The organism is Moritella sp. Urea-trap-13, assembly GCF_002836355.1.
Classification (GTDB): Bacteria; Pseudomonadota; Gammaproteobacteria; order Enterobacterales; family Moritellaceae; genus Moritella.
This window is the reverse complement of record NZ_PJCA01000038.1, coordinates 1-115343: the sequence shown is the minus strand read 5'-3', so window position 1 is coordinate 115343 and position 115343 is coordinate 1. Positions and strand designations below refer to the sequence as shown.

Genomic DNA, 115343 nt, shown 5'->3' with positions numbered 1-115343 from the left:
TTACTTATTTACCCTTTATCGAAGAGTATTCATTAATATTATGACTGAGCAATTTATAACTATCGATGGTCGTAAAATTGGCCCGAATTATCCGCCTTATATCATTGCGGAACTATCGGCTAACCATAATGGCGATATTAATCGTGCCTTTGCCATAATGGCAGCAGCGAAAGCCGCTGGTGCAGATGCGATAAAATTACAAACTTATACCCAAGATACCATCACCATGGATAGCGACGGTGATGAATTCCAGATCAAAGGTGGGTTGTGGCATGGACAAAGTTTATATCAGTTGTACAAAACCGCGCATATGCCGTGGGCATGGCATAAACCGTTATTTGCCAAAGCTAAAGAGTTAGGCATCACTATTTTTAGTTCGCCGTTTGATTTTACCGCGGTGGATTTATTAGAGCAGTTAGATGTCCCCGCCTATAAAATAGCTTCATTTGAAGTCATAGACCTGCCATTGATCAAACGTGTCGCCCAAACGGGTAAACCTATGATCATTTCCACCGGCATGGCTAATCAACAAGAGATAGCACAAGCAATCCAAACAGCTAAAGACAATGGTTGTAATGAGCTGGTGGTATTGCATTGCGTAAGTGGCTATCCAGCTCCCGCTGGGCAATATAATTTGCGTACCATCGCTGATATTAACCAGCGTTTTAATGTGCTCGCGGGTCTATCTGATCACACTATTGATAATGCGACCGCTGTGGTATCGGTGGCATTTGGTGCATGTATGATTGAAAAACACGTTACCCTAGATCGTAATGGCGGCGGCGCGGATGATAGCTTCTCACTTGAACCTGCGGAGTTGACGCAGCTTTGTGCTGATACTCATACTGCTTGGCAAGCACTCGGCAAAGTGAATTATGAAAGAACGGCTGCGGAGCAAGGTAATGTGCAATTTCGTCGTTCATTATATGTAGTCAAAGATATTGCTGCTGGAGAAGCACTTACCAGCGATAATGTTCGCAGTATTCGCCCTGGCTTTGGCCTTGCCCCAAAACATTATGAAACGGTTTTAGGCAAAGTCGCGAAGAATGCTATTGTGGGTGGTACGGCGCTACATTTTGATCTTATTGAATAACTTTTAATAAGTTTTAATATCTTTAATATCTTTAATATTCTTAATGCCTTTAATATCACTTTCAGTTCTCATCATGACTATTTAAATGCTAGCATTAACTTGTAGTTATAATTTAATGCTAGAATACCACTCAAATTACTTCCATCTATAATCAGGTCAACACCATGAACATTACCATTGCAGGTACAGGTTACGTTGGTTTATCAAATGCGGTGTTATTAGCACAGCATAATCGCGTGATAGCGTTAGACATTATTTCCGAAAAAGTGAATATTATTAATGCTAAGAAATCACCAATTGCAGATGCTGAAATTGAAGATTTTCTTGCTAATAAAGTACTTGATCTGATCGCGACAACGGACAAACAACTTGCCTACGGTAATGCTGATTATGTGATTATCGCGACACCAACTGATTATGACGTGGTGCACAACTACTTTAATACCAAATCTGTTGAAGCCGTGATTAAAGATGTCATGGCCATTAATCCAAACGCGATAATGGTGATCAAATCCACGGTACCCGTTGGTTATACCAAAGAAGTTAAACAGCGCCTTGGCTGTGATAACATCTTATTTTCACCTGAGTTCTTACGTGAAGGCAGTGCGTTATACGATAACCTCCATCCGTCACGTATTATTGTCGGTGAGCAATCTGAGCGCGCCGAAGTCTTCGCTGGCCTGTTAGTACAAGGTGCGATTAAAACCGATATCGATGTATTGTTTACTGATTCAACTGAAGCTGAAGCGGTAAAACTGTTCTCAAATACTTACCTTGCTATGCGTGTTGCTTATTTCAATGAACTGGATAGCTATGCTGAAGCGCATAATTTAGATACCCGTCAGATCATTCAAGGCGTGGGTTTAGACCCGCGTATTGGTAGTCATTATAATAACCCGTCATTTGGTTATGGGGGTTACTGCTTACCGAAAGATACTAAACAATTACGTGCGAATTACGAGAATGTACCAAATAGTTTAATTAGTGCGATTGTTGATGCTAACTCGACACGTAAAGATCATATTGCCGATGCCATTATTGCTAGAAATCCGCAAGTCGTCGGTATCTATCGCTTAATCATGAAGTCTGGTTCGGATAATTTCCGTGCTTCATCGATTCAAGGCATCATGAAGCGTATTAAAGCCAAGGGAATTAAAGTCGTGGTATATGAACCGGTATTAACCGAGAGTGAGTTCTTTAAATCTCCGGTGTTTACTGACCTAAATGAATTTAAAGCCCTGTCTGATGTTATAGTATCAAACCGTTTAGCCGATGAATTACTCGATGTAGCGGATAAAGTGTATACCCGTGACTTATTTGGTAATGACTAAGTTGGTAATGATTTAATTTTACCTTGATGAATAACAATATAAGAATTGTATTGATTAAAGTAAGCAGGCTGTTGCTGGCAGGGATAAAAACTAACCTCAAGCCCGCTTTAATCCAACATAAATGGATTTACCACGTGCCTTGCGTCTTTTCTCAATGCAATTAAGTCATAATAGAAGTGAAAAACACATGAAATATTTAATTACCGGCGCTGCTGGGTTTATTGGCTCGCGCTGTGCGGAGCTATTATGTCAACAAGGCCATCAGATTATTGGCGTTGATAACTTAAATGATTATTACGATGTAAATTTAAAACACGCGCGTTTAGCTAATGCGCAAAAATCTGAGTTATTTAGCTTTATTGAATTGGATCTGGCTGATCGTGATGCGGTATCGACGCTGTTTGCTGAACACCAATTCGATCGGGTGATCCACCTTGCCGCACAAGCGGGTGTGCGTTATTCCATTGATAATCCGATGGCGTATGCGGATAGCAACTTAACTGGCTTCTTAACCGTGTTAGAAGGTTGCCGAAATAACCAAGTGAAGCATCTCGTTTATGCATCATCAAGTTCAGTTTATGGTTTAAATAACAAAACCCCGTTTAGCACCAGTGATAGTGTTGACCATCCGATCTCGTTATATGCGGCATCGAAGAAATCCAATGAATTGATGGCGCATACCTATTCACACTTATACGGTGTGCCAACTACTGGATTACGTTTCTTCACTGTATATGGTCCTTGGGGCCGTCCGGATATGGCGTTGTTTAAGTTTACCAAGGCCATTATCGCCGGTGAAGAAATTGACGTGTACAACAACGGGGATATGTTACGCGATTTTACTTATATCGATGATATCGTTGCGGGTGTTTTACAAATTCAAGATGTAATACCAACACCGGATGCAGAGTGGAAAGTTGAAACGGGTAGTCCAGCCACCAGTAGTGCGCCTTATCGGGTTTATAACATTGGCCATGGTAGTCCGGTTAAATTAATGGACTATATTGAAGCACTAGAAGACTCACTCGGTATTAAAGCCAAGAAAAACTTTATGCCAATGCAGCCGGGTGATGTTTACGCTACCTATGCGGATACCCAAGATTTATTTGCAGCCACGGGTTATACATCGAAAGTAAAAGTTAAAGAGGGCGTGAAGGCCTTCGTTGATTGGTATCGCGACTTTTATAAAGTATAAAAAGTGCCACGTATAAAAATATAAAAAGTACAAAAGTACAAAAGTACAAAAGTACAAAAGGATAAAACTTTGAAACAAACTAAGATCACTAAAGCGGTAATTCCGGTAGCTGGTTTAGGTACTCGTATGTTACCTGCAACCAAAGCCATTCCAAAAGAAATGTTACCAGTGGCCGATAAGCCACTAATTCAATATATCGTTAACGAATGTGCGGCGGCGGGTATTACTGAGATCGTACTGGTTACTCATGCATCAAAAAATGCTATCGAGAACCATTTTGATACATCGTTTGAATTAGAGTCAACACTAGAACACCGTGTTAAACGTCAGTTATTAGCTGAAGTACAAGCGATTGCGCCAAAAGGTGTGACGATCATGCATATTCGCCAAGGTGTAGCGAAAGGCTTAGGCCACGCGGTATTGTGCGCAAAACCAATTATTGGCGATGAACCGTTTGCTGTGGTACTGCCAGATGTATTGATGGATGAAGTCAGCGCGGATTTAAAAACTGAAAACTTAGCCAGCATGATGCGCCGTTTTGATGAAACAGGATTTAGCCAGATCATGGTTGAACCTGTACCGATGAATTTAGTTTCGGGTTATGGTGTTGCTGATTGTGGTGGTGTTGAGCTTAAAGCTGGTGAATCGACGCCTATGACAGCCGTTATTGAAAAACCAGCGCAAGATAAAGCACCGTCTAATTTAGCCGTTGCCGGACGTTATGTATTACCATCTGCTATCTGGGATTTGTTAGCAAAAACGGCACCAGGCGCTGGTGACGAGATCCAATTAACAGATGCTATTGATGATCTAATGAAGTTAGAAACAGTAGAAGCTTTCCACATTAGCGGTAAGCTACATGACTGTGGTTCAAAACTTGGCTACATGAAAGCATTTATTGAATATGGTTTACGTCACCCTGAAGTAGGTGAAGACCTACAAGCGTTTATTAGTGGTTTGAAATAAGCGTAAGTGAATGTTTGAAGTTATAATGTAATGAAACCAAAGGGCAAGTAATTGTCCTTTGGTTCATTTAAATAGATATTAATCTAATTCAGTTTCTAACCAGTCAGAATCTAACTGCGCGAATGCCAATAGCAATTCAACTACCGCCGCATAAAAACCAAATTTATCACAATCCTTAACTTTCATTTCAAAATCACCTAACCAGTTAAGTAAGTGCGTCTGTAAGAAATCGTGCTGCAATGCAAAGTTAGCGCGGATCGCTTCTTCAGATTCAGAATCTAATGTTTTTAAGATCAAGTTGCCCATGAAGTCTAACTGAATAGCAATGTGATCCGCAGGCTCGCTGTATTTGTCACTGATATTGATGTTGTGCTGCTCTAATAGCGCAGTCATTTGTTGATACGCTTCTTGCATCAAATGACCATTTTCACTGGTGAATACTGACGCATACGGTGGCGCAGATGATTTGCTGTTGCCTAAAAAAATTTGCGCGTAATCGGCACATAATTCTAAACGTGCATCGTTACGTAGGTTGGCAGCCGCTAATGTGCTAATTAACTTTTCCGCAGAGACTGTTAATGCCGGTGTTGCAGCTAACCCTTGTAAGAAACCTTGGATTTCAGAGGACTGGTATTTGCCCAGTTGTTCGTCACTTAATTCTGCGGCTAGGGTTGTTGAAAGCCACCAGTAGATCTCTGAACGGGTCTGGCATAATTGCGTTAGTTCATCCATTGTCTTCTCCAAATAGGGTTGAGTACTGTTATTGGGCTGCATTATAGCGGAATTAATTTAACCGTGGAGTCAGTTTTGATCAAAGTTAATTTAAAATGCAGTGTTTTCACGCAAAATTGAAATTTTCTCAAGGCATTCTAGTAGGAAGTCGGCAACATTCACGTTACAATGTGCTCTAGTTTTGATTTACTAACTAAATTTTAGGTTTGCTCGTCAAATGTTAAACCTACCAATCAGATGTTAAGTTTGCTAACTAAATGTTAACTTAATAGACCAACTTGTATAATCTCAATCAGGAGAAAACGGATGTTTACACGTGATATGAATATAGCTGACTATGATGCAGAATTATGGGCAGCAATGACACAGGAAGTAACTCGTCAGGAAGATCATATCGAGCTTATTGCTTCAGAGAACTATACAAGCCCACGCGTAATGGAAGCTCAAGGTTCTCAGCTTACTAACAAGTATGCAGAAGGTTACCCAGGTAAACGTTATTATGGCGGTTGTGAGTATGTTGATATTGCTGAGTCTTTAGCAATCGAACGTGCAAAACAATTGTTTGGTGCTGATTACGCAAACGTACAACCACACTCGGGTTCACAAGCCAATGCTGCTGTTTACATGGCATTAGTTAAACCAGGCGATACTGTACTAGGCATGAGCCTTGCTCATGGTGGTCACTTAACACATGGTGCAAGCGTAAGCTTCTCTGGTAAAATCTACAATGCAGTTCAGTATGGTATCAACCCTGAAACTGGTGAACTAGATTACGCTGAAGTTGAAGCGTTAGCGATTGAACATCAACCAAAAATGATTGTTGCAGGTTTCTCTGCATACTCAGGCATTGTTGATTGGGCTAAATTCCGTGAAATCGCAGACAAAGTTGGTGCTTTCCTATTTGTTGATATGGCACACGTTGCAGGTTTAGTTGCTGCTGGTCTATATCCAAACCCAATGAAGCATGCACATGTTGTGACTACAACTACGCATAAAACATTAGGCGGCCCACGTGGTGGTCTTATCCTTGCGCAAGCAGATGAAGTGATTGAGAAAAAATTAAACTCAGCAATCTTCCCTGGTGGTCAAGGTGGTCCTTTAATGCACGTTATCGCTGCTAAAGCGGTTGCATTTAAAGAAGCGATGGAACCAGAGTTCGCTGTTTACCAACAAAATGTACTTGATTGTGCGAAAAGCATGGTTGCAGTATTACAAGAACGTGGTTTCAAAATCGTATCTAACGGTACTGAAAATCACCTGTTCTTAGTTGATCTGATTGGTAAAGAGTACTCAGGTAAAGACGCAGATGCGGCACTGGGTAATGCACATATCACAGTAAACAAAAACTCAGTACCTAACGATCCACGTTCACCATTTGTTACATCTGGTCTACGTATCGGTACGCCTGCACTTGCACGTCGCGGTATCCCAGCTGATAAAGCTGGCGAACTTGCGGGTTGGATGTGTGACGTATTAGACAACATGGGTAATGAAGAAGTAGCTGCAACAGTGCGTGCTAACGTACAAGCGCTATGTGCTGACTATCCGGTTTATAAATAGCCCTGTTTATAAATAGGCTGTATAGACAAAATTAATCCATAAGCCTAAGGGTTTTAAAAACTGGTTAATTTGTTAACCGTAAATGCTGTTTAACTTGAATAAAGTTAAGCTAGTCATTTACGGTTTTTTTATGCCTGAAACTCATCGTTTACCATTTCTCATACCTGCTCATACCCCAAATCATGCTATTTCCATGCTTTTTTATTGGCTCAGGATCGTATTATCAGCTGTCATAGCGCGCTGCTTTCGAGTGGCTATCAAGCCAATTTCATAGACCAAGGATGGGAAATATGATGAATAAGTTTATTCTAAAGCAAGTCGCTCAAAGCATACCTCAACAACTTGTTAAAAAAATCAGCATTGCGGCGTTTGTTGTTGCTATGACGGGCTGTAGCTCGGTAGAGGTATTAACTAAAACTGAAAATGGCGCTTCTTATGAATATGAACTTGGTCAATTAGATACCATAGATGTGGTGGATATGGCACAGGAGCACTGCGGTAAATACGGTAAAAATGCCGAGCTAACCAATCGTTATTCCGATGCGAATCGCATCTTCAATACGCTTATATTTAATTGTTCTTAGTCTGTTTATATCTTAACTGTGAGCCGAATTGAATAAAGGTGAGCACAGGTTCGCTAAATGTAGAGATAGTATTTTGATGCCTACCTTGTTGGTGTTAACATTATTGAAACATGTGATTCTATTTTGTGGTTAGGATATTCTTTGAATCAATAGCGAAAGCGACACTTGAGAAGGTCATCTCAAGTTAGAATAATGGATAGGGTGAGGTATAAAGGATGATGCTGAATTCAAAAAGTAATTATAAACGTTTATTATTAGCGTTAGTTTGTGGCTCGATGAGTTATGCAACATTAGCTAAAGTATACAGTTGGCGTGATGCCGATGGTGCGATGCATTATAGTCAGTTTCCACGTCAAATCGTGGAGAAAAATGCCGCGCAAAGCCGAGCTAGTCGTACACAAATAGATATGAATGATGTCGTCAAGGATTTGTCTGCTTCGAAGAAAGTCGCTAACTTACTCGATGGTCTTGATGATATTGTAGCCAATGCTAACGTTGAGCGTCAAATTGACAAGGTACTCACGCGCCGTGATCCGCAGTTGGTGTTAATTGAACTACAACTCGCCCGTCAACAAGTTGAGCAGCGCGCATTGCTGGTTGCTCAGCAGCACATTCTTAAACAACAACAAACGCTGGCTGCTATCAATAATGCTCAAATAAACAGAGTTGAAGCCAAGCAAGCGCCGAAACCAACCAATAAATTCTTAGTCGGTATCCAAAATAAGTTGAAGCGTCAGCAAATTGCAACGCGACCGCAATCAGTCTCTGTCGTTGAACCCAACAATGCCTTTTTAGCGGCGATTAAACGAAAATTGAATCGTAAGCAAGTCGCAGATAACCTAGGTGCGGGTCGTACTCCGGCAGCAGCATTAGCTCAATCTAACGCCGATATTAATGCGCACAGTCGGCGTACCACAACAGTGAAAAATAAAGAGTTAATACAGGGCGCAGATCAAATTAAAGCGATTGAAAATGAAATTAGCCACAGCCGTAAATCAAGCAAAGCGAAAACACCATCAGCAAAACAAGTTAACTCTGCGCTAATGCTAAGTCGATTAAGCTACAATCAGAAGGCGCGCTTGTCCTTATTAGGCGCGGGTATAAACCAACTTGATATGCAAGATATTGATGTATCGAGTCAATTTGTAAACGAAGTAAATCGTCACGCGGAATAAACCCGCAACAAATATCGTCGGTTTTTATCTTCTTAAAATAGGTATTAAAAACCGACTGATTATTCAACAATTTGTTAACTTATTTATTAATTCCACAAAATTACCTGCACTTTTCTGTACCCGCCTGCTGTTTAACGATAGACTCAGAATAATATTATTCAATAGGATTGTTTATGTTCTGTCCATTTTGTTCCGCGACTGAAACTAAAGTTATCGATTCTCGTCTTGTGGCTGAAGGCCATCAGGTGCGTCGCCGCCGTGAGTGTGCGAAATGTCATGAACGTTTTACTACCTTTGAAACTGCTGAATTAGTCATGCCACGCATCATTAAAACAGATGACAAACGCGAACCTTTTAACGAAGATAAATTGGTTAATGGTATTTATCGTGCGTTAGAGAAACGTCCGGTTGCCGCAGAGCAGATTGAGCTTGGTATTAATCAGATCAAATCAAGTTTAAGAGCCACTGGTGAGCGTGAAGTCGCATCAAGTTTTCTAGGTGAACTGGTCATGGACGTATTAAAAAAACTCGATAAAGTGGCTTATGTGCGTTTCGCTTCGGTTTATCGTTCTTTTGAAGATGTAAAAGAATTTAATGAAGAAATTGCCAAACTCGACAAATAATCCGATATCTGAGTCCTCATGACTATGCCAATCAAATCACGCACCGAGTTAAATCGACTAGTGGCAACACTCGCCTCAACAAGTCAGTTCAATGATACTGACGTACAGCATATGCAACGTGCGATCGCACTTGCAAAACAAGGCCGTTTTACTAGCGCGCCGAATCCCAATGTTGGTTGTGTGCTGGTTAAAGCAGAGCAAATCGTCGGTGAAGGTTTTCATTTACGTGCAGGTGAACCGCATGCAGAAATACATGCGTTAAATACTGCTGATACTGATGCACATGGCGCTGCTCACGGCGCAACTTGTTATGTGACATTAGAACCTTGTAGTCATTATGGTCGAACGCCGCCATGCGCAGCCGCCTTGGTTAAAGCACAAGTAGCTGAAGTTGTGATTGCCATGGTCGATCCGAATCCAAAAGTCGCAGGTAATGGCATCGCGATGTTAATTGCAGCGGGGATTAAGGTGCGTATTGGTTTGTTATCAGAACAAGCCCATGCACTCAATCCAGGCTTTATTCTCCGTATGCGCGAACAGCGTCCTTTTGTACGGTTAAAAATGGCAGCCAGCCTCGATGGACGTACCGCATTGAACAACGGCGAAAGTAAATGGATCACAGGTCCTGCTGCGCGTTCTGATGTGCAAGTTTACCGTGCTCAGGCCAATGCCATCTTATCAACCGCAAGCACTGTGATGATGGACGATGCGTCACTTAATGTACGTTATAGTGAATTAGGTGCAAGCCAAGCTGACTATCCACTCGACGATACATTTCGTGGCTTACTTGCTGAGCAACTCGATTCGGCAGATAAGCCCTTGGCTAAATCAAATCAGTCTCAGGTACGCCAGCCAATTCGTGTAATACTAGATAACCATCGTCGGCTCGATGCCCATATGGCCTCATCGGCGCCAGCGTTGCAGTTATTTGCTCAGCCCGGGCAGATACTATTAGTTAACGGTATTCAAAATATAGTTAATGGCATTGAAAATAATGCTAATGGTGTGGCCGATAATCCTGCCACAGCAGCGATATTAGAGAATGAATCAGTCTCACGAATTGAAATTGGCCAAGATAGTCTCCATAACATAGATCTAAACCAGTTAATGACGACGCTCGCCCAGCAGGATATTAATGAGCTGTGGGTCGAGGCGGGCGCAACGCTAGCTGGTGCATTACTTGAAAATAAGCTGGTGGATGAGATAATTATTTATCTAGCACCTAAGCTCATGGGTGATTGTGCCAGAGGCCTAGCAGTATTAAGCGAGCTAACTGAAATGGCGCAAGTGCCGAAATTTAGCTTTACCGATATCACGCAGGTCGGTGACGATCTTCGTATTACAGCCAAACCGGAATACTAATGTTTACAGGAATTATTGAAACCGTGGGTACGCTCACAGGTTTAACTCCGAAAGGAGCTGATGTGAGTATCACTGTCGACAGTGGTAAACTTGATTTAACTGATGTCAAACTCGGTGATAGTATCGCGACTAATGGTGTATGCCTGACGGTTGTTGAATTACTAAGCAATGGCTACCGTGCAGATGTGTCATTAGAGACGATTAAGCGCTCTGGTTTTGCGCATTACAAGATTGGTGATAAGGTAAACTTAGAAAAAGCGTTAACCTTAAGTACCCGTCTTGGTGGTCACTTAGTCAGTGGTCATGTCGATGGCGTTGCCGAGATTATTAAGATAGCCAAACTTGGTCGTGCGACTGAGTATTGGTTACAAGCACCGAATGAATTAGCCCGTTATATTGCCGAAAAAGGTTCAATTACCATTGATGGTATTAGTTTAACTATTAATGAGATTGACGGCGCTAAATTCAAATTGACGATCGTACCGCATACAGCGTTAGAAACAACCATAGAAAGTTATGTTGTCGGTCGTAAAGTTAATTTAGAAGTAGATGTTATTGCCCGTTATTTAGAACGGATCATGCTAGGTGATAAAGCGGCTGAATCAAGCACGCCTGAACAAGGTATCACCATGGATTTTCTTGCGAGTAATGGATTTTTAAAGTAAAACATCTATTCACGATCAATTTTTAGGTATCAATCAAGTAAGCGTTATAAGTTGATGTGCAGTATTGATTAAAGTAAGCCGGCTGTTGCTGGCAAGGATGCCAGCCTCAAGTCTTAGGCTTCTGATCCCAAGGATGGGTTTATGGCATGCCGGGCGTCTTTAATGAATACTGCCAATTTCACTCTAGCGTATGAATTTGATTGGTCGTAGTTTTTAATTTTTATAAAAGGGCTATGAGCATGGCACTAAGTCGTATTGAAGATATTATTGAAGACATCCGCCTAGGTAAAATGGTTATCTTGATGGATGATGAAGATCGCGAAAATGAAGGCGATTTGATCATGGCTGCTGACAAAGTAACGCCAGAAGCGATTAACTTTATGGCGACACACGGTCGCGGTCTAATTTGTCTAACGTTAACCAAAGCGCGTGTAGAAAAACTGCAACTGCCTTTGATGGTTCAAGACAATACGGCGCAATTCTCAACTAACTTCACCGTATCTATTGAAGCCGCTGAAGGCGTGACGACGGGTATTTCTGCAACAGATCGCGCTGTCACGGTATTATCAGCGGTTGCTGGCGATGCTAAGCCTGCGGATATTGTTATGCCTGGGCACATCTTCCCACTTGCAGCACAAGACGGCGGTGTATTAACGCGTGCAGGTCATACTGAAGCGGGTTGTGATCTTGCACGTCTAGCGGGTTGTGAACCAGCTGGTGTGATTGTTGAGATCTTAAAAGATGACGGTGAAATGGCGCGTCGTCCAGATCTTGAGATCTTCGCTGAAAAGCACGGTCTTAAATTGGGCACAGTGGCTGATTTAATTGAATATCGTAACACTAACGAAACTACCATCGAGCGTGTTGCTGAATGTAAATTACCAACTCAGCACGGTGATTTTGATTTAGTGACTTACCGCGATACCATTGATAATCAAGTACACTATGCGTTACGTAAAGGTGATGTTGTTGCCCAGCAGCCAACATTGGTGCGTGTGCATGTACAAAATACCATGACAGATATTCTGCATACCGACCGCGCAAGCAAGATCTCATGGTCACTTGATGATGCTATGGCACGTATCGGCACTGATGGTGGCGTAATGGTTATCTTAGGTAATGAAGAAAATTCTAACGATATCATTGAAAAAGTAAAACAATTTGCCCAAGAAGATAAAGGCGAAACACAGCCAAAAGCAAAATGGCAGGGAACATCGCGCCGCGTTGGTGTTGGTTCACAAATTTTAGCTGATATGGGCGTGTCTAAAATGAAGCTATTAAGCTCAGACAAACGTTACCATTCACTATCAGGCTTTGGCTTAGAAGTTGTTGAATACATCTCTAAATAAGTTTTAGCTTGTCACCTAATAAATTTCATAGATAGCCGTCGAAGAAGTTTTAGCGATAGTCGTAGAATAAGTTTGCTTGCTGACGAAAGCTTGGTACAATCCGAGCCCTTTCGTCAGTCGATTCTCAATAATTAAAATTGGCCGTAAATTACGTGCCGTGATATAGGATTTGTACACATGAAAATTATCGAAGGAAATGTTCCTGCTCCAGAAGCAAAAATTGCAATTGTTATCTCTCGTTTTAACAGCTTCATTAATGAAAGCTTGTTAGCCGGTGCTATCGATTCACTAAAACGTTTTGGTCAAGTTAGCGATGACAACATCACTGTTGTTCGTGTTCCTGGCGCTGTAGAATTACCGCTTATCGCTAAGCGTGTCGCTGCAACAAAACAGTTTGATGCGATTATTGCTTTAGGTACGGTAATTCGTGGTGGTACACCACATTTTGAATTCGTAGCTGGCGAATGTAATAAAGGTCTTGCTCAAGTTTCAATGGACTACGATGTACCTGTTGCATTTGGTGTTCTAACTACTGACACTATTGAGCAAGCAATTGAGCGTGCTGGTACCAAGGCTGGTAATAAAGGGTCGGAGGCTGCTCTAAGTGCACTTGAAATGGTGAATGTTTTGCATCAATTAGATGTATCATTGGAGAAAAAATGAAACCTTCGGAACGTAGTAAGGCACGTCAATTTGCCACACAAGCAATTTATCAATGGCAAATGACAAAAGAAACTGTTGCAAATATTGAACACCAATTTGTAACAGAACAAGATTTTAGCGACACAGATGCAACTTACTTTCGTGAGTTAGTATTAGGTGTAAGCTTAAATTCTGTAGAACTTGATGAGTTAATGTCACCATTCCTATCTCGTCCAATCGGCGATTTAGACTTGGTTGAGAAAGCGATTTTACGTCTTTCTACTTTTGAGCTAACTAAGCGTCAAGATGTACCTTATAAAGTTGTGATCAATGAATCTATCGAATTAGCGAAAGATTTTGGCGCTGAAGACAGCCATAAATTCGTTAACGGCGTATTAGATAAAATTGTAAGTAAATTGCAATTACGTTTGAAAAAATAATTTAATTATTTTCTTCAATGCAAAAAAGCTAGCACAGGTTGCTGGCTTTTTTTATGCCTAAAAAATACAATAGAAAGATTAACTTAAAGTACAATAATGGAAAGCAGTAAGACTATGGCGACAGGCGAGTTTGATTTAATTGGACAATATTTTACGAACAAATCGGTGTCACGCAATGACGTCATCGCGGGTATTGGTGATGACTGTGCCATTTTGTCTGTACCTGCAGGTAAACAATTAGTCGTGACCACAGATACCATGGTCAGCGGCGTGCACTTTCTTGCCGATGCCGATCCTGCCGATATCGCGCATAAATTAGTCGCTGTGAATATCAGTGATATTGCGGCGATGGGTGGTCAACCCGCTTGGGCTTCATTAGCATTAACCTTACCGCATTATGATAGTGTCTGGTTAAGTGCATTCAGCGATAGCTTGCATCAACAGTTACACAGTTATGGCGTCAGTTTGATTGGCGGCGATACCACCAAAGGCGATATGACGCTGAGCTTAACGCTACAAGGTTTTGTCGAGCAAGGTAAAGCCTTACGCAGACAAGGTGCGCAAGCCGGTGATTTAATTTATTGTAGCGGTACTATTGGTGATGCGAACGCAGGATTAAAGTTATTAATCGATGCCGATAATCGCACAAAGCTTGATGCTGAAAATAATGCACTTACAACAACTGATGAAGTAGTATTAACGGATAGCGAGAAAGCATTTCTAATAGCCCGCCATCAACGCCCAACCGCGAGAGTGACTACTGGTAAAGCATTAGTCGGCATTGCCAATAGCTGTATTGATCTCTCTGATGGCTTAGCGTCAGATTTACAGCATATACTTAAAGCTTCAAGCCGTGCGCGTGGCGTGACGCTGTCGGCAAATATTGAACTATCTGCATTACCGTTATCCAACGCATTGCAAACTTATGTAAGTAAAGCGTTATGGCCGCAATATGCACTTGCTGGCGGTGATGATTATGAATTACTATTTACTGTATCAGCAGAAAATAAAGCCAAATTAGAACAAGTCATGGCTGACAGTAACTTACCTTGTACGCAGGTTGGTGCGATTATAAGTACTGAAACAACAGAATCACAAATTAACTATTATAATGATAAGCAATTAACAACGCTCGCTTTGCAAGGATGGGATCACTTCCAATGAAAAAAGATTTTTTATCGCCTGAATTACAAAAATTAAATTATGCTAACCCAGTGCATTTAGCTGCGGTTGGTTTTGGTAGTGGTTTGATGCCAAAAGCACCTGGCACCATGGGTACACTTGCTGCTATTCCATTGTATTTGTTAATGACCAGTGTATTGGAATTAGGTTTATGGCAGTACATCGCTATTGTGGCGTTAGCATCGGTTATTGGTGTGTATATTTGCGCAAGTGCCAGTAAAGCCATGGGCGTACATGATCATGGCGCTATCGTCTGGGATGAATTTGCCGGTTATGGTATTACCATGATTGCAGCGCCGCAAGGCTGGATGTGGGTTATTCTTGGTTTTGCACTATTTCGCTTCTTTGATATTGTTAAACCCGGTCCAATTGGCTGGTTAGATAAAAATACTCACGGCGGTTTTGGCATTATGATTGATGATGTACTGGCGGGTGTGTTCGCTTTAGCTGGTGTTCAGCTTGTTGCATATATAGTATTGTAAATCAAACTAATACTGGTGTTTAGTGCTGGTATTGTTGAATCTTAATTGCCGTTTAATCTATTTTAATAGGTTGAATGGCGTGTAAAACACTGATTGATGAATCTTTATTAAAACAGTGTTTATTTTTATAAAATGTCAATTTATTACCCGCTTAAATGATACAACCATTTATTTGACTGTGTTATTAGTCTAAATCGCTAAATTACACTGGTTTAATTTTCGTCAATACTCAGTGATAGTCCCAATTTTACAAAATTCGTGAGTTTAATCACATTTAGTCATCTATTCTGCTTCCATCCTCCTGGTTTTTATCGTTATTCCTTTTTGTTATCTATTAGTTCTTTGAATTATAAGCATTATTTTCAATGTTCGCTTAGTTAAACTATATTTTATCTTTGCAGTATAACTTTAATCCATTGTTACATCGGTCATTTTTAATTGCTCAGGCAGCTGATCTGACTGTTGTAGTGGATAATCTCGTGGTGTTGTCATTAGTTATTACTTTGTCAGAGGTTTACATCACTGCGCTAAAAACGTAATTTCTGTGTGAAAACTATAATTCGCGGACAATGTATCTGCAAAAATGGCGTTAACTCCAATCTAGTCTAGTATCTGCAGTTAACGTTATCAACATCGCATAATGGAGCAAGGCATGAATAAAGGGAAAGTCGCGTTATCGCTATCTATCGCCAGTATTATCACGTTAGGTTTAAGTGGTTGTTCAGACGATAAAGCAGCGAAAGATTCATCTTCAGTAGCAGCTAAAAAACCAGTTTCTTTTGTATATTGTTCAGAAGCAAGCCCAGAAGGCTTCAATCCTGCATTATTTACTACAGGCACAACGTTTGATGCATCATCAAAAACTATCTTTAACCGTCTGGTTGAATTTAAACTCGGTACAACAGAAGTTATTCCTGCACTAGCAGAAAGCTGGGAAGTATCAGAAGACGGTTTAGTTTATACATTTAAATTACGTCACGATGTACCATTTCATACGACGACAGACTTTACCCCGACTCGTTCATTTAATGCTGATGACGTTATCTTCTCATTTGATCGCCAAGGCAATGCCGAAAATCCTTATCATAAAATTTCTGGTGGTTCATACGAATACTACAATGCAATGAGCATGGGTTCATTAATCAAAGAAATTAACAAGGTAGATGAATACACAGTTCAGTTCGTGCTTAATCAACCTGAAGCGCCTTTCATTGCTAACTTAGCGATGGACTTTGCATCAATCATGTCAGCAGAACAAGCGAAAGTATTCCTTGAAAAAGGCATGGCAGCACAACTTGACGTAATGCCTTCAGGTACGGGTCCATTTGCGCTACAACAATACCAAAAAGATTCACTTATTCGTTATGCGGGTAACGCCGATTATTGGGGTGGTGCACCGGCTATTGACCGTTTAGTATTTTCGATCACACCAGATGCATCGGTACGTTTTGCTAAACTGCAAAACAATGAATGTCAGGTCATGGCATTCCCAAATCCATCAGATCGTAAAATGATGGAAGAAGATAAAAACATTAACTTACTTTCTCAAGAAGGTCTGAACATTGGTTACCTTGCGTTTAACGTCAACAAAAAACCATTTGATGATGTACGTGTACGCCAAGCGTTAAACATGGCTGTGAACAAGCCTGCGATCATTGATGCAGTATTCAATGGTTCTGGTAAAGCGGCAACAAACCCAATTCCACCAACAATGTGGTCTTATAATACTGATATTAAAGATTATGAATTCGATTTAGTTAAAGCGAAAGCATTACTTGCTGAAGCTGGCTACCCAGATGGTTTTGAAACTAATATTTGGGCAATGCCAGTACAACGTCCATATAACCCGAACGCACGTCGTATGGCTGAGATCATGCAGTCTGATTGGGCTAAAGTTGGCGTTAAAGCGAAGATTGTGACGTTTGAATGGGGCGAGTACCTAAAACGCGCGTCGAAAGGCGAGCATGAAACTATCCTACTGGGTTGGACTGGTGATAATGGTGACCCAGATAACTTCCTAGCGGTATTACTTGGTTGTGACGCTGTTGGCGGTGCTAACCGTTCTATGTGGTGTAACGCTGAATTTGATGCATTAGTTAAAGAAGCTAAAACAACGGCAGACCAAGCGGTAAGAACTGACTTGTACGAAAAAGCACAAGTAATCTTCAAACAGCAAGCGCCGTGGGCAACGATTGCACACTCGGTTGTATTTGAACCAGTACGTAAAGAAGTTAAAGGTTACGTGATTGATCCACTTGGTGGTCACAACTTCTATAGCGTTAGCTTAGAAAAGTAAGTTCACTCAATGCAGAAACCTCAAGTGCTAAGCCTAATAAGCGTATAACGCGTACTTGAGCGTTTTGGATAGCGTAAGCCAAGGTTAATCCATAAGTGATTAACCTTGGCTTTATTGATAACCTTTTAAAGACCCTCAGAGTTTTCTATGTTCCAATTTATTTTAAAGCGACTAGGTACTGTGATCCCGACCTTCTTCGGCATTACTTTGCTTACTTTTACGCTCATTCATATGATCCCCGGTGACCCGATCGAAATCATGGCGGGTGAACGTGGTATCTCACCAGAACGTCATGCAATCTTGTCTGCTGAGCTGGGTTTAGATCAGCCAATCTGGAAGCAATATTTTTCTTATGTAGGTGGTATCCTGCAAGGCGATCTAGGTAACTCTCTGGTAACCAAAAAACCAGTTGTAGAGGAATTCTTCGAGTTATTCCCTGCGACCGTTGAGCTGGCCTTTTTAGCCGCGCTATTTGCTATTTGTATTGGCTTACCCGCCGGTATTATTGCTGCAGTAAAACGTGGTTCGATATTTGATCATACTGTTATGGGAGTGTCACTGACGGGTTATTCAATGCCGATCTTCTGGTGGGCATTACTGTTGATGTTAGTATTCTCAGTGAATCTGGGCTGGACGCCGGTTTCTGGGCGTATTGATGTGTCACTGTGGATCGATCACGTCACCGGTTTCATGCTGATTGATTCGTTATTATCAGATGAAGTGGGCGCGTTTGGATCTGCTATTCATCACCTCATTCTACCGTCTATTGTATTAGGTACCATTCCACTGGCTGTTATCGCCCGTATGACGCGTTCTTCAATGTTAGAAGTGTTGGGTGAAGATTATATCCGTACTGCACGTGCGAAAGGCCTAGCGCCTTGGCGTGTCATTGTTATCCATGCGCTGCGGAATGCCTTAATTCCAGTGATCACTGTGATTGGTCTGCAGGTCGGTATCCTATTATCCGGCGCCATCTTAACTGAAACTATTTTTGCTTGGCCAGGTATTGGCAAATGGTTAATTGAATCCATTGGCCGCCGTGATTACCCCGTAGTACAAGGCGGTATTTTAATTATTGCCACATTAATCATCTTAGTTAACTTACTGGTAGACATTATCTACGGTGTGGTTAATCCACGTATTCGTCACGCGAAATAAGATACAGGGTACAAGGAATAAAAGATTATGAGTGAAGTTTCAAATAATGCGCCAGTGATTGAACTGCGACCGTTAACGCCATTACAAGAATTTTGGAAATATTTTAGTACCAATAAAGGCGCCGTTGTGGGTCTGGTTTATATCGCAATGATGATTTTCGTTGCTGTGTTTGCAGATTTAATTGCCCCTTATTCACCGATTGAACAGTTCCGTGATGCGCTACTGCAGCCACCATCATGGACTGGCGGTTATCTGTTGGGTACCGATGCGGTTGGTCGTGATATTTTATCGCGTTTGATTCACGGCGCGCGTTTATCGCTGTTTGTAGGTATGTTAGTGGTGACCTTATCACTGGGTATCGGCATCTTATTAGGTCTGGTTGCTGGTTATTATCGTGGTCGTATTGAAACCGTGATAATGCGTTTAGTTGACATCATGTTAGCCATGCCAAGCCTATTATTAGCGATTGCGATTGTGGCTATTATGGGACCTAGCATTGTGAATGCATCGATTTCGATTGCCGTGGTATCGATTCCACACTATGTGCGCTTAACCCGTGCATCAACTATGACTGAAATGAGCAAAGACTATGTCATCGCTTCGCGTATTGCCGGTGCTGGTCCACTGCGCATCATGTTTAATGCGGTATTACCAAACTGTTTAGCACCGCTGATCGTACAAGCAACATTGGGTTTCTCCAATGCAATTCTAGATATGGCAGCACTGGGTTTCCTTGGTTTAGGTGCTCAAGCGCCAACAGCTGAGTGGGGCACCATGCTAGCGGACGCACGTCAATATGTACAAAGCGCATGGTGGGTTGTTACCTTCCCTGGCGTGACAATCTTGTTAACCGTATTAGCATTTAACTTAATGGGTGATGGTTTGCGTGATGCACTTGATCCTAAATTGAAACAGTAAGAGGTTGGTTTATGTCACTGTTAGAAATTAAAAACTTATCAGTCACATTCAGCGGCTTCAGAGCGGTTGATAACATTAGTTATAGTGTTGATAAAGGCGAGATCCTCGGTATTGTTGGCGAATCTGGCTCAGGTAAATCAGTGAGTTCGATGTCTATCATGGGCTTAATTGACCATCCGGGAATCGTTACTGCAGATAGTTTGTTGTATGAAGGTCAAGACCTGTTAACTATGCCTGAAAAGCGCCGACGTCAATTGACGGGTGCTGATATTTCGATGATATTCCAAGACGCGATGACCAGTTTGAATCCGTGTTTCACGGTAGGTTATCAGATCATGGAAACATTGAAAGTACACCAAGGCGGTAGTAAATCAGCACGTAAAGCACGGGCGATTGAATTATTGGATTTAGTCGGTATTCCGGCACCGGAAAGTCGTTTGAATGTCTATCCACATCAACTGTCTGGCGGTATGAGCCAACGTGTGATGATTGCCATGGCATTGGCCTGTGATCCGAAACTATTAATTGCAGATGAACCAACAACCGCATTGGATGTAACTATTCAAGCGCAGATTATTGACCTGCTGGTTGACCTGCAGAAGAAAAATAACATGGGCCTGATCCTTATTACTCATGATCTAGCCTTGGTTGCTGAAGTGGCTGATCGTGTTGTGGTGATGTACGCCGGGCAGATTGTAGAAACAGGCAAAGCTGAGGAAGTATTTAAACATCCTAAGCACCCGTACACTCAAGCTTTGCTCGCCTCATCACCAGAGTCGGCCATCGGTAAATCTCGCCTTGCGGCCTTGCCAGGTGTGGTTCCTGGTGCATATGACCGTCCTGTTGGTTGCCTGCTTAATCCACGTTGCCCGTATGCAATCGATAAGTGTCGCACCGAAGAGCCAGGCGCACATGAAAGCCCATTAGGTCAGGTTAAATGTCATACGCCGTTAACTATCGAAGGGAGACCTGCAGCATGAGTGACGTTGTAAGTACCAATACTGCAGAGCAACAACCGTTATTAAAAGCGGTTGATCTGAAAAAACATTATCAAGTATCACAAGGTTTCCGTAAACCGGATGCGACAGTAAAAGCGCTTGATGGCGTATCATTTACGTTAGACGCAGGTAAGACGTTAGCGATTGTAGGCGAGTCAGGTTGTGGTAAGTCAACGCTAGGGCGTTTGCTGACGATGATTGAAACGCCTACCCATGGTGAGATTGATTTCCAAGGTCAAGATTTATTGAGAATGGATAAAGACACATTCAAAGTATTGCGTCAAAAAATCCAAATCGTATTTCAAAACCCATATGGTTCGCTAAACCCACGTAAAAAAGTGGGACAAATTTTAGAAGAGCCATTAGAGATCAATACCAAGTTAACGAAAGCCCAGCGTAAAGAGAAATCCATGGCGATCATGGCGAAAGTAGGCTTGAAGACCGAGCATTACGACCGTTACCCGCATATGTTTTCGGGCGGTCAACGTCAGCGTATCGCCATTGCCCGCGGTTTGATGCTAGATCCAAACGTGGTTGTGGCAGATGAACCGGTATCAGCACTGGATGTATCGGTACAAGCGCAAGTATTAAACTTGATGATGGATTTACAAGACGAGTTGAACTTAAGCTATGTATTCATCTCACATGATTTATCTGTGGTCGAACACATTGCCAATGAAGTTATTGTGATGTATCTGGGCCGCGTTGTTGAGCACACGACGAAAGAAGAGTTGTTTGCTAATCCACGTCATCCGTATACCCAAGCTTTACTATCCAGTACTCCGCAGCTAAATCCGGAACACCGTCGTGAACGTATTAAGCTGGTGGGTGAGTTACCATCGCCACTTGATCCACCGAAAGGTTGTGCTTTCCATGCACGCTGCCAGTTTGCTAATGAACGTTGTAATGTCGAACAACCGACATTAGTTAAATATGGTAAATCGTTAATTGCTTGTCATGCTGTTGAAGAGCAACGTATTTAGCCCTAATGTAGGCTAAGCCATTAGACTAAATAAAAAAGGCTCTACTTGATGTGAATCGAGTAGAGCCTTTTTATTAGCTATCGTTTGTAATGATGAAGATTACAGCGCAATAAACGCCTTAATACTGGCTTCAATACCTATATCATCTAGGCCAAGTTCAGCGTAGATTTCATCTTGGGTACCTTGATGAATGAATTTGTCTGGCAGACCTAAGTTTAATGTTGGTGTCATTAACTTATTCGCCATCAAGTATTCATTCACACCAGAACCTGCACCACCCATGATAGCGCCATCTTCGATAGTGACTAAGATATCATGAGTCTTCGCCATTATAGTTAATAGTGCTTCGTCTAACGGTTTAGCAAAGCGCATATCAACAACCGTGGCATTTAAGCGTTCAGCCGCTGGAATAGCGTTATGCATTAAGGTACCGAAACATAAGATCGCCACTTTTTCACCTTGACGACGGACAATACCTTTACCGATTTCAAATTCAGTAAATGCTTGTTCAACATCAACGCCAGTACCGCTGCCACGTGGATAACGTACCGCAGCAGGACCATTATATTGGTAACCAGTATGCAGCATTTGACGACATTCATTTTCATCACTTGGCGTCATGATCACCATTTTCGGGATACAACGCATAAAGCTAATATCAAACGCACCTTGGTGAGTTTGACCATCTGCGCCGACAAGACCTGCACGGTCAATGGCAAACAAGACCGGAATATCTTGGATCGCGACATCGTGAATCAGCTGATCATAACCACGTTGTAAAAACGTTGAATAGATAGCCACAACGGGTTTATGACCACCAATAGCGAGACCCGCAGCAAACGTAACGCAGTGCTGTTCGGCAATCGCCACATCAAAATATTGTTTTGGGTAAGTTTCAGAGAACTTGATCATACCCGAGCCAGCGCCCATCGCAGGTGTCACTGCAGCAAGCTTTTTATCTGTAACCGCTACGTCACATAACCAATTACCAAAGATCTTTGAGAAAGTTGGTTTTGACGGTGCTGCAACAGGTAAAGTATCTTCTTCTGGGTTGAATTTAGGCACTGCATGGTAACCAAGCTGATCTTGTTCAGCTGGCGCATAACCTTTACCTTTCTTGGTGACCACGTGTAAAAATTGTGGGCCTTTCAGGCTGCGCATATTACGCAATGTTTCAACTAAACCGTTAACATCATGGCCATCAATTGGGCCGATATAGTTAAAACCGAATTCTTCAAATAAAGTGCTGGGTACTACCATGCCTTTTAAGTGCTCTTCAGCGCGACGCGCAAGCTCCTTAATTGGTGGAATACCTGAGAGTACTTTTTTACCATTTTCACGAAAACTAGAGTAAATATCACCAGACAATAGTTTGGCTAAATGTTTATTCACCGCGCCAACGTTTTCTGAAATCGACATATCGTTATCATTTAAAATAACCAGTACGTCTTTATTGATATGACCGGCGTGATTTAGCGCTTCAAACGCCATACCACCGGTAATCGCACCATCGCCAATAATCGCCACAGTTTTACGATTTTTATCTTCTTGATCAGCAGCGACTGCAAGGCCGAGAGCTGCACTGATTGATGTCGATGAGTGACCAACATTCAGGTGGTCGTATTCACTCTCATCGCGCCAAGGGAAGGGATGTAATCCGCCTTTTTGACGAATAGTCGACATGCGATCACGACGACCGGTTAAAATTTTGTGCGGGTAAGCTTGATGACCTACATCCCATAATAATTTGTCGTATGGGGTATTGTAGACATAATGCAGGGCAACCGTTAATTCAACAACGCCTAAACCGGAAGCAAAGTGACCGCCACTTTTACCTACTGATTGTAATAAATAGCTACGCAGTTCATCACACAGGTCATCGAGACGATCTGCGGGTAATTGACGCAACTCTTCTGGAATGTCAGCTAATGCCAATGTAGGGTAATTCGAAATATCTAAGCTCATAATTTTTATAATTTTTATACTTTGTTAGAATCTGTTATTTATTTCGCTCGATGATGTACTGCGTAAATAATGCGAGAGTGGTCGTATCATGCGGAATCGTTTCTAAGGCGAACATCGCTTGTTGATACAGGGCTTGGGCTTTTTCTTGTGCCCCAGCTAAACCAAGTAATGCCGGATAAGTTGATTTATTTAATTCAACATCCGAGCCTTGTGGTTTGCCCAGCGTTTCAGTATCGCTGATTATATCAAGAATGTCATCTTGCACTTGGAATGCTAAGCCGATAGCGTTAGACCATTTATCTAATGCCGCTAATAATTCAACCGAGCAATGTGGTGATGCCAGAACACCGAGTTTTGCTGCGCAATTAATAAGTGCACCAGTTTTATTATTATGAATAGCTTCAAGTTGAGTCAATGACACCTGTTTATCGGTTGCGGCTAAATCCATCGCTTGGCCGCCACACATACCGCGATAACCACTGGCTTGAGTCAGTGATTTTAACATCGCTAAACGATTCTTTTCAGCTTCAGGCGAGAGTGCACAATCCAATAATAGTTCGAATGCGAAAGGCTGCAATGCATCCCCCGCTAAGATAGCCGTTGCATGATCGAATTTGATATGGCAAGTCGGTTGACCGCGACGTAAATCATCATCGTCCATGGCCGGTAAGTCATCATGAATTAATGAATAGGCATGAATAGATTCGATTGCAGCGGCAGGGCCATCAAGATCGCCAAGATTAACACCGAGCATTTCACCTACAGTATATACGATCACCGGGCGAATACGTTTTCCGCCTTGTAATAGACCATACTCCATCGCAGCGGCAAGCTGAGTATTATGTATTGGTAACAAGTTTATTTGCTGCTGCAAGTAATCATTGATACGGCCTTGATATAAGGCGATTGAATTTGAAAGCTGCACTATTTAATTACTACTGTCAGAATTGAAGGGAGCAAGTGTTTGCTGGTCACCGTTGGCGAGTAATATTGCTACTTGCTGTTCAGCATGCTGCAGTTTTTGCGAGCTTGCACGGGTTAAACTAATACCACGTTCAAATTGTTTTAACGCATTATCAAGTTCACAATCACCTTGCTCTAAGCTGTTCACAATTGTCTCTAACTCTGCAATAGACGCCTCAAACGTCATATTTTCTGGTTTTTTTACCGCCATCGGGTATCCCTCTGATAATATACTCGGGTATTATACCCAAGTTAATAAGGTATATACAGCTTAACTGTGAGATGACAACGATAAGTAAGACAAGATCACTTAAGATATTTACTTGCTTGCCGATATAGTTCAATGAATACACTCGCTAGAAATATGATGATAATTTGCTTGAGATGGGGAATGTTGTGGATTTAGCAACTTTAATAGGATTACTCGGCTCGTTTGCCTTTGTCGTAATGGCAATGGTGCTGGGCGGCGACATCGCGATGTTTATTGATACACGGTCGATATTAATTGTATTTGTCGGTTCACTGTTTGTGGTATTGATGCATTTTAATTTTGGCCAGTTTTTAGCCGCGGCAAAAATTGCACTAAAAGCATTTATGTTCAAAATTGATAAACCAGAAGATTTAATCGAACAAGCGGTAGAAATGGCCGATGCAGCACGTAAGGGCGGTTTTTTGGCGCTTGAGGAGGCTGAAGTAAAGAATGAATTCATGCAAAAAGGTATCGACTTATTAGTCGATGGCCATGATGCAACCGTTGTCAGCCAGACATTGCAAAAAGATATTAAATTGACCAAAGCACGCCACAAAAGCGGTATTCACGTCTTTACTATGATCGGCGAAGTTGCGCCGGCGATGGGGATGATCGGTACCTTGGTTGGCCTGGTTGCTATGTTATCAAACATGGATGATCCTAAATCCATTGGTCCGGCGATGGCGGTTGCTTTATTAACGACCCTATATGGCGCCATTTTTGCCAATATGATGGCGATCCCAATTGCGGGTAAATTGAAACTCCGTTCTGAAGAAGAAATGTTGAATAACACCTTAATTATGGATGCTATTTTAGGTATTCAAGAAGGCCGTAACCCAAGGGTAATCGAAAGCTTATTAAAGAATTACCTCAATTCATCAAAACGTGAAGTGGGCAATTCTGAAGTTTAGTTTTCGCTATTAATGATAGCTTGCATTGATAGTTTAGTAAGTCGTTTTAGTCAGTAGATAGCTTAGTCAGTAGATAGTTTCGTGAGTAGAGAGATACCCTATGTCAGATGAATGTGATTGCCCACCCCCAGGGCTACCTGCGTGGATGGGAACATTTGCCGATTTAATGAGCTTGTTAATGTGCTTCTTTGTCTTACTACTGTCATTTTCAGAGATGGATGTGGTGAAATTTAAGCAGATTGCTGGCTCGATGCAGTTTGCCTTTGGTGTCCAAAATCAGATTGATGTAAAGAATATTCCCAAGGGCACCACGGTTATCGCTCAGGAGTTTCGTCCCGGTCGTCCGGACCCAACGCCGATTGAAACCATCATGCAGCACACCATCGATAATAGTGAAGCAGAACTGGATTTTAAAGACGGTGAAGAGCAAGACGCTGGTGGTAAAAATAAACAAGCAGAGGACAATAATGGTGGTAAATCACCAGAAACCTCAACCCGTGATAATACCCCAACAGAAAAAATAGAAGTAACCGAAGATACCAGTGAGTTAGTTAAAGCATTAGCCGAAGCACTAAAAGAAGAAGTGGAAAGTGGTGGGGTTGAGGTCGAAAACCTCGGTCAACAAATCATAATCCGGATCAATGAAAAAGGTTCATTTCCTGCGGGTTCGGCTTTTTTACAACCGCGTTTTCGTCCTGTGATCCAAAAGGTAGCGCAACTATTAGCAACAATTCCGGGCATTATTACGATTGCAGGGCATACTGGGAAAGAGCAGTTACATTCAGAACTCTATCGTTCGAAGTGGGACTTATCGAGTCAGCGTGCTGTGTCAGTTGCCCATGAGATGTTAAAGGTTAAAGATTTCACTGAAAATCGTTTGATTGTACAGGGCATGGCAGATACCCAACCTTTAACGGATGTTAAAAGTGAATTACGCCGAAACCGTCGTGTTGAAATCGGCATAATGCAAGGTAAGGCGAAACTATCTGAGCCGTTGGATGTAGTTAGATAGGGTTAAGTAAGAAGTTAGAGAGGCTCGCAACGTGGATTGTCACATGTTGCGAGCTTTTTTTTGGCTATTGATCCCGCGGGTAGTATTAACCCATAAGTATTAACACTGGCTAATTATTGAGTATGTATTCCAATAAGGGCTAATTAAGTATATTAGGGTCACAATTAAACACTTAATCTTAACAATTGTCGTATTGTAGGTATTAACGGTTGTCGATTGATGATAGTTTAGAATATCTAGCAATTAAATGAATTAATTGCTATTGTAAATACTACTCCTTTAGAGATGCTTGATATTGCAATTCAACAATAATTGAAATATAAAACAAATTTAAAGGTCATGGATGTAATTGTCGTACTGGAGTTGTACATGTTAAAGAATAAAATCACCCAATCATTATTATTAAGCGCAGGTCTTGCGTTTGCTGCCACTTCCCTCACTGCCACTGCTGCTGAAGTTCCTGCCGGTGTTAAGCTTGCTAAAAGCCAAGAGCTTGTTCGTGGTAACGGCACTGAAGTTGCGTCGTTAGACCCACAAAAAGTGGAAGGTGTTCCTGAATCGCATGTATTACGTGATTTACTTGAAGGTCTTGTAAACCAAGATGCAAATGGTATTACTATTCCAGGTGTGGCTGAACGTTGGGAAACTAAAGATAATAAAGTATTTACTTTTTACCTACGTAAAGATGCGAAATGGTCGAATGGCGATGCTGTAACGGCTGATGATTTTGTATATAGCTTCCAACGCGCGGTTGATCCTGCCACTGCTTCACCTTATTCATGGTATCTAGATATGACTACCATGGTAAATGCTTCTGATATCATCGGCGGTAAAAAAGACAAGTCTACTTTGGGTGTTAAAGCGATTGATGCCAACACATTTGAAGTAACGCTTGAAACTGCGGTACCTTATTTCGTTAAGATGATGGCTCACACAACGATGAAGCCAGTGCATAAAGCAACCGTAGAAAAATTCGGTGACAAATGGACTAAACCAGAAAACTTCGTTGGTAACGGTGCGTTTGTTGTGAACAAATGGGTTGTGAACGAACGTCTAGTGCTTACGCGTAATGAACAATATTGGGATAATGCGAAAACAGTTTTAAATAAAGTAACTTACTTACCAATTGAAAACCAAGTTGCGGAAATGAATCGTTTCCTATCTGGTGAAATTGACTTTACTTACGAACTGCCAAACGAGCATTTCCGTCGTTTACAGAAAGAACATGCAGAGTCGGTAGCAATCAAAGGTAACTTGTGTACTTATTACTACAACTTCAATACACACAAACCACCATTTGATGATGTACGTGTACGTAAAGCGATCTCTTATTCTATTGACCGTAATATCATCGCCAACGCGATTCTTGGTCAAGGCCAGAAACCAGCTTACTTCTTAACGCCTGAAATCGTTGCAGACTTTAGCCCTGAGATTCCTGCTTATGGCAAAATGACGCAAAAAGAACGTAATGAAAAAGCGAAAGAATTGTTAGCGGAAGCGGGTTACAACAAATCAAACCCACTAGAATTCAGCCTATTGTATAATACGTCAGAAAATCACAAGAAAATTGCAGTTGCAATTGCGTCTATGTGGAAGAAAAACTTAGGTGTATCGGTAATACTTGAAAACCAAGAGTGGAAAAGCTACCTAGAAACGAAAAAGCAGGGTGATTTTGAAGCCGCTCGTGCTGGTTGGTGTGGCGATTATAATGAAGCATCGACATTCACTTCATTAATGGAAGGCAGCAACACGACTGGTGGTATCCACTATAAGAGCGCAGCATACGATAAGCTGACAAAAGATGCAGTGAAAGCAACATCTGAAGCGAAACGTCAAGAGTTGTATTATGCTCAAGAAGCACTATTAACGAAAGACATGCCAATCGCGCCTATCTATCAGTACGTTACTGCACGTTTAGTTAACCCACATGTGGGCGGCTATGCGGAAAATAACGCACAAGATCAACTTTACTCTAAAGATATGTACATCATCGCTGAGTAATAGTTTTCCATACTATTAATTTTTAGATATCAACTGCATGCGGTATCACGCATGCAGTCTTCTTCATTTTTAAATTGTCATAGATTGAGTTAGATTATGCTTAAATTCATCTTAAAACGAATTCTAGAAGCAATACCGACGATGCTGGTATTGATCACCGTGTCTTTTTTCCTTATGCGTTTTGCCCCTGGCAGCCCATTTTCAAGCGAGAGAACGCTGCCGCCACAAGTGATGGCAAATATTAATGCGAAGTATGGTTTAGACAAGCCAGTACTTGAGCAATACACCACATACCTTACTAATGTCATTCAAGGTGACTTAGGCCCTTCTTTTAAATACAAAGATTTTACCGTAAATGAACTGGTTGCTTCGGCATTACCGGTATCAGCAAAAATTGGTGCTTTCGCCTTTGTATTCGCACTGGTATTCGGCGTCTTCGTCGGCACCATAGCTGCTTTAAATCAGAATACGTGGTTAGACTACAGTATTATGTCAACGGCCATGATCGGGGTGGTACTGCCTTCTTTTGTGCTCGCACCCGCGCTTATTTACTTATTTTCGATTGATCTTGGCTGGTTCCCTGCTGGTGGTTGGCTTGATGGTTCACTGAAATACATGGTTTTACCGGTATTAGGTATGTCGATGTTATATGTTGCTACTTTCGCGCGAATTACCCGCGGTAGCATGATTGAAACCATGAACAGTAACTTTATTCGTACTGCGCGTTCGAAAGGGTTGAGTTTCCCATACATCGTAATGAAACATGCATTGAAACCAGCGATGTTACCTGTGGTTTCATATATGGGTCCTGCTTTCGTTGGTATTATCACGGGTTCAGTGGTTATCGAAACAATTTTTGGTTTACCAGGGATTGGTAAGCTGTTTGTAAACGCGGCATTTAACCGTGATTATTCTTTGGTTATGGGTGTCACGATCCTCATCGGATTCTTGTTTATCTTATTCAATGCAGTAGTGGATATTCTACTTGCTTATGTTGATCCGAAAATTCGTTACTAAGGGATTAGGTATGTTATCTAAAACAGCAAAAGTCGAAGCGTTAAACAACTTCTCGACAAATTTAGAGATTGAAGGCCGTAGTTTGTGGCAGGATGCGCGTATTCGATTTATGCGTAATAAAGCCGCGATGGTCAGTTTATTCATCTTATTTCTGATCACGCTTTCGGTGATCTTCGTACCTATGTTTAGCCAATATGCATTTGATGATACCGATTGGTATGCGATGCATGCGCCGCCATCAGCGGACCATTGGTTCGGTACTGACAGTTTAGGGCGTGACTTACTGGTACGTACCTTTATTGGTGGTCGTATTTCGATGATGGTTGGTGTGATGGGCGCATTCGTTGCTGTGCTTATCGGTACGTTATACGGCGCTGCATCGGGCTTTATCGGTGGCAAAACTGACCGTGTAATGATGCGTATCCTAGAGATCCTTTACGCTATTCCGTTTATGTTCCTGGTTATCGTATTAGTGACTTTCTTTGGTCGTGACATTATCTTAATTTTTGTAGCGATTGGTGCGATTGCTTGGTTAGACATGGCGCGTATTGTCCGTGGTCAAACGCTAAGCTTACGCGGTAAAGAGTTCATCGAAGCGGCGCATGTATGTGGTGTGAGCAAGTGGGGTATTATTACCCGTCATATCGTACCGAATGTATTAGGTATTGTTGCCGTGTACTCAACGCTACTTATTCCAAGCATGATTTTAACTGAATCTTTTCTTAGCTTCCTCGGCTTAGGCGTGCAAGAGCCTATGACCAGTTGGGGCGCGTTATTGCAAGAAGGTGCACAAACGATGGAACTGGCTATCTGGCAATTAGGTTTCCCAGCGCTGTTCATGGTTGTCACCCTGTTTTGCTTTAACTATGTCGGCGATGGTCTACGTGACGCGCTTGATCCAAAAGACAGATAATTGCTAAATAGAATGGCTTAAAGTGAGCAGAACCTAATTTAAGTCATTCTAGCGTAAAATATATTGCTGACTACACAGTTAGATGTAGCGCTAGAACAAGATTAAGGATGTCAGATGAGTTTACTAGATGTTAAAGACCTACGCGTTGAGTTTACTACCCAAGACGGTAATGTAACTGCAGTTAATGATTTAAATTTCTCTCTAAGCCCAGGTGAAACGCTGGGTATTGTTGGCGAGTCTGGTTCGGGTAAATCTCAGACCGTATTTGCGATCATGGGATTGCTGGCAAAAAACGGTATTATTACTGGTAGTGCTAAGTTCGAAGGTAAAGAGATCTTAAATTTACCGGAAAAAGAACTTAACCATGTTCGTGCAGAACAAATTGCGATGATTTTCCAAGACCCTATGACATCATTGAATCCTTACATGAAGGTCAGTGAACAGATGATGGAAGTACTTACGCATCATAAAGGCATGTCACGCAAAGAAGCTTTTGAAGAATCTGTATTCATGCTTGAAGCCGTTAAGATCCCTGAAGCGCGTGTGCGTATCAATATGTACCCACATGAATTTTCCGGCGGTATGCGTCAACGTGTGATGATCGCAATGGCGTTGTTATGTCGTCCGAAGTTACTGATTGCTGATGAACCAACAACGGCATTAGATGTAACGATTCAAGCGCAGATCATGCAGCTATTGAATGAATTAAAAGATAAGTTTAATACCGCTATTATTATGATCACTCATGATTTAGGTGTGGTTGCTGGTAGTTGTGACAAAGTATTGGTGATGTATGCCGGTCGTACGATGGAGTATGGCAAGGTCAATGATATCTTCTATACACCGAGCCACCCTTATACTGAAGGGCTGCTGAAGTCGATTCCACGTTTAGATACTGAAGGTGATATTTTACCGACTATTCCGGGTAATCCACCTAACATGTTATCCTTGCCAAAAGGGTGTGCATATCAAGAACGTTGTCATCGCGCACAAGAAAACTGTAAGCAAGCACCACCACAATTACTCCCGTTTGCTGGCGATCGTTTGCGTGCCTGCTTCTCAGATCAGGAGACATGGTAATGACTGTTATTGAAAAGAAAGACGTTGCAGCAGATAAAACTGTAGTAACAACGCAAGAACAAGTTGCTGTAAAAGCGGTGAAAAAAGAATTGTTGTTAGAAGTGAACAATCTTAAAGTACAGTTTGATATTCCGTCAAAGTCATTATGGCCTTGGGCGCCACCCAGACCGCTTAAAGCGGTTGATGGTGTGAGTATTAAGTTATACGAAGGGGAAACGCTGGGTGTAGTAGGGGAATCTGGTTGTGGTAAATCAACCTTTGCCCGTGCACTTATTGGCTTAGTGCCTGCGGCTGAAGGAAATGTCGTGTGGTTAGGACAAGACCTGACGCGTTTACCGCACAATGAAATGCGTGAAAAACGCAAAGAAATTCAAATGATTTTCCAAGACCCGCTCGCATCGCTTAATCCGCGTATGACAGTGGGTGATATTATTGCCGAGCCACTACGTACTTTTTTCCCTCGTCTTAGTAAAGAGGAAGTGAAAGAACAGGTGAAGGATATGATGACCAAGGTAGGCTTACTACCAAACGTGATCAACCGTTACCCGCATGAGTTCTCTGGTGGTCAGTGTCAGCGTATTGGTATTGCTCGAGCGTTAATCTTGAAACCTAAGATGATTATTTGTGACGAACCGGTATCGGCATTGGACGTATCGATTCAAGCGCAGGTAGTGAACTTATTACAATCATTGCAAAAAGAACTAGGTTTAAGCCTGATCTTTATTGCCCATGATTTATCGATAGTGAAGCACATTTCAGATCGTGTGTTAGTTATGTATCTGGGTAATGCTGTGGAACTTGGTGAGTCAAAAGCCTTGTTCGCCGAGCCTAAACATCCGTACACCAAAGCCTTGATGTCTGCAGTGCCGATCCCCGATCCGATACTAGAGCGTCAGAAAAAGATTGAAATGCTAGAAGGTGATTTACCTTCGCCACTTAATCCGCCATCAGGTTGCGTATTCCGTACGCGTTGCCCGGTAGCGACAGCTGCTTGTGCAGAGACTAAACCGACGTTAGACGGTGATGAAGTACATGCTGTAGCTTGTTTGCTGGTGGCTTAAGTAATTAATAAACTCTGATTGGATAAATACTAAAAAGGCTAATAAACATTGTTTATTAGCCTTTTTTATTACGTTTAATGACCACTGATTCAATTGTTATGGTGATTTTTCTTATATGATCTTATTGATAGCTGATTTCACCTTGTGGCGTAAAGTCTGCTGCATTAATTGGTGAGTTAGCTTGGATGTATTCTTTTAGCACTTCAGCATCCACGTAACCTGTGTTTACAAATGCTGGATGCGCAGTGATATTTGGATAGCCATCGCCACCTGCGGCATTAAATGATGGCACTGTGAAGCGGTATGTAGCTTTGGTATCAAGGGCTTTACCAGCAATAACGACATTCGTTACATGATCGCCTGCTACCGTCATGGCGATAGCAGCGAACTGTGCATAAGCGCCTGAGTCACGCATTTTAGTGCCAACAACGTTGAGGTAATCCATTACTTCCGCCCCTGTCATATCTACATAAGTAATGATATTGGCGAATGGCTGTACCTTCAATACGTCTTTATAAGTGATGTCACCGGCTTCGATAGAAGCTCGGACACCACCTGAATTCATTATCGCGAAGTCTGCATTGGCACGTTGCATATGTGCAGTGGCAATTAAACGACCCAGATTAGTCTGATTGTTACGGACGACGTTACGCTCGCCTTGTAGTATGTCGCTAGTTGCACCAATTTGGATATTAAGTGCTACTTGGCCTTTATCTTGAAAAGGTTTTAGGGTGTCGTATACAGCTTGGTCTTGCACGATTTCATCTTGGATAAGCACTCGGACTTTTTTACCATCCGCATTCTTCACTTTTTTCTTCAAGTTAACCGGAATGAGACTGTACGATTGCAGCGTGAAGTCGCCATTTATGAAAGTGTAATCAGCACGGCCAACATACTTACCCCATTCATGTGCTTGCACTATATCAGTGCCGTTTTGTTGGTCTGGTTTGCAATCCTGACCCGGCTTGAAATCGGCATATTGATTGATACTTTCCATACAAACTGGTTCTTGTGAGTGACCGCCGACGATCATGTCTAGATCGCCTTCATCTAAATAACGCGCCAGTTGTACGTCACCGGGTGCGTTAGAACCATTGTCGCCGTTTAGGTAGTGGCCCATGTGCGTCGCGGCAATAATCACGTCCGGATTTTCAGTTGCTTTTAGTTCAGCTATTACCTTCTTAGCTTCAACTTTTGGATCTTTGAATTCAAGTTCACTGATAAATTCAGGGTTGCCTATGTTGGCTGTGTCTTCCGTGGTAAGACCGATAACGGCTATTTTTATGCCATCTTTGTTGAATATTTTGTAAGCATCGAACATACGTTCGCCATTTTTATATATGTTTGCAGCAAGGAAAGGAAATTCAGCCCAGCCTGCTTGCTTCGCTAATACGTCAAGCGGGTTATCAAATTCATGGTTGCCGATAGCCATCGCATCATAACCAATCATATTCATGCCAATAAAGTCAGGTTCCGCATCTTGTAGGTCTGATTCTGGAACACCGGTATTTATATCGCCACCAGAGAGCAGTAACACAGAACCACCTTCAGCTTGAACTTCATTGCGGATATTGTTTACGAGTGTCGCACGTGCAGCCATGCCGCGTTCACCGTATTTGTTTTGCCAAAAATTACCGTGGTTATCGTTGGTATGCAAAATGGTCAGGTTATATTCTTTATCTTGGATCCACTGATGCGTATTTATTTGCTTTGTTGGTTGAGTGGTACAGCCTGTTGCAATGGCAATACTAAGAACACTTAATGCAAAGTTTTTATAATTCATTGTGGAACCTTTAAAATAAATAACTATAACGATTTATGTGAGCTAAGTATGCGATTTATAGCAAGTTTTCAAGTTAAAATGACGAATGCTCAATTTGAGTAATTATTCAATACGAACAACTAGTAAACGTCAAAGTTTTGAATGAAAGTACTATTAGATAGATAACCATTGGAAGTTTGTGTTCGATCACACTTTTAGACATCTAACTCTAATTTACCCTCATCAATATTGAACTTTTTTGTAATCGCGATACACTCGCGCCATAAAAAATAGCGCTGACTCATACAGAGCTGTGCACCATAAAATGGAATTAACTATGAAAAATGTTAAAAACGCAGCATTAGCTGCAACAACTCTTGCTGCTATCTCTTGCAACGCGTTCGCGGCTGATTATTCTGATGATATTCACAAGAATGATTACCAATGGTCACAGTTCAACTTAATGTATGCGATTGGTGAAAAGCCAAGCAGCGAAGATAATCTGAAACATGATTATTTAGAAATGGAATTTGGCGGCCGCTCAGGGGTTGTTGATCTATACGGTTATGTTGATGTATTCAACTTAACGAATAAAAACTCTAGTGGTTCAGACAAAAATGATGGCGCTAGCAAGATGTTTATGAAACTTGCACCGCGTTTCTCTCTTGATGGCATGACAGGTAAAGATTTATCTTTCGGTCCTGTACAAGAAGTATATGTTGCTACTTTGTTTAACTGGGGTGGCGGTGCAATTGGCGACGATGTTAATAACGCTTTCTTTGGTCTAGGTTCTGATGTGATGGTTCCTTGGTTAGGTAAAGTAGGTATGAACGTTTATGGTTTATACGATGTTAACGCTAAAGATTGGAATGGTTACCAATTCTCGATGAACTGGTTCAAACCTTTTGTTAATTTTGATAACGGCAGTTTCATTTCTTACCAGGGTTATGTTGATTACCAGTTTGGTGCTGATACAGATGCAAACCATGTTAGTAGTGGTGGTGTTATGTTTAATGGTATCTACTGGCACTCAGAGCGTTACTCTGTGGGTTACGGCCTAAAAGCGTATAGCGATGTTTATACACTTGAAGATGGTGTTGCATTTGGTGGATTAGACACTTCAGGCTTCGCACATTACTTTGCTGCATCTTACAAATTCTAAGAACCTAATCTTAGTATAAGTTTGTGGAGTCACGTCTCGCGTGGCTCCTGATTCTCTTCAAGTTATACCTTTTCAGTTCATACCCTGTAAAAATTAAAAATTAAAAATTAAAAATTAAAAATTAAAAATTCAACTTCACTCTAAACTCTATTGTATTAATGCCTCACTATCGTTTCACTAGCTCATCAAATTGCCATCAACAGACCGAAATTTACATCATGTGTTCTTCAATATGTCTTTATTATATTTAGCGCGGCAAACTTAGATTTGACTGGTTTGAATTAATTGAGACTGAATCTTTACAATCCGAATTAATGGCTCTTTATTGATGGGATATGCTGATTAGTTCTAGATGGGGACATGCCAAAGAGCTAGCGATCATCTAGCTCTTATGCGGTTTGAATATGAACTCTTGGTGAGTTGAATAGCGGGAATTAAGCGTGCTGTGGTGTTGCTTTAAAACTAACAAACAAGGCTGTTAATTGCGTCATGCCGTAACCGAGTAGGCCACCAAGCAGTAATGGTGGAATAATAGCATGCACATCACCGGCCATGGCAAAGGTAATACAGCAGCCAATAAAAGCACCGGGGATAAAGGCGAGTTTGCTATAGCTGGCTTGCAAGCACATAGCACTCGTTACAATGCCTGTGAGCAGATAACCTAACAATGGTGTCTCGACAAAGCCACTGCCTGTGATAGCTAACCAAGCCCAAAATACACCCGATAAATTAGTGAACCAGGCCATTAGTACCCCCTGAAATCCGGTTTTTGGTTGCGCAAAGTAAGTACTGCAACTTAAAAAACCTATCCAGGTAACCAGATGAAACATATCGGCTATACCACACCATAGCGCAGCAAGTAGACCTGCTGAAATTGCTACTTGATAACGATTCTTCATGTTTTAACTCTATTATATACAAATAATATTAGAGACTAAATTACCGCATAACCAAGAATAAAAACATGAAGTCGGTCGTAAATGCGATATTAAAATCTGCATATTCGTAAAACTCTAAGTGCATTATTACCTACCGTGGCTTATGTATTGAAGATTATAAATTCGAACGTATGGTTTAAAAATTAATCGTTTTGTAGCGATGTGCAGATTAGTACATGATAGTTATAATTTTATTTTCAACTGATTTTTACATGACCTATTACTTTCGATATAAGTGTTTTTCTTCGTAAAAATATCCTCTCGATTTCAAATGAAAGAAATTAGCCTAGATCTTAGATCTAACTCGCACTTTTATACTCAGAGACTAGAATTATCCTTATTTTTGACTATATTTAACCCATCGAAACGTTTGCGCAAACGTTTCGATGGCGTATTATGTAATTATATTGAAAACTCAGATTGAATTATTTTCACCTTGTAAGGCGTGAACCCATGAAGAAAAATGCACTTATCAACGCAGACTTATCTTATTTAGTTGCAACGCTTGGCCATACCAACGAGATCACCATTTGTGATGCTGGTTTACCGGTTCCTGCGGCAACGCAACGTATCGACCTTGCGCTTATACCTGGTGTGCCGACATTTATCGCCACGGTTACAGCGATTCTTGGCGAGATGCAAATTGAAGGTATCGTACTGGCAGAAGAGTTTGCTGCGGTTAGCCCTGAACTACATAGCGCCTTACTTGATGTGATAGCCAATGAAGAACAGCTAACCAATAAAACCATCGCAATCACTTATATTAGTCACGAAGCATTTAAACAACGGACTGAGCAAAGTAAAGCCGTTGTGCGTACTGGTGAATGCACCCCTTATGCGAATGTGATTTTTCAATCTGGCGTGGTGTTTTAACGCTGCTGTTTTTATTCAGCACAGTATTGATTAGAGCAAACGTAATAACAGCGATTTATGCGGAATAAAGTAGGAACTGACATGACGCAAGCAATTTTAAAACTCAGTGGTATCGAAAAATCATTTCCCGGTGTAAAAGCATTGGATAATGCTTGTTTGAATGTATACCCAGGTAAGGTAATGGCATTACTGGGCGAAAATGGTGCCGGTAAGTCGACGCTAATGAAGGTACTTACGGGTATCTATCACATGGACAAAGGTAATATTAACTATCAAGGTAGTGATGTTACTTTTGATGGCCCGCGTCATTCTCAAGAAGTCGGCATTAGTATCATTCATCAAGAACTAAACTTGATCCCTGAGTTAACAATTGCTGAAAACATTTATTTAGGCCGTGAAACAACCAATGCGTTTGGCGGTATCAAATGGACGAAAATGTATCGTGATGCAGATGCATTATTACAACGTTTAAATGTAAAACACAGTTCACGTCAGTTGCTGGGCGAATTAAGTCTAGGCGAACAACAAATGGTTGAGATCGCCAAAGCGTTGTCATTTAAATCGCAAGTGATTGTCATGGATGAACCGACCGATGCATTGACGGATAGCGAAACTAAATCATTATTTAAAGTGATTAACGAGCTGCGTAATGAAGGCTGCGGTATCGTTTATATTTCCCACCGTTTAAAAGAAATCTTTGAAATTTGCGATGATATTACCGTGCTTCGTGATGGTAAATTTATTGCTGAAATAGCGGTGTCCGATATTGATGAAGATGGCTTGATTGAAAAAATGGTAGGCCGCCGTCTTGACGAAATTTATCCGCGTATTGATGCTGAGCACGGTACGCGTTGTCTGGAAGTTGAGAGCATTGTTGCAGCGGGTGTGCATGATGTCAGCTTTACCTTAGACCATGGTGAGATCTTAGGTATTTCCGGGTTAATGGGCGCAGGCCGCACCGAGTTAATGAAAGCAATTTATGGTGCATTGCCGCGTGAATCTGGCGATGTATTGTTAGAAGGTAAAGTGATTAGCCCTATTACCCCACGTGATGGTTTGGCTAACGGTATTGCTTATATCTCGGAAGACCGTAAAGGTGATGGCCTAGTACTTGGCTTATCGGTTAAAGAAAATATGTCGTTGTGTGCATTAGACTCACTGTCGAAAGGGCTGCAGTTAGACCATGGCAAAGAAGCCAGTGCAGTGGAAGATTTTATCCGTTTGTTTAATGTCAAAACCCCCAGCCGTGATCAAATTATTGGTAATTTATCCGGTGGTAATCAACAGAAAGTGGCGATTGCCAAAGGTTTGATGACCCGTCCTAAAGTACTTATTTTAGATGAACCGACTCGTGGTGTAGATGTTGGTGCTAAAAAAGAGATCTACCAGTTAATCAATCAATTTAAAGCCGAAGGCATGAGCATTATTTTAGTGTCGTCAGAAATGCCAGAAGTGTTGGGCATGAGCGACCGTATTTTAGTGATGCACGAAGGGCGTATCAGTGGTGAGTTTATGGCCGCAGATGCTAACCAAGAAAAACTAATGGCGTGTGCTGTTGGCAAGCGTATCAATGAGGCGGTTCTATGAACCTGAACAACATATGAACCCAAATAAAACAGTGAGCCAGAATCAAACCGTTAATCACAATTCCAGCAACATAAGTGGCGATGCAATGACTAAAACTATCACGAATAAACTATTCACCAAAGAATGGTTAATTGAACAAAAATCATTAATCGCCCTGATCTTATTGATTGTGGTGGTGTCTTTCTTAAATCCTAACTTTTTTACTATGGGTAATATTTTAAACATATTACGTCAAACCTCGGTAAATGCGATTATTGCTGTGGGCATGACCTTAGTGATTTTAACCGCAGGTATTGATTTAAGTGTTGGTTCGATTTTAGCCTTATGTGGTGCATTTGCGGCGACATTAATCTCGATGGAAGTATCGGTGATGATTGCCGTTCCGGTGGCGTTGTTTGCAGGTGCTGCGTTAGGTGCTATGAGTGGTATTATCATCGCCAAAGGTAAGGTGCAGGCTTTCATTGCCACGCTGGTCACCATGACATTATTACGTGGTGTGACTATGGTATATACCGAAGGTCGCCCTATCTCGACTGGTTTTACTGATGTTGCAGACAACTTCTCATTAATCGGTACTGATTACTTATTAGGTATTCCCGTGCCTATCTGGTTGATGGTAATAGTATTTGCTTCGGTATGGTATTTATTAAACCACACGCGCTTTGGTCGTTATGTTTATGCGATTGGTGGTAATGAAGCGGCGGCTCGTTTATCCGGTATCAATGTAGATAAAGTGAAAATTGGTGTGTATGCCATCTGTGGTGCACTTGCTGCATTAGCGGGTTTGATTGTTACGTCGCGCTTGTCATCGGCGCAACCAACAGCAGGTATGGGTTATGAATTAGATGCGATTGCAGCGGTAGTATTAGGCGGAACAAGTCTAGCTGGTGGTAAAGGTCGTATTATGGGTACCTTGATTGGTGCACTTATTATCGGTTTCCTAAACAACGCATTAAATCTATTGGATGTATCTTCATACTTCCAAATGATTGCTAAAGCAGTGGTTATTCTACTTGCGGTATTGGTAGATACTAAAAAGAAATAATTTCGGCGATTAATAAAAAACAAAGCAATAAAAAACAAAATAGCAGTAATTTATAACAACAAAAATAGTTATCACAACAAACAGTAACAAAAAACTGTGAGCACCAGTACCCTATCTGGCGCAGCAGAATTAACTTAAAAAGGTATATGTAATGAAAAAATTAGCAACCTTGATCTCTGCAGCTGTAGTTTCAGCTTCTTTCAGTGCAACCGTTATGGCGCAAGATACTATTGCAATGGTGGTATCGACGCTAAATAACCCTTTCTTTGTAACAATGAAAGAAGGTGCAGAAGCGAAAGCTAAAACCTTAGGTTACGAGTTAATTGTGCTGGACTCACAGAACGATCCAAGTAAAGAATTAGCGAACGTTGAAGATCTTACCGTTCGCGGCGTAAAAGCAATTCTAATCAACCCAACAGATTCAGATGCAGTGTCGAATGCGATCCGTATGGCTAACCGTGCTGGTATCCCAGTATTAACATTAGACCGTGGTGCAAGTCGCGGTAAAGTAGTTAGCCACATTGCCTCTGATAACGTTGCTGGTGGCGAAATGGCAGGTCAATATATTACTGATACCATTGGCGCTAATGCTAAAGTTATCCAACTAGAAGGCATCGCAGGTACATCTGCAGCCCGTGAACGTGGCCAAGGTTTCATGCAAGCAGTTGATAAAAATAAAATGAATCTGCTAGCTAGCCAACCAGCTGATTTTGATCGTACTAAAGGTCTTAATGTAATGGAAAATATGCTTGCTGCTAACCCAGACGTACAAGCGGTATTTGCTCAAAATGATGAAATGGCATTGGGTGCATTACGTGCAGTACAAGCATCAGGTAAAAATGTATTAATCGTTGGTTTTGATGGCACTGAAGATGGTCTTGCAGCAGTTAAGCGTGGCATCCTAGGCGCTACAATTGCACAACAACCTGCACTCATTGGTGAACTTGGTGTTGAAGCCGCAGACAAAGTACTTAAAGGTCAGCCAGTAGAAAAAAGTATCGCTGTACCACTTAAAGTGATCACGCAGTAATTACAACGGCAAGGGAACAGTGTTAAGCGTTATTCCCTTGCCGCTATTTATTCACTATTAAAAAATATGACTTAATGCTATGTGCTCAACTTACCGTGTCATTAAGTCATATTTTATTCTCTCCAGTTACAACGTATTAAGGTTTCATTATGAATAAGTTAGTTGTGTTAGGCAGTGTAAATGCTGATCATGTTTTACAAGTGGCTTCTTTCCCGCGTCCAGGCGAAACCTTACTTGGGCATAGTTATGCCGTGATCCCTGGTGGTAAAGGCGCTAACCAAGCGGTTGCCGCAGCGCGTTTAGGCGCTGATATTGCTTTTATTGCCTGCGTTGGTGATGACAGCTTTGGTCATAACATGATTAACGAATTTACCCGTGATGGTATTAATACCCAAGCGGTGATGATTGAGCAAAATACCCCAACGGGTATCGCAATGATCCAAGTGGCGGCAACTGGTGAAAACAGTATCTGTATTTCAGCAGAAGCCAATGCCTGTTTAACACCAGAACGTCTAGCACCACATAGCGATTTAATCACTCAAGCTGATACACTGTTGATGCAATTAGAAACGCCGATTGCAACGATTACCCAAGCGGCTAAAATAGCCAAGCAAGCCGGTACGCGCGTGGTATTAAACCCAGCACCTGCACAGGCGTTGGATGATGAATTATTAGCGATTGTAGATCTGATCACCCCCAATGAAACCGAAGCTGAATTATTAACGGGTATTAAAGTCACGGATATGGCATCGGCGCAAGTGGCGGCAAATGTATTGCATGCTAAAGGCATTAGCGAGGTAATGATTACGTTAGGCAGCCAAGGGGTTTGGATCAGTGAACGTGGTGAAGGCAAGCAAGTTAAAGGTTTCCGTGTCGATGCGGTTGACACTACCGCGGCGGGTGATACGTTTAATGGCGGCCTGCTAGCGGGCTTACAAGCTGGACTGGTATTAAATGATGCGATTATTTTCGCCCATGCAGCGGCAGCAATTTCGGTTACTCGTGTTGGAGCGCAAACATCGATACCAACAAAAGCCGAAGTCGACGCATTTTTAGCAGCGCAAGGCTAAAGTAAAACACTTTTTATAAACCAGTTAATATGTTTATATTAACTGGCATCATTATGGACAAAATTAGCCAATGGCAACAATTAAAGACGTAGCAAGGCATGCAGGCGTATCAACGTCTACGGTAAGTCATGTATTAAATAATACACGCTATGTTAGTGAAGATGTGTCTGCCCGTGTAAAAGCGGCAGTTGACGAGTTGCGTTATGCACCGTCGGCATTAGCACGTAGTCTTAAAGTCCAAAATACCAAAACCTTTGGTATGTTAGTAACAACCTCAACCAACCCATTCTTTGGTGAAGTATTGAAAGGTGTCGAGCGTCGTTGTTATGAACACGGTTATACGCTTATTCTCTGTAATACCGAAGGTGATATTTCGCGTATGCATGCCAACCTAGATACGCTGTTACAGAAGCGTGTGGATGGACTCATGTTGATGTGCAGTGAAGTTGAAAGCCAAGGTTTTAATTTGTTTGAACGTCACAAGCCAGTGCCTACGGTAGTGATGGATTGGGGCCCAACTAATTTTTCTTGCGATAAGATCCAAGATAATTCCCATCGCGGTGGTTATATGGCTACGCAACATCTGATTGCTAAAGGCCATACTGACATAGGTTGTATTACCGGTGTGTTAGATAAGTTAACTGCACAGCAACGTTTTGCTGGTTTTACCCAAGCAATGGAAGAAGCGGGTTTAGCGATTAATCCTAACTGGGTGACGGCAGGTAATTTTGAATGTGAAGGTGGTGAAACAGCCTTTGCTGAAATGGTTGCCAATGGCCCATTACCGACCGCACTGTTTGTGTGTAATGACATGATGGCGATGAGCGTGATTAATAGCGCCAGTAAGTTGGGCATCTCAGTACCACAAGACCTATCTATCATAGGTTATGATGACATTAAGTTAGCTAAATATATTACCCCGTCATTAACCACGATTCACCAACCTAAGCATCGTTTAGGGCAAAAAGCGGTGGATATGTTGCTGGAAAAAATTAATAACAAGACGAGTAGTAACCAGATCATCGAATTAGAGCCGACCTTGGTTGAGCGAGATAGCGTGAAAGCATTGAATTAGTAAGTGCTGTAACACTAGATTAATAAAGGGTAGTATTTATTAGAAAAGTTAGTCCTTTTGGGCTAACTTTTTTTTCACATTTTTAGTCACTATCTATACTGAAAAATGATACATCGTTGTCTTAATTCTACTCTTTTCTGGCTATTCATTACTTTATCTGCAAAATATATCATTTAAGAATTTTTTTTCGAATATGACATATTATTTTAGTGTGTAGTCGATAATATGCAATGTAGATTTGTTGCTAAATGTAACTCTGAGATCTGTCTCACGTAAGCTTATGGAAATTTATGTTTGGGATTATTTAGTATATTGATGCTATTACCGTATTTGATACGGTGTTTATAACAAAATAGTATGGGACTGGATATGAAGTGTTGTAAAGATGGTCGAGTGATTAAAGTAAGCCGGACGTGGTTGCAAAAATTATTTTATAGTAGTATTTATAAATGTAATAGCTGTGGGCTTTTAGTTAAGCTAAAAAAATAATTAACGAGTTATTATTACAGATTCGAGAGAGCCTATTGAAATGGATGTTCAATAGGCTTTTTTGTGTCTGTAACAAAATAATGAACGACTAACCGCTGGAATTTAACGTTCTATGTATTGATTCGTGATATTGAAATGTGATGCCACCGTTCGATAAATAACAATGGTTGAAACGGGTTGGTCGTAATCACTATATTTTGAATGCGTCTGTTGGTGGTAAATCTTATATACCGTTTAAATTCAGATGCGGAAAATTAATTGAAATTATGGCTAGAGAGGGGGGGGGGGAGGCTAAACTTATGTTGAAATTGTGTAGGATATAGTATGGGTGAAGATTATTATCTGGATTTATAGCTTTTAATCAAACGTAAATACTGATTAAATCGTATTCACTTTTCCAATAGACTGATAGCGATCAAAGTAAAGTATCGTAATTACAGTAAAATACACTTACTATCTATAACTAAGTATGTTAAATATCTTTATGATTACCAATAGCGTCAAAACTTAGTTTTAATCTGTGATTTTAAACATTATTTAGATCTCAACCTAACTATCAACTCAAGCAAAATGGAAATGTTCATGAAAACAATAAACAAAGCACTATCTCTTACACTGGCTGCAATCGTGTCTATGCCAGCACTTGCTGAAAATGTAACAGCAGAAGATTTTTCTTTTGGTGGGCGTATTGAAGCAAGGGGCGCTCTAACTGATAGTGACTTTAATGATAAATCTCGTGTTCGTTTAAATGGTCAAGGTAAGCATGAAATTAACGATGCTTTAACAGCTGTTGGTAAATTCGAATATGAATTAACTCAAGCAAATTCTACATCGGATACAGAAGTTAAAAATAATATTCGTTATGGATACGTTGGTGTTGAGACTGCACACGGTACTTTAACATACGGTACTCAAGATAATGCTGTTACATATCTAACTAACTTTACCGATATGGCTGAAGTTTACAGTGGCGATACAAACAAAGGCATCACGGCAAGTGGCGACAGAGCAGAAGATACGATCCTTTATAGTGTGACTAAAGGTGATTTAACATTCAACGCATCAGCTAACCTACAAGAGAATGTAAAAGGCGGCGGTGCGATGGTTGCTTATAAAGTGCTTCCAAGTGTTGAATTAAGTGCGGGTTATGCTACAACAGAAGCGGCTCTTACAGAAACTGATTCATCAGATGTATACATGATCGGTGCACGTTACACTAACGACACTTTTTTAGTTTCAGGCTTAGTACAAAAAGGCACAGTATACGATACAGACTTCGATGCAGTTGATGCATTCGCATCTTATGGCTTTGGCGAAAATAAAGTAAGTGTGTCATATAACTATTTCAGTGCTGATGAGAAAAGCACTCAAGATGTTAACTACGTTGCATTTGAATATGGTCGTTATATTGGTGATGTTGCAGCATATGCTGGTTATAAAGTTGCATTAAGTAATGATACTACTGCTGGCGCTGGTCATACTAATAGCAACGCAGACGAATTCATCGTTGGTGCACGTTACTCTTTCTAATCCTGACTACTTAATACTGTAGTGCAGTGATAAAAGTAAAAGCCTCCTTATTTGGAGGCTTTTTAGATCTTGGGTGCTGGTAAATGCATGTAATCCCACATGCATTTACTATATGAGATACTCATTTATGCTCTTTGTTTTTACGTGGTAATGTATCAATTCAATTTAGCTAACTTAAGGATGAGTTTATGCAGTCAAAATTTATAGGGATATTTTTTATCGTTGCAATGTCATTTTCGTCATTCTCTCATGCAAAAGCAGAAGATTTCTTTCGACTAAGTGGTGGCGGCTTGCTTATTAGTGGTGTTGAAATGCGCTATTCGGAAGTCATTGAAATGATTAATAAAGAAAAATCATGGCAACGAGTAGGGCGTAACCATTACATTTTAAATGCCTCTGTAGGCGGAGAGTTTGATGTGCGGTTAAAGTTCAGAGGTGGTGAACTGACTGAAATTGTATCTAAACAATTGGGGCGTAAAGATTATAGGTAACAAGTTAAGTCCATGCTTTTAACTATAAGTAGCTTTAGGGCATGGACTCATGTTACACACTGACTACATCCAGTAAGACTTTGCTTCAGGCATAAAGTCACTGGTATCAGACATATTTCTAATTGCACCATCTGCATCATTCAGCTTTGGCTCTTCTAACACTTCGTCTTTTGTTTCTGTTTTGTTTTCTTTTTTATCCAAGTCATCAACGCTAATTGGTTGATCTGCAGTTGCATCTTCAATGCTTGCAGGTGCAAAGTTTTGGATATTACTGCTTGGCTGATTCATTGGCAGGTTGGAATTAGTGCTACAACCTTGATTTAATAAGCAAAGAAGTAAAAATTTTTTCGTGCTGTTTGAACTATAGTGTAATAAATTACAACTCATCTAAGGATTTATCTTTTAAAGATTAAAAGAGTATATTTACTTATAGAATACTATGGATGATGTGTTTTATTTGAGTTTAAATAGTAAATATAAGTACAGCACCTTAGAATGTGGTTCTGTACTCGTATTATTTTTCTGTGCTGCTTAAACTTTTAATATTTAATTACAATTTAACTTGCCACATAGCGTGCTTCGACTGCGGATATATCAAAATAGTGTCGATTTTACCCGATTTGTAGTCTTCAATTTGACTCTCCCAGCTTATCCACGATGAAGAACTGACAACCCCATCTTTTGATTGATATGTGCTATACCCTGATTGTGCTAGCGAAAATAGTAAGATGAAAATTAAGGAATATGAGATAATGACATCGTTACTATTTTCAAAAAGCACTTTCAACAGAAGAGCACAAAATACAAATCCTGTTGCATAGGCATATCTCCCACCTCCGGCCCCATTCAAAGATGTGACAGTTAACAGTAATGTTATAAAAACAAGAGGTGTTAGATAATAAAAAATGATCTCATTTTTTTTGTCTCTACCCAGTTGAAGGATTGAGTAAAAGATTATAAATAATGTGATGGATTTTAATAGTAATGCGCCGCCTCCCCATAAGCTAAAAAACGATAAATTAACTATTTTATCTATAAATTGAAGCGTAAGTAAGTTAGCGCCAGTTCTGCTGCCGTAATGTTCAGCTGTAACCACAAAACATAATTGGATTATAGTTGCAAAAAGGAAAACTAAAGTATTAATAACATTTGAATTTGTTCTATTTAAAATCGTTTTCAGTATAAAAAAAGGCAATATAAAACAAGCAGCTGGACCTGAAAGAGCCGAGATAAAGAGCAGTGGAGCTGAAAGCTTAGTATTAAAATCCCCTATTAAAATTATGTATGCGACTATAATGAAATGAAATTGACTCGTTATAGTGTTACTGAATATTTCATTAGTGAATCCTGCTAGTAATAAGCTTAAAAGTAACAAGGCTTTGTATTTTTTATTATCATCAAAACAGCTTGTTTTCAGTATCAAAAAAGCAGGGATCAATTGTATGATAAATGCAATGTATGTTGTAATTACTGGGGCAATCTTCATTGGGAATAGTGTGGAGATATAAGTGCTAATATTGGGCACTATAGAATAATAGCCTTGGTGCGTACTAAATATAGAGCTAAAGCCATTGATGAAGGCATCTTTATAATATACAGAAGCTTCTTCTGCCCAGAACCTCGGTGTTATAAAAATGTCGATATCTTTCATTACAAGCATAATTGCATATATCAAAAGAGAAGTTAAAATAAAAAGGTTTTCTTTATTTTTTAATGGTAATAACTTGATCATAGAGAGATCTTATTAAAAATGGCTTTAGGAACAAACTTAATAATCGTCATAATGGCAAACCAAAAAGCAGGCGTGTAAGAAAAAGAGTTTTTCTTACTAATTCTCTTTTTGATTATTTCAGCCACTTTTTCAGGTTTTGCCCATAACGCACCCTTATCAAACTCGGCTGTCATTGGAGTATCTACAAACCCAGGTTTGATATCGAGTACGTGAACACCAGATTTACTCAACCTTTGAGTTAATCCTTGTAAAAAAATAGATACCATCCCTTTTGCTGCGCCGTAAACGTAGTTGGACTGACGTCCTCTGTCGCCTGCAACGCTGGTTATGACAGTTATATTTCCTGATTGTTGCTGCTCCATTTTGGTCGCTGCGTGTGTAAGTAGTGAGATCACACTTATACCGTTCGTGTTAATCTCCTCAATTGCTTTTGAGCAATCGGTTTGACAACGTTCTTGATTAGGGAGGCTTCCGTGAGCAATAAGGAGTACATCAACTTGTTCTAAGGTCTGGAATGCTTGCTCTATTAGCGTTTCGTGTGAGTCGAACTGATTCGCATCGAATTCAGCAGTATAAACAGTGCTCGCGCCCCTTACGATTAAATCTTGTTTAATCGTGTCCAGTTTTGAAATGTCTCGGGCAATGAGATACAGGTTCGCTTTGTCAATGGCGTATAGCTTGGCCACTTCCTTTGCCATTGCTGATGTAGCGCCAATAATAATGATATTTTTCACGATATTTACAATCCTATCCTTTTTGATTGGAGGGAGTGATACAACTCATCTGCCCCATATTCAGTTCTTAGTGTTTGAAAAGCTTCCCATTGAGGGTAGCTCGCTTTAAACATCTCTTCAGATATTCTAACATCTTTAGATAAGTACAAACGACCATCGTATTTTCTCACAATGATATCTAAATGGTCTAATAAGCTAAACAATTTGTCGTTAAGCTTGAAATCTAGCGCAAGAGTATAGCCTTCCATTGGGAAGGACAATAAATTTTGATTTCCTTTACCAAAAACTTTTAAGACGGCGAGGAATGAGCCTTGTTTCGATTCCGCAATAGCTTCAAGGATTTCAGTGAGTCCTTCTTTGCCCGCTTCTTTGGGGATGACAAACTGGTATTGTGTAAAGCCATTACCACCATACATTCGATTCCAGTTATTGATACCGTCCAGCGGATAGAAAAATGGGTCATAATGGATGGTGCTATTTACTTCTTCTTTGAGCTGTTTGTTGTAATAAGCAGAATTAAAAGCTTGAATAGTATACTTGTTTAATAGAAAGGAAGGCATATCACAAGGCATATTTAAAAGCCCGTCTTTGTGTGTTTTCAATTTTCCTTTATCGGCGTGTTCACCAAGCATTAACAACGAACGTCCAAGATTACTTCCTGTAGAAAGGCAATCAATCCACGCTACAGAGTAGGTAACATCTTTATATTGTTCAAAAAGCTCTAAAGCTGTATTAAGATTTTTGGCTTTAACAATCTTTTGATTGATATAGGCACTTTTAATTGGCTTTAATTTGAATGTTGCCTCTGTGATAATACCTGTGAGTCCCATACCCCCACAAGTAGCGTGAAATAGTTCTGGGTTGTTGTTTCTGGAACAAGTAATTTCTTTATCACTAATAACTAAGGTTAAAGAAGTCACGTGATCGCTGAAACTTCCTTCTAGATGATGATTTTTTCCGTGAACATCACTGGCGATTGCGCCACCGATAGTGACAAACTTTGTGCCTGGTGTAACGGATAGGAACCATCCTTTAGGAACAAATACGGTTAAAATATTATCCAGAGAAACACCCGCTTCACACCGCAGCAAGCCATTTTCTTCATCAAAAGAGATAAAATGGTTTAAGTTTTCACTTACTATTACTTGTTCGCTAAGAGCACTGTCACCATAACTTCGACCCAACCCACGACCAATGCCAGTTAACTCAAGTCCAGCTAAATGCTGACGAGTTGTTGGAATGATTATGTTGGCATTAATAAGAGGGTATTTCCCCCAACTGGTTAATTTTTTCATTTCAACGCTCTATAAATACATATTTTTTATCTAAGTGGTACTTGGTAATGTAACCAATGCTTAAGCCAATGATTGCCCCCGCATACCGCATCGTTTTTGTTTCAAACCACATATCAAAGGTATATTCCGTGACCCAAAATATAAGTGTCGTCGCAACGCCCATTAAGCTATAAAAAAAGAATGCTATTAAGTTTTTTTTCTGTGTTTCAGCCGTAAATTCGAAGATGTACTTCTTATCCAGTAGGTACTTTACTACCAAACCTACGAGTGTGCCGATAAGCATACTCATTGCCAGTTCATACTTGTGAGGTAGTAGATGTGATGTTATTTCTTGTGCAAGTAAGTTTACAATTGTCGCTAGGAAAGCGAAAATGACATAAAGTACAGTTTTGGTCATTTCAAGTACATACTTTTTTATTTCTGGTATGATTAGTTTAACTTAATCATTGAGAGTAATCCTAGTCATAATGTCCAACTTTCCAGCAATAATTCGATTAATACGGCCTAAACAATGGGTTAAAAACGCATTTGTTTTCGCTCCTTTGTTATTTTCTGGTTTATTTTTGGATATAGCCTCAATTCAAAACACTTTTGCAGCCTTTATTATATTTTGTCTGGCTTCCTCTGCAACCTATGTTCTTAATGATTATAATGATATTGAAGATGATAGAAAGCATCCTACTAAATCGAAAACAAGACCACTAGCCTCAGGTGAAGTGAGTAAGCGGCAAGCCCGTATTTTAATCGTTTTACTTTATAGTATAGTGATGTTGTCTGCCTTGATGTATCCTATGGTGGTCGCGGTAGTAGCTAGCTATTTGTTGCTTAATGTGGCTTATTCATTTTACTTAAAACATCAGCCTGTGCTTGATATTTTTACTATCGCCACGGGCTTTGTGTTACGTGTCTACGCTGGGGCCGTTTCATTAGATGTTCCTCTATCCTCTTGGATGTTTATTACTACTTTATCACTTGCTTTATATTTAGCTGCAATCAAAAGACGACAAGAGTTAGTTATAAATGGTAAATCAGCGAGGAATGTATTACAACACTACACAATAGAACTTGTTGATAAATATGCCGAAATGTCTGCGACGTGTGCCATTCTATTTTATAGTCTTTTCATCATTTCTGATAAACCAGATATGGTTTATACAATCCCATTTGTTTTATTCGGCTTATATCGCTATTGGTTTATCGTTGAAATAAAAAATTCAGGAGAGTCTCCTACAGATGCACTGTTTGCCGATTGTTTGCTTCAACTAACTATTCTTGGTTGGGTTGGCGCTTGTGTTTACTCTTTAATGCCATAGGTAATGACAATGGATTTAAGTTATTTAATTACTCCTTTTTTTGCTTGGCTCGTTGCAGGGTGTACAAAATTTGCAATAAATACTATCAAAGCCAAGCGCTTTGCTTTTGACTTAATAGGCTATGGTGGTTTACCCAGTAATCATAGTTGTATAGTGAGTAGTACTGCTGCAATTATTGCTTTTAATGAAGGCTTACAAGAACCTGCATTAGTAGTGGCGCTTGCCTTAGCGTTCATTGTTATTCTTGATGCAAATAGTCTACGACAACAAGTAGGTAAACACGCTAGAGTAATTAACGAGCTCAATAGTAAGAGTTCAGAGCCACTGTTAAGAGAGCGAATGGGGCACTCTCGCATTGAAATTTTAGCCGGTATTATTACAGGAATTACATCAGCAGGTGTCGTTCATTACTTCTTTTCTATCATATTGTCTTAATAGGTATGCAGGCATTAAAGCTAAATACTTACCTGAATCGCTTTAAATCTATCTATCTTTTATTAACGCTTGGTTTTGTCTTATTCATTGCGTGGAGGCAGTTGCCTGACTTTCGAAATGTTGTTCGTCATCTTGACTCTATATCGATTGAAATATTTGCTTCTAGTTTAGTACTCGCTGCTTGTAGTTACAGCTTTAGATCGTTACGTTGGTTGCTTTTCATACGGCTGACTGAACAACTAGCCTCGTGTAGGCATCACATATTTATTTATTTGTCTGGTTTTGCATTTACTGCTTCACCCGCTAAAGCTGGCGAGTTAATGAGAGGTACGCACCTTATGCTGATTGGCGTGCCTTTTCGATATACATTGTGTAGCTTTATTTCAGAAAGGTTGTTTGATGTGATTTCTGTATTATTATTAGGCTCTTATTTTCTGATCTATCATTTTAACATTGCATTTTCTTTACTTCTAATTTTGATATTAATACTTCCTTTCATGGTTTCAATGATACTCAATTTGGTATCGCGCTGGCTTAATAATGAAAGGCTATTGAACTTAATCCTTGTATTTCGTAGCTTGTGGAAAAAGAGAATTGTAGCGACAAGTATGCTCTATTCTTTATGCGCTTGGTCAGCACAAGGTTTTATTTTATATCTTATATTAATCCAGTTAGGTGTTGAGATAAGCATCCCTATGGCTGTGAGTATTTATTGCTTGAGTTTACTTATAGGGGCTGCATCACTTATTCCTAGTGGTATTGGTGCAACAGAATTAGGGATGATTTGGTTACTGAATAAGGTTGGCGTGGAGAATGATATTGCTTTCATTTCATCATTGGTAACCCGAATGGTAACGCTATGGCCAGCGATGTTATTAGGTTTACTGTGTGCTTTTTCGTTAAATAAAGCACATGAATCTGAGGTGTAAGCTGATAGTATCATGTCTCTATTTCGTATTTATTTTAATCTTATTTGATGTATATTTATTTTTTACATTAAAGGCTATCCTTTCTTGTTGCAAGGTGCTGAATTAATATTCACCCATTTTCATATTAATTTAATTAGAAGGGGTGGGGAGTTTTGATATGAGTATCTACTGTGTTTTTAAGTGGTATTTGAAAGGTCTTATGATGGTAAAATTGTTTTAGTTAGTCAGTTGATTTCGTCTTAATTCTTTAAGCTTAAATTCCGCTTCTAATACTCAGTATAGCCTTGGTTTACTTGGTTCTCAGTGTCAACATTAACTGTTTTATTCGGATCTTAGTGACGGTATAAATATCAGCTCTGCAGATTAACAGGTTCGTCAGAACCGTTATTACCTGTAAGAGTAAGGTTTTATTTTAGTTCTATTGTTTCACAAAATTTACGCATTTTTAGCTTTGAGTTTTTTACTCGCTGGTAAGTAGCATGATTATATACATAACTCTAAGGGTATTGGAATGCAAACGCCCACTATCGACTTGTGGCTATATCATAGAGGTTATTCAATGTCTCTAGAATACTTTTAATCAACTCATCTTGTGTATGATTGCGGTATCCTCATTTTCAAAAATGATGACTTCGTGTGAGTAACGTTTTTTGTCTTTTTTTGTTGACAGGGATTTTTTAACATATCCATCAACAAACGTGTCCATAAAATAGTTGTAAGCGTCTTCATCCGTAATATCAATAATAACCAGATTAGAGATAGCTTGAAGCAATCTAGGATTATAAATTGAATTAAGAGGCTCCTTGGCAACGCTGTTGTATCTTATGATATTTTTAATTGACGATTGTTTCCCCATCATGAAATAATTTAACTACCATTACTTAATCTTCGTGATAACAAAGGTTTTAAGTACTTTATTTTCAACTGTGCTTTGAGTGTAACCTAAGCTTCAATAGGCATCCTTTTTAATTTTTAGTTTGAAAATATCATACTTAGCAGAGCATATTTTTTCATTGTAAAGAAAAGATTTGGGCGGGGTTCGTACCTGTTTACGCTCGCAATTGGTTGTCTGCGGATAAAGCAATAATGATGCTGTTGAAAATACAGTAGGTTAGGGAGTTCATCGGTGTCCCCCCAACTAAATTGAATTTTTACAGGTACAGGTTACGACGAAAAAACAGTGCTAAGATAGTGATAGGTCCTACCTATGACATGATTGTCCTTATTGTGGATTTATTGACAAGTTTGAAGGACATAAAGGCCTAGCTAAAACAGCAGGTTTCTTCACTATGCCACTGGCTGATATTTCCGCTAAAACTAAAAACGGCGTGAACTACAGCGGATTATTGACTGAAGCGGGCGACACGAACGCGGCCAAGTGAGACGAAATTAGTATGAATGACCGTGGTTGGAAAGATGAATATTTATTATTACTGACTACAGCACCATTAATACTTTGTTCCTTGCCGGACTATGCGGATTATGTAAATCAGGGTTTTACCGCATTGGATACGGTACCGGAATATTACTGGTATGGCTTGGCGATGGTTTACATTGATACGTTTGGTTTTAGACGGATGTTACGCACGGCCATGGAACAGTGGGTAAATAAACGGGCGGTGATGTAATGGATTTTCCTGCAGTTGCATTACTCAGTAGTCTTGGTATTAACCCGCTTGTTGTTTTTACGTGTTGGGTCGGTTGGCAACTGGTGAAAGTAAACAAGGGGATAAGAGGCAGTATTGTTGATCTCAACACTCGCGTTACGGTATTAGAGAAAACCGAGAAAAGCTAGAAAGCAAAAAGCCCATTGAATAACGCGATTCAATGGGCTTTTTTATATTTGTTATAGACTTACATCCAGTAAGACTTTGCTTCAGGCATAAAATCGCTAGTATCAGACATGTTTCTAATTGCACCATCTGCATCATTCAGCTTAGGCTCTTCTAACACTTCGTCTTTTGTTTCTGTTTTGTTTTCTTTTTTATCCAAGTCATCAACACTAATTGGTTGATCTGCAGTGGCATCTTCAATGCTTGCAGGTGCAAAGTTTTGGATATTACTGCTTGGCTGGTTCATTGGCAGGTTGGAATTATTGCTACAACCTTGATTTAACAAGCAGATGAATATAATTAACGGTAAAAATCTCATAAACACCTAATACTATCGTTTTAGTCTACTTGGGTTTTTAGCAGCGTCATTACTGCCATGAATTCTGTAATGGCAAGGAGGCCATTCTTATCTTGTTTTTTTTCTGCTTTCGGCGCGCCGAGTACCGATGGATCATCCGATTTTAATTTATCGCCGACACCGCTACAAGCTTGAATCGATAGACAAATAAAAATAATCGGGATTATTTTGTTCATGTTCATATCCTGCCTACCCTTTAAAAACAATGACTTACATTTAATTTTATCAAACTGCAGATAAAGAAAAGCCCATTGAATCAAACCATTCAATGGGCTGCGACACTTAGGAGGGTGCCGTTCTAACTTGCGTTTGGTGGAGTCGGGGGGAGTTGAACCCCCGTCCGAAAAACCTACATCCGCGGTACTACATGTTTAGTCATCTCTATTAATTTAACTTTTTATTAAGCCGAGTGACAGGCCGAACAAAAGCGTGCTCGATTGTGTTTAGCGCTTTCTCTACGAGCGAAGAGTCCACGCGATCTTGATATTTAATGACCATACAATATTAGGGACCCTCAAGCAGGGTTCTAAATGATGGCTAGCGAGCCTAAGCTGCTAGAGTGTGGTTAGAGTCGTTTGCAACTATAACAGTGCGGCTTTTTACGAGGCCAACCGCCCCTCGACATGCACCTAGGGTTTCGTGAATCTCGTCGAATCCTAAATCGACCCCAGAACTAAAATTCTACGCCTTTAGTTTGGAATTGCAACTAATTAACGAACTTTGTGCTTCATCATTCGTTCTTTGTCTATTTTCCATTCTCGATCTTTCACATCTGAACGTTTATCGTGCTCTTTTTTACCCTTTGCAAGGCCAATATTTACTTTCACCCAAGCCTGTTTCCAGTACATAGATGTAGCAACAATCGTATAACCTTGACGTTCAACTTTACTTGCTAGTACTTCTAGTTCTCGTTTGTTTAATAACAACTTACGAATACGAGTTGGGTTGCAAACTACATGTGTAGATGCGGCGTCTAGTGGCATGATCTGCGCACCAGACATAAACGCTTCACCGTTTTTAATAAACACATAACTCTCGGTAATATTTACTTTACCAGCGCGTAATGATTTAACTTCCCAACCTTGGAGTTCTAATCCTGCTTCTAAGCGGTCTTCGATTTTATATTCGAAACTAGCGGTTTTATTTCTCGCTATGGTGTTTTCGCTATTTTTTGGTTTTTTCTTAGCCATAATTTATCTTTATGCACCCATCATTGACGGAATTTAATGTTATAAATCTTATAACAAAATCGCATTTTATCCTAGTACTTGTCTTGCTTTGCGCGGAATAACAAATGAATTTTAGTTAGATAAATGCTAAAGTTGCCTGCTTATTACTAATGGTAGTGTGATATTGAACCTTTAGTAAACGATTTGATTTTTAGATTATAGTTTGAAGATAGGGACATGTATGCCACGGATAACGCGCAGCGCACTGTTAATGTATAGCGCTGACCAAATGTTTAATTTAGTAAACGATGTTGATGCATACCCAAATTTCTTACCAGGCTGTACTGGTACACGCATTTTAGATGAACATGATAACCAAATGACGGCTGCAGTTGATGTTGCCAAAGCGGGTATTAGTAAAACCTTCACCACCAAAAATACCCTGATACCAGGACAACAAGTGAAGATGGATCTAGTCGATGGCCCGTTTAAAAAATTGACCGGTGGTTGGACGTTCAAAGCGTTAGATGAAACGGCGTGTAAAGTGACACTCGATTTAGAATTTGTGTTTAGTAGTAAGTTAGTGGAAGTGGCGTTTGGGCGTATTTTTTCTGATTTAGTGAATAACATGGTGCAGTCTTTTACCGACCGTGCAAAAGAGGTTTATGGTGTTGACCAAAATTAATGTTGAAGTGATTTATGCATTACCAAAAGAGCAAATTACCTTTAAGGTGAGCGTAGAACAAGGTGCGACAGCATTGCAAGTGATCGAAGCATCGGGGATATTAATTAAATATCCAGAGATAGAGTTTACGGTAAATAAAATTGGTATCTACAGTCGTTTAATCAAACTTGATACTGTGGTTGAAGACGGTGAACGGGTTGAAATATACCGACCGTTAACGGCGGATCCAAAAGAGATGCGTAAGCGCCGAGCAGGCAAAGCCAAAGAAGAAGGGCGACTGCACGAAAAGACCGGCCAAAAAATAAAATAATGCCATTGGCATAATAAAAATCACAATCTAGTGCAGGTTGTGATTTTTATTCACTCATATTTATCAGTCTAGCTTATCCATCGCGCTTATCTTGCTATCTCGACCTATTGACCAAGCGGTGTTGAAAAGTTAGGGTTTAGTGGATAATCACCAACCACAGTTTTCAAGTTATCACCTGCAAACGTTAATATCAGCTGTTTACTTGTTACTTTTCCACGGCCTGTTTTGAAGTGATATAAATAATTCCACACGTCATGATCGAATGAATCAACCAGCATTGGACTACCAAGTACAAACGTCACTTGTTCTTTAGTCATATCAACACGTAATTTGTCTACTTGGTCATCCTCAACATAGTTACCTTGTGGGATATCAATTTTATAAACCATTTTTTCTAGAATTGAGCAGCCCGATAAACTAAAGATAGCCAAGCCTGCAATAAGTAAGTGTTTTAAGCGCATAAGTATTTTGCTAATTAAGTCCATATAGAAAGGTAAATAATAACTCGGCTGGCGAGTGAAGTAAATCGGTGTATTTAATCGACTTACTTAACGATACGCTGATTAGTAGGTAAAAGCAGGGATTAGTTCCCTGCATTATCTTGATTCTGAGAGGTTAAACTAACATTTCAGCGGCGTTATTGAGGCTTGATGCGGTGATCTTATCGCCACCAAGTAAACGCGCTAACTCTTCAATACGCATTTCCTGACTTAAAGCTATCATACAGGTCTCGGTGGTTTTACCGTCGGTGGTTTTACTCACATACATCTGCTGATGGCCTTTTGATGCCACTTGCGGTAAATGGGTGACACACATAACTTGGGTTTTATCGCCTAATTGACGTAATAGCTTGCCGACAATGGAGGCTGTTTGTCCGGAAATACCCACATCTACTTCATCAAAAATCAAGGTCGGGGTGGAGATCTTCTGCGCAGTGATCACTTGGATTGCTAAGCTTATACGCGAGAGCTCACCACCTGATGCCACTTTACCCAGTGCTTGTAATGGTTGACCCGGATTGGTTGAGACTAAGAAGTTAATATTATCTAAACCTTGTGGGTTTGGTGCCTTTTGGCCATCGTTTTCGAGGACCATCTCAAAACAGCCATTTTCCATACTCAATTCATGCATACTGGCCGTGATCAGCTTATTTAATTGCTTAGCGTATTTTTGACGGCTGAGGGATAACTTTTCTGATTGTTGATGATATTTAACTTGCGACTCTTGCAGCTCTAGCTTGATACTTTCAATGCGCTCATCATCTCCAGCAATGTTATCCAGCTCGGATTTTAGCATTTGATGGTGTGTAGCTAGTTGTGCTGCGGGTACTTGGTGTTTACGTGCGAGCTCTAAGGCTTTACCTAAACGTTCATCAAGGTATTCAAATTGTTGTGGGTCGCGTTCTAAATTATCGGTATAGCTGCGGAGTTCATTACCGGCTTCTTCAACCAGTACCACAGCTTCTTGTAAGGTATCGGTAATTGATTTTAATTTCGGGTCCATGTCGAGCAAGTTTTCTAAACGGTGGGTAACGACTTGCAGCATACTGCAGATCGTATTGTCTTCATTTTCATACAAGATATCGGCACTGCTCATGCATTCTTCTACTAACTCAGTGCTGTTGGCGAGCAATCTATGTTCAGCTTCAATTTGATTGTATTCACCGTCAGCAAGGCCAAACTCGTCAAGTTCTGATACTTGGTATTGTAATAGTTGCTGGCGCGCCGCACGTTGTTGTTGATTCTGTAATAGTTTCTTTTCCTCATTGGCAAGATTATGCCAAGAACGATAACTATCACGTACGTTGATTTGTAATTTACTATGGCTGGCATAACCATCCAGGATCGCTAATTGAATTTCAGGCTTAAGCAAGGTTTGGTGGGCGTGTTGGCCATGCACCTGAACCAAGAATTGCGACAGTGATTTAAGCTGTTGTAAAGGTACTGGGATACCATTGATGTAGCCTTTAGAGCGACCTTCTGCGGTGATTACACGACGCAGGATACATTCATCTTCATTATTTAATTCGTGCTCGACTAACCACTTATAGGCGAGAGAACTTGCTTCAACGGTAAAGATAGCGCTTATCTCGGCTTTCTTTTCACCTGGGCGCACCGTACTGGCATCAGATCGAGAGCCTAAGGCAAGACCTAATGCATCAATCGCAATTGATTTACCTGCACCAGTTTCACCGGTTACGGTTGTCATTCCCGATTTCAGTTCAAGTTCTAAAAATTTAACGATAGCAAAATTATGAATAGTGAGTTGCGTTAGCATACGTATCCTGTTTATTTTATCAGGCTGGGTTTATATACAGTATATATCTGCAAACCCATAACTGTAAATACTTTGCTTTTAGTTGCCGGGTTTATTTTTGATTTGTGAGCTAGATTAGGGCCATATTGAGATAAGAGTGAGATAAGGAGACGTTGGTGAGAAGTAAGGCTTAACGGGGAACTAAGCCTTATAGTTAGCGTGTTTAGGTTAAAATAATTTACTACCCCAACCTAATTTTTCACGTAAAACTTTAAAATAATCATAGCTTTTGGGATGGATCAAATGCAGGTGATTTTTATCACGTTTGATGATAATTTCATCACCAGGTAACACTCCTATGTGTACGTGACCATCACAACTGACCATCATGTTCTCTTCATTATTTGGCGAAACGACCAATCGCACCGTGCTATTGGCACTAATCACAATGGGGCGACTCGAAAGTGTATGGGGGAACATAGCCATTAAAGTCATCGCTTCTAAATTTGGCGATATAATCGGGCCTCCAGCAGACAATGAATAGGCCGTTGAACCGGTTGGTGTTGATACTAATAAACCATCGGCACGTTGACTGAGCATAAAACTATCATCAATATGCACTTCAAACTCAATCATTGCGGGGATCTTACCTGGGTGTAAGATGGTTTCATTGAAGGCCAGATTAGTGCCTTTTAACATACCGTAGCGATAAATCGAGGTATTTAATAAAATGCGTTTTTCTGAGATATACTCACCTTGTAATACCCCTAATAATTGCTCATCGAAGTCTTCAGGGTCAAGGTCTGTCAGAAAGCCTAAATTACCCCGGTTAACCCCGATAACGGCAATATCAAAACGTGATAATACTCGACCAGCACCTAACATATTACCGTCACCGCCGACAACCACCGCGAGGTCGGCTTCTTCACCTAAATTCATCAGTGGACGTGATACTACCTCTTTCATGTTCAGGTCTTGGGATACTCGGCTATCCACAATCACCTTATAGTTATGTTTGCTTAAAAAATTATGCAGGGCAATAAGGGTTTTGGTTGTTTCTGGGTGCTTAGGTTTACCGATTAACCCGATGGTTTTGAACTCTCTCTTCATTGCCTTGATTCCACTAAGTAAGTATAGATTCAGTATATACTCAAGCGAGTTGAAGATTCAAAGTATAAAGACGATATATATGGCGCTGAGTAAGCAATTTTACTGATGTTTTTCGCACTATTTTACGTTGGGGGATAACTAGAGATGAATTTGACTTGAATCTCGTGTTAGGATCCCCATTATATTTCGGTATAACCCCCTTAATTGTAATATAGTGTACTTATATAAAGTATGCTGAATTGAATGTCGGAGAAAGTAATGAGCAGCGAAGAGCAAAAAGTACAGGCTGAAAAGCAAGTTGAAGAACAGTTAGTAACAGAAGCACAGCCTGTAGTCGAAGGTGTTACAGCTGAAAACGTGACAGTTGAAGAAGTAGCTATCGAAGTTGATGAGTCTGTTGCACGCATCGCTGCACTAGAAGCTGAACTTGCAAAAGCAACGGCATCAGCAGCTGAATTTAAAGATACTGCATTACGCGCTAAAGCTGATGCTGATAACATTCGTCGCCGTGCAGCGATTGATATTGATAAAGCTAAGAAATTCGCATTAGAAAAATTTGCTAATGAACTACTGCCTGTTATTGATAACATGGAACGTGGTCTACAACATGCTGACAAATCAAATGAAGCACTAGTACCACTGATTGAAGGTATTGAGCTAACGGCTAAATCACTGGAATCAGCATTAGAAAAATTTGGTGTTAAATCGGTAAACCCTGAAGGTGAAGCGTTTAACCCTGAATTACATCAAGCGATGAGCATGATTGAAAGTGCAGACGTTGCGCCAAATACAGTAATCACTGTAATGCAAAAAGGTTATGAGCTAAATGGTCGTCTAATCCGACCTGCAATGGTAATGATCTCTAAAGCAGCACCTGCAGCGACACCAACAATTGATACACAAGCTTAATTGCGAATGTAGCAAGCAGCTGTTGTATCAGTAGTTATAGTACAGTTGTGAAAATAGAGCCGTTTGGCTCTATTTTTTTATCTGCGATTTATTCAGAGGTTGGTGTTTTAGTTGCAAGGGGAGATTGCGAGACTAGGGTTCTATTAACCGACATAATTAACCGGCAGGATAAAACGCGCCGAGAATAGCAGTGCGACTGGCCCCTGTGACTGCAGGTAGATTACCTGGCTGTTTATGCATGTGCTGTTTTGCTAGCCAAGCAAACGCAATCGCTTCAACCCAATCGGGATCAATACCAATCTCGGCGGTGGTCATGACAGGGCTATTGGGCAAGAGCTCGGTCAAATCAGCCATCAGTAATGGATTCGCTGCGCCGCCACCACAGATATATACTTCAGTGTTGATACTCACGTTATCGCTATTATCAAGATCTAATTCCATAACCTCATTGGCAATAGAGACTGCTGTAAAACGGGTTAATGTGCGTTGCACGTCGGCATCGTTATAATGATCGGTATATAAGTCGCTAGCTAAATAAGGCTGCAACCAAGCTAGGTTGAATAACTCTCTACCTGTGCTTTTGGGCGGGATTAGCGCAAAGTACTCGTGTTGTAATAGTAAGTTTAATAACGGCTGGATAATAACCCCAGTTTTCGCCCATTGACCATCTTTATCATAGCTTTTATCACTGCTGCTTTTAGCACTAAACCAGGCGTCGAGCAGGGTATTGCCGGGACCGGTATCATAACCAGTGACGGTTTTATCTTGTGCTAAGTTGGGTAAGTAAGTGATGTTCGCCAAACCACCAATATTAACAATCGCGCGATTGATCGTTTGGTGTTGAAATACGGCTTGATGGAATGCCGGGACTAAAGGCGCACCTTGACCGCCAAGCGCCATATCTTTACGTCTAAAATCGGCAACGGTATCAATGTTGGTTAATGCAGCAAGGATATTGGCATCACCGATTTGTAAGGTGAAGCCATGCTCGGGGTGATGACGTATGGTTTGGCCGTGAGAACCTATGGCGGTCACATCATTGGCAGTGTAAGGTGTTTTAGCCAGCAATTGCTGACAGGCTAGTGCAAAGGCTTGAGCAAGCGGTTGCTCTATGGTTGCAAGCGCTGTTATCTCATCATTGTGGGGGCGACATAATTGATGCAGTTGCGCCGTCAGCAGTGCGGGCATAGGCTGTAAGTGTTGCGCAAGTAGCTGACAGCCGCCACCCTTGAACTCAACTAAAGCCGCATCAATACCATCAATGCTGGTGCCAGACATCAGGCCAATATATAACTCACGCTTGTTGGACATTGTTGTTCCTTAACTGCTTGTTAATTATTACTTGCTGCCTATTGCTTACTTTACTCAAAGTATTACTTTCGAACAACGCGTTAGTTTACCTTCACGAGTTATTTTCGATAAAGAGCTATTCTGTGAGCAGAGAGTATAACTTAGCATTACTTTCCAGTTGTTCGATGATGTTTTTGGCTTTTGAGACAAACTTCGTTTTCTCACTACCACGTAATGAATCTGCTTTCGGCAGTGATACCGTTTTCGGATTTTTGTGCTTACCATTAACCAAAAATTCATAGTGTAAATGGGCACCGGTCACACGACCTGTCGCACCAACCGTACCAATTTTCTGATTCTGCTTAACGCGCTGGCCTTGTTTTACTGTGCGCTTATTCATGTGCAAGTATTTGGTGACAATATTAGAACTATGCTTAATAAAGACGTAATTACCGTTAAAGCGATTATAAGCAGAGGCTATTACTTTACCATCACCCGCTGATACAATCGGGGTGCCGGTTCTTGCCGCATAATCAATGCCATTATGCGCGCGTACTTTACCTGTCACAGGGTGGCGACGGTTACGATTAAAGCTCGAACTGATATATTTAAAGTTGACCGGCGCACGTAAAAAGGCTTTACGCATCGAGCGTCCTGACGGCGTATAATAACTACCATCACTATTGCGTACGGCTTGGAACTTATCGCCCTGGTTAATAAACTCAGCGGCTAAAATATTCCCTGTAGAAACAAAGTCACCATCGATATATTGCTCTTCATAAATGACGGCAAAGCTATCGCCTGCGCGAATATCCAAGGCGAAATCGATATCCCAACCAAATATCGTTGCTAAGTTCATGATTTGATTTGCGGGCATGTTGGCTTTTACCCCGGCATTCCAGAAGTTACTGGTGATATCTGCGCGGGCAAATTGCTCGCGAATTTCAATCTTATTTTTAACTGTCTTGGTATCGTAACCATCACTGGTCTTATTGATATATAACGATTCTGTCGCGCTATAAGGATAAATAAGGGCGACAAACTGGCCTGCATCATTGGTGGTAATGGTTATTTTTTGTCCAGGATAAATGCTGCGTAAGCGTTTTGCTGATGATAGTCGGTCTATTTCATAGATGGTTTTTGCTGATAAATGCCCGCGTTGGCCAATTAATGATAAATTGTCGCCCGGTCTAACGATGATCTCTTCACTGGTTAACCGTGTTTTAACGGGCTTGTTTGCAGTCGATATTATCGTTGGTAATTTTAAACTGTAACGATCTCCTACTTGGTAAATGTAGAAAGATTCAGCATCAGAAGATTGCGGTGCGCTGGTGGATACAGGGAGAAACAGCAAGGTAAGGATCAAACCAAAGATAACGACAATGAAGGTTCGGTGCTGTTTTGGTAATTGCTTAAAACGGTTACCGAATGACATAAGAAAGCACTACCTTGTGAGAATATAAAAATAAGTCACATATTCTAACAAATCTTAAGGGCTGTGCAAAAAAAATTATCAGCAAATTAACGGTATTGCCGACTGGCAACGGTTTTCAATTGTAGCGCTATCCAGTACTATAGAGTCATTATATTTAGGTAATAAGTGTGGAGCTTAACATTATGACGCAAATCAATGATGCGTTACGCGAAATTAAACGTGGAACAGAAGAAATCCTAGTTGAAGAAGAGTTAGTTGCAAAACTGAAAGAAGGTCGTCCGCTAAGAATTAAATTAGGTGCTGATCCAACAGGTGCTGACCTGCATTTAGGCCATACTGTTATCTTAAACAAGTTACGTCAATTTCAAGATCTTGGTCATGAAGTTATCTTCTTGATTGGTGACTTCACTGCTACAGTGGGTGATCCGTCAGGTAAGAATTCAACACGTCCACCACTAACACGTGAAGATGTACTTGTTAATGCGAAAACATATACCGACCAAGTATTCAAAATTCTAGACGAATCAAAAACCCGCATTGAGTTTAACTCAACGTGGTTAAACGAATTGGGTGCAGCGGGCATGATCCGTTTAGCGTCGCAACAAACCGTTGCCCGTATGCTAGAACGTGATGACTTCAAAAAACGCTATGCCTCAAATCAAGGTATTGCGATCCACGAATTCATGTACCCGCTACTACAAGGCTATGATTCAGTTGCACTAAAATCTGATGTTGAACTTGGCGGTACCGATCAGAAATTCAACTTGTTAATGGGTCGTGAATTACAAAAAGCAGAAGGTCAGAAACCACAAACCGTGATTATGATGCCACTGCTTGTTGGTCTCGATGGCGTGAAGAAAATGTCTAAATCATCGAACAACTACATTGGTGTGACTGATTCGCCGAATGACATGTTCGGTAAGATCATGTCGATCACTGATGATTTAATGTGGAACTACTTTGAACTGTTATCATTCCGCCCATTAGCTGAAATTGAACAGTTCAAAGCCGATATCGCAGCAGATGCAGTTAATCCACGTGATATTAAAATTGCATTAGCAAAAGAAATCATTGCGCGCTTCCATGATGAAGCCGCAGCAGAAAGTGCCCATAATGATTTCACTCAGCGTTTTTCTAAAAATGCGATCCCAGATGAAATGCCGGAATTCGACTTTGCCGTAAGTGATGCATTGGCTATCGCTAACTTGTTAAAAGAAGCGGGCCTAGTATCTGGTACGTCTGAAGCAATGCGTATGATCAAGCAAGGCGCAGTTAAGATTGATGGCGAGAAAGTAGAAGACACACGCTTTGTGCCAGCAGCTGGTACTGCGGTATACCAAGTTGGTAAACGTAAGTTTGCGCGTATTACTTTAGTGTAATCGTTTTACTCTGATATCGGTAAATGAAAAAGGCCCGTTATGATTAATCTCATAACGGGTCTTTTTATATTGAGGATAACGTGATTATGTTTATAACTGGACTATTCTTATAATGTGACAGTGCTTATTAAGATCGATGATGTTTTAAAATGAAAATAGGTAATCGTAAATGCCAATGTACTGCGGCCATGCGGAGTGTAAATACCCCTGTCATCGCCAGTAACATCGCCACTCCTTCACTTATACCAATGAACAGTGCACCAGTATAAACAACGCCTCCCAGTACCGACGCTGTCGCATAGATGTCTTTTTGTAATACCATAGGTACGCGGCTCGCCAATAGATCACGGATAATACCGCCTGCAACACCGGTGACCACACCCATTACCACAGCTGTCATCGCCGGGGCGCCATAAGCTAAGGCTTTTTGGGTTCCTATTACGGTGAATAAGGCTAAACCTGCGGCATCGGCAAGCGGCAACAATATTGGTGGCATGCGATGATTACGGTTAGCAAACAAAATAGTTAGCAAGGACGTCAGAATAATAACGCTGAGATAAACTGGGTCGTGTACCCAGAACGCCGGACCTACATCTAAGATAGCATCACGTATTGTGCCACCGCCAATCGCGGTTACCGCAGCCAATACTGTCGCGCCAAATGGATCCATGCGCATCTGCCCTGCGACTTGTACGCCTGATATCGCAAAAACAGCAGTACCAGCTAAATCGAGTAAATAAATAATATCCATGTTCATCATCAGTAAACTTATTAATCCTTTCTACATCTGTCCATAATTAAGAAGTGAAGAGTATACGGAAAGCGAAAATGATTTCTTTTAGCTATATCGAATTTTTAACAAATAAAGTTGCAGAATATGAATAAAATTTGAATTGTTAACGAAGTAATAGTAAGTGTAATCAATATTATATTTCAGATGAAATCGGCGAGGAAGTGAGTAAAAGAGGGGGTTACAGGCATAAAAAAACAGCATAGAGAAGTTTTCGATATTTATAATTAACTATTATAAAACAAGAAACTTTTCCATGCTGTTTTCGGAACTTTAAAACTATAGGCTAGCGATTGATGGTAAAACACCACTTGTGATAGCTAAAGTAGTTAAAACAGTAAAAACGGCTAGAAATTCTTTCATGATTATATCCTTTGGTTGATTGATTGAATACATTATGCACACATTTCACTCGCATGGCTAGCTTTTTATAAGAAAAGTGTGTCTTTTGAAGCTTTGGGTGCCTGTGGTGGCTGAAGCGCTGATTAGTGTGTGTATTTCTGTTTTTGTTGGTCTATTGTCTGGTCACGACTCGTATTATTGTTGCCGTGGCTTATAAATTACTTGTAGAAGTGTGGTTTTAGCCGTCACGAACGACACTTTGCATGTATTGGCTTAAATGAGGTGCACTTGGTCAGCTAAGCAGAATTTTAAGGCTGATGGGTAATGCACAAATATAGGTCTCAATAATAAGATTAAATCGGTTTAATGGTTTGAATAGGGTGAAGTGTCGTCATATTCGTATTACAATAGAGGCATTATGATTGTAAACATTATCAGCACTGGAAGTTCAGTAATGTCATGATAATGAATTGATTAAAAGGTTATTAAGTATTATGAGTAATATTATCCCAATGACTGCACGCGGTGCAGGGAATTTACGTATTGAATTAGATCAACTTAAAACTGTTCGTCGACCTGAAATTGTGAAATCAATTGCAGACGCGCGTGAGCACGGTGATTTAAAAGAAAATGCCGAATACCATGCAGCACGTGAAGAGCAAGGTTTCTGTGAAGGCCGTATTCAAGATATTGAAGGTAAACTGTCGAATTGTCAGATTATTGATGTGACAAAAATCCCTAATAACGGGCGTGTTATTTTTGGGTCTACTGTCGGGCTTTATAATACTGAAACAGAAGAAGAGATCACTTATAATCTTGTCGGTGATGATGAAGCGAATATTAAAGAAAACCGTATTTCAATTAACTCGCCAATCGCACGTGGTTTAGTGGGTAAAAGTGTAGATGATGTAGCGATGGTGAAGACACCAGGCGGCGCGATCGAATTTGAAATTGTATCGGTAGAATATATCTAACTATCGACACACTGGGTAAAGCTGCAGACACGAACTAGTGTGTTCAGCGACCCAGCTTTAAGGCTGGGTATAGTCGAGCTGGGATTCCTTGCCCAGCTGGATACTCACAAAGCTATTATTTCTTTGGCAGTATGATTTTCTTTTCATCACTTGTACGATAAATAACCAGTGTATGGCCAATACTTAGTACTTTTTCTGCGTTAGCTTCTTTAACAATGGTATCCATCACTAATGCTTTTTGGTCACGGTCTTCAGACGCAACTTTAATTTTGATTAGTTCATGATGAGAGATAGCTAATTCGATTTCAGCCATAACACCTTCAGTTAGGCCGTGTTGGCCTAGTAAGATGACAGGTTTTAATGAATGTGCTAAACCTTTTAAGTGTTGCTTTTGTTTGTTGCTTAATGCCATATTTTAAATTTCTTATTACTTAGGGTTGAAAAAGAGTAATTTTAGCTTCATCTTCATCTTAATACCATGCCATTATGGTAATGGTTTAAAAAAATATTATTAACAGGCTTTCAGATGACCCCGACACCGAAGAAAAAAAGTACCCAAAAAGGCAGTTCTAAAAATTGGTTACAAGAGCATCACAACGATAAATACGTTAAAGATGCAAAGAAACAAGGGTTGCGTTCACGTGCAACTTTTAAGCTTGAAGAGATCCAAGCAAAAGATAAATTATTAAAACCGGGTATGAATATTGTCGACCTTGGTGCTGCTCCTGGTGGTTGGTCACAATTTGCTGTGAAGCACCTAGGTGATAAAGGTCGTGTTATTGCTTGTGATATTTTAGCTATGGATCCAATTGCAGGCGTTGATTTCTTGCAAGGTGACTTTAGAGATGAAAAAGTATTATCGGCATTACTGGCGAAAGTCGGTGATGGCCAGATTGATGTTGTTATCTCTGATATGGCACCAAATATGAGTGGTAATATTGGTGTTGATCAACCAGCAGCAATGTATTTGGTCGAATTGGCACTGGAAATGTGCCGTGAAGTACTTAAACCTGGTGGTAGTTTTGCGGTTAAAGTGTTTCAAGGTGAAGGCTTTGAGCAATTTATGAAAGATGTTCGTAGTATGTTTACTGTCGTTAGAACCAGAAAACCGGATTCGTCACGTGCGCGTTCACGCGAAGTCTTTATCGTTGCAACAGGTTATAAAGGTTAAATTTTGTAATCAGTTACAAAAATAATGTTACTGCTGTGATTAAAGAATAAAATCGAGATTTTTCATCAATAAGCATTTAATTATGTTAATAAATCGTCAAGTCTTGATATATTTGAGTAGACAGTAGAGAATATCAAAAGGGTTCTGCAACCTTGCATTTTACTTGTAAGGATCACAGGATTTAAAATTTAAAATGTAAGTTGTTGTTAAACTGTCTATATTTAGAATATATTGAGTGTTTCAACTGTTTTTTTTCAGGGAACTTAAGACCCGGAGAGGCTAGATTTTGAGTGATATGGCAAAAAATCTGATTTTATGGCTGGTTATTGCAGTCGTACTAATGTCAGTATTTCAGAGTTTCGGACCAAATGACAATTCCAGTAATCAGTTAGATTACAGTTCATTTGTACAACAAGTTAGAAATAAACAGGTTAACGAAGTTAAGATCAACGGACGTACAATCCGTGGTGTTAGCCAAGGTGGTCAGAAGTTTGTTACTTTCTTACCAGCGGAAGACCCACAGCTGTTAAATGACTTGTTAAACAACAACGTTAAAGTATTTGGTGAGCCTGAAGCAGAAGAAAGTTTATTAACTTCTATATTCATCTCTTGGTTCCCAATGCTATTACTTATCGGTGTTTGGGTGTTCTTTATGCGCCAAATGCAAGGTGGCGGCGGTAAAGGCGCTATGTCATTCGGTAAGAGTAAAGCGCGTCTAATGAGTGAAGACCAAATCAAAACAACATTTGCTGACGTTGCTGGTTGTGATGAAGCAAAAGAAGAAGTTGCTGAATTGGTTGATTACTTAAAAGATCCAAGTCGCTTCCAAAAACTGGGTGGTAAAATCCCAACTGGTATCTTATTAGTTGGTTCTCCTGGTACAGGTAAAACATTACTTGCGAAAGCGATTGCTGGTGAAGCTAAAGTACCATTTTTCACTATCTCAGGTTCTGATTTCGTTGAAATGTTTGTTGGTGTTGGTGCATCTCGTGTACGTGACATGTTCGAACAAGCGAAGAAAACATCACCATGTATCATCTTCATTGATGAAATCGATGCTGTTGGTCGTAAGCGTGGTTCTGGTATGGGCGGTGGTCACGATGAACGTGAGCAAACGTTAAACCAAATGTTAGTTGAAATGGATGGCTTTGAAGGTAATGAAGGTATCATTGTTATTGCTGCGACGAACCGTCCAGACGTACTTGATCCAGCATTATTACGTCCAGGCCGTTTTGACCGTCAAGTAACCGTTGGTCTACCTGATATCCGTGGTCGTGACCAGATCTTGAAAGTACACATGCGTAAAGTACCTATCAGCGATGACGTTGAAACAGTTCTTATTGCACGTGGTACGCCAGGTTTCTCTGGTGCTGAGCTTGCTAACCTTGTAAATGAAGCTGCACTATTTGCTGCGCGTACCAATAAACGTACTGTATCAATGGCTGAATTTGAGAAAGCTAAAGATAAGATCTTAATGGGTGCTGAACGTAAGAGCATGGTAATGAGCGAAGATGAGAAAACGATGACAGCGTACCACGAAGCTGGTCACGCAATCGTTGGTCGCTTAGTACCTGATCATGATCCTGTTTATAAAGTAAGTATCATTCCACGTGGCCGGGCGCTAGGTGTAACAATGTACTTACCATTGCAAGATCGCGTGAGTCATTCAAAACGTCATCTAGAAAGCATGATCTCAAGCCTTTACGGTGGTCGTATTGCTGAAGAAATTATCTTTGGTAAAGACTATGTATCAACGGGCGCATCAAATGATATTGAACGTGCAACGGATATTTCTCGTAAGATGGTAACGCAATGGGGTCTATCTGAAAAATTAGGTCCGATGAAGTTTGCTGATGAACAAAGTGAAGTATTCCTTGGCGGCGGTGGTTCACAGGCTGCAAGCATGTCTGCTGATACGGCGAAATTGATTGATGAAGAAATTCGTTTCTTAGTTGATACTAACTACGCTCGCTCACATCAGATCTTAACCGATAATATTGATATTTTGCATTCAATGAAAGATGCATTAATGAAATATGAAACTATCGATGCAAAACAACTTGATGACTTGATGGCTCGTGTTGAAGTGCGCGCTCCTGCAGATTGGGGCGAAAGCTACGGTACACTAGATAAAGACGAATCTAAAGATGTGAAAAAAGAAACAAATGACGAAGATAGCGAAAAAGATAGTGATAAAAAAGATACAGAATAAGCACTAGCTTAGCCGGTATTACTTTATAGCTATTAATTCATGATAGAATAAACCTCGAGTCTAACTCGGGGTTTTTTTTTAGGGATAGAAACGATAATGCAGTTAAACTTAACCGCCAATAGCAATAATGTTAAAATACTCGATCTGAATCAACCTGTGGTCATGGGCATTCTAAATGTAACACCGGACTCTTTTTCTGATGGTGGTCAATACCACGGGTTAGATGCGGCCTTTAACCAAGCCCAAAAAATGGTTGCCGATGGTGCCAAGATTATTGATATAGGCGGTGAATCAACACGCCCTGGTGCCAGTGCTGTTAGCTTAGAAGAAGAACTTGCCCGTGTTATCCCTATTATTAAACGTATAGCGGCACAGCTAGATGTGGTTATTTCTATCGATACCAGTAAAGCTGAGGTTATGCGTCAAGCCATTGCTGCAGGTGCCGACATTATTAATGATGTTAGAGCGTTGCAGGAAAAAGGGGCACTACAAGCGGCCGCTGAACTGGCGGTACCTGTGTGCATTATGCATATGCAAGGTCAACCAAGTACCATGCAAGACGCACCGTCTTATCAAAATGTAACGACAGAAGTGTTAACATTTTTACAGTCGCGTATTGACGATTGTGTTAACGCGGGAATTAAGCGTGAGCATATTATCCTAGACCCAGGGTTTGGTTTTGGTAAAACCTTAGAGCAGAATTATCAGTTATTGGCTGACACACCTGTGTTTCATCAATTTGGTTTACCAGTTCTGATTGGCGTTTCACGTAAGTCGATGATAGGTAATTTATTGCAGTGTGATGAATCACAGCGATTAGCCGGTAGTCTTGCATGTGCGACTGCTGCAGCCACCGCTGGCGCACAAATATTACGTGTCCACGATGTTAGAGAAACGGCGGATGTTTTAGCTGTCGTGGCCCAGCTCGCTAAGCACCGTCTTAGCAACAATAGTTTTAGTAACAATAGCATTAGCATTAGTAACAATAGCATTAGTAAAAACAGCATTAGTAAAAACAGTATTTAAACATAGCATTAGAAAATATAGTGCGAGTAAGCGTAATTCAGATAACAGCAGTAAATAATTAAACTAAATCAATAGATCGTAAGTAACGGTTTAAATTAAAAATAGACGAGTTGAGTTGAATCTCGACTAACAATAAAGATATTAGGGATTAAATATGTCAAGAAAGTATTTTGGTACCGATGGTATTCGCGGCCTTGTAGGTAAAGCACCAATTACACCTGAGTTTGCACTTAAATTGGGTTGGGCTGCAGGTAAAGTACTTGCACAGCAAGGCACTAAGAAAGTCCTTATCGGTAAAGATACACGTATTTCTGGTTACATGTTGGAATGTGCTTTAGAAGCGGGTTTATCAGCGGCAGGTCTTGATGCTGCGTTTATGGGGCCAATGCCGACACCGGCAGTTGCCTATCTAACGCGTACGTTCCGCGCAGAAGCAGGTATTGTCATCAGTGCATCGCATAACCCATACCATGATAACGGTATTAAATTTTTCTCTGCTAACGGTACAAAATTACCAGATGAAGTTGAATTGGCGATTGAAGCGCAGTTAGAACAGGAATTAACCTGTGTTGAGTCGGCATTACTGGGTAAAGCAGTACGTATTGAAGATGCGGCTGGTCGTTATATTGAATATTGTAAAAGTACCTTCCCATCACGTGCTAGCCTAAAAGGCCTGAAAATTGTACTAGATTGTGCCCATGGCGCAACTTATCACATCGCACCCAACGTATTTAAAGAGTTAGGTGCTGAAATTATCACGATTGGTGTCAGTCCAAATGGGTTAAACATTAATGATGGTTGTGGTGCAACAGAACCCGCAGCATTAGCGGCACGTGTACTTGCTGAAAACGCTGATCTTGGTGTGGCTTATGATGGTGATGGCGACCGTCTGATGATGGTTGATCATACTGGTTATGTTATTGACGGCGATGAAATCCTTTATATTATTGCACGTGATGCACTGCGTAACGGTGAATTAAAAGGCGGTGTCGTTGGCACATTAATGGCGAATATGGGCTTAGAGTTAGCGCTTAAGTCATTGGGCATACCGTTTGCGCGAAGTGCTGTTGGTGATCGCTATGTCGTTGAAATGCTACTTGAGAAAGGCTGGCGTATTGGTGGTGAAAACTCAGGTCATATTATTTCACTGGATCACACCACCACAGGTGACGGTATTGTATCAAGCTTATTAGTATTAGCTGCTATGGTACAAAGTGGCTTAACACTGAAAGAGTTACGCTCTGGTATGAGTAAGTTTCCACAAGTATTAGTCAATGTTCGCTTTAGTGGTGATTCCGATCCATTGTTAGCTGAATCAGTGTTACAAGCGGTTAAAGAGGTTGAACTGGAACTTGCTGATCGCGGTCGTGTATTATTGCGTAAATCGGGTACTGAACCGCTTATCCGTGTAATGGTTGAAGGCGAAGATGAAGCGCATGTATTAGCACTGGCGAATAAAATCGCTGATGCCGTTAAAGCGACGTTTTAAGCCCGCGTAGATAGTTATTTTAAGGCTTATTAGTATACCGCAACTGATGTTGTTTTGTGCTAAAGCCTTTTATTCATTGTTTTTTTAATAATCAGCTTGCAACTAGGGTAGAGGTTAGATAATATCTGCTTCGCTTTACCACTTATCGTGATTTAGTTAGAGATTGACTGAATATCGAATTAAGTGTCCCTTACCTCGGGTAAGGATGTTCGATAAAGCTATATTAAACCTTTTGAGATTTAGGTATTAAAATGTACGAAGTTATTATTGTTATTTACTTAATTGTTGCACTTGCAATCATTGGATTCGTTCTAATGCAGCAAGGCAAAGGCGCTGATATGGGTGCTAGCTTTGGTTCTGGCGGTTCAAATACTGTATTTGGTGCTGGCGGTTCAGGTAACTTTTTAACTCGCGTTACTGCAATACTTGCTGTTGCATTTTTTGCTTTAAGCCTAGTGCTTGGTAACTTATCTACGCAATCAGATACTGATGTGATTTTAGATGCTGAAAAACCAGCAATCACAAGTGATGTTCCTGTAGCACCAGTAAGTAACAGTGACGTACCTCAATAAGCATTAAGCATGGCTAGATACACTATACGTCAGCTTAAGGTATTATGTAGTAAGAAAGTAAGTTACAACTATCACCTCAAATAGATACTGTAACTTATAAAATAGATAGTATAAATTTAGTATTGCGCGGATGTGGCGGAATTGGTAGACGCGCCAGCTTGAGGGGTTGGTGACTTAGGTCGTGGGGGTTCAAGTCCCCCCATCCGCACCACTAAATTTATAAATAAATATTAAAAGCTGATTCGTGATGAATCGGCTTTTTTTGTTTTTATTGTTCGGTATATTATTACTTGTATTGGTATGGATAGTTGCACCGAGTTTAAGATCTACTTCCGCGTTTGTTATCCTCCAACTAAAGTGTTTTTATTGCTATAAAATATATCAAAATAACGTTCAATTTAGCTTCATTGCTTACCGCAAGGTATCCTATTCACTATTAAAGTAAATTTTGCCTTGCTTATTACTGTAGCAATAGCCTATAATCAGCGCAGTAAGAACATTGTCGCGGGATGGAGCAGTTTGGTAGCTCGTCGGGCTCATAACCCGAAGGTCGTTGGTTCAAATCCAGCTCCCGCAACCATTTTCTTATACCTGTTGATAGGGCTAGTCAACAGTGTGCAAATAGCATTACTTAAATTTAATTTTATCTCGGTAAATGTAATTTAAGTAATTCTATTGGCTTCTTGTTTATTATTTACTTAATAAGCACCACGCAAGTGGATTACAAGGTCTAGTAGTAAGAAGCCTCGCCTTATAGTCGGGGCTTTTTTATTTTTTAAATTACGGGCATATGCCCTTTTTTTGTTTTTATGGAGGGTTGTTTTGGCGAGTCTAGAACAAACGCTAACTGAATTGTTAGAACCAACAGTTGAAATGTTAGGTTTTGAACTTATTGGTATTGAGTTTACACGAGCTGGTAAACACTCAACATTACTTGTTTATATCGATCATGAAAACGGTATTTTCGTTGATGATTGTTCGAAAGTAAGTCACCAACTTAGCGCGATTATGGATGTTGAAGATCCAATCTCCACTGAGTACTTCTTAGAAGTATCTTCACCTGGTATGGAACGTCCATTGTTTAAAGCATCACATTACCAAGAGTACTGTGGTTCTGAAATCAAAGCATTGTTACGTATGGCCGTTAATGGTCGTCGTAAATTAAAAGGCGTAATCAAAAGTGTTGACGGTGATATGATCACTGTAACAATTGATGGCAAAGACGAAGTCTTAGCACACGCGAATATTCAAAAAGCAAATATAGTTCCAAAATTTGACTAACGAGGCGTCCGGGAATGAATAAAGAAATTCTGTTAGTTGTTGATGCAGTTTCTAACGAGAAAGCACTACCTCGTGAGAAAATTTTCGAAGCAATGGAAATTGCATTAGCGACAGCAACTAAAAAAAGATATGAAGGCGAAATCGAAGTTCGTGTTGAAATTGACCGTAAAACTGGTAATTTTGAAACGTTCCGTCGCTGGCTTGTAATTGATGATAAAGGTGAACCATTAGAAAATCCTTTCTCAGAAATTACCCTGGACGCAGCTAAATTTGATGATGAAAGCATCGAAGTTGGCGGTTTCATTGAAGATACAATTGAATCTGTTGTTTTTGACCGTGTAACTACGCAAACAGCTAAGCAAGTGATCATTCAAAAAGTACGTGAAGCAGAACGCGATTTAATCGTTCAGCAATACGCTAAACACGAAGGTGAGTTAATCACTGGTTTAGTAAAACGTGCTAACCGTGAAACAGTAGTAGTTGATCTTGGTAACAATGCTGAAGCAGTAATGTTCCGTGATGAAATGCTACCACGTGAATCATTCCGTACTGGCGACCGTATTAAAGCTTTACTGAAAGAAGTAAAGCCTGAAGCGCGTGGCACACAGCTGTTTATCAGCCGTTCTTGTAACGAAATGCTAATCGAATTGTTCCGCGTAGAAGTGCCAGAATTCAACGAAGAGATGCTTGAACTTAAAGCCGCTGCTCGTGATCCGGGTTCACGTGCTAAAATCGCGGTTAAGTCTAACGACAAACGTATCGATCCTGTTGGTGCTTGTGTTGGTATGCGTGGCGCACGTGTACAAGCTGTATCAAGTGAACTAAACGGTGAACGAGTTGATATTATCCTTTGGGATGATAACCCAGCGCAGTTTGTTATCAATGCAATGGCACCTGCTGAAGTTGCTTCTATTATTGTTGACGAAGATCAGCATTCAATGGATATTGCGGTTGAACAAGACAATCTAGCACAAGCAATTGGCCGTAACGGTCAAAACGTACGTCTAGCTTCACAACTGACTGGTTGGGAACTAAACGTAATGACAGTTGCTGATGCGAAAGAAAAGCATCAAAAAGAAAATGACCGTTTGTTGAATATCTTCACTGATAAATTAGATATCGATGATGATATGGCTGAATTACTGATCGACGAAGGTTTCTCTTCATTAGAAGAAATCGCGTATGTACCAGTTAATGAATTCTTACAAATTGATGGTTTTGATGAAGATCTAGTTGATGAATTACGTTCACGTGCTAAAAACGCACTAACGACATCTGCACTTGCTGCAGAAGAATCACTAGAAGGTGCTGAACCAAGTGCTGATTTATTAGCGCTTGAAGGCTTAGAAAAGCACCTTGCTTATGTTCTTGCCAGCATCGGAGTAACAACTCTGGAAGAGCTAGCTGAACAAGGCATCGACGATTTAAGCGAAATTGAAGAGTTAACGGATGAACGTGCCGGCGAATTAATTATGGCTGCACGTAATATCTGTTGGTTCAGTGATAGCGAATAATAACGCGAAGAGAGGGATCGAATTACATGGCAGATGTATCAATTACAAAATTGGCCGAGGATATCGGTACGACTGTTGATCGCCTAGTACAACAATTCTCTGATGCTGGTATAGCAAAAGCGAACGATAGTACGGTAAATGAAGGTGAAAAGCAGACACTACTTGTGCACTTAAGTGAGCAACATGGTAGTGATACGGCTGAGCCAAATCGCTTAACATTACAACGCAAAACCAAAAGCACGCTTAGCGTAGCAAGCGGTGGCGGTAAGCAGAAATCAGTAGCAGTAGAAGTACGTAAAAAACGTACTTACGTAAAACGTACTGCCGCTGAAGATGAAGCGACATTAGCAGAAGAAAAAGCTGCAACTGAAGCCGCTGAACAAGCTGCAGCAGAAGTAGCAGCTAAAGCAGCTGAATTAAAAGCACAAGTAGACGCAGAAGCAAAATTAAAAGCTGACGCAGAAGCAAAAGTAAAACGTGATGCTACAGAAAAAGCAAAACGTGAAACAAAACAAAAAACTACAAAATCAAAAGAGGCAGATGATATGGCGAAGCGCGAAGCGGAAGCGTTGAAGCAGAAGCAAGAGCAGGAAGCCACTCGTAAAGCTGAGCTGGAAGCTCAACAAAAAGCTGAAGAAGCACGTAAATTAGCAGAAGAAAACTCTGGCCGTTGGGCTGCAGAAGAAGCTGAACGTGCAAAAACAGATAAATCGGCAGATTACCACGTAACAACATCTACGCATGCACAAGCTGCAGAAGATGATGCTGATGCACTTGCACAAAAAGGTGATCGTAAGAAGAAAGCTGTAGCGCCAGTAGTTGAAGCGGCAAAACCTGCACCAAAAGGTAAAGGCAAAGCACGTAAAGCGAAAGGCCGTAAACCTGATAACCGTTATAGCCGTCATCAAGGTAAATCAGTTAACGCACCTGAAGGTATGCAACAAGGTTTCAACAAGCCTGTTGCTAAAGTTGAACGTGATGTTCGCATCGGTGAGACTATCAGTGTTAGCGAATTAGCACAAAAAATGGCAATCAAAGCGACTGAAATCATCAAATACATGATGAAGCAGGGTTCTATGGTTACTATTAACCAAGTACTTGACCAAGAAACTGCACAACTTGTTGCAGAAGACATGGGTCATAAAGTTATCTTGGTTAAAGAAAATGCTTTAGAAGAAGCTATTTTAGCTGAAGCACAAGGTGAAGGCGAGCAAGTTAAAGTAACGCGTGCTCCTGTTGTTACTATCATGGGTCACGTTGACCACGGTAAAACATCACTACTAGATTATATCCGTCGCGCTAAAGTTGCTGATGGTGAAGCTGGTGGTATCACACAGCACATTGGTGCTTATCACGTTGAAACAGAAAACGGCATGGTGTCTTTCCTTGATACTCCTGGACACGCGGCGTTTACGTCTATGCGTGCTCGTGGTGCTCAAGCGACAGATATTGTTGTACTTGTTGTTGCAGCTGATGATGGTGTTATGCCACAAACAATCGAAGCTATTCACCATGCGAAAGCGGCTGATGTGCCTCTGATTATCGCAGTGAACAAGATGGATAAAGAAGGTGCTGATACAGACCGCGTTAAGAGCGAACTAGCTCAACACAACGTTATGCCAGAAGACTGGGGCGGCGAAAACATGTTTGTTTATGTTTCTGCTAAAGCCGGTACTGGTGTTGATGAACTACTTGAAGCTATCTTATTACAAGCTGACGTATTAGAACTAGAAGCGGTTGCTACTGGTCCTGCTGCGGGTGTTGTTATTGAATCTCGTCTTGATAAAGGCCGTGGTCCAGTTGCAACTGTACTTGTACAACAAGGTGAACTTAAGCAAGGCGATATCGTTCTTTGTGGTCTAGAATATGGCCGTGTTCGTGCAATGCGCGATGAGAATGGTAAGCCAATCGAATCTGCTGGTCCTTCTATTCCTGTAGAGATCTTAGGTCTTTCTGGTGTACCTCGTGCAGGTGACGAAGCGACTGTAGTTCGTGATGAGAAGAAAGCACGTGAAGTTGCGCTTTACCGTCAAGGTAAATTCCGTGATGTGAAACTTGCTCGTCAACAGAAATCTAAACTTGATAACATGTTTGCGAACATGGAAGCGGGCGAAGTTTCTGAGCTTAACATCGTACTTAAAGCAGATGTTCAAGGTTCACTTGAAGCACTTTGTGAGTCACTTGTTAAACTTTCAACTGACGAAGTTAAAGTTGCTATCATCACGCGTGGCGTTGGTGGTATTACTGAAACTGACGTAACACTTGCTGCTGCATCAAACGCTATCGTACTTGGTTTCAACGTACGTGCTGACGCAAAAGCACGTGAAGTTGTTAACAACGAAAGTGTTGATTTACGTTACTACAGCGTTATCTATGACTTGATTGATGAAGTTAGACAAGCGATGAGCGGTCTGCTTGCGCCTGAATTCCGTCAAGAAATCATTGGTCTTGCTGAAGTTCGTGATGTGTTCAAATCACCTAAAATTGGCTCAATCGCTGGTTGTATGGTTACTGAAGGTATCATTAAACGTAGCGCGCCAATCCGTGTACTACGTGAAAACATCGTTATTTACGAAGGCGAACTTGAATCTCTACGTCGCTTTAAAGATGACGTACAAGACGTTCGTATGGGTATTGAATGTGGTATCGGCGTTAAGAACTATAACGACGTACGCGTTGGTGACCAAATCGAAGTATTCGAAACTGTTGAAATTAAACGTACTCTGTAACGGTTAATAGCTCGGTTCGATTAAAATAACTTTATGGGGGCCTTCGGTCCCCATTTTCCTTTAGAGGAATTTAAAAATGGCAAAAGAATTCAGTCGTTCTCGTCGTGTTGCTCAGCAATTACAACAAGAAATTGCGCGTATTTTACAGCGTGAAGTAAAAGATCCACGTGTAGGTATGGTTACAGTATCAAGTATCGATCTGTCTCGTGACCTTTCTTACGCAAAAGTTTATGTTACGTTTTTCAACATCGATGACGATGAAGCTCGTATTAAAGACGGTATCGCGGCATTAGACGCAGCAAGTGGTTATATCCGCTCGTTAGTTGGTAGCGCAATGAAGTTACGTATCGTACCTGAACTGCGTTTCATCTATGACAACACTTTGGTTGAAGGTATGCGTCTGTCAACGTTAGTAACTGAAGTACGTGCTAAAGATAAAAAATTGCAAGATGATTACGGCACTACTGAAGGTGATGATAAAGACGCTTCTGAAGGAGAGTCTTAGTCATGTCTCCACGTCGTCGTCGCTGGAAAGGTCGTGATGTGCATGGTGTATTCTTGTTGGATAAACCAACAGGAATTAGTTCAAACGATGCCTTACAGCGTGTAAAGAAGATTTTCTTTGCTGCTAAAGCGGGCCATACAGGCGCTCTAGATCCATTAGCGACTGGTATGTTGCCATTGTGCTTTGGTGAAGCAACGAAGTTTTCTCAGTTTTTACTTGATTCAGACAAGCGTTACATCGTAACTGCAAAGCTGGGTGAACGTACGGATACATCAGACTCGCATGGCGAGATCGTGCAAACACGCCCGGTCAACGTCAGTGATGCAGAGTTATTGATTGCACTTGATACATTCCGTGGCGACACAGAACAAGTACCATCAATGTTCTCGGCATTAAAGCACGAAGGCAAGCCTTTGTACTGGTATGCGCGTCAAGGTATCTTTATCGATCGTCCTGCACGTCCAATTTCAGTATTTGAACTTAAATTATTAAGTTTTGATAACGATGAAGTTAACCTAGAGATTCACGTGAGTAAGGGTACTTATATCCGTACTATCGTTGATGATCTTGGTGAGCTATTGGGCTGCGGCGCACATGTAAGCATGCTACGTCGTATTGGCGTTAGTGCTTACCCTGCAGAACGTATGATGACGTTCGAACAATTGGAAGAGATTGTTGAGCAAGCAAATGTTGACGGTGTTGAGCCGAAAGAGTTGCTTGATCCATTATTGATGCCACTTGATTCAGCAGTAAGTCATTTACCTGAAGCGAACATGAATACAGAGAGTGGTGATTTTATATTACACGGCCAGCCCGTCGTAATACCGAATACGCCGGAATCTGGCTTAGTGCGCATGACTGTTGGTGAAGACCGCGTCTTTATTGGTGTTGGTGCGATGGACGACCAAGGTCGTGTAGCACCAAAACGTGTAGTTAACTATGAAACACAGGCTCGTGAGCCACAATAGTTCGATGTTCAGATAATTGCACTAGTGGATTAGTAAAAGGCATGATTACGCAGGTAATCGTGCTTTTTTTATACGTCTTTTTCGGTGTGTTATTTGTTTATTTATTGATTGATGAAAATGATTGCAGGAATTAATCGAGGTCTGTATACTCCGGGCTTCTTCTTATAGCTGAACGAGTGGTCGGCTATAAGCTATTTATCTATATTGGAGATTCCACTATGTCATTAAGCGCTGAAGCTAAAGCAGTAATCGTTGCAGATTTCGCACGTCAAGAAGGCGACACAGGTTCAACTGAAGTTCAAGTTGCACTTCTAACTGCACAAATTAACCACCTTCAAGGTCACTTCAAGAAGCACATCCACGATCACCACAGCCGTCGTGGTCTATTACGTATGGTTGCTAGCCGTCGTAAACTTCTTGACTACCTAAAACGTACTGAAAACGTACGTTATGCAGATCTTATTGCACGTTTAGGTCTACGTCGTTAATCGACGATTAATTTGACGTCTACGGACAACAAATTATAAGAAAGGAGCCAATTTGGCTCCTTTTTGCTTTTTAATTTCCCTTCAAACGCCCCCATTACACGTTATTTTCGAACTTATTTCACTATTTCCAATACTTACATTGCCCTTTAATTTTTTTATGCCGTATACTTAGCGACGAAATTAAAGAGACATTAAAGATTAAGGACAAAGAGTGAATCCTATCGTAAAATCGTTTAAGTATGGTCAACATACAGTTACATTAGAAACAGGTGTTATTGCACGTCAAGCAACAGCAGCTGTAATGGCAAGCATCGGTGATACTTCTGTTTTAGTAAGTGTTGTTGGTAAAAAACACGCTGAAGCTGGTCGTGATTTCTTCCCGCTAACAGTGAATTACCAAGAACGTACTTACGCTGCAGGTAAGATCCCTGGTGGCTTCTTTAAACGTGAAGGCCGTCCAAGTGAAGGCGAGACATTAACATGTCGCCTAATCGACCGTCCAATCCGTCCACTATTTCCTGCTGGCTTCAAAAATGAAGTTCAAGTAGTAGCTACTGTTGTATCTGTTAACCCTGAAATTCAACCTGATTTGGTTGCATTAATCGGTGTTTCAGCTGCATTAAGTATCTCTGGTATGCCGTTCAATGGCCCAATTGGTGCTGCACGCATCGGTTTCCAGAATGACGAATACATTCTTAACCCATCAACATCTGAGTTAGCAGAAAGCCAACTAGACCTTGTTGTTGCCGGTACTGAAAATGCAGTATTGATGGTTGAATCTGAAGCTGAAATTCTTAGCGAAGAGCAAATGCTTGGCGCGGTTGTTTATGGCCACGAGCAAATGCAAGTTGTTGTTGAAGCAATTAAAGAATTTGCAGCAGAAGTTAATACTCCTAAATGGGAATGGTCTGCACCAACTGTAAATGAAGAAGTTAAAGCTAAAATTGCTGAACTTGCTTCTGAAGATGTTGCTGCTGCTTACCAAATCCAAGAAAAAGCTGAACGTTACGCTAAAATGGGCGAAATTAAAGCTGCAGTTATCGCTAAATTATTAGAAGAAAACGCAGACTTAAATGTACGTGAAGCGGGCGACTTACTTGGCGCTTTAGAAAAGAACATCGTACGTAATCGTATTCTTGATGGCGAACCACGTATTGATGGTCGTGATCCAGAAATGATCCGTGCATTAAGCGTAATGACTGGCGTTCTACCTCGTACACACGGTAGCTCACTATTCACACGTGGCGAAACGCAAGCGTTAGTAACTGCAACACTAGGTACTGAACGTGATGCACAACGTATCGACAGCCTAACTGGCGAAACGATTGACCGTTTCCTAATGCATTATAACTTCCCTCCTTACTGTGTTGGTGAAACTGGTATGGTAGGTTCGCCTAAACGTCGTGAGATTGGTCACGGTCGTCTAGCGAAACGTGGTGTTTTAGCGGTTATGCCTACGGCAGATGAATTCCCGTACACAGTACGTGTTGTATCTGAAATTACTGAATCTAACGGTTCAAGCTCAATGGCTTCTGTATGTGGTACTTCGTTAGCACTTATGGATGCTGGTGTGCCAATCAAGGCTTCTGTTGCGGGCATCGCAATGGGTCTAGTACTTGACGGCGACCGTAGCGTAGTTCTTTCAGACATTCTTGGTGATGAAGATCACTTAGGTGACATGGACTTTAAAGTTGCTGGTTCAACTGCTGGTATCACTGCACTACAGATGGATATCAAAATTGAAGGTATCACTAAAGACATCATGCAGAAAGCGCTTGTACAAGCAAAAGCTGCACGTCTACACATCTTAAGTGTGATGGATCAAGCTATCGCAACTAACCGTGATGATGTATCTGAATTCGCACCGCGTATTCATACAATCAAAATCAGCACGGATAAGATCAAAGACATCATCGGTAAAGGCGGCGCAACAATCCGTGCACTTACTGAAGAAACTGGTACTACGATCGAAATCGAAGATGACGGTACAGTGAAAATTGCAGCGACAAGTGGCGAACAGGCACAAGCAGCAATCGAACGTATTCACCAACTAACAGCTGAAGTTGAAGTTGGTCAAATCTACGAAGGTAAAGTTGTACGTCTAGCTGACTTCGGCGCATTTGTTAACATCTTACCTGGTAAAGATGGCTTAGTTCATATCTCGCAAATTACGCAAGAACGTGTGAACAAAGTTGCAGATCACCTGTCTGTAGAACAAGTAGTTAAAGTTAAAGTTCTAGAAGTAGACCGTCAAGGTCGTATCCGTCTAAGTATTAAAGAAGCAATGGACGCTCCAGCAGCATCTATTGAGCAACCAGTTAGCGAATAACTTGTTGTTAATTTAGATTGATTATTTTAAGGAGCGTTGATACGCTCCTTTTTTGTATCTGTAAAATAATAAGTGGTTTAATTATGAAAAGATGTCTTAGTTTATTGATTGCTACAGCCTTACTTTCAGGCTGTAGTTCATTGTCGGGGTCTTTTTCAACTGATGACCGCAAGCCTTCCGAATTAATTCTCGCAGAGCCACTTCAAGTTAATTACCAAACTGAAATTATGTTAATGCGTTATAGCCAGTTAATTCTGGATGCCAAAGATGATCGCAGTCGCCAAGCTCGCTATTTTTATGAACGCGGCTTACTGGCTGATAGCATGGGTTTACGCTCACTGGCACACGCTGACTTCCAACGCTCATTAACATTGCAGCCTGATTTTGTACCGGCTTATAATTTTATTGGTCTGTATATGACCCAAACCGAGCAGTTTGATGAAGCATTTGATGCTTATGATTCAATTGCGCAGTTAGACCCAGAAAATAATTATGTATTCCTCAACCGGGGTATCGCGCTGTATTATGGCGAACGTTATGGCTTAGCGATTAATGATCTTGTTAGTGCCTACAATGAAGCGCCTAACGACCCATTTAGAACCTTATGGTTATATTACCCTGAATATCAAGTCAATGCTGAAGAGGCGTTAAAATCAGTTCAAGCGCGTTATAATCAGCATATTGATGATGTTTGGTCATGGAATATCGTTGCGCTATATACTCAAGAGTTAAGTGAAACGCAATTATTGGCGAAATTACTTGATGGCTTAGATAAAAATGATCCGAGCTATAACAAAATATTAGCCCATCGTTTAACTGAAACTTATTTTTACCTGGGTAAATACAAAGCCTTAATGGATGATGATAATGCCGCTGAAAGCTATTTCAAATTAGCATTAAGTAACAATGTCTATGAATTTATCGAGCATGGTTACGCCCGTTTAGAATTGAGCCGTTTAGCGAATAAGGGCTAACCCCCTTCAAGCCTCCCCCTTACTTTCTGGTTAAGTTAAGGAAGGGGGAGGAGCTAAGTTAGCTATTTACAGTATCGAATCCGGCAATTTGATGCCAATAGCCATTACACTCGCGATCGAGTTGTAAGTCGAACTTAACATTCTCTTCCGCTGCTTGTTTAAATTGACCAAGGGTGTCGAATGCTGAATCACCTAACGGACTCACGCGCACCACATCGACTAGATCCTGCATACTTGCCACATCATTTAATAAATTGTATTTATAGCCTGACATGGTTTGAATACCATTAATGGTAAATAACTCTTTATCGTCTTGGCTATACACTGGTTTGCCATTGGCATGATTGATACAACACAGTTCGCAATCATCTTTGGCTTTGTTTTCTGAACGTGCGGTAAAACAGCGAGCAGAGTAGGCCAGTGGTAAATGACCGTAGGCAAACACTTCTATTTCAAATTGGTCGCGAATATTGAGTATTCTGCTGTCTTCTTGCAACTGCACTAACCAATCTCGAGACAATTCGACTGGCATGACCCAGCGCTGCATGCCTTTATTGACGAGTAACTGCAAGACTTGCGCGTTATAGATATTAAGCGCATGGCCACAGACAAACGGGGTTTTGGCTTCAGCCAATAAATTAATGGCACCAAAGTCGTTTGCTTCAACAATAAAATCACCGTTTTCACAGTATTTTCGCAATATGTTCACTTCTGAGGGCGCTTCTAATAACGCCATGGTTGAGATCACCACTTGCTTACCGGAATCGGCAATTTCTTTAGCTAGCCCTAACCAGTTTTTCGGTTTCAGTTCACGGCGCTTGCTGCAAACGGTTTCACCAAGATAAATAATATCGGCATCTGAGTTAACCGCTGCTGCATAAAAATCTTCGACTTGTTGTTTTGGCCAATAATATAAGATTGGGCCTAATGCGTATTTCATAATTATTCTCGCGGCTATTTGCCAATATAAGTTACAGGTTACTGCCAATCTCGGTGATAAGCGCCTAATGTTGTGCTGGTGCCTTCAGAAAGCTGATCAAGTTGCTTGTTCCATGCGGCTTCAACTTGATATTGCGCTGGATCTTGGCGGTAACGGTCAAGTGCAGCACGCCATACTTTAGTGACTTGTTCGGTATAGGCTGGACTACGTTGGCGACCTTCAATTTTAACTGCGGCAATATTGGCTTGTGCTAGTTCTGGTATTAACGCTAAGGTATTTAAGCTGGTAGGCTCTTCGAGTGCATGGAATACTTTACCGTCGACATTAAAGCGGCCTTTACAGAGTGTTGGGTAACCAGTTTTTTCTTCTGGTTGGTAACGGTCGATAAGCACGCCGTTTAAGCGAGACTCGAGGCCTTTCTCGGTTTCTTCCCAGCGCACAAACTTTGCTGGCGAGCATGCGCCTACCGTATTTGGTGATTCACCGGTTAAATACGAGGATAAATAACAGCGGCCTTCAGCCATGATACATAAACTACCAAAGGCAAAAACTTCTAACTCTACGTCGGTATTTCGAGCCAATTGCTTGACTTGATGGATCGACAATACCCGTGGCAATACCACTCGGCTGATATTAAAATTATTGGTGTAGAAGTTAATCGCTTCGACATTGGTTGCTGAAGCTTGCACGGATAAATGCAGTTCTAAATCAGGATATTTCTTGGTGGCATAATCAAGCACTGCCACATCTGAAATAATAGCGGCATCAACGCCCATATCAGCACAACGGTCAACGGCGCGTTCCCAACGCTCTAATTTCCCTGGATGTGCAAAGGTGTTGATCGCAACATGTAAGTGACGGTCGTGACTACGGATATAATCAACGGCTTTATCGAGTTTCTTATCGGTAAAGTTTAAACCGGCAAAATGGCGGGCATTAGTATCGTCTTTAAAACCGATATAAACCGCATCGGCGCCATTGTCGACCGCGGTTTTTAGAGCCGGTAAATTACCAGCAGGGCAGAGTAATTCCATTGTGATAGTGTCTTGAACGATGAATCTTGGCAAAAATTGTAAAGTATCTCGGTTTTATTGGATTTGATTTAGGGCAGGATTATCTGAGTTAATCTACTTTAAATTGACTTTGCTTAGGATATGCTCGCCAATGGCGCGCTAAAATAGTTTTTTTATTCAAGGACCATACCCTGATGTTACATACTCTACACCGTAAGTTGGTACATACTGTACCTGGATTATTAGCGATTCCAGCTAAAGTATTACCTTTTTCACTGCAAGAGAAAGTACTATCACAGGTACTCAATAGAGTATTCGCAGAAACGCTAGCGGATGATGAATTTGAGTTTCTTGAGCAAAAATGGTTACAGGTTGAAATTACCGACTTAGGCATCAATTGGTTTATTAGCTGTGCTGACAGTAAGCTGATCATAGCACCAAGTGCAGCGTCGGTTGATGTCAGCTTTAAAGGTAACTTAAATGAATTAGTGTTAATTACCGCACGTAAAGAAGATCCAGATACGTTATTTTTCCAACGTCGTTTAAAGATTGAAGGCGATACCGAACTCGGTCTAGAAGTAAAAAACATGCTTGATAGTTTTGATCTGGATGAATTACCAAAAGCGGTGACGACATTATTGAGCTATGTTGCGGAGTTTATTCAACAAGGCTTAGCCGAGCCTGTATTAAGCAGTACAGTGAAGGGCAAAGTAACTGCCTAAGCATGATTTATTCGGTTTGTTATCCTTGCGAACCTGAAGATTAAATATCCCACTTTGTTATTTATCCCCATACTGATGGGGCGAAGTGGGTATGCGCTTCATACTTATTCTTCCCTGCCTATTTAGTATCATGCCTTAGTATGGTTATAGTATTGCTTTGCACTATTGCTATAGACCTTATAGACGCTCCCTCATATCATCGCTAGCTTAATGAAAATGTCATATGGAGATGAGCCTCACTGAATCGTGAGTGTCTTTGATGTAAGGAGCATAAGGTGAGACTAGTTGTTATTAGTGGTAGTACCCGAAATCGGTCGACAACCATCAAGGTTGCACAGTCGGTATTACAATTAGCCCAGCAGTCCCAATTGTTTAGCAAAGTGAATTTATTGGATTTTGTTAACCTTGCTTTACCTATTTGGGATAAAGCATTAAAAAATGAAATTGTCGATTGGCAAGATGAATGGCAAGACACCGCAGCATTAATGGGCCTTGCCGATGCGGTCATTATTGTCAGCCCTGAATGGGAAGAAGAAAGCTTAGATAATTTCTATGCCTTTTGTGAACGTGACCATTTAGCCTTATTACCCTGTGTGGTATTACGGGTTGGCAGTAATTGCCGTGGCGCTTATTCGCCAACAGCGCTATCGATGGCTAACTTTAGTAACAATCGCACTTGCTTGGTGTTGGAACATTTTATTGTCGCGACGATTGATTCCGTGAATAACTGCAAAGAAACATATTATCCATTTGAAACCCTATTAGTAGAACGTATACTGGCTAATTTAGGCTTGATGAAGCAGTTAGTTGATAATGGTGGTCTATTATCGGCAACTCGATTACATCGTGCTTAGTTTTAGCTGAGGTGTTCGATGTCATCAAATCCCCCCCAATTTGTCACTAAGCGTTTAGTCATTCGCGTGGCGGTGGCGAGCGATGCTGAAAAACTATGTCAGTATTATATTCGTAATCAAGTTCATTTAGCACCTTGGGAGCCAATACGCAGTGAGGTTTATTATACCTTGCGTTGGTGGCAGCTACGTGTCGAACAGATCCGCATTGAATTTAATGCCGCGAGTGCAATTAATTTTATTGCTATCGACCGGGATACCGCTGAGATCGTCGCGGTGGCTAATTTTAGTAACATTATTCAAGGGGTGTTTAAGTCCTGCTATCTTGGTTATTCAATTTCAAAGGTTCATGAAGGGCAGGGGCTGATGGTTGAGTTTTTGCAAACTTGTTTAGGTTTCATGTTTGAAAATGTAGGTTTGAATCGAGTGATGGCTAATTACATTCCGGTGAATGAGCGTAGTGGTGCGTTATTACAGCGATTAGGTTTTGAGCGTGAAGGTTATGCACGTAAATACTTAAAAATAGCGGGAAGTTGGCAAGATCATGTATTAACGGCATTACTACATGAAGATTGGTCGGCGGGAAAGCAAAACGGCGAGCTATAAGCTCGCCGTTTTCGTATTTATTAGACTGAAATCAGAATCAAACTAGGAATAAAACCAAGTCTGAAATCAAAACTTTAGCTTGATTAGTGTGCTGCTTTTGTTGCTTCTTGGATCATGACAAATTTTTCCCATAATGCGTCCTCTTTTTCTACATGATCCGGGTCGGTAATAATGCAGTTAATCGGGCAAACCGTCTTACAGGTTGGTTTATCATAATGACCTACGCATTCAGTGCATAACAGCGGGTCGATTTCATAAATCTTGGCACCAAAGGTGATAGCGCCATTCGGACATTCCGGATCGCACATATCGCAGTTAATACACTTATCATTAATTAATAATGCCATAAGGTTATTTCTTCTTTCTTAATGGATTATTTATGCGGGTTACGGGTATCTTCACTATTGGCAAAGTTACGCATCAGTAGCGCATGATCCAGCTCAACTTCTTCTGGCACCGGTAAGTAAACTATGTGACCAGAACCTGGTGCAACGTCCATTGCTTCGCCTTTACGGTTTTCTAACTCATCAAGCTTGAAGGTCATGTTACCTTGTGGCGTCATTAGCTCTAAAGAATCACCGACTAAGAATTTGTTCTTCACAATCACTTCAGCAAGACCTTTATCGTTACGGCCATTGAACTCACCAACAAACTGTTGTGTTTCACTGATTGAGTAACCGTAATCGTAGTTTTGGTATGCATCGTGAGTATGACGGCTTAAGAAACCTTCGGTATAACCACGGTGTGCAAGGTGCTCTAGTGTGCCCAATAGTGATGGATCAAAGTCACGGCCTGCAACTGCATCATTAATCGCTTGCTTGTATACTTGTGCTGTACGGGCACAGTAGTAGAACGATTTAGTACGACCTTCAATTTTTAATGAATGTACGCCCATTTTAGTCAGACGCTCAACGTGTTGGATTGCACGTAGGTCCTTTGAGTTCATGATGTAAGTACCATGCTCATCTTCAAATGCAGGCATATATTCATTTGGACGACCCTGTTCTTGTAATAAGAATATTTGGTCAGTCGGTTTGCCTATACCTAATGTCGGCTCAGGCGTATATATTTGCGCTTCAGGTTGATAGATTTCAGGGTTGCTAGCAACAATATCACCGGTTTCATTTTCGGTCGCTTCATGCGCATCGTATTTCCAACGGCATGAGTTCGTGCATGAACCTTGGTTTGGATCGCGTTTGTTAATGTAACCAGATAATAGGCAGCGGCCAGAGTAAGCCATGCACAGTGCGCCGTGTACAAATACTTCAATTTCCATGTCAGGGCAGTGGAAACGAATATCTTCAATTTCATCCAGTGATAATTCACGCGATAAGATCACACGCTTGATACCTTGGGTATACCAGAATTTAACGGTTGCCCAGTTTACTGCGTTTGCTTGTACCGACAGGTGAATAACCATGTCAGGAAACGCTTCACGTACCATCATGATCAGACCTGGATCTGACATGATAATCGCGTCTGGCTTCATCGCGATGATTGGCGTTAAATCACGGATGAAGGTTTTTAATTTTGAGTTATGAGGTTGGATATTACAAACCACATAGAATTGCTTACCAAGCGCGTGCGCTTCATTGATACCAATTTCTAGGTTTTCTAAGCTAAATTCATTGTTACGAACACGTAGGCTATAGCGTGGTTGGCCAGCGTAAACAGCATCAGCACCGTAAGCAAAAGCATAGCGCATGTTCTTTAAAGAACCGGCAGGGGAAAGTAATTCTGGAGTAAACATGTCAACCTCAATTATTGTCTGAGTTCAAGTCAGGGAATGCCCTTCGGACATCAAGGTTCGCGATTCTACGTGTTGGTCGGTATTTTGGTGTTGATCTGGATCAGGTTTTGTTGGAAGAGTCTTGGCGGCGTTAACTGATATTTTCGTGCAGATACAAAAAAGCTCAGAACAAGTCTGAGCTTTTTATTTAGTCATTTTTTGCAATCTGGATTTAGAAAATAATCATCAAACCAGGTAGTGCGAAGAAAGCACCAATCACATAACCAAAAGCGATAAATTTATTTTCAGTACCTTGACGCGCTAACGACTCTGCACACTTAATTGGAATCTCACGTAGGAACGGGATACCGTAGATAAGTGCTACTGCGAACAGGTTAAACATTACATGTACAAGGGCGATTGTCATTGCTAGCTGTGCTGTATCACCACTGATTGATGTTGCAGCAAGTAACGCTGTAATTGTTGTACCTATGTTCGCACCCAGTGTGAATGGGAAGATTTGACGTGTGGTAAACACGCCGCTACCCGCTAGTGGGATCATTAAGCTCGTTGTCGTTGATGATGATTGCACCATCACAGTTACTGCTGTACCCGATAAGATACCGCTTACTGGACCACGACCGATGGCACCGTGTAATACTGCTTTAGCACGACCAACCATTACTGATTTCAATACTTTACCTAGGAAGGTAACTGAGAAACCAATCATGAAGATACCGATGAACACCATTACTAGACCAGCTGTATTACTCTCTACAGGTAATGAACCAGCAAGTTCTTTAATTTGGTTTACCGCAGGTTTAGTTAACGGTTTAATAAAGTTGAATTCTTTAATGCTTAAGCTGCTACCACCAACAAAGAAATCTGCTAGGAAGGTTGCCATTTTCTCAAGGATACCGAAGGCAATTTCCAATGGTAGGAAGATAGCAACGGCTAATAAGTTAAAGAAGTCATGTACTGTTGCAGCACTAAATGCACGTTCAAACTCTTTCTTGTCACGGATATGACCCATGCTCACGAAAGTATTAGTGATTGTCGTACCCATGTTCGCACCCATAACCATTGGGATTGCGATTGAGATTGGTAAACCACCGGCTACTAAGCCAACGATTACTGATGTTACTGTACTTGAAGATTGTACTAACGCTGTTACTAGGATACCTAATAATAAAGCGACAAATGGGTTAGTTGCGAAAGCGAATATTTGTTCTGCACCAGCGCTACCACCGGAGAACATTTTAAAGCCTCCACTTACTGTAGATACTGCTACCAATACGAAGTATACCAATGCGGCTACACTTACCCAGCTGAATACTTTTCTCATTGTGCTTGGGTTCAATTCAATTGCTTCGTTGTTGTTTTTCATCTCTAGGTACCGTTTTATCCGTCGCTCTTGACAGATTTGCTTCAGTTAGTTGACGAGAAGGATTAGAACAAAGTTGTGTGACAGTAATATGACAGTGATTTCTTAATGTCATAAATATTTCGTAATCACATTTAAGCTGCTGTTTTATATTATGATTAATTAATGATTATTTTTATTATTTGTTGTTGCAAGTTAGAACTAGCAGCTTAAATGAAATTTTTTGGACGTTTTTATGCGCAAAAAATAGCAATTGTGACAGTGTTGTCATGTTAATTATGCGGATATAAGGCGCAGAGCAGGGATTAAATGCGTTTTAATGCGAAAAGAGCTGACATGATTAACAGCGCAGGAACATGCTGTAGATAGTAGATAGTAGATAGTAGATAGTAGATAGTAGAACAGAATTAAGAAGGGGAAGAATGCAGCATACCGAAGTAGGCACACTGCATAGCAAGACGACTGTTTATAGCGCTTGTTTATTACGACCGTTTATTTTGTTGTTGCTTCTTCGCCGCCTAATGCAGTGATAAGGTCTGGGATAAAGCGCATCAACTCGCCAGTCATCAAGGCAAAGTCAGCATCAAATTTAGCCGCGTAGTCATCGGTTGCTACATCATCATTCTGTTCTCTGATGAGATCGCTAAATTTAAGACGTTTTACTGACATGTCTTCGCCCAGTAAGAAAGACAGTGATTCACTCCAATCTAAGGCCAATTTTGTTACCAACTTATCGGCGTTAAGATGGTGTTGGATCTCTTCGCTGGTTAAGTCTTGCTCTTTACAACGGATAATACCGCCATGTTCAAGCGCAGAACGTAATTCAGCTTCATCACCTAACTCAAAACCTGGTGCTGCAGTACCGTTATTTAACCATTCTGTCATGGTTACATCTGCTGGTGTTGTTAACGCCACTGGAATTACAGGCAGGCTACCTACACACTTACGTAATAATGCGATTAAGTCTTCGGCTTTTTTAGCACTTGACGCATCAACCACTAATAAATTTTGTGAAGGACAGATCCAAGCAAATGTTTGGCTGCTACGTGGGAATGCACGTGGTAATAATTGATGAACGATGTCTTCTTTCAGTGCATCTTTTTCTTTTTTCTTCAGGCCACGACCTTGTTCTGCTTCAATGGTGTCTACTTTTTCTTGTAGCATGTCTTTAACCACAGAGGCAGGTAATACGCGGTCTTCTTTTTTAGCACAGATAAGGATGTTATCTGTGATGCCGTGTGTTAACGCTTGGCCTGATTTACCCAGTGGTTTGATCCAACCGAACTTTGACAAGTCTTGACTACCGCAAGGGGTAAACGGGAAGTCAGCTAACTTGGTTTCAAGTTGCTCAATATCTAGTTCAAATGGACGAGTGAAACGATAAATTAGTAAGTTTTTAAACCACATTATAGCAGGACCTTGGTATCAACTGTTTGGATAACCAGTATACTTAAGGCTATTGAAAATTGCCAGTTTGGTTCGTGGCGAACTATCTGCTTATGGCTGACTTAAGTTTAGTGTGGTAAACATTAATGATGATCGCCATAGGTTTATTGTGATGGTTATTTTTGTTATTAAACTGATTGGTTCAATTAAGTATTATATTTATACATAATTGCTGTGATTTGTTCGGTCTAAATCGATTTTTTCATAAATAATTCATCAATGTAATAATTCTGAAACATATTGAGCAGATAATCGATTTCAGTTAAAGTCGAAAGATAAACGAATCTTTCATCACATACCCAAGCTACTGAAAAATGCTATATCAGAGACTAGCTTGGGTATAAAATATAAATCTTTTACTGACTGGATACAGTTAATAAAGGGATGAATAGTAAAGGATATTCAAAGTGTCTAAGCGAATTTTAGTAGTTGAAGATGAACTTGCGATCCGTGAAATGCTGTGTTTTGCATTAGAGCAAAAAGGATTTGATGTCGTTGAAGCTGGGGATTATCCTGAAGCGGTAGAGCGACTCGTTGAACCTTACCCTGATTTGATCTTACTCGATTGGATGCTGCCTGGTGGCAGTGGCATTAAATATATTAAACACCTAAAATCTCAACCTCATTCATCCGCTATTCCGGTCGTGATGTTAACAGCACGTGGTGAAGAGGAAGACAAAGTTAAAGGCTTGGAAGTGGGGGCAGATGATTACATTACTAAGCCATTCTCACCAAAAGAATTGATTGCCCGCTTAAATGCAGTGATGCGCCGCGTCGCGCCAATGACCCAAGATTCGGTCATTGATATTAGTGGTTTACAGCTTGATCCTGTTGCCCATCGAGTTTCCGCCGGAGACGTAGTGATTGATATCGGCCCAACAGAATTTAAACTATTGCACTTTTTTATGACCCATACCGAGCGCGTATACAGCCGAGAGCAGTTACTCGATAATGTTTGGGGTATGAATGTGTATGTCGAAGACCGCACGGTTGATGTGCATATTCGTCGCTTACGCAAAGCATTAACACCGAGTGAACATGATAAATATGTGCAAACTGTACGTGGTGCAGGTTATCGCTTCTCGGTACGTTAATCAGCAGAGTTGAAATTTCAATATGAATAAAACGAATGTTTTTGTCAGTGGCTTATGGCGACTGGCCTATTGGTATATCCCGTTTTTTCTTGTTGGTTTAATCATTGATAACATCACCTTGAGTTTACTCATTGCGGCTGTAGTTAATGTTATTGCCCTATACCGTAATCAATATGTATTGCATAAATGGCTGTGGATAGGGCGTAGTGCGACGCCGCCAGAAGGCAAAGGCAGTTGGGAATCTATTTTTAATGGTATCTACAGTTTGCAGCGTCGTCATAAACGTAAGCGTAAAGAATTGCGTGTGGTGATCCGCCGTTTTCGTGAAGGTGCTGAGGCGCTACCCGATGCGGTTGTGGCGTTAGATACTGATTATTCGATTATGTGGTGTAACAAATTAGCGCAGCAAATGATTGGCTTGAAATGGCCGGAAGATGCGAACCAACATATTGGTAACTTGATCCGTACCCCGGATTTTATCCAATATTTAAATTCTAAAGACTATCAAGAGCCGTTAGAGATCACTTCTCCGACACATAATTCGAAAACGTTAGAAATCCGTATCATGACTTATACTGATGATCAGTCGATGCTGGTGGCGCGAGATGTTACCGAACTGCGGCAACTGGAACAAGTCAGACGTAATTTTATGGGCAATGTATCGCATGAATTACGCACGCCGTTAACCGTATTAAAAGGTTATCTGGAAATGCTGGAACCGGATGAGTCGGACAAAATGTTTTTACGTGCGCATAAAGTGATGTCTGAACAAACGGCGCGCATGGATTCATTGGTGAATCAACTGCTGGCCTTGTCTCGTATTGAAGCTGCACAAGCTGTCGACTTTGAAAAACAAGTTGATATACCATTTATGCTGTCGATGTTAGAGCAGGAAGTATTAATTTTAGGGGCGGATAAAGCCTTGCAAGTTGAATTCCATATCGAACATGGTTTGTTTGCCATGGGGGATGAATCGCAATTACGCAGTGCCGTGTCTAACTTAATTTACAATGCGGTACGTTATACACCTGAAAAAGGTAAAGTTGTCGTGGAGTGGAAACAAACTTCTGCTGGTGGCTTCTTTAGTGTGACCGATAATGGTGGTGGTATCTCTGCGGAACATGTACATCATTTAACCGAGCGTTTTTATCGTGTCGATGATGCACGTTCACGTGACTCGGGTGGTTCAGGTATTGGTTTATCCATTGTCAAACATGTATTGACCAATCATGACAGCTTGTTAGATATTCACAGTAAAGTAAATAAAGGCAGTTGCTTTAGCTTTACACTTCCCTTAGTGACGCATGTAAAACGTCATTAAGGTTACAGCTTTTATTGCGGTCTTGTCGCGCTCTTGTGATTAGGCTCGAAGCCCATCCGTTGTGTTATTACTAGTACATAATAATATATAAATACATATAAGATCTCATTAAATGGGATCTTTTTTTGTATATTAAATGTAGTTAATTCTAGTTAATAGTGCATAATTACAAATGAGAGAGAATGTTTAAGTGAGTTAATGAATGTCGTTAGTCAAAGTAAACGCAAAAGTAGTTCAGGATGATTCAGGTGTGTTTACTGAGATCCCTGTATTGTTAGATGAAAACAAAGAAGTCATAAAACCATTAATGGAGTATGCGTTAAAGTTAAAGCGTGATGGTAAGAGTCAATCAACAATCCTAAATCACATCAAAGCAACGCAACTTTTACTTGAGTATATGGCTTCAAATTCAAGTGGATTTATAACACCTCAATCGTTGTTTGAGAGCTTTAGTAGTCGCTTGTATACAGGAACAATTGGTGATGATGGTTTAGACCCATCAGGTTTATATTGGCTACCTTGCAGTAAGCAAGTTGCTCGATTACATATTTATGCTCTGAGTCAAATAACAGATTGGTTAGCTGAAAAATATGGTGCTACCTCAATGAATCCATTGATTGAGGCGGACAGCCTTACTCAACGTCTTAACTACGCAGCATGGTTTCGTAAGAATCAGCATGACTTCCTCGGTCACATTAAAGATAAACATATTAACTCCACTGTCCGTTATGCTCGTAGCGTTCAGGGGAAGCGTCCGTTGGGTAAGCAAAAACAAGATGCTATAGAATTTCCAGAACGTTATTTTGAAGCTTTTTACTTTGATGGTTTAGGTGGTGCATTAGATCGTCGAGTTGCACTTCGTGATCGACTTATTTTGCTGTTAATGCATGGCGGTGGTCTGCGTGAATCAGAAACATTACATCTTTGGCTTGAAGATGTGTTAATCGATCCTTTTAATCCAAATAACGTTAAGGTGCGTATCTACCACCCCGAAGATGGTAAAGCCCCTAACAATTGGCGTGGGCGATCAGGAAAAACCACTAGAGCAGCATACCTAAAGGAAAAATATGTATTAAGTCCTCGTAATGATCTCATGGGGAAAAAACGAGTTGGATGGAAAAGTAGAGTAACTGACAGCAAAGATGAGTATCTCGAAGTTCATTGGTTTCCTACCATCTTTGGAGAGGTGTTTGCCAAACTTTGGCAAGACTACACCCGATTCCTGACAGGGGTCGAACGTCATCATCCGTATGCGTTTATCAGTTTTCATCGTAATCACCTTGGCAACCCATACACGCTTAATGCGTTCCATGATAACTACCGTCAAGGATTGAAACGCATAGGACTAAAGCCTTGTAAAGCTGATGGATTATCGCCTCACTCACACAGGCACAGCTATGCTCGACGCTTACGCAGGGCTGGCGTACAGGAGCTCGTAATCAAGAAATGTCTGCACCACGCATCATTAGAATCTCAAGTTGTCTATACAACGCCGACAGCGAAAGAGGTCACGAACAGTCTTGATGCTGCCACAGAACAACTACTAAACCCGATAGAACCAGTAGAGCAGATAGGCACACCTAGTTGGGAGGTATTAATGGAATACGGTTTTAACGATATTGACCCTAATGGACTATTTACGGGCAAGAATCCAAAATTAGGAAAGCGGAATGGTAATTAACAGTAAAAATAAAAAAAGAGATGGTCGATCATCTGATTTAACGTTGCAATGGTTAACAAAAAATCACGGTAAAGAGTGGGAAACATGGCGACAGTTAGCCGAAGAGTGGATTACAAATCAAGAGGTAGGAACAGCATCTAAGCTTGAAGCTTTATGTATTTTTTTTGATATTTACTTGGTTAATACAGTACCTTTTACATCGGATGTTAAGAGCTTTTTCATTGGTAAGAATGGCTGGTTCGCCTCAACCGATGAATTTAAACGTGTTGTATTGGATAATACCAAACGTGGTGACAATGCTGATACATCAAAAGTAACAAACCGTGTCGCTAGCTTTATTGATTGGTTGCTAGATATGCATTTCAGTCAGAAAAACGATAACAGCCAAGCTATTCGCTTATACGCTAATCCTTTAGAAAAAACAAAAACGAAAAATAGCAATCCCGAAACCGTTCATAACCCACTGCCATACCGATACATTTGTGATCTACGTCATATCTTATGCCCAAAACCACGAGGGCACTTTTCAGATTGGTTGTGGGCGCAAGAACAGACAGGAAAAGGTGGCGATTGGTTTGAAGTTGATGAAAGCCTGATTGATAAGAACGATAAAGATTGCGCATGGCGCAGCAAAGAAGTTACTCGCAATGGAGAGAGTATCACCATTCATCAAATATGGTCGCCTGTAACAAGCATGGTACTGTTTATTAAACTGCACTTACCTCTACGTACCTATCAGGTGCGTATGCTCGATTCTGGTGAAGCTGACACTCTACGTTATGAAAATGGTAACTGGATTAAAAACCCAAATAGCTTTGCTTTGAATCGCTACAGCAAAGGGGTTTTTCGTCAATTTAAAGACAATGCAACAGGGCTTGAATACACCAGTTTGTATATCAGCACAAATAAAACAGCAGACCAAAATAAGGATGAATTTGAGCGTGGCTATGAAATCCCTTGGCAAAACGAAGACGTATTGTACTGGCTTGAAAAACTACGTAATTGGCAAGAAAAATACAATCCTATTAGTAAGCCTACTGATTGTCATACATTAAAGACAAAGCATACAAGAACAACAAAGTCGAAAGCTTATTTGAGCGCAATGGGGCACTGTTGTTTTCTATTTCGAGATGCTGCTTCAGCTAAGATAGAGGATAGAATTAAGCCTATTCTTGAAACGCCAATACAAACTATTTGGTACAAATTATTACAGCAACTTGAACAAGATCTTTTAGTTTCTGGCGACACACTATCTGATGGTACAGTACTACGATTAGTTCATGACTATGGTGAAGATTATAAATTGCAGAAGAAAAGAACAGAGTTTCCTTTGCATAGCCTTCGTGTATCGCTTATTACCTGTTACATCATGGATGCCAAGTTGCCTTTGGCTGTAGTCTCAAAGCTTTTAGCTGGTCATTCACGCATTCTAATGACGGTATATTATACCAAACTTACCCCTGCGGTTATGAAGGAAAAAATGACCGCCGCTGATAAATTGCTTGATGATAAATCTCAAGAAAGCGTTCGCACGTTTCTTAAAGATGCAGAAATGCGTCAAATAGAATGCAAAATGGCCTATAACGATGGCCAAGCTATCGAGGTAGCTCTTGTTAATAGAAATCCAATTGGATGGGAGAATCGTCACCATGGGCTATGTCTAGCGGGCGGTAATACTGTTCGTTCAGATGAAACTGCAACGGTCGCAGGATGCTGGAACGGAGGTGAATTCATTGCAGCCAGAGGTTCAGCATCAAGTGTTTACGGCTCAGTACCACACGGTTCAGAAAACTGTGTTCGATGCCGATGGTTTATCACCGAAGCTCGTTATCTTCCTGCGTTAAATGCTCACCTTAACTTTATGAGTTATAAAACCCATGAATCCGTTAATTTAGCTGTAAAGCTAGAGGGCGAAATTGAGGTCATGGAAGAATTAAAATACGAAGCAGAAATGGAGGGTAAGCCTTTTATTCAGCATAGTGAATTACAAGCACTTCAACGTCGATATGAAAAACAATTAGTAGGCGCTGATGAGTACACGAAAGATTGGATTGCAACTTTTAACCTGATTCGTCGTTTGATTGAAATTGAGCAAGAGCGAGCTGAAACGGATAGCACTAATAAGCTCGTTGCCGTAGGGTCTGAGAACGACATCAAAGTTGGATTCATGGAAACCACATCGGAGTTATTACACCTTTCTTTACTCTGTGATGATGCTGAAATTTATCCAGACATGTTAGATGATGTGAAGAAAACACCAGCAATTCAAGATAGAACGCAAAGTCTAAGCAGAATCATGATGCGTAAAGGTTATATGCCGCAACTCTTAATGCTAGACAAAGACCAGCAGCTTATTGCTGCAAACGCGATGATGCGTCAAATGGCACTGCAAGCTAATCCGACGGATAAACTCGATGGCTATAAACAAGTTACGAGCTATTTCGAATTAGAGCAATTCATGCAAGATAGTAAACTTCTTGATGTAGGAGTAACAGCATTAGAACATCAAATTAAACAATCCGTTGATGGTATATCAATTAAGTCGTTAAAAAATAAAGGAACCGTGGGAGAATTGCTAAATGCAAGTTGATATTAATGTGATCTTGGAAGACCTAAAAACAGGGAAAACACAACGTACAAGAGGTTCATTAGATAATCTCAATGCCTTATTAGAATCCCGATTTAATGCAGGAGAGCAAGACTACTCTATTGCAACGATTGGTCGATTATCTAAGGCTGATGGTGGTATTGGTACGGTTAGTATCCGTAATAAAACAGGTGAACACTTCCGCCTTCTTATTGATACATGGGCGACAAAAGCTAACACTACAATGAAAAAGCCTCCTGTGCCTCATTCGAGAAAGCATGATGTACCATCAGATATGGAGCTTTTAAAGCGGTTAGATGACCCAGCTATGAGAGCTGTTTTTGGTCAAATTATTGCCGAAAAGAATAAGCTAAAAGCAGAGAATCGTATCTTAAAACAAAACACTGAAGTCGTTGTAGATATACGTCCAAACCAAATAATTCATCCAGTACAAGTAAAGAAAGGAGTTGAAGTATTACCGTATTTTGACGGTGTCTTGCTTGAAGGAGATGTTGAGGCATTAAAAGATGCTATTGATGAGGTGAAACTAGATCAACGAGGTTGGACTGTAACTAAATATGGTGCAGTAAAAGATGAGAATAGTCGTCCACTGTTTAAAAATGGATTCGTTCTAGCAATTCAGAAAATATTGGCAGAAGTTTAAAATAATAAGTTAGTAACCTAAAACAGCTTTTTATATTTTTTAATTTAATGAGGGATTAAGCTTAAAATGCTGTGTTATCATGAGATTACATTTTAACTGTAACTATTTATAGGCTAAGTATGGCATTAGTTCATTCATTATCTGCTGAAGATAACTCTTCTGCGGCTAGAGCCACTGCTGGCGTTGTGGCTCAACGTATTGGAAAATCTCTAAAGCAACGCTTTGAAACGAATATACATAAACGTAGCTGTAACACAACAGATACTGATTACTCAGTGAAAATGTCTAGCAGAGCAATTGCCGCTTTTGCGATCCATTACTTGGGAAAAGCAGATGATATTCAAGCGGCTAAAGGAGTCTGTGATAGTCCTGAGGATGGCGGGATCGATGGCATTTTCGTTAACCATAACGAAAAAACGGTTGTTGTAGTTCAGGCTAAATTTAATCAAGCAGGGAATGCCACTTGGACAACCTCAGATTTTTTACGCTTTAAAACTGCATGTGAATATTTGCAAGAGTGTGACTTTGGACGTTTTGATGAGATCTTACAAGCACTAGGGGCTGATATCGAACTAGCATTAGATTCTATCGATTATCAATTCAAGTTTGTAATGGCGCATACAGGTAAGAGAGGTGCGGCTTCAGATATACTGCGAGATATGCAGCAATGGCAAAATGAATTAAACGAAGCTGCGATTGTTGAAATTGGTACTCCTGATAACGATCTTCCTTTTCAAGTTCACTTAGTTTCTGCGGAAGACCTAACTGAATGGATGCGATTTCAGCATTCTAGTTCTGTTAATTTACCTGACGTGGAGATCGAAGAGTACGGTAAAATAGCAACTCCTTATGCCGCTTATTATGGAATTGTTGGTGGAGATCAAGTTCACGAATGGTGGCAAGAACATTCATCCGATTTGTTTACCAAAAACATTCGAAACTTACTTGGTAAAACGGATGTAAATGAATCGATTCGAGATACTGCTGCTAATAATCCAGATAAGTTCTGGTTCTTTAATAATGGTATTACGGTATTAGTTCGAAATGTTCAACCATATAGACGTAACAATGAACGAGATCGAACCCGAGGTCGTTTTAAATTTACAGATGTCAGTATAATTAATGGTGCTCAAACAGTGAGTAGTATTGGCTATATAGGTGAGATTGACCCAAGTCATCTTGCAGATATTAAAGTTCAGGTTCGGTTTATTCATATACCTCTTGGAGAGAATGAAGAAATTATTGACTTAATAACCAGAGCTAACAATCATCAAAATCGAGTTTTGGGTCGAGACTTTGCTTCTCAACATAAAGAACAATTGCGGTTAAGAGACGAATTAGCTGTTGAAAAATATAGTTACCAATTACTCAGAAGTGATCAGGTATCTGATATTGAATATTCTATAGATATAGATGAGGCACTTGATGGTTTAGCGTGTTTAACAATGAATCCCACAACGCTAGCTATTTTAAAGAGTGCTCGTGGTAAATTCTTTGAAAATTTAGATGGTAGTCAATATCGCTCTGTTTTTAATCCTACAGTAAGTGGTGTAAAGCTGATTAATGTAGTAAAGCACCACAAGTACATTGAAGATTTGCTGAAAAAAAGACTAGCAACTACAGATCAATACAATACGAAGAAACGTTATGGAATTTTGACTCATGCTAATCGTTTGATAGCAGCCAGACTTATGGAACAAGTATCTGGTTTGAAGAGTGAAACTACCTTAATGACTGTTGAAAAAGGTAATATTGATAGACATTTTGATACTTTATTGGGTCAGTTAGAAACACTAATTGATACATACTACCCTACCGCATACCTAGCAAGATTTTTTAGTAACGCAACTAAAATTACGGCTACAATAGCCTACGTTAAAAATGGAACCATTCCTATTTCAGATTGACCATTGTCTAATGTGGCACACTGTATAGTTTGCCACATATCACAATTAAAACTTACAGATGATTAACCTGTAAGTTTTATATATTATTCTTATACTTATATAAAAACATTACCCGCTAGTAAGTAACTGTTATACAACTCAAAATAACTAAATAAATTTATTTTATATGGTTTTAACTAGATAGTACTGAAGTGATGGGCTTTTTTTAGCATAAATCGGCTACTGTCATCAAACCGTCATGTTTTGTTCATATGATTGTCATCAGTTAATTGGATACTTGTAGTCACAGAAACGAGATACAAAACATTATTAGTCATCAAGACGACATAAAACATTATACTTGGAGAAGTAAAAAATGAATATTAAACAAATTGTTGTAGCATTAGGGATATCAATGACAGCAATCGCTTCACAAAGCGCATTTGCAGCAGGTCTAGACCCTAAATTACCTGAATACCAAAAAGTAAGTGGTATCTCTGGTAACCTATCTACAGTTGGTTCAGATACATTAGCAAACATGATGACCTTGTGGGCTGAAGAATTCAAACATACTTACCCAAGTGTTAATGTACAAATTCAAGCTGCGGGCTCTTCTACAGCGCCACCGGCACTAACAGAAGGTACTTCACAATTCGGTCCTATGAGCCGTAAAATGAAGTCGAAAGAGATTGAAGCGTTCGAAAAACGTTACGGTTACAAGCCTACTGCAATTCGTGTTGCTATCGATGCTCTAGCGGTATTCGTACACAAAGATAACCCAATTAAAGGTTTAAGCATTGCTGACGTAGATGCAATCTTCTCAAGCACACTAAAATGTGGCGAAGCTAAGCGTATTGAACGTTGGGGTGAATTAGGGCTAGAAGGTTCTTGGGCATCACGTGATATCCAATTATTTGGTCGAAACTCAGTATCAGGTACTTACGGTTACTTTAAGAAGAAAGCGTTGTGTAAAGGTGACTTTAAAAACAATGTAAATGAGCAGCCCGGTTCAGCTTCTGTTGTACAATCTGTATCATCATCACTGAATGCCATTGGTTACTCAGGTATCGGTTATAAGACATCTGGCGTACGTGCTGTCGCTCTAGCGAAAAAAGGTACTAACTACATTGATGCAACACTAGATAACGCTGCATCAGGTAAATACCCACTGTCTCGTTACCTATACGTTTACATCAACAAGAGCCCAAACAAAGCATTATCACCAATGCAAACTGAGTTCTTAAAACTGATGTTATCGAAACAAGGTCAGAAGATCGTCGCTAAAGATGGTTACATCCCACTACCTAATTCAGTGACAACAAAAGACCTTAAGAAAGCCGGTATTACCCTGTAATACAACTTACTTAAGTTAAATAATTCGAAGCCCGCTATGTAGCGGGCTTTTTGCTTTCTGGCATACTGAGTTGCGCCGAGCCCTTGATTACGCTGATCTACTTATTGCTGAGTTTAGAACTGTTGTTAAGTTTAGAGTTATTGCAAGTTTAGAATTATTGCTCATAAAGTGATACATTCCTCACATTTAGTCCCCATCTTGGTGCGTTTTTTCAGTCTAGGTCTAATGGTTTTTAACGGTTTAAATGCAAGTTGTTGATTGTTAGTTATTTTTTATTATTCCTTTAGTTGGCATCAGTGTTGCAATACCTTAGCTAGGATAAAAGTTTTATATTTTTTAATTATCGAAGAGGGATTTTTTATGGGACAAGAAAAATTTAACATATTGTCTTTTTCAGGGAAGATGAAAACATTACACCTATCGTGGATGGCGTTTTTTATTACCTTTGTGGTTTGGTTTAATGCCGCACCATTAATGTTAGCCATTAAAGACAGCATGGGACTTACCACGGAAGAAGTGAAAACCTTACTGATTCTTAACGTCGCTTTGACTATTCCAGCGCGGGTTATTATTGGTATGTTAACCGATAAATACGGGCCTCGGATTGTTTATTCGACCTTATTAGCCGTCTGTTCAATTCCATGCTTTATGTTTGCACTGGCAACGACTTTCGAACAATTGGCCATCGCGCGTTTCATGATGGGTCTTATTGGTGCGGGTTTTGTGGTTGGTATTCGTATCGTTAGTGAATGGTTTCCTGCCAATGAATTAGGCACGGCAGAAGGTATTTATGGTGGTTGGGGTAACTTTGGCTCCGCTGCCGCAGCATTCACACTACCGACCGTTGCGCTATTGTTTGGTGGTCCAGATGGCTGGCGTTATGCTATTGCCATCACCGGAGTGATGAGCTTAGCATTCAGTGTTGTGTATTATCTTAATGTCACCGATACACCAAAAGGGTCGACTTATTTCCGTCCGAAAAAAGGCGGTGCAATGGAAGTGACCAGCAAAGGTGATTTCTTTTTACTGCTATTTATGAAGCTACCTATGTATTTAACGCTCGATCTTTTAGCGTGGAAATTATTACAGGTTGATATGTTTACCGAGACCACTACTTATTCGGTTTATCTTGGTTTAGCTGTGTTGTATGTACTTGATTGCTGGAAAACATACCAAGTAAACAGTGATATCTTTGTTAAAGAAGTACCTGAGATTGAGCGTTATAAGTTTAAGCAAGTTGCGGTACTTAACGTATTGTATTTTTCAACATTTGGTTCTGAATTAGCCGTGGTGTCTATGCTGCCACTATTCTTTGCTGAAACATTCGGTTTAGGTATGGCTGAAGCGGGTATGGTTGCGGCTTCTTACGCCTTCATGAATCTGATGTCTCGCCCTGGTGGCGGTTGGATTAGTGATCGCTTTGGTCGTAAGAAAACCTTACTTATTCTTACCGCGGGTCTAGCCGTTGGTTATTATGCTATGTCACAAATTACGTCTACATGGTCACTACCACTGGCTATCGCCACAGCAATGGCATGTTCGTTCTTCGTGCAAGCCGGTGAAGGTGCGGTATTTGCTGCTGTACCATTAATCAAACGTCGTTTAACAGGGCAGATTGCTGGTATGACTGGCGCGTATGGTAACGTCGGTGCAGTATTTTATTTAACGTTGTATTCAATCGTATCAACGCAGGTGTTCTTTTATGCCATTGCGGTGACGGCTATCGTGGGCTTTGTTGCTTTACTGTTGATGGAAGAGCCAAAAGGTCATATTGCAGAAGTGGACGAAGACGGTAAAGTAACGTTAATCAATGTGTCATAAGCTATTTTTCGTAAACCCTTTGTCATAAATCATATAGCATAAATACGGCGCCATTATCTTATTAGGTAATGGCGCCGTTTTGTTTGGTGATCTATGTCGTCATCTAGCTGTGTCGCTATGTACCTGGTTATGCTTCGGTCATTTCAGAAATTAAGGTCGGCGAAATTTTTGCTAATGCCGCATTAAATTTATCATAATCGAGGTTTTCAGGTAATGCGAGCTTAAGTTTGGCGTAAAAACGGTTGTTATCAGACTGCCATAGGTCTTTACAATGGGTTGTTATCGCTTTCAATTCAATGTCATACTGCGTAAGCACCTGCGATACTTCATTAATAATACCAGGGCGGTCACTATCTTGAATAATTAGGCAAGGTGATTGGTGCCAGATACTTTGATTTTTACCTTCCGCGAAATTTATGGTCAGGCCTGGAATGAGGCTTAATGCTTCACATAAATCACGGTAATATTCATCGTCAACTGAAATTTGTAAGATACCGGCAAATTGCCCTGCGAGCTCACTCATATTACTTGCTAACCAATTGCCCTTATGTTCGGCGACGACACGCGATAAATTATTTATGAGACCTGATTTGTCATCACCAATAAGCGTTACGATAAGTTGTTTAAGCATTGTTAAGCCCTATGTAATAAATTCGATGTAAAACGTTTCGTTTTAGCTATGTTCATCACTTAATATGATGCGGCGTACTATATGCAAATCGTGTGCATAAATATAGTGTCGTTATCTAAATATCAGAACTGAGTCGAGCTAATGTCGATTATATTTAACCTTGTTGCGGGATGTCATATAACTGTCATATAAATTACCTATAATCCGATTGTGATTAATTACAGCTAAAGACGAGGAAGAGATGGCTGAACAGTTTTCTTTAACGATTGCGGGCTCCCGTAAACGCTTACTTAAAGATAAACTCGCAGAATATGGTATTAAAATGGGCGGTGGTGTTGTACTGATGACACTGTTGTTAATATTTTTCTACCTATTGTATGTGGTTTATCCGGTTTTTGAATCTGCGAAAATAGAATCAAAAGCACAATACAGTCAGTCTTTTGCTGGTAAAACCTATGCATTAGCAATGGAAGAGCAAAATGAAATTGCTTACCGTTATAGTGACTTAGGAATTAACTTCTTTAATACTATCGATCCTAATGTGGCCTTAATGCAGTATGCATTACCACAGCAAGCCGCGTCATTTGGTCAAAGTGGACCAACATCATCAGCCGTGGTATTCGGTTTGAATGATGGTAATGCGATCGTTGCTGCCGCCGATTTCGATATTACTTACCCTGGTGATAAGCGTCTTATTACCCCACAAGTTAAGTTTCCTTTTGGCGAGCAACCGATTGAAGTTGATAGCCAAGGGCAAGCATTGCAACACATTGCTATTGAAGTTGAAGGCGAAAATGCCGCGATTGTGGCTATCACAGCCGATAATCGTGGAGTGTTATTACGTTACGTTGCTGAAGAAAACTTCATGACTGAAGAATTGGAATGGAGCAGCGAAACAATCGAACTGCCTTCAATGCCAATGAATGTTGAGCAAGTATTGTTAACCCCTAACTTCCGCTTTATCTTTATGCGCAGTGGTAACAAGTTATCTATCTACGATATCCGTGATACCGATGATATTTCTATTGTTGAAGTATTAGACATTAATGAACACCAACAGAATGTGACTCATGTGGCATTACTAACGGGTGCAAGTTCATTATTGGTTGGTAATGACAATGGCGTAGTCAGTCAGTGGTTCGAAGTAGCGAAAGACGGTGAGCGTAAGTTTACTAAGATCCGTCAATTCGATGCCAAATCAAGTGTCACTGATATTACCATTGAATATTCACGTAAAGGTTTCATGACTGTGGGTAAGGATAATAGCTTAAGCATTTTCCATACTACCGGCGAAACGACATTATTACACCAAGACCTTAAAATGGGTTCACTGCAACACCTTGCTATCTCTCCTCGAGCAAATGCGTTTATGGTTGAATCAGAACAGGGCATTGGTTTCTACAAGTTGACTAATGAGCATCCAGAAGTAACGTGGAGCGCATTATGGCAAGAAGTTTGGTATGAAGGTTATCCTGAACCCGATTATGTCTGGCAGTCAACATCAGCATCAGATGACTTCGAAGCAAAACTAAGTTTAGTACCAATTACATTTGGTACCATTAAAGCCGCATTTTATGCCATGTTATTCGCGGTGCCTATCGCGGTAGCAGGTGCGATTTATACTGCTTACTTCATGAATTCTGGTTTACGTAAAGTAATCAAACCGACAGTTGAAATCATGGAAGCGTTACCAACGGTGATCCTTGGTTTCCTTGCCGGTCTATGGTTAGCACCGTTTGTGGAAATGCATTTACCCGGGGTCATGATGATCGCCGTGTTATTGCCATTCTCCGCCGTGCTGGTGGCTGCAATTTGGCACTTCTTGCCACCGTCATTTGTTAACCGTGTTCCAGAGGGCGCACACGTTATTATCCTATTACCAGTATTACTGTTGGTTGGTTACTTATCAGTATTAGCGAGTCCGCTGGTAGAAGATCTGGTATTTGATGGTGATGCACGTGCTTACATCAATGATATCTTTGGTTTCGATCAACGTAACTCCTTGATTGTTGGTATTGCGATGGGCTTTGCGGTTATTCCTACTATCTTCTCGATTGCTGAAGATGCCATTTTTAGTGTACCAAAACATTTAACCCAAGGTTCATTGGCGTTAGGTGCGACAAGCTGGCAGACCCTGGTGAGGGTGGTATTACTTACCGCAAGTCCAGGTATTTTCTCGGCAATCATGATGGGGCTAGGCCGTGCGGTTGGCGAAACCATGATTGTATTAATGGCAACCGGTAATACCCCTGTGATGGACTTCAATATTTTCTCTGGTATGAGAACATTGGCAGCCAACATTGCGGTGGAAATGCCTGAATCAGAAGTGGGTAGCTCGCATTACCGCGTCCTGTTCTTAGCGGCATTCGTACTGTTTGTACTGACGTTTATATTCAATACCATTGCGGAATTCGTGAGACAGCGTTTACGTGAAAAATACAGCGCGATTTAATCTAATGCTGATAATTAGGATATTAAAATGAAAAATTGGTTTCGCTCAGGATCGCCTTGGATATGGATGACTGGTGGTGCTGTAAGCATAAGTTTGATTGCAGTACTTGGTTTGTTAATGTTGATCGCATGGCGTGGTCTGACTTACTTTTGGCCAAGTGCAATACATGAATTTAATGTACAGCTAGAAGATGGTTCGAGTCGCGTTGTTATTGGTGAGATTTACGACCGTGAAGTCGTACCCATCCAACGTTTACTTGAAGCGGGTGTCAAGATTGACCCAACGTTAGAAACAGTAGAGCGTATCTTGGTTAAAACTGGTAACCGTGAATATGTTGATCTTGATTTCAGCTGGTTACTGGGGCCCGCAATTACCGAGCAATCAACACCGGCAGCTGTTGCTGTGTTTGAACGTTTCAATAACGGTAACTTTTATGGTTACCCGGTTGCTATCGAAGAAGCTGGGGTGAAAAAGACCTTAACGTCTGCGGCGCAATTAGATACCTTGATTGACCGTGCTGTGGCATTAAACGATAAAGCCCAAGATTTACAGAAAGGTGAAATCAGTTCAGTTAACTATGAATTAGAGCGTATCCGCCTAAAATTACGTAGTTATGAATTAAAAGAACAACTGACTAGCGCGATTGAAACGAAGTACAGCAAGATATCTGCAGGGCTGCGTGCTGAATATCAAATTCATGAAGCGCAATTATTCAGTTATCGTGACCAAGCCAATCGTGATGCCGTGATCGTCAAAGACATGCGTGGTGAGGAAGTTCGTATTCCATTAGCAAACGTGCTGGAAGTGACTTACCCGAACGACATGAGTATCGTCAGTAAGATCAGCCATTGGTTTGGTAACGTAGGCAGCTTTATTACCAGCGACCCACGTGAAGCCAATACTGAAGGCGGTGTTTTTCCGGCTATCTTTGGTACTATTTTTATGGTGATGTTGATGGCTGTTATTGTTACGCCATTAGGTGTGGTTGCAGCGATTTACTTACACGAATATGCACCGAAAAATGGCTTAACGAAAATGATCCGTATTGCGGTGATTAATCTCGCCGGTGTACCATCAATCGTATACGGTGTATTTGGTCTGGGTTTCTTTGTTTACATGTTAGGTGGTTCTATTGATGAACTATTCTATCCTGAATCGTCACCATCACCGGTATTTGGTTCGCCAGGTGTATTGTGGTCGGCATTAACATTAGCTATCTTAACGTTACCAGTAGTGATTGTATCAACGGAAGAAGGCTTATCGCGTATTCCAACATCACTGCGTCAAGGCTCGTTAGCACTGGGTGCAACTAAGTTTGAAACCTTATGGCGTATTATTGTGCCAATGGCAAGTCCAGCAATTATGACCGGCCTGATCCTGGCTGTTGCACGTGCAGCGGGTGAAGTCGCCCCATTGATGCTGGTGGGTGTCGTTAAGCTGGCACCAACACTGCCGGTCGATATGAACTTCCCATACATTCACGTAGAACGTAAGTTCATGCACTTAGGTTTCCACATCTATGATGTTGGTTTCCAAAGTCCAAATGTCGAAGCGGCACGACCATTAGTTTATGCCACGTCGTTCTTGTTAGTGACGGTTATTATCGGACTAAACTTAACGGCAATTGGTGTGCGTAACCATTTACGCGAAAAATTCAAAAATTTAGAACTATAGACCTCGAACGGTAACGTTAGCTTGTAGATTTATAGACAAGACCTGTTAGGTTATAGACACGATCTGTTGGGTTATAGACATAGAAAATGGAAAGTAGCTGCTTAGTGGCTGCTTCAATAGGAAAGATAATGATTGATATGAGTTCAAATTTGACTGATGTAGTAAGCCTAGATGTTAATAACTTATCAGCAGCAGACACAGCATTAGAAATTAAAAACTTAGATTTATTCTACGGTGACAAGCAAGCTTTGTTTGATGTCAGTATGAAAATACCGAAAAAACAAGTCACCGCTTTCATTGGACCGTCTGGTTGTGGTAAATCAACACTGTTACGTTGTATTAACCGCATGAATGACCTTGTTGATATCTGCCATATTAAAGGCGACATTAACTTACACGATAAAAACATTTATGATCGTGATGTTGATGTCGCAACACTACGTCGTAATGTCGGTATGGTGTTCCAGCGTCCTAATCCATTCCCTAAATCGATTTATGAAAATGTGATTTATGGTTTACGTTTACAAGGTATTAATGATAAACGCCGTTTAGATGAAGCTGTTGAAGCATCACTACGTGGTGCAGCCATCTGGGATGAAGTGAAAGACCGTTTACACGAGAACGCCTTCGGTCTATCTGGTGGTCAGCAGCAACGTTTGGTTATCGCTCGTGCTATTGCCATTGAGCCTGAAATATTATTGCTAGATGAACCAACATCGGCACTGGATCCAATCTCGACATTGGTTATTGAAGAGTTGATTACCGAGCTAAAGAAAAAATTCACTGTGGTTATCGTCACGCATAATATGCAACAAGCCGCACGTGTATCAGACCATACTGCATTTATGTATATGGGCAAGCTTGTTGAGTACTCAGACACAAATACGTTATTTACCACACCCGCTAAAAAGCAGACAGAAGATTATATTACGGGTAAATACGGTTAATTTGACTCTTTTTTGATTGTAATAAAAGAGTGTGGATTTAATCAAGAATTAGCGTGAATACACGTAAAGGACAAAAAATGGATAATTTAACATTAGGCCGTCATATTTCTGGCCAATTTAATGCAGAGTTAGAAAGCATTCGTAACCAGGTAATGGTCATGGGTGGTTTAGTTGAAGAACAATTAAATTCAGCAATCGAAGTATTATCGTCACAAGATATCGATGTTGCCAACAAGATTATCGATACCGATAAAAGCGTCAACTCAATGGAAGTGGCGATTGATGAATCTTGCACTCGTATTATTGCTAAACGCCAACCAGCGGCAAGTGATTTACGTTTGATAATGGCAATTATTAAAACCATTACTGATTTAGAGCGTATTGGTGATGTCGCAGACCGTATTGCCCGTACTGTGATTGAAAACCGCAATAAAAAATCGCCACCGCTAGTGAGTATGGAAAACTTTGGTCGCCATACCGTAAAAATGTTGCATGATGTACTCGATGCGTTTGCGCGTATGGATGTCGATGCAGCGTTTAAAGTGTATCAAGAAGACGCTAAAGTTGACCGTGAATACGAAAGTATTATCCGTGAATTAATGACGTATATGATGGAAGATCCACGTTCAATCCCACAAGTGCTAAATGTACTCTGGTGTGCGCGTGCGCTAGAGCGTGTTGGTGATCGTTGTCAGAATATCTCTGAATACATTGTTTACTTTGTTAAAGGTAAAGATATTCGTCACATCAATCACGACGAAGTAAAAGACTTACTGTCAAAATAAGCGCGTTATATTGCGCATTTTAGTTAGTGATTTAAGCCTTGTTTCTCAATTGATAAACAAGGCTTTTTTTTTCTGCTAGTGAATATAATAGCCACTAGGATGAAATAGCATTTCAGCTTAATTTTGCTTTACAAGCCTGACCAGCGTGCGAGTATATGTGTCATTAACTTGAACGGGTATTTATTGATAAGGATATAGGGATGCACTCTGTGCTGACGGCTAGCGATGGCCGAGAAATCAAATTGTTTGCTTGGTTACCAGAGCAAGAAGTCCGTTACGTGATGGTACTGAGTCACGGCATGGCTGAGCATATCCAGCGTTATGCAAGCTTTGCCTTAGCTTGTAATGCCGCAGGTATTGCGGTGTACGGTGCTAACCATCGAGGTCATGGCGAAGATGCTCCGGTATTAGGCCATTACGCCGATGATAACGGTTGGCAAAAAGTGATCAGCGATCTCGATGTTATCGTTGATGATGTGACTAAGCGTCATGCTGTACCCTTAGTATTATTCGGTCACAGCATGGGCTCTTTCATTGCCCAGCAATATGCGATCTTGCATGGCAGCAAGCTGAGTGGATTAATACTCAGTGGCTCTAATTACCAAAATCCAATCTTATATAAATTGGCCAGCTTGATCAGTAAAATCGAAAAAATACGTATTGGCGCGAGATCCCCAAGCCGCTTTTTAGATTTTATTTCTTTTGGCGCCTTCAATAGTAAATTCAAACCGACGCGCACTGCATTTGACTGGTTAAGTCGTGATCCGGTGCAAGTTGATAAATATATCAATGATGATTACTGTGGTTTTCCGTGTTCGCCACAATTTTGGTTAGATTTTATGTCAGGGTTAATCACCATTAGCCAAAAATCAGCAATAGCCAAGATCCCCAAGCAATTACCAATCTATATTTTTAGTGGTGATAAAGATCCGGTTGGTTTACAGGGCAAAGGCGTATTAGCATTAGAGCAACATATAATAAATAATGGTTGTGATAACGTGCAGTGCAAACTTTACCCCGATGGCCGTCATGAGATGCTCAACGAGTCGAATGCGAATGCGGTATTTAACGATGTAACGGATTGGGTTACATCAACAATCAGCTAATTAGCTTGGTCAATAGTAGCTTCATTTGAAAGTGTGTTTCGCTTCACTATTAGGTGATTTTTAAGAAAGCGAAACGCTTTAATTTGACACTGTGTCATCAGTGTGAAATGTGTTGCATTTATTGCAAACTTGTTGCAATGTGTAGTTAGAGAAAGCAATTCGTACACATGTTTAAAACATTGGGACGTAATTTTTCCAGCGTTTAAATAGTGTCGAATTGTCGTCAATACACATATTTCAACGGAGTGAAACTATGACTGCCAATACCCAGTCTCATGAAACAGGTTCTCTGATTTTCCATGGGGAAATCAACCAAGAACAACAACAGATCCTAAATCCTGCAGCAGTTGCTTTGTTGACTGAGTTAGTCGAAAAGTTCGCTCCTCAAGTTGATGAGTTACTAAACCAACGCGTGAAAAAACAAGCACGTATGGATGCTGGTGAATTACCAGACTTTCTACCAGAAACTGCCCATATCCGTGACGGTGACTGGCAGATTCAGGGTATCCCTGCAAAACTACAAGACCGTCGCGTAGAAATTACAGGTCCAGTTGACCGTAAAATGGTGATCAACGCCCTCAACGCACGCGTTAAAGTATTTATGGCTGACTTTGAAGATTCATTCGCACCAACATGGGCGGGCGTACTCGATGGACAAGTTAACTTACGTGATGCAGTAAACGGTACAATTGAATATACCAACCCTGCTAACGGTAAACACTATACTTTAGATGAAGATCCAGCGACGCTTATCTGTCGTGTACGTGGTCTGCACCTGCCAGAAAAACACATCACTTTTAACGGTAAAATTGTACCGGGTTGCTTGGTTGATTTCGCACTGTTCTTCTCGAATAACTACGAAGCATTATTAGCGAAAGGCGCGGGCCCTTATTTCTATGTTCCTAAATTACAAAGTCATCATGAATCTAAATGGTGGAGTGAAGTATTTAGCTATGCAGAAGACAAAGTAAACCTAGATCGCGGTACGATCAAAGCAACACTACTGATTGAAACTATCCCAGCTGTATTTGAAATGGAAGAAATTCTATATAGCATGAAAGAGCACATTGTTGCCCTTAACTGCGGTCGTTGGGATTACATCTTTAGCTACATTAAAACACTGCGTAAGCATGCTGACCGTGTACTGCCAGATCGTCATTCAGTGACGATGGATAAAACTTTCCTTAGCGCTTACTCACGTTTGTTAATCAAAACATGTCACAAACGTGGTGCTCTTGCTATGGGCGGTATGGCTGCATTCATTCCAGCTAAAACAGCAGAAGAAAACGATAAAGTATTAACCAAAGTAACCGCAGATAAGACCTTAGAAGCACAAAATGGTCATGACGGTACTTGGGTTGCTCACCCTGGACTGGCTGATACCGCGATGGGCGTGATGAACGAATACATTGGTGAAGGTAATGCTAACCAACTTCAAGTAAGTCGTGCAGATGATGCACCTGTTACTGCGGCTGAATTATTACAACCGTGTGATGGCGAACGTACTGAAACAGGCATGCGTTTAAATATCCGTATTGGTGTTCGTTACTTAGAAGCATGGATCTCGGGTAATGGTTGTGTGCCTATCTACGGCCTAATGGAAGATGCGGCAACAGCTGAAATCTCTCGCGCATCAATTTGGCAATGGATCCAACACGGCAAAACATTAAGCAACGGTAAAGTTGTGACCAAAGAATTGTTCTGCCAATTATTACAAGAAGAACTTGTGGTTATTCGCGATGAAGAAATTGGTGTTGAAGCTTACGAAAATAGCCGTTTTGCTGAAGCGTCAAAACTGTTTGAAGAGCTAACAACCAGTGATCATCTTGCTGAGTTCTTAACCCTTCCAGGTTACGATTTCTTAGATTAGAAATTTTTGGAATAGGGCGGGGTTAGTTTATCCCGCTGTGTTCTTGTTGTATCAAGTATTAAAATAATTATTAAGGGAATAAAAATGTCTACATACACAAATGATATCGATACGGTTGCTACATTAAAAGCTGAACAAGGTTCTAAATGGGCTGCAATTAACCCAGAATATACGGCGCGTATGCGTGCTCAAAACCGTTTCAAAACAGGGATTGAGATTGCACAGTACACAGCAGACATTATGCGTGCTGATATGGAAAACTACGATAATGATTCTTCACTGTAT

The 115343-nt window shown here is 40.7% G+C and carries 106 protein-coding genes, 2 tRNA genes, 1 other RNA gene and 1 pseudogene; 80 read left to right on the top strand and 30 right to left on the bottom strand.

Annotation, left to right across the window (positions count from 1 at the left end; genetic code table 11):
- Positions 1 to 40 precede the first annotated feature (40 nt).
- The 4 genes from pseI (at position 41) to galU (ending at position 4585) form a co-directional block, all read left to right on the top strand.
- Positions 41 to 1093, top strand: a complete 1053-nt coding sequence (gene pseI, locus CXF93_RS18505) for a pseudaminic acid synthase (protein WP_101063987.1) — start codon at positions 41 to 43, stop codon at positions 1091 to 1093.
- 164 nt (positions 1094 to 1257) lie between these two features.
- Positions 1258 to 2424, top strand: a complete 1167-nt coding sequence (locus CXF93_RS18500; RefSeq protein WP_101063986.1) for a nucleotide sugar dehydrogenase — start codon at positions 1258 to 1260, stop codon at positions 2422 to 2424.
- Positions 2425 to 2611: 187 nt separating this feature from the next.
- Entirely contained in the window at positions 2612 to 3619 is a 1008-nt protein-coding gene (locus CXF93_RS18495; RefSeq protein WP_101064069.1) for an NAD-dependent epimerase, read from the top strand.
- A 69-nt stretch (positions 3620 to 3688) separates the two neighbouring features.
- Positions 3689 to 4585, top strand: coding sequence for a UTP--glucose-1-phosphate uridylyltransferase GalU (gene galU / locus CXF93_RS18490; protein ID WP_101063985.1), 897 nt, complete (start codon positions 3689 to 3691; stop codon positions 4583 to 4585).
- A 78-nt stretch (positions 4586 to 4663) separates the two neighbouring features.
- On the opposite strand, the gene torD is transcribed toward galU, so the two are convergent.
- Positions 4664 to 5317: a molecular chaperone TorD gene (torD, locus tag CXF93_RS18485; protein WP_101063984.1), complete on the bottom strand. Its 654-nt coding sequence runs from the start codon at positions 5315 to 5317 to the stop codon at positions 4664 to 4666.
- A gap of 306 nt (positions 5318 to 5623) precedes the next feature.
- On the opposite strand from torD, the gene glyA reads away from it, so the two are divergent.
- From glyA to CXF93_RS18405, 16 genes are all read left to right on the top strand, one after another.
- Entirely contained in the window at positions 5624 to 6877 is a 1254-nt protein-coding gene (gene glyA / locus CXF93_RS18480) for a serine hydroxymethyltransferase (RefSeq protein ID WP_101063983.1), read from the top strand.
- Positions 6878 to 7167: 290 nt separating this feature from the next.
- Positions 7168 to 7461, top strand: coding sequence for a hypothetical protein (locus CXF93_RS18475; protein ID WP_198551706.1), 294 nt, complete (start codon positions 7168 to 7170; stop codon positions 7459 to 7461).
- A gap of 215 nt (positions 7462 to 7676) precedes the next feature.
- Positions 7677 to 8636, top strand: coding sequence for a DUF4124 domain-containing protein (locus tag CXF93_RS18470; protein ID WP_101063982.1), 960 nt, complete (start codon positions 7677 to 7679; stop codon positions 8634 to 8636).
- Positions 8637 to 8809: 173 nt separating this feature from the next.
- Entirely contained in the window at positions 8810 to 9259 is a 450-nt protein-coding gene (nrdR, locus tag CXF93_RS18465; protein ID WP_101063981.1) for a transcriptional regulator NrdR, read from the top strand.
- 24 nt (positions 9260 to 9283) lie between these two features.
- Positions 9284 to 10621, top strand: a complete 1338-nt coding sequence (ribD, locus tag CXF93_RS18460) for a bifunctional diaminohydroxyphosphoribosylaminopyrimidine deaminase/5-amino-6-(5-phosphoribosylamino)uracil reductase RibD (RefSeq protein WP_101064067.1) — start codon at positions 9284 to 9286, stop codon at positions 10619 to 10621.
- On the top strand, positions 10621 to 11286 hold the full coding sequence (locus CXF93_RS18455; RefSeq protein ID WP_101063980.1) for a riboflavin synthase: 666 nt from the start codon (positions 10621 to 10623) through the stop codon (positions 11284 to 11286). The genes ribD and CXF93_RS18455 overlap by 1 nt, the downstream gene beginning before the upstream one ends.
- Before the next feature lie 239 nt (positions 11287 to 11525).
- Complete coding sequence (gene ribBA / locus CXF93_RS18450; RefSeq protein ID WP_101063979.1) at positions 11526 to 12635, top strand: bifunctional 3,4-dihydroxy-2-butanone-4-phosphate synthase/GTP cyclohydrolase II; 1110 nt, start codon at positions 11526 to 11528, stop codon at positions 12633 to 12635.
- 177 nt (positions 12636 to 12812) lie between these two features.
- Positions 12813 to 13298, top strand: a complete 486-nt coding sequence (ribE, locus tag CXF93_RS18445; RefSeq protein WP_017221096.1) for a 6,7-dimethyl-8-ribityllumazine synthase — start codon at positions 12813 to 12815, stop codon at positions 13296 to 13298.
- A complete protein-coding gene (nusB, locus tag CXF93_RS18440) occupies positions 13295 to 13717 on the top strand; it encodes a transcription antitermination factor NusB (protein WP_017221097.1) in 423 nt (140 codons plus the stop codon). Before ribE ends, nusB begins: the two co-directional genes overlap by 4 nt.
- Positions 13718 to 13813: 96 nt before the next feature.
- Entirely contained in the window at positions 13814 to 14881 is a 1068-nt protein-coding gene (thiL, locus tag CXF93_RS18435; RefSeq protein ID WP_232784257.1) for a thiamine-phosphate kinase, read from the top strand.
- Positions 14878 to 15381 carry a phosphatidylglycerophosphatase A gene (locus CXF93_RS18430; protein ID WP_101063977.1) on the top strand — a complete coding sequence of 168 codons (504 nt, stop codon included), beginning with the start codon at positions 14878 to 14880 and terminating at the stop codon, positions 15379 to 15381. Before thiL ends, CXF93_RS18430 begins: the two co-directional genes overlap by 4 nt.
- A 652-nt stretch (positions 15382 to 16033) precedes the next feature.
- Positions 16034 to 17677, top strand: a complete 1644-nt coding sequence (locus CXF93_RS18425; protein WP_101063976.1) for an ABC transporter substrate-binding protein — start codon at positions 16034 to 16036, stop codon at positions 17675 to 17677.
- 147 nt (positions 17678 to 17824) lie between these two features.
- On the top strand, positions 17825 to 18835 hold the full coding sequence (locus tag CXF93_RS18420) for an ABC transporter permease subunit (protein WP_017221101.1): 1011 nt from the start codon (positions 17825 to 17827) through the stop codon (positions 18833 to 18835).
- A 27-nt stretch (positions 18836 to 18862) separates the two neighbouring features.
- Positions 18863 to 19753: a dipeptide ABC transporter permease DppC gene (dppC, locus tag CXF93_RS18415; protein ID WP_017221102.1), complete on the top strand. Its 891-nt coding sequence runs from the start codon at positions 18863 to 18865 to the stop codon at positions 19751 to 19753.
- A gap of 11 nt (positions 19754 to 19764) precedes the next feature.
- On the top strand, positions 19765 to 20733 hold the full coding sequence (dppD, locus tag CXF93_RS18410; protein WP_101063975.1) for a dipeptide ABC transporter ATP-binding protein: 969 nt from the start codon (positions 19765 to 19767) through the stop codon (positions 20731 to 20733).
- Positions 20730 to 21734, top strand: a complete 1005-nt coding sequence (locus tag CXF93_RS18405) for a peptide ABC transporter ATP-binding protein (protein WP_101063974.1) — start codon at positions 20730 to 20732, stop codon at positions 21732 to 21734. The genes dppD and CXF93_RS18405 overlap by 4 nt, the downstream gene beginning before the upstream one ends.
- Before the next feature lie 99 nt (positions 21735 to 21833).
- On the opposite strand, the gene dxs is transcribed toward CXF93_RS18405, so the two are convergent.
- The 3 genes from dxs to CXF93_RS18390 are packed head-to-tail and all read right to left on the bottom strand — an operon-like array spanning position 21834 to position 24873.
- Positions 21834 to 23699, bottom strand: coding sequence for a 1-deoxy-D-xylulose-5-phosphate synthase (dxs, locus tag CXF93_RS18400; protein WP_101063973.1), 1866 nt, complete (start codon positions 23697 to 23699; stop codon positions 21834 to 21836).
- A 34-nt stretch (positions 23700 to 23733) separates the two neighbouring features.
- Complete coding sequence (gene ispA, locus CXF93_RS18395; protein ID WP_101063972.1) at positions 23734 to 24624, bottom strand: (2E,6E)-farnesyl diphosphate synthase; 891 nt, start codon at positions 24622 to 24624, stop codon at positions 23734 to 23736.
- A gap of 3 nt (positions 24625 to 24627) precedes the next feature.
- Complete coding sequence (locus CXF93_RS18390) at positions 24628 to 24873, bottom strand: exodeoxyribonuclease VII small subunit (protein ID WP_101063971.1); 246 nt, start codon at positions 24871 to 24873, stop codon at positions 24628 to 24630.
- A gap of 185 nt (positions 24874 to 25058) precedes the next feature.
- Here CXF93_RS18390 and pomA point away from each other — a divergent pair, with 185 nt between their 5' ends.
- From pomA to oppF, 7 genes are all read left to right on the top strand, one after another.
- Entirely contained in the window at positions 25059 to 25823 is a 765-nt protein-coding gene (gene pomA, locus CXF93_RS18385) for a flagellar motor protein PomA (RefSeq protein ID WP_101063970.1), read from the top strand.
- A gap of 100 nt (positions 25824 to 25923) precedes the next feature.
- Complete coding sequence (locus CXF93_RS18380; RefSeq protein WP_101063969.1) at positions 25924 to 26835, top strand: flagellar motor protein MotB; 912 nt, start codon at positions 25924 to 25926, stop codon at positions 26833 to 26835.
- A 369-nt stretch (positions 26836 to 27204) separates the two neighbouring features.
- Entirely contained in the window at positions 27205 to 28836 is a 1632-nt protein-coding gene (locus CXF93_RS18375) for an ABC transporter substrate-binding protein (protein WP_101063968.1), read from the top strand.
- Between the two features lie 96 nt (positions 28837 to 28932).
- On the top strand, positions 28933 to 29853 hold the full coding sequence (gene oppB / locus CXF93_RS18370) for an oligopeptide ABC transporter permease OppB (protein WP_101063967.1): 921 nt from the start codon (positions 28933 to 28935) through the stop codon (positions 29851 to 29853).
- A 10-nt stretch (positions 29854 to 29863) separates the two neighbouring features.
- Positions 29864 to 30766 carry an oligopeptide ABC transporter permease OppC gene (gene oppC, locus CXF93_RS18365; protein WP_101063966.1) on the top strand — a complete coding sequence of 301 codons (903 nt, stop codon included), beginning with the start codon at positions 29864 to 29866 and terminating at the stop codon, positions 30764 to 30766.
- A gap of 114 nt (positions 30767 to 30880) precedes the next feature.
- The gene (locus tag CXF93_RS18360; RefSeq protein ID WP_101063965.1) at positions 30881 to 31846 is read left to right on the top strand and encodes an ABC transporter ATP-binding protein; all 966 of its coding nucleotides are present in this window, start codon (positions 30881 to 30883) and stop codon (positions 31844 to 31846) included.
- A 77-nt stretch (positions 31847 to 31923) separates the two neighbouring features.
- Positions 31924 to 32907, top strand: coding sequence for a murein tripeptide/oligopeptide ABC transporter ATP binding protein OppF (gene oppF, locus CXF93_RS18355; RefSeq protein WP_101064066.1), 984 nt, complete (start codon positions 31924 to 31926; stop codon positions 32905 to 32907).
- 121 nt (positions 32908 to 33028) lie between these two features.
- Here the strand turns inward: oppF and ushA are convergent, their stop codons facing one another.
- Positions 33029 to 34690, bottom strand: a complete 1662-nt coding sequence (gene ushA, locus CXF93_RS18350) for a bifunctional UDP-sugar hydrolase/5'-nucleotidase UshA (protein WP_101063964.1) — start codon at positions 34688 to 34690, stop codon at positions 33029 to 33031.
- A 316-nt stretch (positions 34691 to 35006) separates the two neighbouring features.
- Here ushA and CXF93_RS18345 point away from each other — a divergent pair, with 316 nt between their 5' ends.
- Complete coding sequence (locus CXF93_RS18345) at positions 35007 to 35831, top strand: outer membrane protein OmpK (protein WP_101063963.1); 825 nt, start codon at positions 35007 to 35009, stop codon at positions 35829 to 35831.
- A 434-nt stretch (positions 35832 to 36265) separates the two neighbouring features.
- Here the strand turns inward: CXF93_RS18345 and CXF93_RS18340 are convergent, their stop codons facing one another.
- A complete protein-coding gene (locus CXF93_RS18340) occupies positions 36266 to 36730 on the bottom strand; it encodes a DUF1097 domain-containing protein (RefSeq protein WP_101063962.1) in 465 nt (154 codons plus the stop codon).
- 492 nt (positions 36731 to 37222) lie between these two features.
- Between CXF93_RS18340 and rbsD the strand changes: the two genes are divergently transcribed.
- The 8 genes from rbsD (at position 37223) to CXF93_RS18300 (ending at position 45959) form a co-directional block, all read left to right on the top strand.
- On the top strand, positions 37223 to 37642 hold the full coding sequence (gene rbsD / locus CXF93_RS18335) for a D-ribose pyranase (RefSeq protein WP_101063961.1): 420 nt from the start codon (positions 37223 to 37225) through the stop codon (positions 37640 to 37642).
- 81 nt (positions 37643 to 37723) lie between these two features.
- Positions 37724 to 39229, top strand: a complete 1506-nt coding sequence (gene rbsA / locus CXF93_RS18330; RefSeq protein WP_101063960.1) for a ribose ABC transporter ATP-binding protein RbsA — start codon at positions 37724 to 37726, stop codon at positions 39227 to 39229.
- Between the two features lie 85 nt (positions 39230 to 39314).
- A complete protein-coding gene (gene rbsC, locus CXF93_RS18325) occupies positions 39315 to 40274 on the top strand; it encodes a ribose ABC transporter permease (protein WP_101064065.1) in 960 nt (319 codons plus the stop codon).
- A 151-nt stretch (positions 40275 to 40425) separates the two neighbouring features.
- Entirely contained in the window at positions 40426 to 41304 is an 879-nt protein-coding gene (gene rbsB / locus CXF93_RS18320) for a ribose ABC transporter substrate-binding protein RbsB (RefSeq protein WP_101063959.1), read from the top strand.
- 149 nt (positions 41305 to 41453) lie between these two features.
- A complete protein-coding gene (gene rbsK / locus CXF93_RS18315; protein WP_101063958.1) occupies positions 41454 to 42374 on the top strand; it encodes a ribokinase in 921 nt (306 codons plus the stop codon).
- Between the two features lie 70 nt (positions 42375 to 42444).
- On the top strand, positions 42445 to 43449 hold the full coding sequence (locus tag CXF93_RS18310; RefSeq protein WP_101063957.1) for a substrate-binding domain-containing protein: 1005 nt from the start codon (positions 42445 to 42447) through the stop codon (positions 43447 to 43449).
- A 1071-nt stretch (positions 43450 to 44520) separates the two neighbouring features.
- Entirely contained in the window at positions 44521 to 45468 is a 948-nt protein-coding gene (locus tag CXF93_RS18305; RefSeq protein ID WP_101063956.1) for a porin, read from the top strand.
- A 188-nt stretch (positions 45469 to 45656) separates the two neighbouring features.
- Complete coding sequence (locus tag CXF93_RS18300) at positions 45657 to 45959, top strand: hypothetical protein (RefSeq protein WP_101063955.1); 303 nt, start codon at positions 45657 to 45659, stop codon at positions 45957 to 45959.
- A 63-nt stretch (positions 45960 to 46022) separates the two neighbouring features.
- On the opposite strand, the gene CXF93_RS18295 is transcribed toward CXF93_RS18300, so the two are convergent.
- The 5 genes from CXF93_RS18295 to CXF93_RS18275 form a co-directional block, all read right to left on the bottom strand.
- Positions 46023 to 46346, bottom strand: a complete 324-nt coding sequence (locus tag CXF93_RS18295) for a hypothetical protein (protein ID WP_101063954.1) — start codon at positions 46344 to 46346, stop codon at positions 46023 to 46025.
- A gap of 163 nt (positions 46347 to 46509) precedes the next feature.
- Positions 46510 to 47691 (bottom strand): hypothetical protein, encoded by a 1182-nt coding sequence (locus CXF93_RS18290; protein ID WP_101063953.1) that lies wholly within the window; start codon positions 47689 to 47691, stop codon positions 46510 to 46512.
- A complete protein-coding gene (locus CXF93_RS18285; RefSeq protein ID WP_101063952.1) occupies positions 47688 to 48425 on the bottom strand; it encodes an SDR family oxidoreductase in 738 nt (245 codons plus the stop codon). The genes CXF93_RS18290 and CXF93_RS18285 overlap by 4 nt, the downstream gene beginning before the upstream one ends.
- A 5-nt stretch (positions 48426 to 48430) precedes the next feature.
- The gene (locus tag CXF93_RS18280) at positions 48431 to 49720 is read right to left on the bottom strand and encodes an FAD-binding oxidoreductase (protein WP_101063951.1); all 1290 of its coding nucleotides are present in this window, start codon (positions 49718 to 49720) and stop codon (positions 48431 to 48433) included.
- A gap of 1 nt (position 49721) precedes the next feature.
- On the bottom strand, positions 49722 to 50117 hold the full coding sequence (locus CXF93_RS18275; RefSeq protein WP_101063950.1) for a GtrA family protein: 396 nt from the start codon (positions 50115 to 50117) through the stop codon (positions 49722 to 49724).
- Positions 50118 to 50187: 70 nt separating this feature from the next.
- Between CXF93_RS18275 and CXF93_RS18270 the strand changes: the two genes are divergently transcribed.
- From CXF93_RS18270 to CXF93_RS18260, 3 genes are read left to right on the top strand one after another with little or no spacing between them, the layout of a single operon-like run.
- Entirely contained in the window at positions 50188 to 51033 is an 846-nt protein-coding gene (locus tag CXF93_RS18270; protein WP_101063949.1) for a decaprenyl-phosphate phosphoribosyltransferase, read from the top strand.
- Between the two features lie 9 nt (positions 51034 to 51042).
- On the top strand, positions 51043 to 51468 hold the full coding sequence (locus CXF93_RS18265) for a divergent PAP2 family protein (protein WP_101063948.1): 426 nt from the start codon (positions 51043 to 51045) through the stop codon (positions 51466 to 51468).
- 5 nt (positions 51469 to 51473) lie between these two features.
- Positions 51474 to 52397, top strand: a complete 924-nt coding sequence (locus CXF93_RS18260) for a lysylphosphatidylglycerol synthase transmembrane domain-containing protein (RefSeq protein ID WP_101063947.1) — start codon at positions 51474 to 51476, stop codon at positions 52395 to 52397.
- Between the two features lie 580 nt (positions 52398 to 52977).
- On the opposite strand, the gene CXF93_RS18255 is transcribed toward CXF93_RS18260, so the two are convergent.
- Complete coding sequence (locus CXF93_RS18255) at positions 52978 to 53256, bottom strand: hypothetical protein (RefSeq protein WP_101063946.1); 279 nt, start codon at positions 53254 to 53256, stop codon at positions 52978 to 52980.
- A 376-nt stretch (positions 53257 to 53632) separates the two neighbouring features.
- Between CXF93_RS18255 and CXF93_RS22485 the strand changes: the two genes are divergently transcribed.
- The 3 genes from CXF93_RS22485 to CXF93_RS22000 are packed head-to-tail and all read left to right on the top strand — an operon-like array spanning position 53633 to position 54192.
- Positions 53633 to 53779: a major capsid protein P2 gene (locus CXF93_RS22485; RefSeq protein WP_157824468.1), complete on the top strand. Its 147-nt coding sequence runs from the start codon at positions 53633 to 53635 to the stop codon at positions 53777 to 53779.
- Between the two features lie 12 nt (positions 53780 to 53791).
- On the top strand, positions 53792 to 54025 hold the full coding sequence (locus tag CXF93_RS18250) for a hypothetical protein (RefSeq protein ID WP_101063945.1): 234 nt from the start codon (positions 53792 to 53794) through the stop codon (positions 54023 to 54025).
- Entirely contained in the window at positions 54025 to 54192 is a 168-nt protein-coding gene (locus CXF93_RS22000) for a hypothetical protein (protein WP_157824466.1), read from the top strand. The genes CXF93_RS18250 and CXF93_RS22000 overlap by 1 nt, the downstream gene beginning before the upstream one ends.
- Before the next feature lie 59 nt (positions 54193 to 54251).
- Here CXF93_RS22000 and CXF93_RS18245 read toward each other — a convergent pair whose 3' ends face one another.
- The 4 genes from CXF93_RS18245 to smpB all read right to left on the bottom strand — a co-directional run bounded on the left by CXF93_RS18245 (position 54252) and on the right by smpB (position 55777).
- Positions 54252 to 54548: a hypothetical protein gene (locus CXF93_RS18245; RefSeq protein ID WP_101063944.1), complete on the bottom strand. Its 297-nt coding sequence runs from the start codon at positions 54546 to 54548 to the stop codon at positions 54252 to 54254.
- A gap of 20 nt (positions 54549 to 54568) precedes the next feature.
- Positions 54569 to 54763, bottom strand: coding sequence for a hypothetical protein (locus tag CXF93_RS18240; protein WP_101063943.1), 195 nt, complete (start codon positions 54761 to 54763; stop codon positions 54569 to 54571).
- 134 nt (positions 54764 to 54897) lie between these two features.
- Positions 54898 to 55256: a transfer-messenger RNA gene (gene ssrA / locus CXF93_RS18235) on the bottom strand.
- 41 nt (positions 55257 to 55297) lie between these two features.
- Positions 55298 to 55777: an SsrA-binding protein SmpB gene (gene smpB, locus CXF93_RS18230; RefSeq protein ID WP_101063942.1), complete on the bottom strand. Its 480-nt coding sequence runs from the start codon at positions 55775 to 55777 to the stop codon at positions 55298 to 55300.
- A 220-nt stretch (positions 55778 to 55997) separates the two neighbouring features.
- On the opposite strand from smpB, the gene CXF93_RS18225 reads away from it, so the two are divergent.
- Positions 55998 to 56441, top strand: a complete 444-nt coding sequence (locus tag CXF93_RS18225) for an SRPBCC family protein (protein WP_101063941.1) — start codon at positions 55998 to 56000, stop codon at positions 56439 to 56441.
- Positions 56422 to 56751: an RnfH family protein gene (locus tag CXF93_RS18220; protein WP_101063940.1), complete on the top strand. Its 330-nt coding sequence runs from the start codon at positions 56422 to 56424 to the stop codon at positions 56749 to 56751. The genes CXF93_RS18225 and CXF93_RS18220 overlap by 20 nt, the downstream gene beginning before the upstream one ends.
- Positions 56752 to 56855: 104 nt before the next feature.
- On the opposite strand, the gene bamE is transcribed toward CXF93_RS18220, so the two are convergent.
- From bamE to nadK, 3 genes are all read right to left on the bottom strand, one after another.
- The gene (gene bamE, locus CXF93_RS18215; protein ID WP_101063939.1) at positions 56856 to 57212 is read right to left on the bottom strand and encodes an outer membrane protein assembly factor BamE; all 357 of its coding nucleotides are present in this window, start codon (positions 57210 to 57212) and stop codon (positions 56856 to 56858) included.
- 154 nt (positions 57213 to 57366) lie between these two features.
- Entirely contained in the window at positions 57367 to 59028 is a 1662-nt protein-coding gene (gene recN / locus CXF93_RS18210; RefSeq protein WP_101063938.1) for a DNA repair protein RecN, read from the bottom strand.
- A gap of 207 nt (positions 59029 to 59235) precedes the next feature.
- On the bottom strand, positions 59236 to 60117 hold the full coding sequence (nadK, locus tag CXF93_RS18205; RefSeq protein ID WP_101063937.1) for an NAD(+) kinase: 882 nt from the start codon (positions 60115 to 60117) through the stop codon (positions 59236 to 59238).
- Between the two features lie 258 nt (positions 60118 to 60375).
- On the opposite strand from nadK, the gene grpE reads away from it, so the two are divergent.
- Entirely contained in the window at positions 60376 to 61026 is a 651-nt protein-coding gene (grpE, locus tag CXF93_RS18200) for a nucleotide exchange factor GrpE (RefSeq protein WP_101063936.1), read from the top strand.
- A 156-nt stretch (positions 61027 to 61182) separates the two neighbouring features.
- Here grpE and CXF93_RS18195 read toward each other — a convergent pair whose 3' ends face one another.
- Positions 61183 to 62337 (bottom strand): anhydro-N-acetylmuramic acid kinase, encoded by a 1155-nt coding sequence (locus tag CXF93_RS18195; RefSeq protein WP_101063935.1) that lies wholly within the window; start codon positions 62335 to 62337, stop codon positions 61183 to 61185.
- Between the two features lie 115 nt (positions 62338 to 62452).
- Positions 62453 to 63751, bottom strand: coding sequence for a peptidoglycan DD-metalloendopeptidase family protein (locus CXF93_RS18190; protein WP_101063934.1), 1299 nt, complete (start codon positions 63749 to 63751; stop codon positions 62453 to 62455).
- Between the two features lie 182 nt (positions 63752 to 63933).
- Here CXF93_RS18190 and tyrS point away from each other — a divergent pair, with 182 nt between their 5' ends.
- Positions 63934 to 65130 carry a tyrosine--tRNA ligase gene (gene tyrS, locus CXF93_RS18185; protein ID WP_101064064.1) on the top strand — a complete coding sequence of 399 codons (1197 nt, stop codon included), beginning with the start codon at positions 63934 to 63936 and terminating at the stop codon, positions 65128 to 65130.
- A 127-nt stretch (positions 65131 to 65257) separates the two neighbouring features.
- Here tyrS and CXF93_RS18180 read toward each other — a convergent pair whose 3' ends face one another.
- Entirely contained in the window at positions 65258 to 65881 is a 624-nt protein-coding gene (locus tag CXF93_RS18180) for a trimeric intracellular cation channel family protein (protein WP_101063933.1), read from the bottom strand.
- Between the two features lie 875 nt (positions 65882 to 66756).
- Here CXF93_RS18180 and greA point away from each other — a divergent pair.
- Entirely contained in the window at positions 66757 to 67236 is a 480-nt protein-coding gene (greA, locus tag CXF93_RS18175) for a transcription elongation factor GreA (RefSeq protein ID WP_101063932.1), read from the top strand.
- A gap of 115 nt (positions 67237 to 67351) precedes the next feature.
- On the opposite strand, the gene yhbY is transcribed toward greA, so the two are convergent.
- Complete coding sequence (gene yhbY, locus CXF93_RS18170; protein WP_101063931.1) at positions 67352 to 67648, bottom strand: ribosome assembly RNA-binding protein YhbY; 297 nt, start codon at positions 67646 to 67648, stop codon at positions 67352 to 67354.
- A gap of 114 nt (positions 67649 to 67762) precedes the next feature.
- Between yhbY and rlmE the strand changes: the two genes are divergently transcribed.
- From rlmE to nlpI, 15 genes are all read left to right on the top strand, one after another.
- Complete coding sequence (rlmE, locus tag CXF93_RS18165) at positions 67763 to 68407, top strand: 23S rRNA (uridine(2552)-2'-O)-methyltransferase RlmE (protein WP_101063930.1); 645 nt, start codon at positions 67763 to 67765, stop codon at positions 68405 to 68407.
- 295 nt (positions 68408 to 68702) lie between these two features.
- Positions 68703 to 70619: an ATP-dependent zinc metalloprotease FtsH gene (ftsH, locus tag CXF93_RS18160; protein WP_198551705.1), complete on the top strand. Its 1917-nt coding sequence runs from the start codon at positions 68703 to 68705 to the stop codon at positions 70617 to 70619.
- Positions 70620 to 70715: 96 nt separating this feature from the next.
- Positions 70716 to 71645: a dihydropteroate synthase gene (gene folP / locus CXF93_RS18155; RefSeq protein WP_232784255.1), complete on the top strand. Its 930-nt coding sequence runs from the start codon at positions 70716 to 70718 to the stop codon at positions 71643 to 71645.
- 154 nt (positions 71646 to 71799) lie between these two features.
- Positions 71800 to 73134: a phosphoglucosamine mutase gene (gene glmM / locus CXF93_RS18150; protein ID WP_101063928.1), complete on the top strand. Its 1335-nt coding sequence runs from the start codon at positions 71800 to 71802 to the stop codon at positions 73132 to 73134.
- Between the two features lie 251 nt (positions 73135 to 73385).
- Positions 73386 to 73706: a preprotein translocase subunit SecG gene (secG, locus tag CXF93_RS18145; RefSeq protein WP_101063927.1), complete on the top strand. Its 321-nt coding sequence runs from the start codon at positions 73386 to 73388 to the stop codon at positions 73704 to 73706.
- 126 nt (positions 73707 to 73832) lie between these two features.
- Positions 73833 to 73917, top strand: a tRNA-Leu gene (locus CXF93_RS18140).
- A 292-nt stretch (positions 73918 to 74209) separates the two neighbouring features.
- A tRNA-Met gene (locus tag CXF93_RS18135) sits at positions 74210 to 74286 on the top strand.
- 242 nt (positions 74287 to 74528) lie between these two features.
- Positions 74529 to 74987, top strand: a complete 459-nt coding sequence (gene rimP, locus CXF93_RS18130) for a ribosome maturation factor RimP (protein WP_101063926.1) — start codon at positions 74529 to 74531, stop codon at positions 74985 to 74987.
- 14 nt (positions 74988 to 75001) lie between these two features.
- Entirely contained in the window at positions 75002 to 76501 is a 1500-nt protein-coding gene (gene nusA / locus CXF93_RS18125; RefSeq protein ID WP_101063925.1) for a transcription termination factor NusA, read from the top strand.
- A gap of 26 nt (positions 76502 to 76527) precedes the next feature.
- On the top strand, positions 76528 to 79230 hold the full coding sequence (infB, locus tag CXF93_RS18120) for a translation initiation factor IF-2 (RefSeq protein WP_101063924.1): 2703 nt from the start codon (positions 76528 to 76530) through the stop codon (positions 79228 to 79230).
- Between the two features lie 76 nt (positions 79231 to 79306).
- Positions 79307 to 79735, top strand: coding sequence for a 30S ribosome-binding factor RbfA (gene rbfA / locus CXF93_RS18115; protein WP_101063923.1), 429 nt, complete (start codon positions 79307 to 79309; stop codon positions 79733 to 79735).
- A gap of 2 nt (positions 79736 to 79737) precedes the next feature.
- On the top strand, positions 79738 to 80703 hold the full coding sequence (gene truB, locus CXF93_RS18110) for a tRNA pseudouridine(55) synthase TruB (RefSeq protein ID WP_101063922.1): 966 nt from the start codon (positions 79738 to 79740) through the stop codon (positions 80701 to 80703).
- Between the two features lie 218 nt (positions 80704 to 80921).
- A complete protein-coding gene (rpsO, locus tag CXF93_RS18105; protein WP_019440396.1) occupies positions 80922 to 81191 on the top strand; it encodes a 30S ribosomal protein S15 in 270 nt (89 codons plus the stop codon).
- 211 nt (positions 81192 to 81402) lie between these two features.
- Complete coding sequence (pnp, locus tag CXF93_RS18100; RefSeq protein ID WP_101063921.1) at positions 81403 to 83520, top strand: polyribonucleotide nucleotidyltransferase; 2118 nt, start codon at positions 81403 to 81405, stop codon at positions 83518 to 83520.
- A gap of 83 nt (positions 83521 to 83603) precedes the next feature.
- A complete protein-coding gene (gene nlpI, locus CXF93_RS18095; RefSeq protein WP_101063920.1) occupies positions 83604 to 84494 on the top strand; it encodes a lipoprotein NlpI in 891 nt (296 codons plus the stop codon).
- Positions 84495 to 84552: 58 nt separating this feature from the next.
- Here the strand turns inward: nlpI and CXF93_RS18090 are convergent, their stop codons facing one another.
- Entirely contained in the window at positions 84553 to 85434 is an 882-nt protein-coding gene (locus tag CXF93_RS18090) for a U32 family peptidase (RefSeq protein WP_101063919.1), read from the bottom strand.
- 38 nt (positions 85435 to 85472) lie between these two features.
- Complete coding sequence (locus tag CXF93_RS18085) at positions 85473 to 86468, bottom strand: peptidase U32 family protein (RefSeq protein WP_101063918.1); 996 nt, start codon at positions 86466 to 86468, stop codon at positions 85473 to 85475.
- Positions 86469 to 86641: 173 nt separating this feature from the next.
- Between CXF93_RS18085 and CXF93_RS18080 the strand changes: the two genes are divergently transcribed.
- The 3 genes from CXF93_RS18080 (at position 86642) to rimJ (ending at position 88626) form a co-directional block, all read left to right on the top strand.
- The gene (locus CXF93_RS18080; protein ID WP_101063917.1) at positions 86642 to 87169 is read left to right on the top strand and encodes an SCP2 domain-containing protein; all 528 of its coding nucleotides are present in this window, start codon (positions 86642 to 86644) and stop codon (positions 87167 to 87169) included.
- A 275-nt stretch (positions 87170 to 87444) separates the two neighbouring features.
- Complete coding sequence (locus CXF93_RS18075) at positions 87445 to 88023, top strand: NAD(P)H-dependent oxidoreductase (protein ID WP_101063916.1); 579 nt, start codon at positions 87445 to 87447, stop codon at positions 88021 to 88023.
- Positions 88024 to 88041: 18 nt separating this feature from the next.
- Positions 88042 to 88626 (top strand): ribosomal protein S5-alanine N-acetyltransferase, encoded by a 585-nt coding sequence (rimJ, locus tag CXF93_RS18070; protein ID WP_101063915.1) that lies wholly within the window; start codon positions 88042 to 88044, stop codon positions 88624 to 88626.
- Positions 88627 to 88709: 83 nt separating this feature from the next.
- Here the strand turns inward: rimJ and CXF93_RS18065 are convergent, their stop codons facing one another.
- The 4 genes from CXF93_RS18065 to rdgC form a co-directional block, all read right to left on the bottom strand.
- The gene (locus CXF93_RS18065; RefSeq protein WP_101063914.1) at positions 88710 to 88973 is read right to left on the bottom strand and encodes a YfhL family 4Fe-4S dicluster ferredoxin; all 264 of its coding nucleotides are present in this window, start codon (positions 88971 to 88973) and stop codon (positions 88710 to 88712) included.
- A 26-nt stretch (positions 88974 to 88999) separates the two neighbouring features.
- A complete protein-coding gene (gene yegQ, locus CXF93_RS18060; RefSeq protein WP_101063913.1) occupies positions 89000 to 90376 on the bottom strand; it encodes a tRNA 5-hydroxyuridine modification protein YegQ in 1377 nt (458 codons plus the stop codon).
- A 211-nt stretch (positions 90377 to 90587) separates the two neighbouring features.
- The gene (locus CXF93_RS18055; RefSeq protein ID WP_101063912.1) at positions 90588 to 91742 is read right to left on the bottom strand and encodes a sodium:phosphate symporter; all 1155 of its coding nucleotides are present in this window, start codon (positions 91740 to 91742) and stop codon (positions 90588 to 90590) included.
- Between the two features lie 489 nt (positions 91743 to 92231).
- Positions 92232 to 93146, bottom strand: coding sequence for a recombination-associated protein RdgC (gene rdgC, locus CXF93_RS18050; protein ID WP_101063911.1), 915 nt, complete (start codon positions 93144 to 93146; stop codon positions 92232 to 92234).
- Positions 93147 to 93592: 446 nt separating this feature from the next.
- Between rdgC and phoB the strand changes: the two genes are divergently transcribed.
- The 8 genes from phoB to CXF93_RS18010 all read left to right on the top strand — a co-directional run bounded on the left by phoB (position 93593) and on the right by CXF93_RS18010 (position 105593).
- Positions 93593 to 94279 carry a phosphate regulon transcriptional regulator PhoB gene (gene phoB / locus CXF93_RS18045; protein WP_101063910.1) on the top strand — a complete coding sequence of 229 codons (687 nt, stop codon included), beginning with the start codon at positions 93593 to 93595 and terminating at the stop codon, positions 94277 to 94279.
- A gap of 22 nt (positions 94280 to 94301) precedes the next feature.
- On the top strand, positions 94302 to 95600 hold the full coding sequence (phoR, locus tag CXF93_RS18040; RefSeq protein WP_101063909.1) for a phosphate regulon sensor histidine kinase PhoR: 1299 nt from the start codon (positions 94302 to 94304) through the stop codon (positions 95598 to 95600).
- 202 nt (positions 95601 to 95802) lie between these two features.
- Entirely contained in the window at positions 95803 to 97281 is a 1479-nt protein-coding gene (gmtY, locus tag CXF93_RS18035; RefSeq protein ID WP_101063908.1) for a gamma-mobile-trio recombinase GmtY, read from the top strand.
- Positions 97271 to 99871 carry a VPA1269 family protein gene (locus tag CXF93_RS18030; RefSeq protein ID WP_101063907.1) on the top strand — a complete coding sequence of 867 codons (2601 nt, stop codon included), beginning with the start codon at positions 97271 to 97273 and terminating at the stop codon, positions 99869 to 99871. The genes gmtY and CXF93_RS18030 overlap by 11 nt, the downstream gene beginning before the upstream one ends.
- On the top strand, positions 99861 to 100532 hold the full coding sequence (gene gmtX, locus CXF93_RS18025) for a gamma-mobile-trio protein GmtX (RefSeq protein WP_101063906.1): 672 nt from the start codon (positions 99861 to 99863) through the stop codon (positions 100530 to 100532). Before CXF93_RS18030 ends, gmtX begins: the two co-directional genes overlap by 11 nt.
- A 119-nt stretch (positions 100533 to 100651) precedes the next feature.
- On the top strand, positions 100652 to 102439 hold the full coding sequence (locus CXF93_RS18020; RefSeq protein ID WP_101063905.1) for an AIPR family protein: 1788 nt from the start codon (positions 100652 to 100654) through the stop codon (positions 102437 to 102439).
- Positions 102440 to 102794: 355 nt separating this feature from the next.
- Complete coding sequence (locus CXF93_RS18015; RefSeq protein ID WP_101063904.1) at positions 102795 to 103772, top strand: PstS family phosphate ABC transporter substrate-binding protein; 978 nt, start codon at positions 102795 to 102797, stop codon at positions 103770 to 103772.
- A 360-nt stretch (positions 103773 to 104132) separates the two neighbouring features.
- Entirely contained in the window at positions 104133 to 105593 is a 1461-nt protein-coding gene (locus CXF93_RS18010; RefSeq protein WP_101063903.1) for a NarK family nitrate/nitrite MFS transporter, read from the top strand.
- Positions 105594 to 105720: 127 nt separating this feature from the next.
- On the opposite strand, the gene CXF93_RS18005 is transcribed toward CXF93_RS18010, so the two are convergent.
- Complete coding sequence (locus tag CXF93_RS18005; RefSeq protein WP_101063902.1) at positions 105721 to 106224, bottom strand: glycine cleavage system protein R; 504 nt, start codon at positions 106222 to 106224, stop codon at positions 105721 to 105723.
- Between the two features lie 241 nt (positions 106225 to 106465).
- Here CXF93_RS18005 and CXF93_RS18000 point away from each other — a divergent pair, with 241 nt between their 5' ends.
- The 7 genes and pseudogenes from CXF93_RS18000 to CXF93_RS17970 form a co-directional block, all read left to right on the top strand.
- Positions 106466 to 108676 (top strand): ABC transporter permease subunit, encoded by a 2211-nt coding sequence (locus tag CXF93_RS18000; RefSeq protein WP_101063901.1) that lies wholly within the window; start codon positions 106466 to 106468, stop codon positions 108674 to 108676.
- Between the two features lie 27 nt (positions 108677 to 108703).
- On the top strand, positions 108704 to 110350 hold the full coding sequence (gene pstA, locus CXF93_RS17995; RefSeq protein WP_101063900.1) for a phosphate ABC transporter permease PstA: 1647 nt from the start codon (positions 108704 to 108706) through the stop codon (positions 110348 to 110350).
- Positions 110351 to 110478: 128 nt separating this feature from the next.
- Positions 110479 to 111297, top strand: coding sequence for a phosphate ABC transporter ATP-binding protein PstB (gene pstB / locus CXF93_RS17990; protein WP_101063899.1), 819 nt, complete (start codon positions 110479 to 110481; stop codon positions 111295 to 111297).
- Positions 111298 to 111374: 77 nt separating this feature from the next.
- The gene (phoU, locus tag CXF93_RS17985) at positions 111375 to 112082 is read left to right on the top strand and encodes a phosphate signaling complex protein PhoU (protein WP_101063898.1); all 708 of its coding nucleotides are present in this window, start codon (positions 111375 to 111377) and stop codon (positions 112080 to 112082) included.
- 200 nt (positions 112083 to 112282) lie between these two features.
- On the top strand, positions 112283 to 113188 hold the full coding sequence (locus CXF93_RS17980) for an alpha/beta fold hydrolase (RefSeq protein WP_101063897.1): 906 nt from the start codon (positions 112283 to 112285) through the stop codon (positions 113186 to 113188).
- 253 nt (positions 113189 to 113441) lie between these two features.
- Positions 113442 to 115058, top strand: a complete 1617-nt coding sequence (gene aceB / locus CXF93_RS17975) for a malate synthase A (protein WP_101063896.1) — start codon at positions 113442 to 113444, stop codon at positions 115056 to 115058.
- 84 nt (positions 115059 to 115142) lie between these two features.
- A pseudogene (locus tag CXF93_RS17970) lies at positions 115143 to 115343 on the top strand (isocitrate lyase); the annotation flags it as partial.

What these genes read in the sequence shown, in the direction of transcription:
- CXF93_RS18425 (WP_101063976.1), top strand. Translation starts at nt 16,034, where the DNA reads ATGAATAAAGGGAAAGTCGCGTTATCGCTATCTATCGCCAGTATTATC.
- infB (WP_101063924.1), top strand. Translation starts at nt 76,528, where the DNA reads ATGGCAGATGTATCAATTACAAAATTGGCCGAGGATATCGGTACGACT.
- CXF93_RS18080 (WP_101063917.1), top strand. Translation starts at nt 86,642, where the DNA reads ATGTTACATACTCTACACCGTAAGTTGGTACATACTGTACCTGGATTA.
- CXF93_RS18255 (WP_101063946.1), bottom strand. Translation starts at nt 53,256, where the DNA reads ATGATGGGGAAACAATCGTCAATTAAAAATATCATAAGATACAACAGC.
- rbsB (WP_101063959.1), top strand. Translation starts at nt 40,426, where the DNA reads ATGAAAAAATTAGCAACCTTGATCTCTGCAGCTGTAGTTTCAGCTTCT.
- glyA (WP_101063983.1), top strand. Translation starts at nt 5,624, where the DNA reads ATGTTTACACGTGATATGAATATAGCTGACTATGATGCAGAATTATGG.
- rbsD (WP_101063961.1), top strand. Translation starts at nt 37,223, where the DNA reads ATGAAGAAAAATGCACTTATCAACGCAGACTTATCTTATTTAGTTGCA.
- recN (WP_101063938.1), bottom strand. Translation starts at nt 59,028, where the DNA reads ATGCTAACGCAACTCACTATTCATAATTTTGCTATCGTTAAATTTTTA.
- greA (WP_101063932.1), top strand. Translation starts at nt 66,757, where the DNA reads ATGAGTAATATTATCCCAATGACTGCACGCGGTGCAGGGAATTTACGT.
- CXF93_RS18375 (WP_101063968.1), top strand. Translation starts at nt 27,205, where the DNA reads ATGTTAAAGAATAAAATCACCCAATCATTATTATTAAGCGCAGGTCTT.
- CXF93_RS18065 (WP_101063914.1), bottom strand. Translation starts at nt 88,973, where the DNA reads ATGGCATTATTAATTAATGATAAGTGTATTAACTGCGATATGTGCGAT.
- CXF93_RS18340 (WP_101063962.1), bottom strand. Translation starts at nt 36,730, where the DNA reads ATGAAGAATCGTTATCAAGTAGCAATTTCAGCAGGTCTACTTGCTGCG.
- CXF93_RS18360 (WP_101063965.1), top strand. Translation starts at nt 30,881, where the DNA reads ATGAGTTTACTAGATGTTAAAGACCTACGCGTTGAGTTTACTACCCAA.
- rbfA (WP_101063923.1), top strand. Translation starts at nt 79,307, where the DNA reads ATGGCAAAAGAATTCAGTCGTTCTCGTCGTGTTGCTCAGCAATTACAA.
- pstB (WP_101063899.1), top strand. Translation starts at nt 110,479, where the DNA reads ATGATTGATATGAGTTCAAATTTGACTGATGTAGTAAGCCTAGATGTT.
- smpB (WP_101063942.1), bottom strand. Translation starts at nt 55,777, where the DNA reads ATGGCTAAGAAAAAACCAAAAAATAGCGAAAACACCATAGCGAGAAAT.
- yegQ (WP_101063913.1), bottom strand. Translation starts at nt 90,376, where the DNA reads ATGTTTACTCCAGAATTACTTTCCCCTGCCGGTTCTTTAAAGAACATG.
- rlmE (WP_101063930.1), top strand. Translation starts at nt 67,763, where the DNA reads ATGACCCCGACACCGAAGAAAAAAAGTACCCAAAAAGGCAGTTCTAAA.
- secG (WP_101063927.1), top strand. Translation starts at nt 73,386, where the DNA reads ATGTACGAAGTTATTATTGTTATTTACTTAATTGTTGCACTTGCAATC.
- tyrS (WP_101064064.1), top strand. Translation starts at nt 63,934, where the DNA reads ATGACGCAAATCAATGATGCGTTACGCGAAATTAAACGTGGAACAGAA.
- thiL (WP_232784257.1), top strand. Translation starts at nt 13,814, where the DNA reads ATGGAAAGCAGTAAGACTATGGCGACAGGCGAGTTTGATTTAATTGGA.
- rbsC (WP_101064065.1), top strand. Translation starts at nt 39,315, where the DNA reads ATGACTAAAACTATCACGAATAAACTATTCACCAAAGAATGGTTAATT.
- phoR (WP_101063909.1), top strand. Translation starts at nt 94,302, where the DNA reads ATGAATAAAACGAATGTTTTTGTCAGTGGCTTATGGCGACTGGCCTAT.
- nusB (WP_017221097.1), top strand. Translation starts at nt 13,295, where the DNA reads ATGAAACCTTCGGAACGTAGTAAGGCACGTCAATTTGCCACACAAGCA.
- CXF93_RS18500 (WP_101063986.1), top strand. Translation starts at nt 1,258, where the DNA reads ATGAACATTACCATTGCAGGTACAGGTTACGTTGGTTTATCAAATGCG.
- ribD (WP_101064067.1), top strand. Translation starts at nt 9,284, where the DNA reads ATGCCAATCAAATCACGCACCGAGTTAAATCGACTAGTGGCAACACTC.
- rpsO (WP_019440396.1), top strand. Translation starts at nt 80,922, where the DNA reads ATGTCATTAAGCGCTGAAGCTAAAGCAGTAATCGTTGCAGATTTCGCA.
- dppD (WP_101063975.1), top strand. Translation starts at nt 19,765, where the DNA reads ATGTCACTGTTAGAAATTAAAAACTTATCAGTCACATTCAGCGGCTTC.
- pseI (WP_101063987.1), top strand. Translation starts at nt 41, where the DNA reads ATGACTGAGCAATTTATAACTATCGATGGTCGTAAAATTGGCCCGAAT.
- CXF93_RS18345 (WP_101063963.1), top strand. Translation starts at nt 35,007, where the DNA reads ATGAAAAATGTTAAAAACGCAGCATTAGCTGCAACAACTCTTGCTGCT.
- CXF93_RS18290 (WP_101063953.1), bottom strand. Translation starts at nt 47,691, where the DNA reads ATGATCAAGTTATTACCATTAAAAAATAAAGAAAACCTTTTTATTTTA.
- CXF93_RS18405 (WP_101063974.1), top strand. Translation starts at nt 20,730, where the DNA reads ATGAGTGACGTTGTAAGTACCAATACTGCAGAGCAACAACCGTTATTA.
- glmM (WP_101063928.1), top strand. Translation starts at nt 71,800, where the DNA reads ATGTCAAGAAAGTATTTTGGTACCGATGGTATTCGCGGCCTTGTAGGT.
- rdgC (WP_101063911.1), bottom strand. Translation starts at nt 93,146, where the DNA reads ATGTGGTTTAAAAACTTACTAATTTATCGTTTCACTCGTCCATTTGAA.
- CXF93_RS18055 (WP_101063912.1), bottom strand. Translation starts at nt 91,742, where the DNA reads ATGAAAAACAACAACGAAGCAATTGAATTGAACCCAAGCACAATGAGA.
- CXF93_RS18275 (WP_101063950.1), bottom strand. Translation starts at nt 50,117, where the DNA reads ATGACCAAAACTGTACTTTATGTCATTTTCGCTTTCCTAGCGACAATT.
- CXF93_RS18020 (WP_101063905.1), top strand. Translation starts at nt 100,652, where the DNA reads ATGGCATTAGTTCATTCATTATCTGCTGAAGATAACTCTTCTGCGGCT.
- CXF93_RS18010 (WP_101063903.1), top strand. Translation starts at nt 104,133, where the DNA reads ATGGGACAAGAAAAATTTAACATATTGTCTTTTTCAGGGAAGATGAAA.
- CXF93_RS18475 (WP_198551706.1), top strand. Translation starts at nt 7,168, where the DNA reads ATGATGAATAAGTTTATTCTAAAGCAAGTCGCTCAAAGCATACCTCAA.
- gmtY (WP_101063908.1), top strand. Translation starts at nt 95,803, where the DNA reads ATGTCGTTAGTCAAAGTAAACGCAAAAGTAGTTCAGGATGATTCAGGT.
- CXF93_RS18225 (WP_101063941.1), top strand. Translation starts at nt 55,998, where the DNA reads ATGCCACGGATAACGCGCAGCGCACTGTTAATGTATAGCGCTGACCAA.
- ftsH (WP_198551705.1), top strand. Translation starts at nt 68,703, where the DNA reads ATGGCAAAAAATCTGATTTTATGGCTGGTTATTGCAGTCGTACTAATG.
- CXF93_RS18260 (WP_101063947.1), top strand. Translation starts at nt 51,474, where the DNA reads ATGCAGGCATTAAAGCTAAATACTTACCTGAATCGCTTTAAATCTATC.
- CXF93_RS18030 (WP_101063907.1), top strand. Translation starts at nt 97,271, where the DNA reads ATGGTAATTAACAGTAAAAATAAAAAAAGAGATGGTCGATCATCTGAT.
- ushA (WP_101063964.1), bottom strand. Translation starts at nt 34,690, where the DNA reads ATGAATTATAAAAACTTTGCATTAAGTGTTCTTAGTATTGCCATTGCA.
- torD (WP_101063984.1), bottom strand. Translation starts at nt 5,317, where the DNA reads ATGGATGAACTAACGCAATTATGCCAGACCCGTTCAGAGATCTACTGG.
- CXF93_RS18430 (WP_101063977.1), top strand. Translation starts at nt 14,878, where the DNA reads ATGAAAAAAGATTTTTTATCGCCTGAATTACAAAAATTAAATTATGCT.
- yhbY (WP_101063931.1), bottom strand. Translation starts at nt 67,648, where the DNA reads ATGGCATTAAGCAACAAACAAAAGCAACACTTAAAAGGTTTAGCACAT.
- rbsK (WP_101063958.1), top strand. Translation starts at nt 41,454, where the DNA reads ATGAATAAGTTAGTTGTGTTAGGCAGTGTAAATGCTGATCATGTTTTA.
- CXF93_RS18090 (WP_101063919.1), bottom strand. Translation starts at nt 85,434, where the DNA reads ATGAAATACGCATTAGGCCCAATCTTATATTATTGGCCAAAACAACAA.
- dxs (WP_101063973.1), bottom strand. Translation starts at nt 23,699, where the DNA reads ATGAGCTTAGATATTTCGAATTACCCTACATTGGCATTAGCTGACATT.
- CXF93_RS18300 (WP_101063955.1), top strand. Translation starts at nt 45,657, where the DNA reads ATGCAGTCAAAATTTATAGGGATATTTTTTATCGTTGCAATGTCATTT.
- CXF93_RS18420 (WP_017221101.1), top strand. Translation starts at nt 17,825, where the DNA reads ATGTTCCAATTTATTTTAAAGCGACTAGGTACTGTGATCCCGACCTTC.
- bamE (WP_101063939.1), bottom strand. Translation starts at nt 57,212, where the DNA reads ATGCGCTTAAAACACTTACTTATTGCAGGCTTGGCTATCTTTAGTTTA.
- CXF93_RS18295 (WP_101063954.1), bottom strand. Translation starts at nt 46,346, where the DNA reads ATGAGTTGTAATTTATTACACTATAGTTCAAACAGCACGAAAAAATTT.
- nlpI (WP_101063920.1), top strand. Translation starts at nt 83,604, where the DNA reads ATGAAAAGATGTCTTAGTTTATTGATTGCTACAGCCTTACTTTCAGGC.
- CXF93_RS17980 (WP_101063897.1), top strand. Translation starts at nt 112,283, where the DNA reads ATGCACTCTGTGCTGACGGCTAGCGATGGCCGAGAAATCAAATTGTTT.
- CXF93_RS18305 (WP_101063956.1), top strand. Translation starts at nt 44,521, where the DNA reads ATGAAAACAATAAACAAAGCACTATCTCTTACACTGGCTGCAATCGTG.
- CXF93_RS18270 (WP_101063949.1), top strand. Translation starts at nt 50,188, where the DNA reads ATGTCCAACTTTCCAGCAATAATTCGATTAATACGGCCTAAACAATGG.
- CXF93_RS18250 (WP_101063945.1), top strand. Translation starts at nt 53,792, where the DNA reads ATGAATGACCGTGGTTGGAAAGATGAATATTTATTATTACTGACTACA.
- ribE (WP_017221096.1), top strand. Translation starts at nt 12,813, where the DNA reads ATGAAAATTATCGAAGGAAATGTTCCTGCTCCAGAAGCAAAAATTGCA.
- CXF93_RS18220 (WP_101063940.1), top strand. Translation starts at nt 56,422, where the DNA reads ATGGTGTTGACCAAAATTAATGTTGAAGTGATTTATGCATTACCAAAA.
- grpE (WP_101063936.1), top strand. Translation starts at nt 60,376, where the DNA reads ATGAGCAGCGAAGAGCAAAAAGTACAGGCTGAAAAGCAAGTTGAAGAA.
- aceB (WP_101063896.1), top strand. Translation starts at nt 113,442, where the DNA reads ATGACTGCCAATACCCAGTCTCATGAAACAGGTTCTCTGATTTTCCAT.
- truB (WP_101063922.1), top strand. Translation starts at nt 79,738, where the DNA reads ATGTCTCCACGTCGTCGTCGCTGGAAAGGTCGTGATGTGCATGGTGTA.
- CXF93_RS18470 (WP_101063982.1), top strand. Translation starts at nt 7,677, where the DNA reads ATGATGCTGAATTCAAAAAGTAATTATAAACGTTTATTATTAGCGTTA.
- CXF93_RS18195 (WP_101063935.1), bottom strand. Translation starts at nt 62,337, where the DNA reads ATGTCCAACAAGCGTGAGTTATATATTGGCCTGATGTCTGGCACCAGC.
- folP (WP_232784255.1), top strand. Translation starts at nt 70,716, where the DNA reads ATGCAGTTAAACTTAACCGCCAATAGCAATAATGTTAAAATACTCGAT.
- dppC (WP_017221102.1), top strand. Translation starts at nt 18,863, where the DNA reads ATGAGTGAAGTTTCAAATAATGCGCCAGTGATTGAACTGCGACCGTTA.
- rimJ (WP_101063915.1), top strand. Translation starts at nt 88,042, where the DNA reads ATGTCATCAAATCCCCCCCAATTTGTCACTAAGCGTTTAGTCATTCGC.
- CXF93_RS18390 (WP_101063971.1), bottom strand. Translation starts at nt 24,873, where the DNA reads ATGGCGGTAAAAAAACCAGAAAATATGACGTTTGAGGCGTCTATTGCA.
- CXF93_RS18180 (WP_101063933.1), bottom strand. Translation starts at nt 65,881, where the DNA reads ATGGATATTATTTATTTACTCGATTTAGCTGGTACTGCTGTTTTTGCG.
- CXF93_RS18245 (WP_101063944.1), bottom strand. Translation starts at nt 54,548, where the DNA reads ATGAGATTTTTACCGTTAATTATATTCATCTGCTTGTTAAATCAAGGT.
- gmtX (WP_101063906.1), top strand. Translation starts at nt 99,861, where the DNA reads ATGCAAGTTGATATTAATGTGATCTTGGAAGACCTAAAAACAGGGAAA.
- nrdR (WP_101063981.1), top strand. Translation starts at nt 8,810, where the DNA reads ATGTTCTGTCCATTTTGTTCCGCGACTGAAACTAAAGTTATCGATTCT.
- CXF93_RS18495 (WP_101064069.1), top strand. Translation starts at nt 2,612, where the DNA reads ATGAAATATTTAATTACCGGCGCTGCTGGGTTTATTGGCTCGCGCTGT.
- CXF93_RS18000 (WP_101063901.1), top strand. Translation starts at nt 106,466, where the DNA reads ATGGCTGAACAGTTTTCTTTAACGATTGCGGGCTCCCGTAAACGCTTA.
- nusA (WP_101063925.1), top strand. Translation starts at nt 75,002, where the DNA reads ATGAATAAAGAAATTCTGTTAGTTGTTGATGCAGTTTCTAACGAGAAA.
- CXF93_RS22000 (WP_157824466.1), top strand. Translation starts at nt 54,025, where the DNA reads ATGGATTTTCCTGCAGTTGCATTACTCAGTAGTCTTGGTATTAACCCG.
- CXF93_RS18240 (WP_101063943.1), bottom strand. Translation starts at nt 54,763, where the DNA reads ATGAACAAAATAATCCCGATTATTTTTATTTGTCTATCGATTCAAGCT.
- rbsA (WP_101063960.1), top strand. Translation starts at nt 37,724, where the DNA reads ATGACGCAAGCAATTTTAAAACTCAGTGGTATCGAAAAATCATTTCCC.
- CXF93_RS18280 (WP_101063951.1), bottom strand. Translation starts at nt 49,720, where the DNA reads ATGAAAAAATTAACCAGTTGGGGGAAATACCCTCTTATTAATGCCAAC.
- CXF93_RS18265 (WP_101063948.1), top strand. Translation starts at nt 51,043, where the DNA reads ATGGATTTAAGTTATTTAATTACTCCTTTTTTTGCTTGGCTCGTTGCA.
- CXF93_RS18015 (WP_101063904.1), top strand. Translation starts at nt 102,795, where the DNA reads ATGAATATTAAACAAATTGTTGTAGCATTAGGGATATCAATGACAGCA.
- pstA (WP_101063900.1), top strand. Translation starts at nt 108,704, where the DNA reads ATGAAAAATTGGTTTCGCTCAGGATCGCCTTGGATATGGATGACTGGT.
- CXF93_RS18190 (WP_101063934.1), bottom strand. Translation starts at nt 63,751, where the DNA reads ATGTCATTCGGTAACCGTTTTAAGCAATTACCAAAACAGCACCGAACC.
- oppC (WP_101063966.1), top strand. Translation starts at nt 29,864, where the DNA reads ATGTTATCTAAAACAGCAAAAGTCGAAGCGTTAAACAACTTCTCGACA.
- CXF93_RS18455 (WP_101063980.1), top strand. Translation starts at nt 10,621, where the DNA reads ATGTTTACAGGAATTATTGAAACCGTGGGTACGCTCACAGGTTTAACT.
- nadK (WP_101063937.1), bottom strand. Translation starts at nt 60,117, where the DNA reads ATGAAGAGAGAGTTCAAAACCATCGGGTTAATCGGTAAACCTAAGCAC.
- CXF93_RS18310 (WP_101063957.1), top strand. Translation starts at nt 42,445, where the DNA reads ATGGCAACAATTAAAGACGTAGCAAGGCATGCAGGCGTATCAACGTCT.
- phoU (WP_101063898.1), top strand. Translation starts at nt 111,375, where the DNA reads ATGGATAATTTAACATTAGGCCGTCATATTTCTGGCCAATTTAATGCA.
- CXF93_RS18380 (WP_101063969.1), top strand. Translation starts at nt 25,924, where the DNA reads ATGTCAGATGAATGTGATTGCCCACCCCCAGGGCTACCTGCGTGGATG.
- CXF93_RS18005 (WP_101063902.1), bottom strand. Translation starts at nt 106,224, where the DNA reads ATGCTTAAACAACTTATCGTAACGCTTATTGGTGATGACAAATCAGGT.
- oppB (WP_101063967.1), top strand. Translation starts at nt 28,933, where the DNA reads ATGCTTAAATTCATCTTAAAACGAATTCTAGAAGCAATACCGACGATG.
- CXF93_RS18085 (WP_101063918.1), bottom strand. Translation starts at nt 86,468, where the DNA reads ATGGAATTACTCTGCCCTGCTGGTAATTTACCGGCTCTAAAAACCGCG.
- ribBA (WP_101063979.1), top strand. Translation starts at nt 11,526, where the DNA reads ATGGCACTAAGTCGTATTGAAGATATTATTGAAGACATCCGCCTAGGT.